Annotated in this window: 94 protein-coding genes and 1 pseudogene (2 of these 95 only partly in view); 39 read left to right on the top strand and 56 right to left on the bottom strand. The window is 69.6% G+C overall.

Annotation, left to right across the window (positions count from 1 at the left end; all coding sequences use genetic code 11):
• Positions 1-881, bottom strand: partial view of a flagellar biosynthesis protein FlhA gene (gene flhA / locus MKL11_RS14245; protein WP_243944576.1) — the start only. It extends 1,279 nt beyond the left edge of the window; only the first 881 of its 2,160 coding nucleotides appear in the window; its start codon is at positions 879-881; its stop codon lies beyond the left edge, outside the window.
• A gap of 166 nt (positions 882-1,047) precedes the next feature.
• Here flhA and MKL11_RS14240 point away from each other — a divergent pair, with 166 nt between their 5' ends.
• Positions 1,048-1,626, top strand: a complete 579-nt coding sequence (locus MKL11_RS14240; protein WP_243944574.1) for a hypothetical protein — start codon at positions 1,048-1,050, stop codon at positions 1,624-1,626.
• 11 nt (positions 1,627-1,637) lie between these two features.
• On the opposite strand, the gene MKL11_RS14235 is transcribed toward MKL11_RS14240, so the two are convergent.
• Positions 1,638-2,879, bottom strand: a complete 1,242-nt coding sequence (locus MKL11_RS14235) for a capsule biosynthesis protein (protein WP_243944572.1) — start codon at positions 2,877-2,879, stop codon at positions 1,638-1,640.
• A 130-nt stretch (positions 2,880-3,009) separates the two neighbouring features.
• The gene (locus MKL11_RS14230) at positions 3,010-3,663 is read right to left on the bottom strand and encodes an ABC transporter ATP-binding protein (RefSeq protein WP_243944570.1); all 654 of its coding nucleotides are present in this window, start codon (positions 3,661-3,663) and stop codon (positions 3,010-3,012) included.
• Positions 3,664-4,070: 407 nt separating this feature from the next.
• Between MKL11_RS14230 and MKL11_RS14225 the strand changes: the two genes are divergently transcribed.
• The 3 genes from MKL11_RS14225 to MKL11_RS14215 all read left to right on the top strand — a co-directional run bounded on the left by MKL11_RS14225 (position 4,071) and on the right by MKL11_RS14215 (position 7,086).
• Complete coding sequence (locus MKL11_RS14225) at positions 4,071-4,526, top strand: PAS domain-containing protein (RefSeq protein WP_243944568.1); 456 nt, start codon at positions 4,071-4,073, stop codon at positions 4,524-4,526.
• Between the two features lie 57 nt (positions 4,527-4,583).
• A complete protein-coding gene (gene frc, locus MKL11_RS14220; RefSeq protein WP_243944566.1) occupies positions 4,584-5,834 on the top strand; it encodes a formyl-CoA transferase in 1,251 nt (416 codons plus the stop codon).
• Between the two features lie 82 nt (positions 5,835-5,916).
• On the top strand, positions 5,917-7,086 hold the full coding sequence (locus MKL11_RS14215) for an HPP family protein (protein ID WP_243944564.1): 1,170 nt from the start codon (positions 5,917-5,919) through the stop codon (positions 7,084-7,086).
• Positions 7,087-7,095: 9 nt separating this feature from the next.
• Here MKL11_RS14215 and MKL11_RS14210 read toward each other — a convergent pair whose 3' ends face one another.
• The 7 genes from MKL11_RS14210 to MKL11_RS14180 all read right to left on the bottom strand — a co-directional run bounded on the left by MKL11_RS14210 (position 7,096) and on the right by MKL11_RS14180 (position 17,977).
• Entirely contained in the window at positions 7,096-8,667 is a 1,572-nt protein-coding gene (locus tag MKL11_RS14210) for an ABC transporter substrate-binding protein (RefSeq protein ID WP_243944562.1), read from the bottom strand.
• Positions 8,668-8,876: 209 nt separating this feature from the next.
• Positions 8,877-10,622: an oxalyl-CoA decarboxylase gene (gene oxc / locus MKL11_RS14205; protein WP_243944560.1), complete on the bottom strand. Its 1,746-nt coding sequence runs from the start codon at positions 10,620-10,622 to the stop codon at positions 8,877-8,879.
• Positions 10,623-10,709: 87 nt separating this feature from the next.
• Positions 10,710-11,996 carry an oxalate/formate MFS antiporter gene (gene oxlT, locus MKL11_RS14200; protein ID WP_243944558.1) on the bottom strand — a complete coding sequence of 429 codons (1,287 nt, stop codon included), beginning with the start codon at positions 11,994-11,996 and terminating at the stop codon, positions 10,710-10,712.
• Between the two features lie 146 nt (positions 11,997-12,142).
• Entirely contained in the window at positions 12,143-13,939 is a 1,797-nt protein-coding gene (locus tag MKL11_RS14195) for a zeta toxin family protein (RefSeq protein WP_243944556.1), read from the bottom strand.
• A 239-nt stretch (positions 13,940-14,178) separates the two neighbouring features.
• Positions 14,179-15,282, bottom strand: coding sequence for a branched-chain amino acid aminotransferase (locus MKL11_RS14190; RefSeq protein ID WP_279600477.1), 1,104 nt, complete (start codon positions 15,280-15,282; stop codon positions 14,179-14,181).
• Between the two features lie 191 nt (positions 15,283-15,473).
• Positions 15,474-17,327 (bottom strand): ABC transporter ATP-binding protein, encoded by a 1,854-nt coding sequence (locus MKL11_RS14185; protein ID WP_243944554.1) that lies wholly within the window; start codon positions 17,325-17,327, stop codon positions 15,474-15,476.
• Positions 17,328-17,455: 128 nt separating this feature from the next.
• On the bottom strand, positions 17,456-17,977 hold the full coding sequence (locus MKL11_RS14180) for a Spy/CpxP family protein refolding chaperone (protein ID WP_243944716.1): 522 nt from the start codon (positions 17,975-17,977) through the stop codon (positions 17,456-17,458).
• Between the two features lie 147 nt (positions 17,978-18,124).
• Between MKL11_RS14180 and MKL11_RS14175 the strand changes: the two genes are divergently transcribed.
• The 4 genes from MKL11_RS14175 (at position 18,125) to MKL11_RS14160 (ending at position 23,361) form a co-directional block, all read left to right on the top strand.
• The gene (locus MKL11_RS14175) at positions 18,125-19,063 is read left to right on the top strand and encodes a metal ABC transporter substrate-binding protein (RefSeq protein WP_243944552.1); all 939 of its coding nucleotides are present in this window, start codon (positions 18,125-18,127) and stop codon (positions 19,061-19,063) included.
• 218 nt (positions 19,064-19,281) lie between these two features.
• Positions 19,282-21,018 carry a heparinase II/III family protein gene (locus MKL11_RS14170; protein WP_243944549.1) on the top strand — a complete coding sequence of 579 codons (1,737 nt, stop codon included), beginning with the start codon at positions 19,282-19,284 and terminating at the stop codon, positions 21,016-21,018.
• Between the two features lie 68 nt (positions 21,019-21,086).
• Positions 21,087-22,685 (top strand): bifunctional phosphoribosylaminoimidazolecarboxamide formyltransferase/IMP cyclohydrolase, encoded by a 1,599-nt coding sequence (purH, locus tag MKL11_RS14165; protein ID WP_243944547.1) that lies wholly within the window; start codon positions 21,087-21,089, stop codon positions 22,683-22,685.
• Between the two features lie 436 nt (positions 22,686-23,121).
• On the top strand, positions 23,122-23,361 hold the full coding sequence (locus MKL11_RS14160; RefSeq protein WP_243944545.1) for a hypothetical protein: 240 nt from the start codon (positions 23,122-23,124) through the stop codon (positions 23,359-23,361).
• On the opposite strand, the gene MKL11_RS14155 is transcribed toward MKL11_RS14160, so the two are convergent.
• The 6 genes from MKL11_RS14155 to MKL11_RS14130 all read right to left on the bottom strand — a co-directional run bounded on the left by MKL11_RS14155 (position 23,353) and on the right by MKL11_RS14130 (position 32,930).
• Positions 23,353-23,493 (bottom strand): hypothetical protein, encoded by a 141-nt coding sequence (locus MKL11_RS14155; protein WP_243944542.1) that lies wholly within the window; start codon positions 23,491-23,493, stop codon positions 23,353-23,355. The genes MKL11_RS14160 and MKL11_RS14155 overlap by 9 nt on opposite strands.
• A 513-nt stretch (positions 23,494-24,006) precedes the next feature.
• Entirely contained in the window at positions 24,007-25,689 is a 1,683-nt protein-coding gene (locus MKL11_RS14150; RefSeq protein ID WP_409565859.1) for an MFS transporter, read from the bottom strand.
• A 232-nt stretch (positions 25,690-25,921) separates the two neighbouring features.
• Positions 25,922-27,604: a cation acetate symporter gene (locus tag MKL11_RS14145; RefSeq protein WP_243944540.1), complete on the bottom strand. Its 1,683-nt coding sequence runs from the start codon at positions 27,602-27,604 to the stop codon at positions 25,922-25,924.
• The gene (locus MKL11_RS14140; protein ID WP_243944538.1) at positions 27,601-27,975 is read right to left on the bottom strand and encodes a DUF485 domain-containing protein; all 375 of its coding nucleotides are present in this window, start codon (positions 27,973-27,975) and stop codon (positions 27,601-27,603) included. Before MKL11_RS14140 ends, MKL11_RS14145 begins: the two co-directional genes overlap by 4 nt.
• 124 nt (positions 27,976-28,099) lie before the next feature.
• Positions 28,100-30,046, bottom strand: coding sequence for an acetate--CoA ligase (gene acs / locus MKL11_RS14135; RefSeq protein ID WP_243944536.1), 1,947 nt, complete (start codon positions 30,044-30,046; stop codon positions 28,100-28,102).
• Positions 30,047-30,314: 268 nt separating this feature from the next.
• Positions 30,315-32,930 (bottom strand): PAS domain-containing sensor histidine kinase, encoded by a 2,616-nt coding sequence (locus MKL11_RS14130; RefSeq protein WP_243944534.1) that lies wholly within the window; start codon positions 32,928-32,930, stop codon positions 30,315-30,317.
• Positions 32,931-33,171: 241 nt separating this feature from the next.
• Here MKL11_RS14130 and MKL11_RS14125 point away from each other — a divergent pair, with 241 nt between their 5' ends.
• The 3 genes from MKL11_RS14125 to MKL11_RS14115 all read left to right on the top strand — a co-directional run bounded on the left by MKL11_RS14125 (position 33,172) and on the right by MKL11_RS14115 (position 35,188).
• Entirely contained in the window at positions 33,172-33,660 is a 489-nt protein-coding gene (locus tag MKL11_RS14125) for a phasin (protein WP_243944532.1), read from the top strand.
• A gap of 185 nt (positions 33,661-33,845) precedes the next feature.
• Positions 33,846-34,211: a hypothetical protein gene (locus MKL11_RS14120; protein ID WP_243944530.1), complete on the top strand. Its 366-nt coding sequence runs from the start codon at positions 33,846-33,848 to the stop codon at positions 34,209-34,211.
• 368 nt (positions 34,212-34,579) lie between these two features.
• Entirely contained in the window at positions 34,580-35,188 is a 609-nt protein-coding gene (locus MKL11_RS14115; RefSeq protein WP_243944528.1) for a Uma2 family endonuclease, read from the top strand.
• Between the two features lie 166 nt (positions 35,189-35,354).
• On the opposite strand, the gene MKL11_RS14110 is transcribed toward MKL11_RS14115, so the two are convergent.
• The 5 genes from MKL11_RS14110 to MKL11_RS14090 form a co-directional block, all read right to left on the bottom strand.
• Complete coding sequence (locus tag MKL11_RS14110) at positions 35,355-35,993, bottom strand: L,D-transpeptidase (protein ID WP_243944526.1); 639 nt, start codon at positions 35,991-35,993, stop codon at positions 35,355-35,357.
• Positions 35,994-36,123: 130 nt separating this feature from the next.
• Positions 36,124-36,942: a transglutaminase-like domain-containing protein gene (locus tag MKL11_RS14105; protein WP_243944524.1), complete on the bottom strand. Its 819-nt coding sequence runs from the start codon at positions 36,940-36,942 to the stop codon at positions 36,124-36,126.
• Between the two features lie 65 nt (positions 36,943-37,007).
• Positions 37,008-37,937 (bottom strand): transglutaminase family protein, encoded by a 930-nt coding sequence (locus tag MKL11_RS14100; protein WP_243944522.1) that lies wholly within the window; start codon positions 37,935-37,937, stop codon positions 37,008-37,010.
• A gap of 71 nt (positions 37,938-38,008) precedes the next feature.
• Positions 38,009-38,548: a response regulator gene (locus MKL11_RS14095; RefSeq protein WP_409565861.1), complete on the bottom strand. Its 540-nt coding sequence runs from the start codon at positions 38,546-38,548 to the stop codon at positions 38,009-38,011.
• 177 nt (positions 38,549-38,725) lie between these two features.
• The gene (locus MKL11_RS14090) at positions 38,726-39,892 is read right to left on the bottom strand and encodes a transglycosylase SLT domain-containing protein (protein ID WP_243944512.1); all 1,167 of its coding nucleotides are present in this window, start codon (positions 39,890-39,892) and stop codon (positions 38,726-38,728) included.
• 230 nt (positions 39,893-40,122) lie between these two features.
• On the opposite strand from MKL11_RS14090, the gene alaS reads away from it, so the two are divergent.
• Positions 40,123-42,810 carry an alanine--tRNA ligase gene (gene alaS, locus MKL11_RS14085; protein ID WP_243944510.1) on the top strand — a complete coding sequence of 896 codons (2,688 nt, stop codon included), beginning with the start codon at positions 40,123-40,125 and terminating at the stop codon, positions 42,808-42,810.
• Between the two features lie 72 nt (positions 42,811-42,882).
• On the opposite strand, the gene MKL11_RS14080 is transcribed toward alaS, so the two are convergent.
• The 13 genes and pseudogenes from MKL11_RS14080 to croR all read right to left on the bottom strand — a co-directional run bounded on the left by MKL11_RS14080 (position 42,883) and on the right by croR (position 56,360).
• Positions 42,883-43,161 (bottom strand): hypothetical protein, encoded by a 279-nt coding sequence (locus MKL11_RS14080; protein ID WP_243944508.1) that lies wholly within the window; start codon positions 43,159-43,161, stop codon positions 42,883-42,885.
• Between the two features lie 438 nt (positions 43,162-43,599).
• The gene (locus MKL11_RS14075; RefSeq protein WP_243944506.1) at positions 43,600-44,010 is read right to left on the bottom strand and encodes a DUF2147 domain-containing protein; all 411 of its coding nucleotides are present in this window, start codon (positions 44,008-44,010) and stop codon (positions 43,600-43,602) included.
• Between the two features lie 35 nt (positions 44,011-44,045).
• A complete protein-coding gene (locus MKL11_RS14070; protein WP_409565858.1) occupies positions 44,046-44,717 on the bottom strand; it encodes a hypothetical protein in 672 nt (223 codons plus the stop codon).
• A 165-nt stretch (positions 44,718-44,882) separates the two neighbouring features.
• Positions 44,883-46,565 (bottom strand): dihydrolipoyl dehydrogenase, encoded by a 1,683-nt coding sequence (lpdA, locus tag MKL11_RS14065; protein ID WP_243944504.1) that lies wholly within the window; start codon positions 46,563-46,565, stop codon positions 44,883-44,885.
• 290 nt (positions 46,566-46,855) lie between these two features.
• Positions 46,856-47,938: pseudogene (locus MKL11_RS14060) on the bottom strand (2-oxo acid dehydrogenase subunit E2); the annotation flags it as partial.
• Between the two features lie 168 nt (positions 47,939-48,106).
• Positions 48,107-49,636 carry a phytoene desaturase family protein gene (locus MKL11_RS14055; RefSeq protein WP_243944502.1) on the bottom strand — a complete coding sequence of 510 codons (1,530 nt, stop codon included), beginning with the start codon at positions 49,634-49,636 and terminating at the stop codon, positions 48,107-48,109.
• Positions 49,637-49,739: 103 nt separating this feature from the next.
• Entirely contained in the window at positions 49,740-50,582 is an 843-nt protein-coding gene (locus MKL11_RS14050; RefSeq protein WP_243944500.1) for a glutamine amidotransferase-related protein, read from the bottom strand.
• A gap of 103 nt (positions 50,583-50,685) precedes the next feature.
• Positions 50,686-51,909 (bottom strand): ABC transporter permease, encoded by a 1,224-nt coding sequence (locus MKL11_RS14045; protein ID WP_243944498.1) that lies wholly within the window; start codon positions 51,907-51,909, stop codon positions 50,686-50,688.
• Positions 51,906-52,886 (bottom strand): ABC transporter ATP-binding protein, encoded by a 981-nt coding sequence (locus MKL11_RS14040; RefSeq protein WP_243944496.1) that lies wholly within the window; start codon positions 52,884-52,886, stop codon positions 51,906-51,908. Before MKL11_RS14040 ends, MKL11_RS14045 begins: the two co-directional genes overlap by 4 nt.
• A gap of 4 nt (positions 52,887-52,890) precedes the next feature.
• A complete protein-coding gene (locus MKL11_RS14035) occupies positions 52,891-53,307 on the bottom strand; it encodes a DUF2141 domain-containing protein (RefSeq protein ID WP_243944494.1) in 417 nt (138 codons plus the stop codon).
• A gap of 26 nt (positions 53,308-53,333) precedes the next feature.
• Positions 53,334-54,923 carry a phytoene desaturase family protein gene (gene crtI, locus MKL11_RS14030; protein WP_243944492.1) on the bottom strand — a complete coding sequence of 530 codons (1,590 nt, stop codon included), beginning with the start codon at positions 54,921-54,923 and terminating at the stop codon, positions 53,334-53,336.
• A gap of 116 nt (positions 54,924-55,039) precedes the next feature.
• Positions 55,040-55,807 (bottom strand): TrmH family RNA methyltransferase, encoded by a 768-nt coding sequence (locus MKL11_RS14025; protein WP_243944713.1) that lies wholly within the window; start codon positions 55,805-55,807, stop codon positions 55,040-55,042.
• An 88-nt stretch (positions 55,808-55,895) separates the two neighbouring features.
• Entirely contained in the window at positions 55,896-56,360 is a 465-nt protein-coding gene (gene croR / locus MKL11_RS14020) for a MaoC family dehydratase (RefSeq protein WP_243944489.1), read from the bottom strand.
• 179 nt (positions 56,361-56,539) lie between these two features.
• On the opposite strand from croR, the gene MKL11_RS14015 reads away from it, so the two are divergent.
• Positions 56,540-57,157, top strand: a complete 618-nt coding sequence (locus MKL11_RS14015; RefSeq protein WP_243944487.1) for a cation transporter — start codon at positions 56,540-56,542, stop codon at positions 57,155-57,157.
• A gap of 8 nt (positions 57,158-57,165) precedes the next feature.
• Positions 57,166-58,020, top strand: coding sequence for a metallophosphoesterase (locus MKL11_RS14010; protein WP_243944485.1), 855 nt, complete (start codon positions 57,166-57,168; stop codon positions 58,018-58,020).
• A 185-nt stretch (positions 58,021-58,205) separates the two neighbouring features.
• Here MKL11_RS14010 and MKL11_RS14005 read toward each other — a convergent pair whose 3' ends face one another.
• Positions 58,206-59,891 carry a methyl-accepting chemotaxis protein gene (locus tag MKL11_RS14005; RefSeq protein ID WP_243944483.1) on the bottom strand — a complete coding sequence of 562 codons (1,686 nt, stop codon included), beginning with the start codon at positions 59,889-59,891 and terminating at the stop codon, positions 58,206-58,208.
• Positions 59,892-60,117: 226 nt separating this feature from the next.
• On the opposite strand from MKL11_RS14005, the gene MKL11_RS14000 reads away from it, so the two are divergent.
• Positions 60,118-61,779, top strand: coding sequence for a Na+/H+ antiporter (locus tag MKL11_RS14000; RefSeq protein ID WP_243944481.1), 1,662 nt, complete (start codon positions 60,118-60,120; stop codon positions 61,777-61,779).
• Positions 61,780-61,930: 151 nt separating this feature from the next.
• On the top strand, positions 61,931-62,815 hold the full coding sequence (locus tag MKL11_RS13995; RefSeq protein WP_243944479.1) for a transporter: 885 nt from the start codon (positions 61,931-61,933) through the stop codon (positions 62,813-62,815).
• Positions 62,816-62,864: 49 nt separating this feature from the next.
• Here MKL11_RS13995 and MKL11_RS13990 read toward each other — a convergent pair whose 3' ends face one another.
• Positions 62,865-64,310 (bottom strand): homospermidine synthase, encoded by a 1,446-nt coding sequence (locus tag MKL11_RS13990; RefSeq protein WP_243944477.1) that lies wholly within the window; start codon positions 64,308-64,310, stop codon positions 62,865-62,867.
• Positions 64,311-64,694: 384 nt separating this feature from the next.
• On the opposite strand from MKL11_RS13990, the gene MKL11_RS13985 reads away from it, so the two are divergent.
• From MKL11_RS13985 to MKL11_RS13970, 4 genes are all read left to right on the top strand, one after another.
• Complete coding sequence (locus tag MKL11_RS13985; RefSeq protein ID WP_243944475.1) at positions 64,695-64,871, top strand: hypothetical protein; 177 nt, start codon at positions 64,695-64,697, stop codon at positions 64,869-64,871.
• A gap of 101 nt (positions 64,872-64,972) precedes the next feature.
• Entirely contained in the window at positions 64,973-65,647 is a 675-nt protein-coding gene (locus MKL11_RS13980) for an invasion associated locus B family protein (RefSeq protein WP_243944473.1), read from the top strand.
• 139 nt (positions 65,648-65,786) lie between these two features.
• Positions 65,787-69,116, top strand: coding sequence for a hypothetical protein (locus tag MKL11_RS13975; RefSeq protein ID WP_243944471.1), 3,330 nt, complete (start codon positions 65,787-65,789; stop codon positions 69,114-69,116).
• A gap of 8 nt (positions 69,117-69,124) precedes the next feature.
• Positions 69,125-69,583, top strand: a complete 459-nt coding sequence (locus MKL11_RS13970) for an AAA family ATPase (RefSeq protein WP_243944469.1) — start codon at positions 69,125-69,127, stop codon at positions 69,581-69,583.
• A gap of 142 nt (positions 69,584-69,725) precedes the next feature.
• On the opposite strand, the gene MKL11_RS13965 is transcribed toward MKL11_RS13970, so the two are convergent.
• From MKL11_RS13965 to MKL11_RS13940, 6 genes are all read right to left on the bottom strand, one after another.
• Positions 69,726-71,180, bottom strand: a complete 1,455-nt coding sequence (locus tag MKL11_RS13965; RefSeq protein WP_243944465.1) for a TadE/TadG family type IV pilus assembly protein — start codon at positions 71,178-71,180, stop codon at positions 69,726-69,728.
• Positions 71,165-71,872, bottom strand: a complete 708-nt coding sequence (locus MKL11_RS13960) for a TadE/TadG family type IV pilus assembly protein (RefSeq protein WP_243944456.1) — start codon at positions 71,870-71,872, stop codon at positions 71,165-71,167. Before MKL11_RS13960 ends, MKL11_RS13965 begins: the two co-directional genes overlap by 16 nt.
• A complete protein-coding gene (locus MKL11_RS13955; protein WP_243944454.1) occupies positions 71,872-72,417 on the bottom strand; it encodes a TadE/TadG family type IV pilus assembly protein in 546 nt (181 codons plus the stop codon). Before MKL11_RS13955 ends, MKL11_RS13960 begins: the two co-directional genes overlap by 1 nt.
• A 75-nt stretch (positions 72,418-72,492) precedes the next feature.
• Positions 72,493-73,266 carry a flagellar type III secretion system pore protein FliP gene (gene fliP / locus MKL11_RS13950; RefSeq protein ID WP_243944712.1) on the bottom strand — a complete coding sequence of 258 codons (774 nt, stop codon included), beginning with the start codon at positions 73,264-73,266 and terminating at the stop codon, positions 72,493-72,495.
• Between the two features lie 17 nt (positions 73,267-73,283).
• Positions 73,284-74,315, bottom strand: a complete 1,032-nt coding sequence (locus tag MKL11_RS13945) for a lysylphosphatidylglycerol synthase domain-containing protein (RefSeq protein WP_279600499.1) — start codon at positions 74,313-74,315, stop codon at positions 73,284-73,286.
• An 87-nt stretch (positions 74,316-74,402) separates the two neighbouring features.
• Positions 74,403-74,852, bottom strand: coding sequence for a hypothetical protein (locus MKL11_RS13940; protein ID WP_243944450.1), 450 nt, complete (start codon positions 74,850-74,852; stop codon positions 74,403-74,405).
• Positions 74,853-75,033: 181 nt separating this feature from the next.
• On the opposite strand from MKL11_RS13940, the gene MKL11_RS13935 reads away from it, so the two are divergent.
• Positions 75,034-76,347 (top strand): capsule biosynthesis protein, encoded by a 1,314-nt coding sequence (locus MKL11_RS13935; RefSeq protein ID WP_243944448.1) that lies wholly within the window; start codon positions 75,034-75,036, stop codon positions 76,345-76,347.
• Between the two features lie 101 nt (positions 76,348-76,448).
• Complete coding sequence (locus tag MKL11_RS13930; RefSeq protein ID WP_243944445.1) at positions 76,449-76,730, top strand: hypothetical protein; 282 nt, start codon at positions 76,449-76,451, stop codon at positions 76,728-76,730.
• 159 nt (positions 76,731-76,889) lie between these two features.
• On the opposite strand, the gene MKL11_RS13925 is transcribed toward MKL11_RS13930, so the two are convergent.
• The 8 genes from MKL11_RS13925 to MKL11_RS13890 all read right to left on the bottom strand — a co-directional run bounded on the left by MKL11_RS13925 (position 76,890) and on the right by MKL11_RS13890 (position 84,959).
• Complete coding sequence (locus MKL11_RS13925; RefSeq protein ID WP_243944443.1) at positions 76,890-78,251, bottom strand: sigma-54-dependent transcriptional regulator; 1,362 nt, start codon at positions 78,249-78,251, stop codon at positions 76,890-76,892.
• 77 nt (positions 78,252-78,328) lie between these two features.
• Positions 78,329-78,661, bottom strand: a complete 333-nt coding sequence (fliN, locus tag MKL11_RS13920) for a flagellar motor switch protein FliN (protein ID WP_058194015.1) — start codon at positions 78,659-78,661, stop codon at positions 78,329-78,331.
• A 9-nt stretch (positions 78,662-78,670) separates the two neighbouring features.
• Positions 78,671-79,282 carry a FliH/SctL family protein gene (locus MKL11_RS13915; protein ID WP_243944441.1) on the bottom strand — a complete coding sequence of 204 codons (612 nt, stop codon included), beginning with the start codon at positions 79,280-79,282 and terminating at the stop codon, positions 78,671-78,673.
• Entirely contained in the window at positions 79,279-80,325 is a 1,047-nt protein-coding gene (locus tag MKL11_RS13910) for a flagellar motor switch protein FliG (RefSeq protein ID WP_243944439.1), read from the bottom strand. The genes MKL11_RS13915 and MKL11_RS13910 overlap by 4 nt, the downstream gene beginning before the upstream one ends.
• A 24-nt stretch (positions 80,326-80,349) precedes the next feature.
• Positions 80,350-81,975 carry a flagellar basal-body MS-ring/collar protein FliF gene (gene fliF / locus MKL11_RS13905; protein ID WP_243944437.1) on the bottom strand — a complete coding sequence of 542 codons (1,626 nt, stop codon included), beginning with the start codon at positions 81,973-81,975 and terminating at the stop codon, positions 80,350-80,352.
• A gap of 214 nt (positions 81,976-82,189) precedes the next feature.
• The gene (locus MKL11_RS13900; RefSeq protein WP_007569077.1) at positions 82,190-82,465 is read right to left on the bottom strand and encodes a DUF1153 domain-containing protein; all 276 of its coding nucleotides are present in this window, start codon (positions 82,463-82,465) and stop codon (positions 82,190-82,192) included.
• Between the two features lie 91 nt (positions 82,466-82,556).
• On the bottom strand, positions 82,557-83,243 hold the full coding sequence (locus MKL11_RS13895; RefSeq protein ID WP_243944435.1) for a flagellar hook assembly protein FlgD: 687 nt from the start codon (positions 83,241-83,243) through the stop codon (positions 82,557-82,559).
• Between the two features lie 90 nt (positions 83,244-83,333).
• The gene (locus MKL11_RS13890; RefSeq protein ID WP_243944433.1) at positions 83,334-84,959 is read right to left on the bottom strand and encodes a flagellar hook-length control protein FliK; all 1,626 of its coding nucleotides are present in this window, start codon (positions 84,957-84,959) and stop codon (positions 83,334-83,336) included.
• A gap of 541 nt (positions 84,960-85,500) precedes the next feature.
• On the opposite strand from MKL11_RS13890, the gene mnmA reads away from it, so the two are divergent.
• The 4 genes from mnmA (at position 85,501) to MKL11_RS13870 (ending at position 89,895) form a co-directional block, all read left to right on the top strand.
• The gene (gene mnmA / locus MKL11_RS13885; RefSeq protein ID WP_243944431.1) at positions 85,501-86,655 is read left to right on the top strand and encodes a tRNA 2-thiouridine(34) synthase MnmA; all 1,155 of its coding nucleotides are present in this window, start codon (positions 85,501-85,503) and stop codon (positions 86,653-86,655) included.
• A 25-nt stretch (positions 86,656-86,680) separates the two neighbouring features.
• Positions 86,681-87,334 (top strand): class I SAM-dependent methyltransferase, encoded by a 654-nt coding sequence (locus MKL11_RS13880; RefSeq protein ID WP_243944429.1) that lies wholly within the window; start codon positions 86,681-86,683, stop codon positions 87,332-87,334.
• Positions 87,331-88,113 carry a TVP38/TMEM64 family protein gene (locus tag MKL11_RS13875; RefSeq protein ID WP_243944427.1) on the top strand — a complete coding sequence of 261 codons (783 nt, stop codon included), beginning with the start codon at positions 87,331-87,333 and terminating at the stop codon, positions 88,111-88,113. Before MKL11_RS13880 ends, MKL11_RS13875 begins: the two co-directional genes overlap by 4 nt.
• Positions 88,114-88,443: 330 nt before the next feature.
• The gene (locus MKL11_RS13870; RefSeq protein WP_243944711.1) at positions 88,444-89,895 is read left to right on the top strand and encodes a sensor histidine kinase; all 1,452 of its coding nucleotides are present in this window, start codon (positions 88,444-88,446) and stop codon (positions 89,893-89,895) included.
• Positions 89,896-89,899: 4 nt separating this feature from the next.
• Here the strand turns inward: MKL11_RS13870 and bioB are convergent, their stop codons facing one another.
• Together bioB and MKL11_RS13860 are read right to left on the bottom strand one after the other, a co-directional pair.
• Positions 89,900-90,901: a biotin synthase BioB gene (gene bioB / locus MKL11_RS13865; RefSeq protein WP_243944425.1), complete on the bottom strand. Its 1,002-nt coding sequence runs from the start codon at positions 90,899-90,901 to the stop codon at positions 89,900-89,902.
• Between the two features lie 83 nt (positions 90,902-90,984).
• Positions 90,985-91,869: a fumarylacetoacetate hydrolase family protein gene (locus MKL11_RS13860; RefSeq protein WP_243944423.1), complete on the bottom strand. Its 885-nt coding sequence runs from the start codon at positions 91,867-91,869 to the stop codon at positions 90,985-90,987.
• Positions 91,870-92,285: 416 nt separating this feature from the next.
• On the opposite strand from MKL11_RS13860, the gene MKL11_RS13855 reads away from it, so the two are divergent.
• A complete protein-coding gene (locus tag MKL11_RS13855) occupies positions 92,286-93,599 on the top strand; it encodes an OmpP1/FadL family transporter (protein WP_243944422.1) in 1,314 nt (437 codons plus the stop codon).
• Between the two features lie 246 nt (positions 93,600-93,845).
• On the opposite strand, the gene MKL11_RS13850 is transcribed toward MKL11_RS13855, so the two are convergent.
• A complete protein-coding gene (locus MKL11_RS13850; RefSeq protein WP_409565857.1) occupies positions 93,846-95,693 on the bottom strand; it encodes a PHA/PHB synthase family protein in 1,848 nt (615 codons plus the stop codon).
• A 147-nt stretch (positions 95,694-95,840) separates the two neighbouring features.
• Between MKL11_RS13850 and MKL11_RS13845 the strand changes: the two genes are divergently transcribed.
• From MKL11_RS13845 to prfB, 5 genes are all read left to right on the top strand, one after another.
• On the top strand, positions 95,841-96,251 hold the full coding sequence (locus MKL11_RS13845; protein WP_243944420.1) for a hypothetical protein: 411 nt from the start codon (positions 95,841-95,843) through the stop codon (positions 96,249-96,251).
• A gap of 124 nt (positions 96,252-96,375) precedes the next feature.
• Entirely contained in the window at positions 96,376-97,593 is a 1,218-nt protein-coding gene (locus tag MKL11_RS13840) for an LL-diaminopimelate aminotransferase (RefSeq protein ID WP_243944418.1), read from the top strand.
• Between the two features lie 134 nt (positions 97,594-97,727).
• Entirely contained in the window at positions 97,728-97,940 is a 213-nt protein-coding gene (locus MKL11_RS13835) for a hypothetical protein (protein ID WP_243944416.1), read from the top strand.
• A 106-nt stretch (positions 97,941-98,046) separates the two neighbouring features.
• A complete protein-coding gene (locus MKL11_RS13830; protein ID WP_243944415.1) occupies positions 98,047-98,400 on the top strand; it encodes a hypothetical protein in 354 nt (117 codons plus the stop codon).
• Between the two features lie 154 nt (positions 98,401-98,554).
• A protein-coding gene (prfB, locus tag MKL11_RS13825; RefSeq protein ID WP_243944413.1) for a peptide chain release factor 2 occupies positions 98,555-99,683 on the top strand; the annotation gives its coding sequence in 2 pieces (ribosomal slippage) (positions 98,555-98,623 and positions 98,625-99,683; 1,128 coding nt in all).
• 117 nt (positions 99,684-99,800) lie between these two features.
• Here prfB and MKL11_RS13820 read toward each other — a convergent pair.
• The 3 genes from MKL11_RS13820 to MKL11_RS13810 form a co-directional block, all read right to left on the bottom strand.
• Complete coding sequence (locus MKL11_RS13820; RefSeq protein ID WP_243944411.1) at positions 99,801-101,402, bottom strand: gamma-glutamyltransferase family protein; 1,602 nt, start codon at positions 101,400-101,402, stop codon at positions 99,801-99,803.
• A 179-nt stretch (positions 101,403-101,581) separates the two neighbouring features.
• The gene (locus MKL11_RS13815) at positions 101,582-102,022 is read right to left on the bottom strand and encodes a DUF421 domain-containing protein (RefSeq protein ID WP_243944408.1); all 441 of its coding nucleotides are present in this window, start codon (positions 102,020-102,022) and stop codon (positions 101,582-101,584) included.
• A 2-nt stretch (positions 102,023-102,024) separates the two neighbouring features.
• On the bottom strand, positions 102,025-102,546 hold the full coding sequence (locus MKL11_RS13810) for a hypothetical protein (protein ID WP_243944406.1): 522 nt from the start codon (positions 102,544-102,546) through the stop codon (positions 102,025-102,027).
• 348 nt (positions 102,547-102,894) lie between these two features.
• Here MKL11_RS13810 and MKL11_RS13805 point away from each other — a divergent pair, with 348 nt between their 5' ends.
• The 7 genes from MKL11_RS13805 to MKL11_RS13775 form a co-directional block, all read left to right on the top strand.
• Complete coding sequence (locus MKL11_RS13805; protein WP_243944404.1) at positions 102,895-103,503, top strand: HupE/UreJ family protein; 609 nt, start codon at positions 102,895-102,897, stop codon at positions 103,501-103,503.
• 138 nt (positions 103,504-103,641) lie between these two features.
• The gene (locus MKL11_RS13800) at positions 103,642-104,328 is read left to right on the top strand and encodes a metal ABC transporter permease (protein ID WP_243944402.1); all 687 of its coding nucleotides are present in this window, start codon (positions 103,642-103,644) and stop codon (positions 104,326-104,328) included.
• Between the two features lie 420 nt (positions 104,329-104,748).
• On the top strand, positions 104,749-106,413 hold the full coding sequence (locus tag MKL11_RS13795) for a porin (protein WP_243944709.1): 1,665 nt from the start codon (positions 104,749-104,751) through the stop codon (positions 106,411-106,413).
• Positions 106,414-107,515: 1,102 nt separating this feature from the next.
• Positions 107,516-109,126: a porin gene (locus MKL11_RS13790; protein ID WP_243944393.1), complete on the top strand. Its 1,611-nt coding sequence runs from the start codon at positions 107,516-107,518 to the stop codon at positions 109,124-109,126.
• A gap of 224 nt (positions 109,127-109,350) precedes the next feature.
• Entirely contained in the window at positions 109,351-110,943 is a 1,593-nt protein-coding gene (locus MKL11_RS13785; RefSeq protein WP_243944391.1) for a porin, read from the top strand.
• Between the two features lie 692 nt (positions 110,944-111,635).
• Complete coding sequence (locus tag MKL11_RS13780; RefSeq protein ID WP_243944389.1) at positions 111,636-113,237, top strand: porin; 1,602 nt, start codon at positions 111,636-111,638, stop codon at positions 113,235-113,237.
• Positions 113,238-113,548: 311 nt separating this feature from the next.
• Positions 113,549-114,789, top strand: the 5' portion of a protein-coding gene (locus MKL11_RS13775) for a 2-hydroxycarboxylate transporter family protein (RefSeq protein ID WP_243944387.1). Its footprint extends 142 nt past the window's final position; only the first 1,241 of its 1,383 coding nucleotides appear in the window; its start codon is at positions 113,549-113,551; its stop codon lies off the right edge, out of view.

Here is a 114,789-nt window from a genome sequence, read left to right as displayed (position 1 = left end):
CCGCGCACGCCCGCCTTCGAGACCAGGATGCCGGCCGCGGTCGAGACGATCAGCGCCGGGACCTGGCTCGCCAGCCCGTCGCCGATGGTGAGCAGGGTGTAGCTCTTGGCGGCATCGCCGAAGCTCAGGCCCTGCTGCGCCACGCCGATGACGATGCCGCCGACCACGTTGATGAAGGTGATCAGCAGCGCCGCCACCGCGTCGCCGCGGACGAATTTCGAGGCGCCGTCCATGGCGCCGAAGAAGGACGATTCCTCCTCGAGGGCGGACCGGCGCGCCTTGGCGACCTTCTCGTCGATCAGGCCGGCCGAGAGATCGGCATCGATCGCCATCTGCTTGCCGGGCATCGCGTCAAGGGTGAAGCGGGCGGCGACCTCGGCGATGCGGCCCGAGCCCTTGGTGATGACCACGAAGTTCACGATGATCAGGATCGCGAACACGATGATCCCGATGACGAAATTGCCGCCCATCACGAAGTTGCCGAAGGCCTCGATGACATGGCCGGCCGCCGCCGTGCCCTCGTGGCCGTGGCCCAGGATCAGGCGCGTCGAGGCGAGGTTCAGCGCCAGCCGCAGCATCGTGGCGATGAGCAGCAGCGTCGGGAAGACGGTGAATTCCAGCGGGTTGTCGATCGACAGGCCGGTCATCATGATCAGCACGGAGGTGATGATCGACACCGCCAGCAGCAGGTCGAGCAGCACCGCCGGCAGCGGGAAGATCAGCACCGCCAGGATGCCCATGACGCCGGTGGCGAACATGAGGTCGGAGCGCTTGGACAGCGCATGGAGGTCGCCGCGGGTCGGCAGCGCGAGCTGACTCAGGACCGATGCGGCCCCGCTCATAGCCCCGCCCCTGGCCGGCACGCTCGCCGTCTCCGCCATCGTTCTCGATCCATCGCCGTCCGCCTCGGGGAATCCCGAGCGCGCACGCGGCAAGATTTGCCGAGCGGATGGTTAGCGCGCCGTTAAGAACCGGCACGGCGCGGGCGGAACCCGCACAGCCTTCGCCGCTTGATCGGGCGGCAGCCCACCGATCGAAAGAGCCCGCATGACCGCGCGCGTCCTCACCGCCCTCTACGACGAGTACGACACCGCCACCGGCGTGGTCGATCAGCTTGAGTCTGCGGGCATTCCTCATGCGGACATCAGCCTGCTGGCGAATCGGGCGGAACCGGCCCAAATCCAGGAGCGGCCGTTTGGCGATCCCCATCCCGATGTCGTCGATCCGGTAGACGCCGCCGGGACGGGCGCGACCGTCGGTACGGTCCTGGGCGGCGGGGCCGGGTTGCTCGCAGGGCTCGGGTTGCTGGCGATCCCCGGCCTCGGGCCGGTGGTCGCGGCGGGTTGGCTGGTGGCGGCCGCCACAGGCGCGGGGGTCGGTGCCGCGGCCGGCGGCCTGATCGGCGGCCTCACGGGGGCCGGCCTCACCGAGGGCGAGGCCGAGACTTATGCCGAGGGCGTGCGCCGGGGCGGAACCCTCGTGACGGTCCGGGCCGAGGACCACCAAGCCGACCGCGTGATGGCGATCCTCGATCGCGCCGGCTCGATCGATCTCGATGAGCGCGCCGAGGGTTGGCGCGCCCAGGGCTGGACCGGGAATCCCGGCGGGTCAGCGGCGAGACGCTGATCCGGATCGCCTCAATTCATCATCTTTCGGGCGAACATCGATGCAGCGAACAGCACGGCGGCTCCCGCGGTGACCAGGCTGATCATCAGGACCCGCCGGGGCTCGACGGACGATTCCGCCTTCACCGGCTCGACGATCGGGCTGAAGAACTCGATCTGCCGCGCCGCGACGATGCGGGCGCGCTCATGGGCGGTCAGCACCTGCTGGTAGTATTTCTCGGCGTTCTTGCGGTCGTTATCGAGGGCCTCGAACCGGGTCAGCGCGTCCGACAGCAGGCGCTTCTGCTCGGGGTCCTGGCTGGCCGATTGCCGCTCGATCCGGGCGATGTTGTCGTCGAGATCCTTGATCTGCTGCTTGATGTCGATGATCCGGCGGGATTCCGGGCCGAGATCGCGCTGGCCGATGGCGAGTTGCACCGCCAGGTTGATCCGGGCCGCCCGCAGCTCGGAGACGACTTTGAGGTTGGCTTCGTTCGACTTCTGCGCATCGAGCACGCCCTCACGGTTGCGCAGGTCGCGCATCGCAAGGCGGATCTTGTTCATGCGCTCCTCGGCGAGCTTCAACTCGCGGGAGCTCTCGGCGACCGCATCCTCACGCGCTTTCACGCTGAGGTCGTTCACCATCCGCTCGGCCTCGGTCATCACGGCTTTCGCGATGGCGAGGGACTCGTCGGGGTCGAAGGCCTCGACCGTCAGCGACATGATGCCGGAGCCGGATTCGACATCGACGCCGATGCGCCGCTTCCAGTAGCGGAGGGCCTTTTCGATCGGCTTTTCGGGATCGAGACGGGAGAAGTAATCGATGCTGTCGCGGCTGAACCACTCGCGGATCGGCAGCTTCGCCTCGATCGTCTCCAGCATCGGCCGGCTGAGGATATACTCGTAGGTGATCAGCGTGTCCTGGGCCACCATCTGGCTCGGCACGCCCGAAGAGGTGCCGACCGAATCGGGCGCCGCCTTGTCGGCCGTGCCCAGCGCCGGGCGGATCGCGAACCGTGCCTCGCTGACGTAGCGGTCCGAGGCGATCAACCCGAAATACAGCGCTCCGGCCAGGGTCGGCAGCACGAAGCAGACGACGAACAGGATCGGGATCCAGGGGTCGTTCTTGACGTGGCTCTGATAGGACCGGATGCCCTTCTTACGATCGACGAACCGCGACATCCGGGCGATCTGCCGCAGCGATTCGGTCACCGCCTGCTGGCGGTCCGCGGTCGTCAGCGGCTGCCCCTCGGCTTTCCGGATCTCCATGTTCATGACTTGATCCCAGGCCTCCAGGGTTCGGGCAGCCGGCCCGTTGCCGGGCTCTCGACCGCGCCGAAACGCTCGCGATTCATGCCTCTCCCACGGGGAGGCGGCAAAAGCATGTCTTCGTCGCGTCGATCGATCAGGCGTTGAGGCGCCGATAGACCTCGATCGCGTCGTTCACGTCCTCGTAGATGATCGCGCGCCCGTTGAGCAGGACGAGGCCCTGCGTGCACCATTGGCGGATCGTCTCCATCGAGTGGGAGACCATGATGATGTCGGCGTTCTTGCGCCGCTGTGAGAAGACCTCGTCGCAGCGCTTGGAGAAGCGGGCGTCGCCCACCGAGGTGATCTCGTCGATCAGGTAGCAATCGAACGGGATCGCCATGCTCATGCCGAAGGCGAGCCGGGCGCCCATGCCCGAGGAATAGGTGAAGATCGGCACGTCGAGGTAGCTGCCGAGCTCGGAGAAGTCTTCGACGAAGTCGAGCACGCGGCGCGGATCCTCGCCGTAGATGCGGGCGACGAACATGACGTTGTCGCGGCCGGTCATCTTGGGATGGAAGCCGCCGGCAAATCCCAGCGGCCACGAGATCCGCAGGCCGCGGTGGATCTTGCCCCGGGTCGGGTCTTCCGTGCCGGCGATGAGCCGCATCGTGGTCGACTTGCCGGCGCCGTTGATGCCCAGGATGCCGTAGGAAATGCCGGGCTTCAGGGTGAACGACACCTGCTCCAGGATCGTCCGCTTGTGGCCGTCGGTGCGGTAGACCTTGCTGACTTTCTCGAAACGGATCACCGGGGTGGTCTCCAGGGCGGGTTGCCGAAAAGCCGGCCCGTGCTGTCTCTGGCTGCGCGGCTCCTGCCCCCGGAAAGCGGCGAATCTGAGAAGGCGGCCTGTCGAGCCACGCCGTCATCGCCAGCGTCGCGAGGCCGTCGAAGGCAGCGAACGGTCCTGAAACCATGGCGGATCGCTGAGCCGGCTCACTGCGCTCACAGCCACGAAGCGGGCGAAGCGGCCGACCGTTTCGAGCGGCCATTCGCTCATCGGATGTGACCGCGATCCTGCACCAAACTGCAGCTTTCCCAACTCCGCGATTGACAATGCCCCGTATTTGGTATACCAGATACCACACTGAGCAGCGGGACGCGGCGCGAGCTTCGGACAATCCGGAACTTTAGCGCCGCATCCGGAGGGAGACCGCGATGACGGACCCAAGCCGCCTTCGCCCCGCCGCGGACGATCTCGCCGGCTTCGTGGCCGCCATCGGAGACGCCGTGGTGGTCGCCGATCCGGAGGGCGCGATCACGGTCTGGAATCCGGCAGCCGAGCGGATCTTCGGCTTCGCCGCTGAAGACGCCCTCGGGCAGACCCTCGACCTGATCACGCCGGAGCGACACCGCCGACGTCACTGGGACGGCTACGCCAAGACCATGCGGACCGGAATCACCCGCTACGGGGCGGAGACCCTGCGGGTGCCGGCGATCCACAAGGACGGGCGCCAGCTCTCCATCGCGTTCACGGTCGGGATGATCCGGGACGCCTCGGACCAAGTGACCGGCATCGTCGCGGTGATCCGCGACGAGACCGAGCGCTGGGCCGAGGAGAAGCGCCTGCGCCAGCGCGTGGCCGACCTCGAAGCCCTTCCGGACGGATCCTGAACCCAAGACGGGACCGTCCGAAGACCGCAAGCCTCACCGTGCACGGGAGAACGCCAGATGAGCAAGCCGTTGGATGGGATCAAGATCATCGACTTCACCCACGTCCAGGCCGGTCCCGCCTGCACACAGCTGCTGGCCTGGTTCGGCGCCGACGTGATCAAGGTCGAGCGGCCGGGCTCTGGCGACGTGACTCGCACGCAGCTGCGCCATGTAGAAGATGCGGACGCGCTCTACTTCACGATGCTGAACTCGAACAAGCGCTCCCTGACGCTCGACACCAAGACCCAGGCCGGCAAGGAGGTCCTGGAGAAGCTGATCCGGGATTCCGACGTGATGGTCGAGAATTTCGGCCCCGGCGCGCTCGACCGGATGGGCTTCTCCTGGGCGCGCATCCAGAACCTCAATCCCGGGATGATCCTGGCGTCCGTGAAGGGGTTTTCCGACGGGCACCATTACGAGGACCTGAAGGTCTACGAGAACGTCGCGCAATGCGCCGGCGGCGCCGCCTCGACCACCGGCTTCTGGGACGGCCCGCCCACCGTCAGCGCCGCCGCGCTCGGTGATTCGAACACCGGCATGCACCTCGCCATCGGCATCCTCACGGCGCTCCACCAGAAGAACAAGACCGGCACCGGCCAGAAGGTCGCAGTCTCGATGCAGGACTCGGTGATCAACCTCTGCCGGGTGAAGCTGCGCGACCAGCAGCGCCTCGACGCGCTCGGCTATCTCGAGGAATACCCGCAATACCCGCACGGGGAATTCTCGGACGTGGTGCCCCGCGGCGGCAATGCCGGCGGCGGCGGCCAGCCCGGCTGGGTGCTCAAATGCAAGGGCTGGGAGACCGACCCGAACGCCTACATCTACTTCACGATCCAGGGCCATGCCTGGGCGCCGATCTGCAAGGTGCTGGGCCGCGAGGACTGGATTTCCGACCCCGCCTACAACACGCCCCGCGCGCGGCAGGACAAGATCTTCGACATCTTCAAGACCATCGAGGACTGGCTCGCCGACAAGACCAAGTTCGAGGCGGTGGACATCCTGCGCACCTACGACATCCCCTGCGCGCCGGTGCTGTCGATGAAGGAGATCGCCGAGGACACGTCGCTGCGGGCGAGCGGCACCGTGGTCGAGGTGCCGCATCCGAAGCTCGGCAGCTACCTGACCGTCGGCAGCCCGATCAAGTTCTCCGACATGACCGTCGAGGTGAAGGCCTCCCCGCTCTTGGGCGAGCATACCGACGAGGTGCTGACCGGCCTGGGCTACAGCCCCGCGCAGATCCAGGCGATGCACGAGGCTCGCGCCGTCTGACAGGCGGCTGCGAACCTTTGCTATCCTGCCACGGGACGGCGCGCGTTGCGCCGTCCCGTCTCGTCTGCACGATCCGGACCCGATGCGATCACTGCTCAGCCGCCTCCTTCCCGAGCTGACGCCGGTCAGCCCGCGCGAGCGGTTGCGCTCGGCTGCCGGTGCCCTGCTGGGGATCCTGGCGACCGGCCTGGTCAGCCGCTCCGCGATCGGAACCGTGGCCGCTCCGGTGCTGATCGCCCCGATGGGTGCCTCGGCGGTGCTGCTCTTCGCGGTTCCGGCGAGCCCGCTGGCGCAGCCCTGGTCGATCCTCGGCGGCAACCTCGTGGCCGCCCTGGTCGGCGTCACGGCGGCGGCCTGGATCCCGGACCCGTTCGCGGCGGCCTCCGTGGCCATCGGCCTGGCGATCGCCCTGATGATGGCCCTGCGCTGCCTGCATCCGCCGAGCGGGGCGGTGGCGCTCACGGCGGTGCTGGGCGGCCCGGCGATCCGGGAACTCGGCTACGGCTTCGTGCTCTGGCCGGTGGCGGCCAATTCGCTGCTGCTGCTCGCGACGGCCCTGCTGTTCAACAACCTCACCGGCCGCGCCTATCCGCACCTGCGTCCGGTCGGTCAACGGACCGACGACCCGGCTCCGGCCGCCCGCCTCGGCTTCCTGGCCTCGGACCTCGACGCCGCGCTCGAGGATTTCGATCAGCTGCTCGATGTCGATCGTGGCGATCTGGAGCAGATCCTGCGGCGGGTGCAGATGCGCGTCTACGGCCGCCGACCGGGGCAGACCACCTGCGCGGCGATCATGTCCCGCGACGTGATCGGGGTCGCGCCGCACGAATCCCTGGACGAGGCGCTGCGGCTGCTACGCCGCCACCGGATCAAGGCCCTGCCGGTCACGGACGAGCGCGCCCGGGTGCTCGGGATCGTCACGCAGACCGACCTCCTCGACAAGGCCGCCTGGGACCGGAGCGGCCCGCGCCTCGGCCTCGGCCGCCGCCTGCGGCTGACCGTCGAGCGCGGGCGGGCGCCCCATGGCTGCGCCGCCGACATCATGAGCGCGGTCGAGCCCGTCACCCCGGAGACGCCCTTGGCCGAGCTGGTGCTGCGGATGTCCGAGGCCAGCCTCCACCATCTGCCGGTGGTCGATCCGGATGGACGCTTGGTCGGGATCGTCTCACAGACGGATCTGGTCCCGGCGCTGATCGCCGATGCCGGCGACACCGCGCGGACCGGCGCCCCTCCGGACGCCGTACCGGTCTGATCCGCTGGATCAGCCCTTCTTGACGTTCCAGAACACCGGCACGCCGTCGAGCACTCCGGTCACCGAGGGCTTGAACGAGGTCTGGTCGAAATACTGGCCGAGCGGAAGGTAGGGCAGGTCGGCAAAAGCCTGCTTCTGCAGGGCGTCCGCCAGCGTCTTGCGCGTGGCGGTATCGGGCGCGTCGAGCCAATCCTGGCGCAGGGCCTCGAGCTTCGGGCTCGTGGGCCAGCCCACCGGCGCATCGGCGCCGGTCCCGCGCAGGAACGCGCTGACGGCCGGATTGGCCTGGTCGAGCCCGGCCCAGAAGGTGCAGAAGATGCTCCAGCCGCCTTGGGCTACGGGGTCGCGCTTGGCGCGCCGCTGGACCACCGAGCCCCAATCCATGACCTGATAATCGACGTTGAAGCCGGCGCGGGTCAGCATGTCGGCCGCCACGTCGCTGAGCGCCTTCAGGCTCGGGTAGTCGGAGGCGCCCATCAGCACCACCCTCTCACCCTTGTAGCCGGCCGCGGTCAGTGCCCTCTTGGCGGCCTCGTAGTCGCGCTTGCTGGTCAGGACACCGAGGTCGGCTTCGCTCGCCATCGGTAGGCGGGGGCAGAAGAAGCCGGTCGGCACATGGATCAGCTTCGGGTCGGTGCCGGTGACCGCCTGCATGAAGTCGGTCTGGTCCACCACCGTGAGCAGCACCTGCCGGATCGCCGGGTTATCGAAGGGCGGCTGCAACTGGTTCATGCGCAGGCAGCCGATCTTGCCGGTCGGGTCGGTGACCGTGGTCTTCAGGCTCCCGAGCGTCGGCACGAGGTCGGAGGGCGGCTGCTCCCACCAATCCATTTCGCCGGTCTGCATCGCCGAGGCGGCGGTCGCCTGGTCGGGAATGACGTGCCACTCGACTCGGTCGAGGAAGGCGCGCTTGGGCCCCGAGGTCCATTGCGGCTCGCCGCCCTCGCGCGGGACGTACTTGTCGAAGCGCTCGTAGACGACCCGGGCGCCGACCATCCGCTCGTCGGCCTTGAACCGGAACGGACCGCTGCCGACCATCTCGGTGATCTGCGTGAACGCATCGGTCTTGGCGAGGCGCTCGGGCATGATCGCGCAGATCGGCGAGCCGACCTTGCCGAGCGCGTCCGGCAGCAGCGGGAACGGCTTTTTCAGCCGGAACTGGATGGTCCGGTCGTCGGGGGCCGAGAGCTCGTCCGTGTAGGCCATGAGCGTCTGGCCCATCGGATCGCGCTTGGCCCAGCGGCCGATGCTGGCGACGCAGTCGCGGGCCAGCACCGGCGTGCCGTCGTGGAAGATCAATCCGGGCCGGAGCGTCATGCGCCACAGCTTGCCGTCATCCTCGACGACGTGGCCGGCGACCATCTGCGGCTGGGCCGCGTAGCTGGCATCGGTCCCGTAGAGTGTGTCGAACACCGCCAGCCCGTGGTTGCGGGTGACGTAAGCGGTCGTCCAGATCGGATCGAGTACCGTGAGGTCGGCCTGCGGGATGAACTTGAGCACCCGGGTGGACCCGCCCTGCGCGAGCGCCGGGGCGGCGAGCGCCGCGCCCGACAGGGCCACGAAGGAACGTCTGGTCAGCATGTCGGGCGGCCCCTGCGGTGCGTGTGGCCGTAGCTTAGCATGAGGCGGGCCATGGAGAGGGCAGGTGCTTGTTTCTCCTGTGCAGGCCACAAGCATCACTTTGCCGACAGATGAGCGCTGTGGCCCGGACCGTGCGCCTCTCCCTCCCCCCCGCAGAGGGGGGAGGGAGCGCGCGTGTCCTTGAGAAGGGTATTGTCGTTTTGCTCGCTTCACTTCTTCTTCTTGATCCCGCTCTGCGGGTTGAGGCTGCCGATATTGCCGCTCTCGCTGCCCGCGGCCGGGTCGATCACGGCGTTGACCAGCGACGGCCGGCCGGAATCCATCGCGGCGTTGACCGCCCGGGTCAGCTCGTCCGGCGAGGTGACGTGGTAGCCGTCCCCGCCGAACGCCTCGATCATCTTGTCGTAGCGGGAATCCTTGACGAACACCGTGGTGGCCGGGTCGCGCCCAGTCGGGTCGGCATCGGTGCCGCGGTAGATGCCGTTGTTGTTGAATACCACGATGCAGACCGGCAGCCCGTACCGGCAGATCGTCTCGATCTCCATGCCGGAGAAGCCGAAGGCGCTGTCGCCCTCCACACACAGGACAGGCTTGCCGGTCTCGATCGCGGCGGCGACGGCGAAGCCCATACCGATGCCCATGATGCCCCAGGTGCCGACATCCAGGCGCTTGCGCGGCTGGTACATGTCGATGATGCCCCGGGCGAGGTCGAGGGTGTTGGCGCCCTCGTTGACCAGGATCGCGTCCGGCCGCTCCTTCACGATGGTCCGCAGGGCGCCCAGCGCCGCGTGGAAGGTCATGGGCGAGGCGTTGCTCATGAGCTTGGGCGCCATCTTGGCGATGTTCGCCTCGCGCTTGGTCCTGAGCGTGTCGATCCAGTCGGCCGGGGGCTGCTGCCAGCCCTGGCCCATGCCGTCCAGTAGCGCCTGGACGCAGGAGGCGATGTCGCCGACGACCGGGGCGACGATCTCGACGTTGGAATCCATCTCGCGGGGCTCGATGTCGATCTGGATGAACTTCGTGGAGCCCGGCTCGCCCCAGCTCTTGCCCTTGCCGTGCGACAGCAGCCAGTTCAGCCGGGCGCCGACCAGCAGCACCACGTCCGAATCCTTCAGCGCGGTCGAGCGCGCGGCGCCGGCCGAGAGCGGGTGCGTGTCGGGCAGGAGGCCCTTGGCCATGCTCATCGGCACGTACGGGATGCCGCTGGTCTCCACCAGCGCGCGGATCGCCTCGTCGGCCTGCGCGTAGGCCGCGCCCTTGCCGAGCACGATCAGCGGGCGGCGGGCGGATTTCAGCACGTCCAGCGCCCGCGTGATCGCCTCGGGGGCGGGGCGCTGGGCCGGGGCCGGGTCGATCACCTTCACGAGCGACTTCTGGCCGGCCTCGGCCTCCATCACCTGGGAGAACAGCTTGGCCGGCAGGTCGAGATAGACGCCTCCGGGCCGCCCTGAGCAGGCCGCGCGGATCGCTCGAGCGATGCCGATGCCGATATCGGCCGCGTGCAGCACCCGGAAGGCCGCCTTGCACAGGGGCTTGGCGATGGCGAGCTGGTCCATCTCCTCGTAATCGCCCTGCTGGAGATCGACGATCTCGCGCTCGGACGAGCCCGAGATCAGGATCATCGGGAAGCAGTTGGTGGTGGCGTTGGCCAGCGCCGTCAGGCCGTTCAGGAAGCCCGGCGCCGAGACGGTGAGGCAGATCCCCGGCTTCTGGGTGAGGAAGCCCGCGATCGCCGCGGCGTTGCCGGCATGCTGCTCGTGCCGGAACGACACCACTCGCATTCCCGAAGCCTGCGCCATGCGGCCGAGATCGGTAATCGGGATGCCCGGGACGCCGTAGATCGTCTCGATCTCGTTCAGCTTCAGTGCGTCGATGACGAGGTGGAAACCGTCGGTGAGATCGGGCTCGGCCTCGATCTCGGGTGCGGTGTGGACGATCTTTGCCAGAGCGGTCATTGCGGAATCTCCCCGACCATCGGTTGCAGTGCTGGCGTCCCGGGCCGGTGCAGGCTCCGGGCCATTTTTTTCGGCTATCGGGGCGGCTCAGGCCGCCCGGATCGGTTGGGCGGCGAGCGCCGCGGGATGCTCGTCCTCCGCGAGGTAGCGGGCGCGCAGGGGCCGCAGCAGGAAGATCGCGAGGGCGGCGGCCGTGACGTTGAGCCCGATGATCAGCGCGAACACCGCCGACCAGCCATAGGCCGCCGAGAGCAGACTGGCGAACGGCACTAGGAACGCGGCGGTGCCCTTGGCGGTGTACAGCAGGCCGGCATTGCTGGCGGCGTATTTCGAGCCGAACGTGTCCCCGCAGGTTGCCGGGAATAGCGAGTAGATCTCGCCGAACACGCCGAAATAGACGGCCGTGGCGAACACGAACACCATCGGGTGATGGCCGTAGGTGAGGAGCACGATCACCGCGAGCGCCGCCGTCGAGAAGGCGATGAACATCGTGTTCTCGCGGCCAATATGGTCGGAGACGTAGCCGAAGAACGGCCTGCCGAACCCGTCGAAGATCCGGTCGAGGGAGATCGCCAGGGTCAGGGCCGCCATCTGGAGGCCGAACAGGCTGACCGGCACCCCGGCCACCTGGAAATCGTGGGCGATCGGGGCGATCTGCGCCGCCGCCATCAGGCCGCCGGAGGCGACCATGACGAACATCGCGTACATCACCCAGAAGACCGGCGTGCGCACCGCCTCGCGCGGGCTGCGGTCGACCTTGGTCTGGGGCAGGCGCAGGCTCTTGCGCTGCATCGGGGCGATGGTCCTGGGCTTGCGCAGCAGGAACGAGAGGGCGAGCACCACCACGCCCTGGCCGAGGCCGAAATACAGGAAGGCGTCCTGGTAGCCGCTGGTGGCAATCATCCGGGCGATCGGCACCACCGTGATGGCCGCGCCCGCGCCGAACCCGGCGGCGGTGGCGCCGGCGGCGAGTCCCCGGCGATGCGGAAACCATTTCAGCGCGTTGCCGACGCAGGTGCCGTAGACCGAGCCGGCGCCGATGCCGCCCACCACGGCGCCGAGATAGAGCAGCGCGAGGCTGTCGGCGTAGGCGTCGATGGTCCAGGCCAGGGCGATCATCACGCCGCCGAACGCGACCACGCGGCTCGGGCCGTAGCGATCCACGAACCAGGCCTCCACGGGCACCAGCCAGGTCTCGGTGGCGACGAAGAGTGTGAATGCGAGCTGGATCGCCGCTCGCCCCCAGTGATAGCGCTGATCGATGGGATCGACGAACAGCGTCCAGCCGTATTGCAGGTTGGCGATCATGGCCATGCAGATCACCCCGAAGGCGAGCTGCCACCATTTCGCCGACGGCGAATCCTGGCGTTCCATCCCTGAGCCTCTCTGATCGGCGGCGCGTCCTTGAAGTGGCGCGTCTGGCGTGCCGATTCAATCATGCATATTCAGCACAGGCATGCAATATACCAGCATGCACTGCGGCGGCCCGCTGTCAGGCCAGGAAATATTGTTCCGTCCGCCTATCGGGTGGTGCCGGGTCCCCAAGCGCCCAGCGTCGGCTCATCCGCCGGGACAAGCGTCTCATCGAGGTCCGGTATCCCGGCGGTATCGGCTGGAATGCCGATGACTGCCCGGGCCGCCTCCCAGTCCGGATCGTCGGCCGCGACTGACGGGACCTGGCGATCGATACCGGTGACACGGCCACGGTCGAGGCGCACGAACACGCGTCCGGTGTCGGCCCGGGCGAACCGGACCACGTCCATCCGCCGAAGACACGCGCGGAGAAAGCTCGTGTTGGCATCGGCCGCGAGGTCGACGCCGCGGAACACCGCGTCCGGCCCGCGGGCGAAGATGTCGACCTTGCGGAAGCGGTCGATGTCGATCAGCCCCTTCACGGCGAGGATGTTGAGGACGCCGCCGGCGCCGAAGGCGATGGTGCGCGGGCGCTCGCCCTGCGGGACGCTGTTGTCGAGGAACTCGCAGACCACCTGCTTGTCCCGGGCCAGCGCCCAGTTGAAGAACAGCCGCGGCATGCCGGTATAGGCCTCGACGTTGTGGGCCAGCAGGTCCTCCACCGCCTTGAACCGGCCGAACTGCTCGCCGCGCCTGTAGGCGCGCTCCACCGTGTCGGCCGGGGGCGTGACCATGAACTGCATGTAGACCCGCTCGCCGAACCGGGTGAGCAGTTGGCCGCCACCATCCGAGCCGGCCTCGGCCTGGAAGCTGTCGAACCGGAACCGGTCGATCAGCAGGTTCGAGATCCGGCGCTCGGCCGCCTTGCGGGTGACGTAGCGGTCGAGCTTCATGTCGATCATCTCGACCTCGTAGCCCGTGAGCGTGCCGGCATACCGGGTCGCCGGGCCGAGGCTGTCGTAGTCGAGCAGAAACTTGCGCCAGACGTCCGGGGTGATCACGGCGAAGTCGGACCAGGCCATCCCGAGGCGTCTGGCGAGCCCCAACTGGTAGGGCCGGATCGTGCTCTTGCCCGAGGCCGAGGCGCCCTTGACGTTCATCACCACCGGATGGGCCTGGGGGGCGAGGCGCCGGTAGCCGCTTGCCTCGACCACGGCGGCGATCCAGGGCTCGATCAACTCGCCGATGCGGCGGCTGCCGTAGCCGTTGGAGATCAGGGTCCCGGCGATGCCGCACAGCAGGGCGGGGTCGCGGATCAGCGCGTTCTGCCGAGCGAGGATCCCGGAGACGACACTGCGCAGGGCCTCGCAGGCGGCGATCTCCAGGCCGTCGCCGGCCTGCGCCGCCCGCTGATGCCAGGCCTCGAGATGGCCGAGCGCCCGGCTCGCGGGATCCGGGCGGGGGAGCGGGCTGGGCGTCGGCGGACGGCGCCCGAGCAGCCGGTCGAGCCAGCCGGGCTCCGGCGGCGGCGGGGAGGGCGGGTCGTCGAAGATAGCGGCGATCTCGCGCCGGAGCACCAAATCGGCCTCGTCCCGAACCGCCGCCAGGGCGGCTTCGACCTCGCTGAGCCGGGGCTCGACGCCCTCGTGCAGGATGGCCGAGACGATCGCGCGGAAATTGACCCCGAGATCCGCGTAGACCGCGCCCACCGGCACCGACAGGTCGGACATGACCCGGATCAGCACCTCGTGGACGACGAGGCGTCCGGGCCGGATCCGGGTGAGCTGGCGGGCCGGCAGACCGCACAGGTCGCTCATCTCGAACGCGTCGCGCAGGGGCGTCTCGACGTGCTCGGGTCGGTAGACGGTGATCAGGGGCGTGAACGCGGCCGGCAGGTCGGACTGGACGCCGGGATTCCAGGGCCCGGGGGCTGTTTCCGGGATGCCGGCCGCCGTTTCCGTCATCCGCGCGTCTCCCTCCCCCCTCTGCGGGGGAGGGTGGCCCCTGCGTCAGCAGGGGTCGGGAGAGGGGCAGCGCGACAGTTCAGGACTTCACCCCCAGCGCGTTCTTTCCGGAAGCGGCGCTCCCCTCTCCCGTCCCGCTTCGCGGGCCACCCTCCCCCGCAGAGGGGAGAGGGACGGCGCCGCAGATCCGGACGAAGCACGCTGAGCAAACCGACCCCGCGACCCGCGGCGAAAAAACCCTAAAAGACCTTCTGGAACCAGCCGTGCGACTCCTGGGTCGTGCCACGCTGGATATCCACCAGCAGGCCGCGCAGCCGGCGGGCCACCGGGCCGGCCACCGCGTCGCCGATGGTGAAATTGTCTTCGCGGCCCTTCACCGTGCCGATCGGGGTGATCACCGCGGCGGTGCCGCAGGCGAAGGCCTCGGTGAGGCGCCCCGCCCGGACGTCGGCCCGCCAGGCATCGATCGTGTAGGGTTCTTCCCGGACGGTGAGCCCGGCCTCGCGGGCCAGGGTGATCACAGAATCGCGGGTGATGCCGGGCAGGATGCTGTCGGAGAGCGGCGGGGTCTGCAGCGAACCGTCCGCGAACACGAAGAACACGTTCATGCCGCCGAGCTCCTCGATATAGCGGCGCTCGGCCGCGTCGAGGAACACGACCTGCTCGCAGCCCTGGCTGGTGGCTTCGGCCTGCGCGGCGAGGCTGGCGGCGTAGTTGCCGCCGCATTTGGCCGCGCCTGTGCCCCCCGGCGCCGCGCGGGTGAAGTGCTCCGAGACCCAGACCGTGACCGTGCCGTTGGGATCCTTGAAGTAGGACCCCACCGCCGACGCGATGGTGATGAACAGGTATTCCGAGGCCGGCTTGACCCCCAGGAACGCCTCGTTGGCGATCATGAACGGCCGCAGGTACAGGCTGCCGTCGGGGGTGTCGGGGATCCAGGCGCGATCAACCTGTACCAGCTTGTGCATGGCCTCGACGAAGGCGTCCTCGGGGAACGGCGCCATCGCCATGCGCTCGGCCGATTGGCGGAAGCGGCGGGCATTGGCATCGGGGCGGAACAGGGCCGCGCCGCCGTCGGCGGTGCGATAGGCCTTGAGCCCCTCGAAGATCTCCTGCGCGTAATGTAGCACCGCGGCGGCAGGATCGAGCGGGATCGCCTCGCGCGCCTGGATCCGCGCATCGTGCCAGCCGCGACCGGCGGAGTATCGGGCCACCACCATGTGATCGGTGAACACCTTGCCGAAGCCCGGATTCTCCATCAGGGCGGCCCGCTCGGCGTCGGTCCGGCGGGCGGGATGGGCGTGGGTCTCGAACGTCAGGTCGCTCACGGGAAGGGTCCTCATAGACTTAAGCCCTTATGCCGCGCTCCGGCGGACGAATCTACGGAGCGTGCGCATGCCTATGGTGTCGCTGATGCCTTGTCGGCAGCTTGTGCCGCCGGCGCCTCAGGCTGCTGACTACGCGATTCACGCGTCGCCCTGCGACGTCCGCGACGCGCTCCCTCTCCCGCGCGGGAGAGGGTTGGGGTGAGAAATCAGGTTTCTCCGGAGAGGTCGCACCCCTCACCCTGTTCCCCTCCCGCACGAGAGAGGGGACCCGAGCCTCGTCCAGCACTGTGTGAATCCGTTCGCACGGGAGGCGGCGGGTCGGACAGCTGCAGCCGGTGCAGGCGGGCATAGGCACCGCCCGATGCGATCAGATCGTCGTGGCGGCCGGTCTCGATCACCCGGCCGGCCTCCATCACGGCGATCCGGTCGGCCTCCCGCACCGTCGAGAGGCGATGGGCGATCACCAGGGTGGTGCGGCCGCGCATCAGCCGGGTCAGCGCCTCCTGAACCAGGCGCTCGGATTCGGAATCGAGAGCCGAGGTCGCCTCGTCGAGGAGCAGGATCGGCGCATCCTTCAGAAAGGCCCGGGCCAGGGCGATCCGCTGCCGCTCGCCGCCGGACAGGCGGTTGCCGCCCGGGCCGACCCGGAACGCGTAGCCCTCCGGCAGGGCGGCGACGAAGTCGTGGGCCGCCGCGGCGCGCGCCGCAGCCTCGATCTCGGCCGGGCGCGCCCCGGGACGGCCGAAGCCGATATTGGCGGCGACCGTGTCGTCGAACAGAACCACCTCCTGCGAGACTACCGCGACGGCCGCGCGAAGCGAGGCGAGCGTCACGGCGCGCACGTCCTGCCCGTCGATCGTCACCCGGCCGGCGGTGACGTCGTAGAGCCGCGGCACGAGGTTGAGCAGCGAGGACTTTCCGGAGCCCGAGCGCCCGACGAGCGCGGTGGCGGCGCCGGCCGGAACGGTGAGGTCGATCCCCTCCAGGGCTGGCGCGTCCGGGCGGTAGCGGAACTGCACGCCCTCGAACCGGATCTCCCCGGCGGTGACGGTGAGCGGCGCCGCGCCGGGCGCCTCGCGAATCTGAGGGGCCTCGTCCATCACGTCGAAGTAACGCCGCAACGCCGCCGCCGCCTCCTGCAGGATGGCGTTAAGGTTGCCCAGAGCCCGGGCCGGCTGCGCGGCGAGCAGCAGGGCCGCGACGTAGCCGGTGAAATCGCCGACCGTCCGCTCGCCGGCCAGCACCCGCTGCCCGACCAGGACCAGCACGCCCGCCACCGCGATGCCGCCGCCCACCTCCAGCAGCGGATCGAGGCGCCCGCGAGCGTTGGCGGCCTTCATCTTGAGGCGCCGCACCTCGTCGAGCGCCTGGGCCGCCCGACCCTTGAGGTAGCCCTCCATCGCGTAGGTCTTGGCGACCCGGGCGCCCTGCAGGCTCTCCGAGATCAGGCTGGCGGTGGCGCCCATCTGCTCCTGGGTGGTGGTCGAGACCCGCCGGAGCTTCTTGCCGATCCGCCCGATCGGCCCGGCCACGAACGGCACGGTCAGGCCGGCCACGAGCGTCAGCACCGGGTCCATCCAGATCAGCGCCGCGACCAGCCCGATCAGCATGGCGATGTCGCGCAGCAGCACCGTGGAGATGCGGGTCAGCGCCTCCTTGATGAAGGCGAAGTCGGTGGTGAAGCGCTGAGTCAGCGCCGCCGGGCTCTCGCGGCCGAGCTGCGCCAGGTCGGATTCGATCAGGTGGCCATAGAGCGCCGCCTGCATGTCGGCCTCGACCCGGGTGACGACCCGGTTGGTCAGCACCGTCTGGCCGAAGAGCGAGAAGCCGCGCAAAGCCGTGACCACGATCACCACCAGCGGCCCGTAGGCGATCGCCGCCGCATCCTTGCGGTCGAAGGCGTCGAAGGCGGCCTTGATCAGCGCCGGGTACAGCCCGGTCGAGCCGCCCACCAGCGCGATCAGCACCAGTACCACGGCGAGCGTCGCGCGGTGGGGATAGAGCCAGGTACGCCACAGGCGGACGAGGAGGGGGAAGGTGTCGCCGGGGAGGCGCGCCATGGAGCTTACCGGTTCGAACCTGTCACCGGGCTCCCTGAGGCAAGCTTCCCTGAGGCAAAACGCGCGGCGGCAGCGGTTTGCAGCTGCCGCCGCCGCGGATCAAGTATTTTGGCGTCGTCGCCGGACCTTCAGTGGTCGTCGCCGCCCGGCCCGCGCTCGTCGTCGCGATGGTGATGCCAGCCGCCGTGACCATGGCGGCCCATCGGGCGGGCCAGGATCATCGCGCGCCGCTTCTGATCCGGGTCGAGGCTGGCGTAGAGCGGCTGCGAGGTGTCGGCGAGCTTGCGCAGGGCCTCGCCCCGGGCGGTCGTGGCATCCGCCATCGCCCGCAGGGCGGCCGGCGCGTCGTCGGACATCGACGGACGGTCGCGCATCGCTTCGCGGCGCTGCTGGCGCAGCTTGACCATGTCGCGGATCGCGGCCTCGACCGGCGGCCACAGCTTTTCCTGGTCGGGATTGAGCTTCAGGCCGGCATGCAGGGCGGCGATGCGGGCATCCGCGAAGGCGGCCCGATCCGCGGGGCTCAGGGCGCTCCAAGCCCCGTGCCCGCGAAAACCCTCGGGACCGCGGTCGCGCGCGGCGGCGGCGCCGACGAGGCCCAGGCCGAGGGCGCCGGTGACCAGAATGGCGGCTCTCAAACGTCGGGACATAGCACTCTCCATCTCACGCTCGGCCGCCGCGGCGATGACCCGGCGGCGACCCACGATGCGCATCAGGCGCTCACCGTGTATCCCGCTTGTGTATGTAACAGTGTTACATTACGGGCTCCGTGGCCCGGTGGATTAGGAGGACAACGCGTGCATGGAACGGTTCGGTTGGCGTGGCTCGCGAGCCTTGTCCTGGCGCTCGCCCTGTCGGCTCCGGCCCGGGCGGCTCCGGGGGGCGCACCGGTTCGGGCGGTGGCGAGCTTCTCGATCCTGGGCGATCTGGTGCGCGCCGTCGGCGGCCCGCATGTCGCGGTGACCGATCTGGTCGGCCCGGATTCCGACGTGCACGGCTTCAGCCCATCCCCGGCCGACGCCAAGAAACTCGCTACGGCCGACATCGTGTTCGTCAACGGCCTCGGGCTGGAAGGCTGGCTCGACCGGCTGATCCGGGCGTCCGGCACCCGCGCGCCGATCGTGGTCGCCTCCGCGGGGGTAAAGACGATCGCCGCCACCGACGATCACGATCACGCCGTCGGCCATCACGATCACGGCGACCACGTCATCGACCCGCATGCCTGGCAGAGCGTCGCCAACGTCCGGATCTACGTCACCAATATCCGCGACGGCCTGGCGAAGGTCGACCCGGTGCATGCGGACGCCTATCGGGCCGCCGCCGACTCTTACACGGCTCAGCTCGACGCCCTCGACCAAGCCGTGCGCAAAGCGGTGGAGAAAATCCCGCCGGAGAACCGCCGGATCATCACCACCCACGATGCGTTCGGCTACTTCGCCGCCACCTACGGCCTGCGCTTCATCGCCCCCCAGGGCGTGTCCACCGACAGCGAGGCCAGCCCGCGGGACGTCGCGGCGATCATCCGGCAGATCCGCCAGGACAAGGTGCCGGCGGTGTTTTTGGAGAACATCAGCGACCCGCGCCAGATGGCGCTGATCGCCCGCGAGGGCGGCGCCCGGATCGGCGGCAAGGTCTATTCCGACGCCCTGTCGGGTCCGGGCGGCCCAGCCGCGACCTATCTCGACATGATGCGCTCGAACCTGCAGGCGTTCGACGCGGCCCTGGCTCCCAACTGAGCGACCGCATGCCCGGCCTGCCTCGGCCGTCTCAACCGGAACGTGCGTAAATCCGCATTCTTTCCCGCCATGGGAATGACATAGCGTAAACCGCCGGTTAAGAGGCCGCCTCTACTCTGAAACGAAACGGGTGCCAGCCGATCCTCGTACCCGAGGGCTCGGGCCCTTGGGGCCTGGCGAGATCGCGCGGCTCGGAGATCGCGTGGCTGGAATATCGCGTGGCTTGGGGGCCTGACCGCTGGCGCTTCTATCGGCTCGTGGCGCGCGAGACCGTGCGGACCTTCCGTGCCGTCGGCGCCAGCCTCACTGCCCCGCCCGACATCCTGGCGCGGATGCGGGTGACCGGGCTCGTGATCGCGCCGCAGGATCTGCGCACCTCCGACGCGACGTTTGCGGACGACATCTATGCCGGCCTGTTCGTGTTCGCCGGCCGCTCGCTGGCGGCGAGCGGCGGCTCGCCCTTCGACTACGCCGCGCCTTCGCCGGAATGGGCCGATGAGCTCTACGGCTTCGGCTGGCTGCGCCATCTCCGGGCGGCCGACACGGCGCTGGCCCGGGCCAATGCCCGCGCCTTCGTGGCGGATTTCATCGGCGGACGGGGTGATCCGGCGCTCGCCCGGCATACACCGGTGGCGGCGCGGCGGCTGATCTCGTTCCTGTGCCAGTCGCCCCTGGTGCTCGAGGGCGCCGACCACGGCTTCTACCAGAATTTCTTGAAGGCCATCGCCCGCAACGCCCAGCAGCTGGAGCGCGACCTGCGCCGGGGCGTGCCGCCGCAATGGCGCCTGAACGCGGCCGTGGCGCTCTGCTATGCCGGCCTGTGCTGCGACGGCATCCAGCCGATCCTGCGCCGGGCCACCCGGATCCTGTCGCGCGAGCTCGACCGCCAGATCCTCACGGATGGCGGCCATCGCTCCCGCGACCCGCGCTTCGCCATGGAGCTGCTCCTCGACCTCCTGCCTCTGCGCCAGAGCTATCTCAGCCGCAGCGTCGAGCCGCCGGCGGCGCTGCTGCGGGCGGTGGACCGGATGCTGCCGCTGCTGCGGCTGCTGCGCCACCCGGACGCCTCGCTCAGCCATTTCAACGGCATGGGCGCCACCGACGCCGACCATCTCGCGACGCTGCTGGTCTATGACGGCGCGCTCGCCCGGCCGATGATGCACGCGCCGAATTCCGGCTACGAACGGCTGGAGGGCGGCCGGGTCATCGTGGTCGCCGATGTCGGCAAGAGCCCGCCGCTGCCGTTTTCGCTGAACGCCGGGGCGGGCTGCCTCGCCTTCGAGATGTCGAGCGGCCCGCAGCGGATCGTGGTCAATTGCGGGCTGCCGGCCAGCGGGCCGGACCTGCGCCTGCTGGCTCGCTCCACGCCGGCCCATTCGACGGCCAGCGTCGCCGACGCCTCCTCCTGCCGGTTCCTCACCGCCACCGGCTGGTGGGGCGAGCGCCTGATGGCCGAGTGGCTGATCCGACGGCGCGGCGCCGTGGTCCTGCGCGGCCCCGCCGCGGTCGCGGCCGAGCGGGTGGAGGAGGCCGGCAGCACCGTCCTCGCCGCCCGGCACGACGGCTACGCGCCCGAATTCGGCATCGTCCACGAGCGGCGCTGGCAGCTCTCTCCCGCGGATGCACGGCTCGAAGGCCGCGACGCCTTCCTGCGTCAGGGCAAGAGCCGGGTGCGCGGCCACGATGTGGCGATCCGCTTCCACCTGCATCCCGGCATCGCCGTGCGCGGCGTGGCCGAGGGGCTCGAACTCGCCTCCGCGCTCGGCGAGATCTGGGTGTTCCGGGCGGAGGGCGCCGAGATCGCCATCGAGGAGAGCGTCTACTTCTCCGGCCTCACCGGACCGCGCCGCACCGACCAGATCGTGCTGCATCTGCGCGTCTCCGACGATGTCGAGGTGCGCTGGAGCTTCGCGCGCCTGGCCTCGGCACCGATGCGGGGCGCGACCGCGCCCTGATCCCCGCTGGCCCCGCGCCCCGGTTCCATGCTACCGCGCGCCGAAATCTCAAGGTTCGGCAAGCAGCTATGGCGCACGATCAGGTGCGGGTCTCCCGCGCGCTCCTCTCGGTCTCGGACAAGACCGGCGTCGTGGACTTCGCCGAGGCGCTCGACGCCCGCGGCATCAGGCTGGTCTCGACCGGCGGCACCCATCGCGCCCTGCAGGAGGCCGGCCTTCCGGTCACCGAGGTCGCCGACCTGACCGGTTTCCCCGAGATGATGGACGGGCGGGTGAAGACCCTGCATCCGGCGGTCCACGGCGGGCTGCTCGCGATCCGCGACAACCCCGAGCACCAGGCCGCGCTCGCCGCCCACGGCATCGGGGCGATCGACCTGCTGGTGGTGAACCTCTACCCGTTCGAGGCGACGATCGCGGCCGACAAGCCGGAGGCCGACTGCATCGAGAACATCGATGTCGGGGGCCCGGCGATGATTCGCGCGGCCGCCAAGAACCACGCCGATGTCGCCGTCGTCACCGACGTCGCAGATTACGCCGCGGTGCTGGCGGCGCTGGAGCAGAACGGCGGCGCCATCGGGTCCGAGCTGCGCCGCGAACTGGCCCAGAAGGCGTTCGCCCGCACCGCCGCCTATGACGCCGCGATCGCCAACTGGATGGCGGTGCAGTTCGGTACCGAGACGCCGGGCCGGTTCCGGGCCTTCGGGGGCACGTTGGCGCAGAGCCTGCGCTACGGCGAGAACCCGCATCAGGCGGCCGCCTTCTACCGGGCGCCCGGCCAAGTGCGGGCCGGGGTGGCGACCGCGCGCCAGCTCCAGGGCAAGGAACTGTCCTACAACAACTTCAACGACACCGACGCCGCCTACGAATGCGTCGCCGAGTTCGACCCGGCCCGCGCCGCCGCGGTGGCGATCATCAAGCACGCCAATCCGTGCGGCGTGGCCGAGGGCGCGAGCCTGCTCGACGCCTACGAGCGGGCGCTGGCCTGCGACCCGACATCGGCCTTCGGCGGCATCGTCGCGCTCAACCGGACGCTGGACGCCGAGGCCGCCCGCAAGATCGTGGAGATCTTCACCGAGGTGATCATCGCCCCGGATGCGACCCCGGAGGCCGCCGCCATCGTCGCCGCCAAGAAGAACCTGCGCCTGCTGCTGGCCGGCAGCCTGCCCGACCCGCGGGCGCCCGGCGAGACCGTCCGCACCCTTTCCGGCGGCCTGCTGGTCCAAGGCCGCGACGCGGTGGTGGTCGACGACATGCCGCTCAAGGTCGTGACCAAGCGCGCGCCGAGCGCGGCCGAATCGGCCGACCTGCTGTTCGCCTACCGGGTCGCCAAGCACGTGAAGTCGAACGCCATCGTGTACGCCAAGGCCGGCGCCACCGTGGGGATCGGGGCCGGGCAGATGTCCCGGGTCGATTCGTCCCGCATCGCCGCCTGGAAGGCCGCCGAGGGCGCCAAGCGCTTAGGGCTCGCCGCGAGCCTGGCGGTCGGGTCCGTGGTCGCCTCGGACGCGTTCTTCCCGTTCGCCGACGGCCTGCTGGCCGCCGCTGAGGCGGGCGCGACCGCGGTGATCCAGCCGGGCGGCTCGATGCGCGACGCCGAGGTGATCGCGGCCGCCGACGAGGCGGGGCTGGCCATGGTGTTCACCGGGCACCGCCACTTCCGGCACTGACGCCGGACCGCCCCGGCCGTTCGGCCGGGCCTCGGCGCGGCGTTAACGCTCTGCGGAAAAACGCTCGCGCGCGCGCCGCCGCACGGACACCCGGACACGTGTGCCGGGGTTCGGCGATGGATCTATTGGCGATGCATCGACTACCCATCGCCCAGTCTCGCAACATCGATTTTGCAAAACCAAATAACCGATAGGCAAACGCGTCGTATTTGAAGCGATTTGATCCGGATCTATGTGGGGCTTGATATTTCACTGCCTGCACGGCATGTAAAACGTGTGGTTCGACGGAGCTTTGTCGTCGGATCGCGCGATCTGCTGGTGGATCGCGGGTGCGGTGCCCGTGGCATAAGGCTTCGGAGCCCCTTTTCGGGGATGTTGTTTCAGCGTCGTAGGCCGAAACAACCTTGAGCCAGGTGACGCGATGTTACTCGCTGTAGTGCTGTTCGTGATCGGAATACTGATCGGCTGGTCTTACACCATGCTGGTCATGATCGCGACATCGGTTCTGATCCTGGTCGGCGCGGTGATCCTGTTCGCGTTCGGCCCGGGGCTCGACATGCTCCACGGCCTGATCGTGCTGGGCTATCTCACCGCGCACCAGTCCGGATACCTGCTCGGCGCGTATTGCAGCGGTTGTTACGACGATAAACGCAACCGGCAGTCGCCGTTACCATAGCCAGATCGGGCCGCCGGCGACCGTGGAGATTGCGATCCAGACGGCAATCATCGTGATGTTGGCGCCGATAACCAGAGATAGAGGCGGCTTGCTGCCGCTCTTCCGACGAAACTGCATCAAGGCGTCGTTCACGTTTGATTTCCTGTCGGGCAGTAAATTGTTTCGAAGACGGTCGAGGCCAGTTATCGGTTCCGCCGGAACTGTTTTTTGATCGGCAACAAGTGGTTGTCGGAGTACAACCTGTATGTTTGTATCGACTGATTTCGGTTCTGCCCGTACCATTGGACAAGAAATAATAATAGCCTCCGGGCACCAGAATCGCGGGGGAATGTCAATCTTTGGCCGGCCATCGCTTCACACTGACGCAGAATCGCCTTTGGGTCGGCAACACAGCCGTATCGGTGTTGGCGGCCTGCCTGCGTGATGAAGCGCACCTGAGGCGCGAATGCCCCGTGTGACGAACGTTGGCGCTGGATCCGGGCACCGAATCGGCGCCCGCCGCCATCGCTGCGCGCGCGGCGATGGTCGGCCCGACCCGAACCCGGATCGCCTGTCCGTCCATCTCGACGCGGCACGGCGGAAACAAAAACACCCGGACCGCGCGGGCGGCTCGGGTGTCGTCACCGGGAAGCGGTCGCGGCGTGCTCAGGTGTCGGCGAAGATGTCGCGATCCTTGGTCTCAGGTACGAAGATCAGCCCGATGATCACCGTCGCGACCGCGATGACGATCGGGTACCAGAGGCCGTAATAGATATCCCCGGTCTGAGCCACCATGGCGAAGGCGGTGGCCGGCAGCAGGCCGCCGAACCACCCGTTGCCGATATGGTAGGGCAGGGACATCGACGTGTATCGGATCCGGGTCGGGAACAACTCCACCAGCATCGCGGCGATCGGGCCGTAGACCATCGTGACGAACAGCACGAGGATGAACAGCAGGCCGATCACCTGGGCGACCTGCGGCCGGACCACGTCGAACGGGTTCGCCATCCTGACGATCCCGGGATCGCCGGCTTTCGGATAGCCCGCCGCCTGGAGCGCCGCGGTCACGGCCGCGTTGGCCTCGGGCGCGCCGCCTTGCGGATAGGCGATCGCGGTGTCGTTCACCCGGATCACCGTGGGCTGGCCGGGGGCGCCCGGCGCGGTGTCGTACTTCACCGAGGATTTCGACAGGAAGTCGCGGGCGAGGTCGCAGGGCGCTGAGAACACCCGCGTTCCGACCGGGTTGAACAGGGTGCCGCAGGCGGCCGGATCGGCCGTGACGGTGACCTTCACGGTCTCGATCGCGGCTTGGAGCTTCGGGTTGGCGGTGGCGGTGATGCCCTTGAAGATCGGGAAGAACGTCGCCGCCGCGATCGCGCAGCCCGCCAGGATGATGACCTTGCGGCCGATCCTGTCCGACAGCCAGCCGAACAGCACGAACAGGCCGGTGCCGAGCAGCAGCGACCACGCGATCAGCAGGTTCGCGGTGTAGCCGTCGACATTCAGGATCGATTGCAGGAAGAACAGCGCGTAGAACTGGCCCGTGTACCAGACTACCCCCTGACCGGCGACGAGGCCGAACAGGGCGATGACCGCGAACTTGGCGTTCTTCCACTCACCGAACGCCTCTGTGAGCGGTGCCTTCGAGGTCTTGCCCGCGTCCTTCATCTTCTGGAAGGCCGGCGACTCCGAGAGCTGCAGGCGGATCCACACGGAGATGCCGAGCAGCAGCACCGAGACCAGGAACGGGATCCGCCAGCCCCATTCGGCGAAGGCCGCCTCTCCGGTGAAGCTCCGGGTCGCCAGGATCACCAGCAGCGACAGGAACAGGCCCAGCGTCGCCGTGGTCTGGATCCAGCTCGTGTAGAAGCCGCGCCGTCCGTTGGGCGCGTGTTCGGCCACGTAGGTCGCCGCGCCGCCATACTCGCCGCCGAGCGCAAGCCCCTGGGCCAGCCGCAGACCGATCAGGAGGATCGGCGCCGCGATCCCGATGGTGGCGGCGTTGGGCAGCGTGCCGACGATGAAGGTCGACAGGCCCATGATCAGAATCGTGACCAGGAAGGTGTATTTGCGCCCGACGAGGTCGCCGATCCGGCCGAACACCAGGGCGCCGAACGGCCTCACGATGAAGCCGGCGGCGAAGGCGAGCAGCGCGAAGATGTCCCGGGTCGCGGGCGGGTAGGCCGAGAAGAACTGGGCGCCGATGATCGCCGCGAGCGAGCCGTAGAGGTAGAAATCGTACCACTCGAACACGGTGCCGAGCGAGGACGCGAAGATCACCCGCTTCTCGGCCGAACTCATCGGCCTCGCGGCGTCTTCCGTCCGCGGGATCGCACCTGCCACGGCCATGATCCGGTCCCTCTCAGACGAAGCATGCGCGACCGGGGGCGTCGGCCGTCGCCCCTCGGATTGCGGGCCCCGCACGGCACGCAGATTACGTAGGCGTGACCGCTGGAATTGGGTGGGTCAATCGGCAATGCGGGCGGGAGGACCGTCATCAACATGGCGGCGTGCCGATCCTGAAACGACGAAGGGCGCGGCTCGCGCCGCGCCCCCCGGTTCTCGCCAATAACCCGCGGGCTCAGTGGGCGTGCGCGCCCACCGCGCCGATGCCGGTCTCGGAGCGCACGAACTGCGCCTCGAAGGCGGCGCGCTCGCGTTGCGCCTTGCGGGACTGGTCGAGGCTCGACACGGCCCAGATGGTCACGAAGGCCAGCGGCATCGAGAACAGAGCCGGGTTGTCGTAGGGGAAGATCGCCGCGGCGTTGCCGAACGTCACCACCCAGACCGCCTTGGACAGCACCACCATCCCGACCGCCGAAATCAGGCCGACGAGGCCGCCCGCCAGCGCCCCCCAGGTGGTGGTGCCGCGCCACAGGATCGACATGGCCAGCACCGGGAAGTTGCAGCTCGCCGCCACCGAGAAGGCCAGCCCGACCATGAAGGCGACGTTCTGGTTCTCGAACACGTAGCCGAGATAGATCGCCACGATCCCGATCACCACGGCCGAGATCTTCGACAGGTTGACCTCGTGCTTCTCGGTGGTGCGCCCGCGGGCGATCACCTGGGCGTAGAGGTCGTGGCTGACCGCCGAGGCGCCCGCCAGCGTCAGGCCCGCCACCACCGCCAGGATGGTCGCGAACGCCACCGCCGAGATGAACCCGAGGAAGTACGGGCCGCCGACCGCGTTGGCGAGGTTGACGGCGACCATGTTGGTGCCGCCGATCATGTCTTTCAGCTTGTCGAAGGTGCCGGCTGCGCCGAGCTTGAAGTAGCTCGGATCCGACATCAGCAGGGCGATGCCGCCGAAGCCGATGATGAACGTGAGGATGTAGAAGTAGCCGATCAGGCCGGTGGCATAGAACACCGACTTGCGCGCCGCCTGCGCGTCCGAGACCGTGAAGAACCGCATCAGGATATGCGGCAGGCCGGCGGTGCCGAACATCAGGCCGACGCCGAGCGAGATCGCCTCGACCGGGTTCGAGACCAGGCCGCCGGGCGCCATGATGGCGTCGCCCTTCGGGTGGACCTGCACCGAGGCGGCAAACAGCGTCTCCGGGTTGAAGCCGTACTTGAACAGCACGGCGCCGGCCATGAAGGTCGCGCCGCCCAGAAGCAGGCAGGCCTTGATCACCTGGACCCAGGTGGTCGCCTTCATGCCGCCGAAGGCGACGTAGACAATCATCAGCACGCCGACGATCACCACGGCGTAGAGGTAGGGCAGACCGAACAGGAGCTGGATCAGCTTGCCGGCGCCGACCATCTGGGCGATCAGGTAGAACGCCACCACCACCAGGGTGCCCACCGCCGAGATGATGCGGATCGCGGTCTGGTCGAGGCGGAAGCTCGCCACGTCGGCGAAGGTGAACTTGCCGAGGTTGCGCAGGCGTTCGGCGATCAGGAACAGCACGATCGGCCAGCCGACCAGGAAGCCGGTGGAGTAGATCAGCCCGTCGAAGCCCGAGGTGTAGACCAGGCCCGAGATGCCGAGGAACGAGGCCGCCGACATGTAGTCGCCGGCGATCGCCAGGGCGTTGGTGCCGGCCGAGATGCCGCCGCCCGCGGCGTAGAAGTCGGCGGCCGACTTGGTGCCCTTGGCGGCCTTGTAGGTGATGCCGAGCGTCAGCAGCACGAAGAACAGGAACATGCCGATGGCCGGCCAGTTCGTGGCCGACTGCGTGACAGCGCCAAGGTCGGGGCCTGCGGCGTAGGCCGCGCAGGCCGTGATCGTGGCCAGCGTCAGGCCGAGGAGGATCCGGTTCATCGGCCGACGCTCCGCTTCAGGGCGTCGCTCAGGGCGTCGAAACGGGTGTTGGCCCGGGCCACGTAGATGCCGGTCAGCACGAAGGCGAACAGGATCACGAACACGCCCATGAATAGGCCGAGCGACGCGGTGCCGCCGCCGACCTTCACGGCCAAGAGCGATTTGTCGAAGGCGATCAGGCCGATGAAGCCGAAATAGACCACCAGCATCAGGATCGTCAGGATCAAGCCGAACCGGGTGCGCTCGGCGACGAGCTGCTTGAATTCCGGGGTCCGGACGATGCGGTCGATCTGCGGATCGACAGGCGCGCCGGCGGCGCGGGGTGAGGGGCGCGCGGTGCCCCCGCGAAGGCCGAGTGTCGAGCCGCTCATGGCGTGTTCCTCCCGCAAAGGCACTCCGGCCTTCCGGTTGTTCTTGAGACCGAGTTGCGTGGTTCTTGTTGGGGGCGGGCGCCGGACCGGCACCCGCCTCGTCGTTTCTTGGAGTTCGGACCGATCAGGGCCGGTTCTGCCGATTCTCGATCAGGTCATCGACCACTGCCGGCTCCGCCAGCGTCGAGGTGTCGCCGAGGGAGCCGAAATCGTCCTCGGCGATCTTGCGCAGGATGCGGCGCATGATCTTGCCCGAACGGGTCTTGGGCAGGCCGGGGGCGAACTGGATCAGGTCCGGCGAAGCGATCGGCCCGATATCCTTGCGGACCCAGGTCACCAGCTCCTTGCGCAGGGCATCGTCGCCTTCCTCGCCATCGTTGAGGGTGACGTAGGCGTAGATGCCCTGGCCCTTGACGGTGTGCGGATAGCCGACCACCGCGGCCTCGGCGACCTTCGGGTGGGCGACGAGGGAGGACTCGACCTCCGCGGTGCCCATCCGGTGGCCCGAGACGTTGATCACGTCGTCGACCCGGCCGGTGATCCAGTAATAGCCGTCCGCGTCGCGCCGCGCGCCGTCACCGGTGAAGTACTTGCCTGGATAGGTCGAGAAGTAGGTCTGCTCGAAGCGCTCGTGGTCGCCGTAAATCGTGCGCATCTGGCCGGGCCAGGAATCCGCGATGCAGAGGTTGCCTTCGCAGGGACCCTGCAGGACCTTGCCCTCGGCATCGACCATCTCGGGCTGCACGCCGAAGAACGGCCGCGTGGCCGAACCCGGCTTGAGGGCGGTGGCGCCCGGGAGCGGGGTGATCAGGATGCCGCCGGTCTCGGTCTGCCACCACGTGTCGACGATGGAGCAGCGGCCCTCGCCGACGACGTTGTAGTACCACTCCCAGGCTTCCGGGTTGATCGGCTCGCCCACCGAGCCGAGCACCCGCAGCGACTGGCGGGAGGTCTTCTTCACCGGCCCCTCGCCGCCGCCCATCAGCGAGCGGATCGCGGTCGGCGCGGTGTAGAAGATGTTGACCTTGTGCTTGTCGACCACGTCCCAGAACCGCGAGGTCGACGGATAGGTCGGGATGCCCTCGAACATCAGCGTGGTCGCGCCGTTGGCGAGCGGCCCGTACACGATGTAGCTGTGGCCCGTGACCCAGCCGACATCGGCCGTGCACCAGTACACCTCGCCCTCGCGGTAATCGAAGACGTATTGGTGGGTCATCGAGGCGTAGACCAGGTAGCCGCCGGTGGTGTGGACCACGCCTTTCGGCTGGCCGGTCGAGCCCGAGGTGTAGAGGATGAACAGCGGGTGCTCGGCCTCCACCGGCTCGGCGGGGCAATGGTCGGTGACCTGCTCGGCAGCCTCGTCGTAATAGACGTCGCGGCCCGGCTCCATGGCGACGCTGCCGCCGGTCCGGCGCACGACGATCACGTGCTCGACCAGGTCGGTCCCGATGCGCTTGATCGCCTCGTCGACATTGGCCTTCAGCGGCACCTTGCGGCCGCCGCGCAGGCCCTCGTCGGCGGTGATCACCACCTTGGACGTGCAGCCCTGGATGCGCGAGGCCAGCGAATCCGGCGAGAAGCCGCCGAACACGATGGCGTGGATCGCGCCGAGCCGGGCGCAGGCCAGCATCGCGTAGGCAGCTTCCGGAATCATCGGCATGTAGAGGGTGACGCGGTCGCCCTTGCCGACGCCGCGATTGCGCAGGACGTTGGCCATCCGGCAGACCTGCGCATGCAGTTCCCGGTAGGTGATGTGCTTGGCTTCGTCCGGATTGTCGCCTTCCCAGATGATCGCGGTCTGGTCGCCGCGGGTCTCCAGGTGCCGGTCGATGCAATTGTAGGCGACGTTGGTCTTACCGTCCTCGAACCACTTGATCGAGACCTTGCCAGGCTCGAAGCTGGTGTCCTTGATCTTGGTGAACGGCGTCATCCAGTCGATGCGCTTGCCGTGCTCACCCCAGAACGCGTCGGGATTGCTGACCGACGCCTCGTACATCTGCCGATATTTGGCGTCGTCGACGTGAGCACCCTCACGCCACGCGGCCTGAACTTCGACGACCTTGCCTTCCATGGCATTCCATCCCTGTTTGGTGCCCGATCGTATCGCGGCATCGGCCGCGCAGCCAGGACTTCCAAAGTAACGTAGCCTACATCGTGCGATGACGATATCGTCGCTCGCCCGCTTCAGCCGGGTCCAAGACCCGGAACTCAATTGGGCGCAATGTAAGGCTTGATTGAAGCCGGCTCGAAGCGCTGTCAAGCGGATCGCGGCGGCCGAACCGTCAGCCGCGGCCGGGTGTTTCCGAATACTTGCGCGATTGGTCGACCGCCCCCCGGTTTCACCCGTTCGCGGCGCGGCGCGTCGGCATGATGATCTCCACCAGCGTGCCGTCCTCCGCGCGCGCCGACAGTTGGAGACGCCCGCCATTGGCCTCGATCAGGGCGCGGGGCAGGGCCAGTTCGTCCTCGACATCACCGGCCGGCCCGGCGGCGGTCTGGGTCGCCCCGGCGCCGGTATCCCGCACCCGCAACGCCACCGCGGCGCTCTCGGTGGAGCCGGTCGAGACGATGACCTGGCCGCCGGCCGCGGAGCGCCGGATCGCGTGCTCGATGACCAGGCAGGCGGCGCGGCTCACCGAGCGCTCGTCCGCCTCGAGGTCGTCGAGATCGGTGGAGAAGCTCGTGCGCACCACGATCCGGCCGCGGGCGGCCTCGCCCTGCAGCCGCGCGACGCAGCCCGCCACCACGTCGTTGAGGGCGATCCGACGCGGATCGAGGCGCAGGGCGCCGGCCTCGATGGTGGCGAGGTCCAGGAGTTCGCCGACACGTTCCAGCATCAGCGCGCCCGAACTCTTGATCTGGGCGAGGCAGCCGCGATAGCGCACGTCCCCGAGGGCGCCGAACGGCTCCTTCAGCATCGCGTCGGCGAGCTCGACCATCCCGGTCAGCGGCCCCCGGAAGGCCCGGTCCAGGCGCGCCAAAGCCGTCTCGAGGCCCAAGGCGCGGGCCGGATGCGTCTCGGCGCTCGGCGCCGGCTCGTCCTGCACCGGTTCGGCCGGGGCGGCGCTCAGCACGGCGACCCGGCGCCCGTCCTCCCGGGCCGGCGAGACGCCGATGGTCAGCGCCCGACCCGCCACCGAGACCGGGCGCGGTTCCCGGGCCGCGCCGCGCAGGGCGTCGGCCACCGCCAGCACGCATTCCCGGTCGAACAGGGCGACGAAGCTGCCGCCGACGATCTCCCGGGGATCGCAGCCGAACAGCTCGGCAGCGGCCCGGTTCAGGGCCACGATCCGCCCGGCGCCGTCGAGGGTCAGGACCCCGGCCTCCAGGGCGTCGAGGGCCGCTTCGGCCGCAGCGGTCCGCTCCGCCTGCGCCGCGCGGGCCAGGCGCTCGGCCTTCAGTGCGCCCGCCGAATCGGCCTCGTCGATCGGGCGCAGGACCAGGCAGGTCGCCGGCCGACCCTCCCAGGTGCCGGCGCCGCCCATCACTTCGACCGCCCGGGCGCTGCCATCGGCGGTCTCGATCGCCGTCCGGCGCGCGGCGGGCTCGGGACCGTCCGGCTGGGGCAGGCCACGGAACAGCCGGTCGAGGCCGGCCTTGGTCAGCGCCGCAACGTCGGCGTAGCCGGTGATCTCGATCAGCGCCTGATTCGCCGCCAGGATCGCGCCGTCGCGATGCACCAGGGTCGGCAGGGGCAGCCCGGCGAGGAATTCTGCGTCGCCCGAGGCGGTGGCGGTGGCGGTGGCCTCGCGGGGCTCGGGGGTGCCGGGATGCGTGCCGGGGAACGGCATGACCGCGCCACCGCCCTCGGAGCGCGGGGCCGGCGATTCGGTGGAAGCGTCGTCGCCGGCATAGCGGGCGCCGAGCGCGCGGGCGATCTCCCGGAAGGCGGCATGCTCGTCGGTCGACAGGGACGGCTCGGTCGGCCGCTGCTCGACGATCGCGGCCGGGGGCTCCGGCTCGACCGGCGGCGGCGCGGCCTCGGCGGCCCTCGCCGCCGCTGAGGCGACCGGTTTCGGGTCAGGGACCGCACCGGACTCACGGTTCTGCGCCGGCTCCGCATGTGGCGCGACCGAAGCCGGTTCCATAGGCGCGTCGGGCGTCTGCGCGGTTTCAGACGGCGCTTCCAGGATCGGCTTTGGCTCGATCGTCGCGACTGGTTCCGGCGCCGGCGGCCGAGCGGCGGCCGGCACGCTGCGCACCAGGCCGAATCCGCCGAAGCCGGAAAACGCCGCATCCCCCCGGCCCAGCGGTGCGCCGGACAATTCCACTTGGAACGGGCCGTCTCCGAGGTCCAGGCAGGCCGGCTCGGCGCGGAACGTGCTCCGGTCGTGCAGGGCCGCGAACATGCCGTCGGCGCCGGTGATTCGGCCGGTCTCGGCCAGATCCTGCCACCGCTGGCCCACCAGGCCGGCCAAGCCCTCGGATCCGCTCAGCGTGGTCAACGCGCCGGCGGCATCGCTGCGCCACAGAAACCGGTCGCCCTTGTTCAGAGTCGCCGCCTGCGCGGGCGCGGCGACGGGCGCTGCCTCGCCCACCGGCGCCACGGCAGGGGCCGTCCGCGCGCGCGGCAGCTTCACCGGTGTCGTCGCGACCACCAGAAAGACCACCCGGCCGTCGTCGCGCGCGCCCTTGGCCACGAGGCACAGCGCGGGCGGGGCGATCCGCCTCGCATCCAGTGGCAGGCGGGCGAGTCGGGGCGCCGAATCCTGAGGATTGGCCCGGGCGACGTCTCGGGCGACGACCTGCAGGTCGGCAGTCGCCAGCGCGGCGCAGACGGCCAGTCCCGCCGGCGAGGCGAGCAGCACCCGTCCGTCGCCGGCATCGATCACGAACGAGACGGTGTTCCCGTCGGCCAGGGCGGCGGCGAGGCTCGGCAGGCGTGCCCATTCCGCGAACGCGGCGGCGAGCGCGGCCTGTTCTGCCCCGGCGGTCGTCGTCAGTGTCGTCTGCAAAGCCCGCGACCTCGAACCCACACCCGTTCCCTCGTTCCCGGCCCGCTGTGCCCGAGAAACACGTGCAACCGTACCCCTATTGTAAAGGCACCTGCGTTGCGACGCTGGACTCTTGCGCCAACCGTCACACGTTTACGTCATGTCAACCTTAATGACCGCGGCGCGGGTGGCATATGGCGACGAATCAGATATTGTGCAGTGCACAAGGCGCCATCAACAGCCGAATTGAGAGGAGACGAATATGAGTAACCCCCCGAATTACGAAGTCCCGACCGAAATGCGCGATTTCGCCGAGAAGAGCGTCGAGCAGGCCCGGAAGGCGTTCGACAGCTTCATCGGTGCCGCCCGCCGCACCGCCGACACCGTTCAGGGCTCGGCCGAGGTCGCCCGCACCAACGCGCAGGACGTGTCCTCCCGCGGTTTCGAATACGCCGAGCAGAACGTGAACGCCGCGTTCGACCTGGCGCAGAAGCTCGTGCGCTCGCGCGACGTGCAGGAGGCGATGCAGCACCAGGCCGAGTTCGTGCGCAGCCAGTTCGCCGCCATCCAGGCTCAGGCGAAGGAGTTCAGCGGCATTGCCCAGAGCGCGATGCAGCAGGGCGCCGAGCGGGCCAAGTCGGCGATGCAGCAGAGCGCCGACGAAACGCGCAAGGCCATGGAGCAGGGCCAGGATGCCGCCCGGCAGGCGGGTCAGAACGTCCAGGACGCCGCCGACCGCTCGACGCACTGACGCCTGAGCGCCAGAGATCGCACCAGCGGCCCGCTCCCGGTTTCGGGTGGCGGGCCGTCTCGTTTTCGCCGGTATTGGCATCGAGAGCCGTTCCCGATGATGCCGTCCGCCGACGCCGAACCGGTATCGGCGGCGAGCACTCCAGAGCAGGCCTCAAGCGCCTGCGTCGCGCGAAAGGGTCAGGCATGCGCCTTCATTCACACGGCCGATCCGGACTGCGGGCCCCGTTCCGCCTCACCGTCGCTGCGCTGGCGTTCGCCGCCGCGCTCCCGGGCTCGGCCGCCCGGGCGCAGTATGGGGGCGGCTATGGCGGACCACCCCCGGGCTACGACGATCCGGGTTACGAGCGCGGCTACCGCCCGGCGCCCCGCCGCCGGGAGAGCCAGCCGGTCGGCCTCAATTGCGATGCCGTGCAGCAGGGGCTCACCGGGCCGAAGCCATTCTCCTGCCCGCTGCCGGGGCCGCGTCCGCTCGGCGTGCGCTGCTTCTGCGATCTGCCGATCGCCTCGTTCAGCCCGCCGCAGACCGCGGTCGGCCGCGTGGTGCCCTGACGGGCCTGGGGTCGCGGATTTGACGAGACCGTGCTGCTGATCTGGCCGATAAGAGGCGGCCGAAGCATCGCTTTCGGCTCGGCCGATGAGGTTTGGGTGAGCTGCTATCCGCTTAGGGGCCGCCGAAAGCGCAATTCCCCGGATGATATGAGCCCTCTCTTTCCATCGGGCGAGGACGCCCACGCCCCATTCAGGAGCGCGAGCCCATTCATGGCCGCACCAGCGTTCTTCTCATCAAGCTTCGAAGGGCAATTGATCCAAAGCCGCTCAGTCGCATGATGGTGAAGACAGCCTGATATCTAACCCATCGCCAGCGGCTCTATGGGGTTTCACACCGATGATGTAGGTCCGTTTAGACGGAGGGCTTCATGGCCGACGCGGCCCATCAGCATCATCCTTTGACCATCGTCGACTACGACCGGTTCGTGGAGGCGCAGCACGACGATCGCGAATGGGAACTCGTGGACGGCGAGCTCGTGATGATGAGCAATCCGACCGAGAACCATGAGCAGATTGCCGGCAACGTCGGCGCGCCGCTCAAACTCGCGATGGATGCTGCGGGATGCCGAAGCTATCAGGGCGGCATGCGCGTTCAGCGCTCCAGCGACAGCCGCGGCAAGGACAAGACCAAGCCGGATATCGTCGTCCGGTGCGGCCCTCGGCAGAACCAGACCTACCTGACCGACCCTCTCGTGGTGGTGGAGGTGCTGTCGCCCTCGACCATGGATTACGACCGGGGCGGAAAGCTCAAGTTCTACAAGTCCCTGCCGACGCTCCGTCACATCGCTCTGGTCTACCAGGACCAGATGCGCGTCGAGCACTACGAGCGAACGGACGAAGGGTGGCGCTTCGATGTCCTGACCGGGCCGTCCCACGTCCTCCGGTTCGATGCGGTCGATTTCGAGATCGACCTCGACCGAATCTACTTCGATGTCCCCGTCATGCGGCCGAACCCGGACGCCGTCCAGACGCGCTGAACCCGGCTCGGGCCTCGCGAATTCATGGTTCCTGTCAAGGGAAGCGCCCGGATCGGCTGGTATCCCTTCATCGGTTCCAGGGTCGATACGAAAAGCGCCGGCGTGAAGCCGACGCTTTTCGAACCGATGTTTTTCGGTGGGCCGCCAGAGATCCCGCTCCGGACGATCAGTTCAGCACGACCACCTTGGCGCCGACCTTCACCCGCTCGTAGAGGTCGGTGACGTCGTCGTTGGTCATGCGGATGCAGCCCGAGGACACGGCCTGGCCGATCGTGTCCGGCTCGTTGGAGCCGTGGATGCGGTACTCGGTGTTGCCGATGTACATGGCGCGGGCGCCGAGCGGGTTCTCGATGCCGCCGGCCATGTAGCGCGGCAGGTCGGGGCGGCGGGCGATCATGGCCTTCGGGGGCGTCCAGGACGGCCACTCGCGCTTGGCGGTCACCTTGTTGACGCCGCTCCAGCTGAAGCCGGGCCGGCCCACGCCGACGCCGTAGCGGATCGCCTCGCCGTTGCCCGTCACGAAGTACAGGCGACGCTCGGCGGTGGAGACCACGATCGTGCCGGGGACGTAGGGGGCGTTGAACGCCACGATCTCACGGGGGATCGGCTGGACCTGCGCCTGCGGCGCATCCTGCACGCCCTGGCCGTAACCCGGAGTGCCCTGGTAGCCGTACTGGCCCGGATCCGAGTAATACTCCTCGGCCCCGTTGGCGCCGAAGGGATCGTAGGCCGGAGCTGCCAGCGCCGGGGCGGCAAGAACAGTGGCGGCGAGGAGCGCCGCGAGCGCGGTGGCCGAGGTCTTCATGGGGTGCCTGCCTGTGCGATAACCTTTGCCATTACAAGCGTGAGCATAGGTTGGCAGTTCCACGCCGCGAAGAAGATTTTGTTTGACGGTGGAATACGTAAGCGGACTCGCCCGTGGTGGTCTCCGATCGTTAACCAACCTCGTCGGTGTGGACGTCGAAGCGCGCGAGGTGGGCGTAGCCGAAATTGGTCGAGATCGCGCAATCGGTGGCGTCGCGGCCGCGGGCCATGACGATCCGGCCGATCCGCTGGCGGTTGTGCCGGGCGTCGAACGTGTACCAGCGCGGGCCCTCCGGGCCGTCCAGGTAGGCCTCGAACCACGCCGAGAAATCCATCGGCGCCGGATCGACCGGTACGCCGATGTCGCCGAGATAGCCGGTGGCGTAGCGGGCCGGGATGTTCATGCACCGGCAGAACGCGATGGCGAGGTGGGCGAAATCCCGGCAGACGCCCTCGCGCTGCATGAAGCCGTCATGGGCGGTCCGCGTCGCGTCGGCGCGCTGGTAATCGAAGCGGATGCGCTCGTGCGTGTAGGCGACGATCGCCTGCACCCGCGCCCAGCCCTCCGGCGCGTTGCCGAACAGCGACCAGGCGGTCTGCGCGAGCTTGTCGGTGTCGCAGTAGCGCGAGCCCAGCAGGTAGACCATCACGTCGTCCGGCAGGTCCTGGACCGGGATCTGCCGGGCGTCGGGGGCGTAGGCGTCGAGCAGGCCGGAATCCTGGATGGTGAAGTCGGCCGAGATCGTCAGCAGGCCCGGCGGCGCCAGGATGCGGTGGCAAACGTTGCCGAACGCGTCCTGGTACTCGCGCGCCGGGATCCACGGGTCGAAAGTGATCACCTGCGGGGTCAGCAGGTCGGGCATCCGGGACGGATGGACGCTCAGCATCAGGATCATGGGCGTCGGCTGGGTCAGGCTGAAGGCGATATCGTAACCGGTCCTGATCTTCATCGCGGCCACCTGTGTCCTCTCGCCTGCGCGGGTTGCCCCGCATACTCAGTCAGATTTTGGGGATTTCAACGCGCCGATATTGGCGGATGAGCCTCAAATCCCCGTGTTTTTGCCTCTTCGTCCGACAATTCGACGACGTCGACATCCACCCGCATGCCGAGGTCGTCGCTGGCGAGGCCGAAGAACGAGCCGTGCAGGGGCACGGCCTGTGCCGGATCGCGGGTCACCGCCACGCGGATCAGGTCGCGGTTGCCGACGATCCCGTTGGTCGGGTCGAACTCGATCCAGCCGGCGCCCGGCAGGTAGACCTGCAGCCAGGCATGGGTCGAGCCGCCGCCGACGTGCCGGCCCCGGTCGTTGCGCGGGTTGTACAGGTATCCGGAGACGAACCGGGCGGCCATGCCGAGCGCCCGCACGCCCTCGATCATCAGCACCGCGAAGTCGCGGCACGAGCCGCGCTTGCTGCGCAGCGTCGTCAGCGGCTCCTGCACGCCCTTCTCGGAGCGGGCCACGTAGGTGAAGTTCGCCCGCACGCTGCGGGTCATGTCGGCGAGCAGTTCCTGGGTCGGGATCCGGCCGTCGGCGGGAATGAAGCTGCGCGCCCAGGCGTCGACCTCGTGGCGCGGATCGGGCCATTGCCGCTCGATCGAGCGGGACAGGTCGGGCATGTCCTCGGCACCGTAGCCGAACGGGTAGTGCGTGGCGTGCGGCGCCAGCGGGAAGACCGGCGCGTGCTCGGGGGTGTGGTCGAGGGTGATGCCGCATTCGAAGGTGAGGGTCTCGGCGCGGATCCCGAAGGTCGCCACCGCGACGCAATTGCCGAACACGTCGAACATCCACCGGAGCGCGGCGGGCTCGGGGACGATTTCCAGCGATGCCTCGATCAGGCGCTGGTCGTAGCTGTCCCGGGGCCGGAACATGATCCGGTGCTCGCCGAAGGCGACCGGGCGCCGGTACCGGTAGACCGTGCGGTGACGGACGGACAGGATCGGCAAAGACTGGGGCTCCTCGCGCCGATAGGCCGGCGATCAATGCAAGGGCCGGGCCCGTCGCCGCGCAAGCCCTTTCAGGTGACCGGCGGCGCCGGGTCCGTGGTCGCCCGCTCTGCCTCGACCAGCACGTCGAACGGGCGCCAGGGCTTGGCGATGAACACGGCCTCGCTCGGCAGGTCCGGCCGGCGGACGCCGTGGCCGGAGGTGACCACGAGCCTGGCCCGGGGCCACAGGGTCGCGACCGCCCGGGCGAGCTGCAGCCCGTCCATCGCGCCGGCGAGCCGGACATCGGCGAAGACCAGGGCGACGTCGCCGCCGCGCGCCTGAAGGACGGCCAGCGCCGCCTCGGCGCTGTCGCAGCCGATCACGTCGAGCTCGGTCTCTTCCAGGAGGGTCTCGGCCAGCGCGCGAACCTCGGGGTCGTCCTCGACGACCAGCGCCAGGCGCTGCGCGGCGGGCTCGGCCGCCTTCAGGTTCGGCGCGTGCGGGGCGGACGGCTCGGCCTCCGATTGCCGGACCCGGCGCACCAGGGCGGCGAGATGCTCCGGCACGCCCTCCGAGACGAGGTCGTCGTAGATCGACGCCAGCGTCTGGCCGATCTGGTCGAGCGGGATGCCCGGCGAGAGCGTATCAGTGAGCGGCGTGGCCGTGCTCGACAGAGGCTTTCTCAAGAACTCCCCCCGGAAGTCTCCGTTTCACGCCGCACGCGGACGCAGCGCTTGTGGACGAACGTCGGCAGGACGCCGGGAGTTGCGCGCGGGGACGCGAATAGAGGCCCCCTCGCCAGGCTGTTACTGCGTGGCGACGCCGGCTGCGGCATCCGCGTAGGCCATGATCCCCGAGACCGCCTGGACGTTCTGGTAGCGCGTGCCGCGCGTGCTCATCATCGCCTCGAACTTCTCGTGGACCTGCGCCACCGAGAGGCTGGCCGGCTTGCGATGGCGGCCGCGGCCGACGAAGCGCCCGGCGGCGAAGAAGATCGAACGGTTCGCCCGGGCCGGGCCGGGCAGCAGCACGGCCGCGGCGGCGGCCGGCTTGTTGACGACGTTGGCCAGGAACTCCCCGGCATCGTCGGCGCCGAGGAAGTGGGCGAGGTAGACCTCGCCCAGCGTCAGCTCGCGGCCGATGCGCTGGGCGATGCGCCCGGCGTCGCGCTTCAGCATCTCGCCGGCCATCAGCGCCGAGAGGTAGGGATCGCGGCGCAGCTCGAGCACCCGGGCGCGCTCGGCCGGATCGGTGATCACCGGCCGGTCGTTGGCGTCCGAGGAGACCAGCGCGGCCTCCTTCTCCAGCCCGTATTTGGGTCCGAAGTCGCGCACCACGCCGAGCCAGGTCCGCTCGATGAACTGATAGAGGCCGGTGGCCGACGAGGTTTTGGCCTGGACCGCGGTGACGAAGCTCGATTCCTTGTCGGCCACCGCCATCAGCAGGACCGGGTCGGTCTGGACCGCCTGGGCGGCCCGCACGATCGTCTGCACCAAGTGGCGCCGGATCTTCATCGGACCGAATTCGAGGATGTCGTTCGGGTCGCCGCCGGCGCTCTCCGAGAGCAGGAAGTCGTAGGACACCCGGTCGACGCCGTTGGAGCCGATATCGGTATCGAGGTCATGGACGGCGGCGAAGCTCGCCGAGGCGCGCAGCGGGGTCCGCTCCAGGTCCTCGTCCGGCGCCACGGTGTGAATGCGCGGGCGCGGCATCGGCATCTCGGTGGCGGCCTGCGCCGAGGAGACCGCCTGGGTCAGCCCGATTTTGCCGAGATCGACCCCCGAGCCGATCAGGGCGGCGCTGAGGCCGCCGGCGATCAGCGACACGGTGAGCACCGAGCGGGCCAGCGCCGGGACGCTGCCATGGGCGCGGCCGAGCATCGGCTGCGCGGTGATGGCATCGGCCCGGCCGGACCCGAACCGGCCCTGCTTGGCTGTGACGTTCCTCGGCGATCCGACCGTGCGGCCCTGCATCGTCTACCCGATTCCTCACGCGCCGTTGACGGCGCCACGGACACACCATCGCTTGACAGATGTGGCGACAACACGGCCGCGCTTGTGGCGGCCGTGGGGCGGCCAGGGGCAATTTCGCGGCGGGGCGCCCGTGACTCGGGCTCCGTCCCTCCTTAAGAGGGCGGCATGCGGGTCCCGTCTGAAACGGGTGGCGGCCCAATCCCTTGAGCCCTGCTTAGAGTTCTGCCCCGATGAGCGGCGTCAACGAGATCCGGTCGACCTTCCTCGACTTTTTCGCGCGTGCGGGACACGAGGTCGTGCCCTCTTCGAGCCTCGTGCCGAAGAACGATCCCACGCTGATGTTCACGAACGCCGGCATGGTGCAGTTCAAGAACGTCTTCACCGGCGTCGAGAAGCGCGCCTACGACCGGGCGACCACGGCGCAGAAATGCGTGCGCGCCGGCGGCAAGCACAACGACCTCGACAATGTCGGGTACACGGCGCGCCATCACACGTTCTTCGAGATGCTCGGCAACTTCTCGTTCGGCGATTACTTCAAGGACCGCGCGATCGAGCTGGCCTGGACGCTGATCACCAAGGAACTCGGCCTCAAGCCCGACCGGCTGCTGGTCACCGTCTATGCCGACGACGACGAGGCCGCGAACCTGTGGAAAAAGATCGCCGGCTTCCCGGACGACAAGATCATCCGGATCGGGACCTCCGACAATTTCTGGCAGATGGGTGACACCGGTCCCTGCGGCCCGTGCTCGGAGATCTTCATCGACCAGGGACCGGCCCTCCGGGGCGGTCCGCCCGGCTCCCCGGACGAGGACGGCGACCGCTTCCTCGAATTCTGGAACCTCGTGTTCATGCAATACGAGCAGCTGGAGCCCGGCGTGCGCAACCCGCTGCCGCGCCCCTCGATCGATACCGGCATGGGCCTGGAGCGCATGGCCGCGATCCTCCAGGGCGTGCATTCCAACTACGACACCGACCTGTTCAAGGCGCTGATCGACGCCGTGGCGCATGCTGTCTCGCGGGCGCCCGAGCCCGCCACCATGGCCTCCTACCGGGTGATCGCCGATCACCTGCGCGCCGCCTCGTTCCTCGTTGCCGACGGCGTGCTGCCGGGCAACGAGGGCCGCGGCTACGTGCTGCGCCGGATCATGCGTCGGGCGATGCGGCACGCCGAGATTCTGGGCGCCCGCGAGCCGACCATGTACCGCCTCGTCCCGACCCTGGTGCGCGAGATGGGCCAGGCCTACCCCGAGCTGATGCGCGCCGAGGCCCTGATCGGCGAGACCCTGAAGCTGGAGGAGACCCGGTTCCGCCGCACCCTGGAGCGGGGCCTGTCGATCCTCGATTCCGAGAGCCGCGACCTGAAGGAAGGCGACAAGCTCTCGGGCGACACTGCCTTCACCCTGTACGACACCTACGGCTTCCCCCTCGACCTGACCCAGGACGCCCTCAAGGCCCGGGGCATCGGGGTCGACACCGACGCGTTCTCGGCCGCGATGCAGCGCCAGAAGCAGGCGGCGCGCGAGGCCTGGAAGGGCTCCGGCGAGGCCGCCACCGAGACGGTCTGGTTCGGCATCCGCGAGCGCGTCGGTGCCACCGAGTTCCTGGGCTACGAGACCGAGGCCGCCGAGGGCATCGTCACCGCGCTGCTGCGCGACGGCGCCGAGGTGAAGAGCCTGGAGGCCGGGCAGACCGGCCTCGCGCTGGTCAACCAGACGCCGTTCTACGCGGAATCCGGCGGCCAGGTCGGCGATACCGGCCTGATCCTGAGTGCCGGCCTGCGGGTCCGGGTCACCGATACGGAGAAGAAACTCGGCGACCTGTTCGTCCACCATGTCAGCGTGGAGGAGGGGACGCTCGGGCTCGACCAGCCGGTGGAGCTTAAGGTCGACCATGCCCGCCGCAAGGCGATCCGGGCCAACCACTCGGCCACCCACCTCCTGCACGAGGCCCTGCGGCAGGTGCTCGGCGACCACGTCGCCCAGAAGGGCTCGCTGGTCAGTTCCGAGCGGCTGCGCTTCGACATCAGCCATCCGAAGCCGATCGAGGCCGAGGAACTGGCCCGGGTCGAGGACATCGCCAACGCGGTGCTGCTGCAGAACGCCCCGGTGGTCACCAAGCTGATGGCGGTGGACGACGCCATCGCGTCCGGCGCCCGGGCTTTGTTCGGCGAGAAATACGGCGACGAGGTCCGCGTCGTCTCGATGGGCCTGCCGGTGGACGCGGACGGCCCCGAGACCGGGCGCGTCCGGCTCAAGAACTTTTCCATCGAACTCTGCGGCGGCACCCATGCCGGGCGCACCGGCGATATCGGGGCGATCACCATCGTCGGCGAGAGCGCGGTCGGCGCGGGCGTGCGCCGGATCGAGGCCCTGACCGCCGACGCGGCCCGCCACCACCGGGCCGAGGAGGCCCGCACGCTCGCCGCACTGGCCGGCATCCTCAAGGCGCCGGTCACTGAAGCGCCCGACCGCCTCACGGCCCTGATGGAGGAGAAGCGCCGCCTGGAGCGGGAACTCGCCGACACCCGTCGCAAACTCGCCATGGGCGGCGAGACCGGATCGGGCTCGAACGCCCGTCAGAGCGAGATCGGCGGCGTCGCGTTCCGGCGCTCGGTGGTCGAGGGGCTCGACATGCGCGATCTCAAGCCGATCATCGACGAGGAGAAGAAGCGCCTCGGCTCCGGCATCGTGGCGATCGTTGGAGTCGCGGCCGATGGCAAGGCCGGCCTCGTGGTCGGCGTCACCGAGGACCTGACCGGCCGCTACGACGCGGTCGGGCTGGTGCGGGCCGGGGCCGGCGCGCTCGGCGGCAAGGGCGGCGGCGGCCGCCGCGACATGGCCCAGGCCGGCGGTCCCAACGGCGCCGGCGCCGAGGCGGCGCTGGACGCGATCGAGCAGGCACTGACCGAGGCGGCCTGATCGGGCAGGTCGGTCACGAAAAATGGGCCGCGCCGTCTCCGGCGCGACCCCTTTTCATGGTCGAAGCGTGGCTTACCTGCCGCCGCCGCCGCCGCCCTGGGGGGCGACTCGCGAGGGCTGGCCGGCGTTGCCGGCAGCCGCGGAGTCATTGGAGATCGTATCCGCGGGCTGGCCGGTCGGCGAGTAGGTGATGGCGCCTTCGTTGCCGGTCGAGTTCGTCTGCCGAGACACCACGCCGGGTGCGCCGGGCGGCACGACCACAACGGTGCTGGTCGGAGATTCGATCACCTGGGCGAAGGCCGGCCCGGCGAGGACGGTCACGAAAGCGGCGGCGAGAATGGTCTTGGTCATGGAAAGTCCTGTCTGTATCGACGTAAGACAGAGAACTTCGATCGTGCGCAATCGATCCGTCGCGGCGACGTAAATCACACCATCGTGTGCCCCGCGACGCGTCCTAAAACGCTGCGAACTCCCGCCATAAGGGAATAATATTTTTTGGACGGCTTGGTGTTGCGGTGACGCCGTAAAATCCACTGTGCCAGTTCACGGCCGTGCCGCTCCGTCAGGCGTCGCGACGCGTGCCCCGTTCACGGCCACGTTTCCATCGGGGAACAGGCTCACGCCCGGTTCCGCGTCGGCTTCATCTGCGGCATCTTGGCATCGATGAGAGACTTTTGACGCTGCCTACCCGATCCCGGATAGACGAGTCGATCCCGGTATCCGGGCCCGATCTTGGAATAATGTTCCAAACTTCGCGGTCGTTACCTGGATGCGCTCGTGATCTGCCGATCAGTTCACCCGGGTCCAGGTCTGGCGCTTGCAGAACACGCTCATCACGCAGCCCGAGACTTCGAGCGCGTTCGGTCCGGTCAGCCGCAGCGAGCCGGAATAGGTCTTGCCGTCGTTCGGGTTGTAGAGCGAGCCGCTGTAGCCCGATCCGTCCACCTGCGGCGCGTTGAGGATCTGCACGCCGACGACGTTGCGGCCGCGCAGGGCCGGGTCCGGGTTCTTGGTGTCGAGGGCCTTGCCGGGGGCGCTGACGATCGTGCCGCAATAGCCCCTGCCGCAGGGGGTGATCTTCACCCGGGAGCTGCCGGTCTCGGTGAGCCAGAGGCCGGCCGGATCGGCCGCCAGGGCCGGTCCGCAGGCCGGCATCCCCGCGAGCAGAGCCAGGACGGCACGGCGCAGCATCGATCGCATCCTCATTCCTCCCGAACCGGCCCTTCGGGGCTCTCTTACCGCGAAGCTTCGGGCAGCGCACCGCCCAGATAGGTCTCGGCGACCTCGCAGAACGGCTGGCCGGCCCCGGTCGACAGCACGGCGTCGATCTCGAACAGCGGGTCGTCGGGGCCGGGCACGGCGGCCTGTGGGAACGGGCGGACCGCGATCGTCTGCCGGGTCGGCTCCAGGGGACGCACCACCCGGCCGAAGGGCGTGCGGGTGCCGTCGAGGGTGGCGTTCATCTCGGGCGTCAGGCGTGCCGGCACGTACCAATTGTCGGCCTCCGACAGGACCCTGTCGCCGCAGGCCAGGCGGACCCGGCGGTAGCGCACCGGCTCGTCGGGGCCGATCGCCAGGCGGGTGCGCTGGGCGGCGCTGAGCGGCTTGTCGGCCACCGCCATGCGCTGGGCGACGAGATGGGCATCGGCGGCGAGTTTGTAATCGGCGCACCAGCTCTCCAGCGCCAGGGTCGCGCTGTGCGCCGCCAGCACCCGCCCCTGCAGCGACGCGATCAGGGCGGCCTGCGGCTGGGCGGCGGCCGGCGCCTCGGCCGCGGACGGCCTCATCGGCACGCCCGCCAGCATCGCCGCAAGGCCGAGATGGAGCGCCCAGTCGCGCCGCACGAGGAAGGCGACGCAGCGTTTGACCGCCCGCGCGTCCAGGGCGGTGAAGGTGAGATTACGCATCGAAACGTCCCGGACAGGTGAATTCGGCACACCGCATCGTCTCGGCCCGAATCCCCCCGGGTGGAAGCGCCCTGTTCTTCAGAAGACGGGCCGGCACATCCGGCCTCGTCTGCGGCCTCTCGGCCGCCGGTTTATCCAACCTGGGCCGTGGGGTCGAGGCCGCGTCTACCTCCGGGCCGGGGGCAGGTCGGTGCTGAGGCCGAGCGCGGCTTCGGCCGCGAGCCCGATGGTCTCGCCGAGCGTCGGGTGCGGGTGGATCGTGCGGCCGATATCGGTTGCATCGGCGCCCATCTCGATCGCCAGCACGATCTCGCCGAGCATGTCGCCCGCGCTCGGGCCGACGATGGCGCCGCCGACGATCCGCCTGGTGTCCGCGTCGAACAGCAGCTTGGTCAGGCCGTAATCGGCGCCATTGGCGATGGCCCGGCCGGAGGCGGCCCAGGGGAAGCGCGCCACCTCCACGGCCCGCCCTGCGGCCTTGGCGGCCGTCTCGGTGAGGCCGGCCCAGGCGATCTCCGGATCGGTATAGGCCACGGAGGGTATCACGGCGGCGTCGAACCCCGCTTTGTGGCCCGCGGCCACCTCGGCGGCGACGTGGCCCTGATGCACCGCCTTGTGGGCCAGCATCGGCTGCCCGACGAGGTCGCCCACCGCCAGGATGTGGGGCATGGTGGTGCGCATCTGCGAATCCACCGGCACGAAGCCGCGCTCCACCGCGACCCCGGCCGCGTCGAGGCCCAGGGCCTCCCCGTTCGGGCGCCGCCCGGCCGCCTGCAGCACGAGGTCGTAGACGAGCGGCTCCGCCTCGCCGGCGAGGGTTACGGCGATGCCGTCCGGGGTGGCTTCGGCCGAGACGACTTCCGTGCCGGTCCGGATCCGATCGAACCGGTGGCCGTTGCGCTTGGTCCAGACCGCCACGAGGTCCCGGTCCACCCCCTCCAGGAGGTTCGGCAAGCGCTCGACCACGTCGACCCGGGCCCCGAGCGCGCTGTACACGGTCGCCATCTCCAGCCCGATGATGCCGCCGCCGATCACCAGCAGGCGGCGGGGGATGAAGGGCAGCTCCAGCGCCCCCGTGGAATTCACGATGCGCGGATCGTCGGGCAGCATCGGCAGGCTCACCGGGGAGGAGCCCGCCGCCACGATGACGCTCTTGAACGCGACGGCGCGGCTTCCGCCCTCGTGCAGTGTCACCGAGACGGCGTTCGGCCCGGTGAAGCGCGCGGTGCCGCGCACGACCGCGACCTTGCGCTGGCGCGCCATCTGAGTGAGCCCGTCGGTCAGGCGCCGCACGGTGCCGGCCTTGAACGCCCGGAGCTTGTGGAGATCGATCGTCGGCGCGCCGAAGCTGATCCCGTGGGCGGACAGCCGCCCGGCTTCTTCCGTCACGGCGGAGACGTGCAGCAGCGCCTTCGAGGGGATGCAGCCGACATTCAGGCAGACGCCGCCCAGCGTCGCCTCGCGCTCCACCAGGATCACGCGCTGCCCGAGATCGGCGGCCCGGAACGCCGCCGCATAGCCGCCCGGTCCGCCGCCGATCACCAGCACGTCGCAGGATTCGTCCGCCGGCCCGACGGCGGGCGCCGCGACGGGCGCGACCGTCTCCGCCTCGACGGCCACCCGGGCGATCAGGGTCCCGGCCGAGACGGTGTCGCCGAGGCCGACCAGCATCTCCAGCAGCCGGCCTGCGACCGGGGAGGGGATGTCGAGGGTCGCCTTGTCGGATTCGACGATCAGCAGGGTCTGGTCGCGGGCGATTGTCTCGCCCGGCGCCACCGGGATCTCGATCACCGGCACGCCGGAAAAGTCGCCGATATCGGGGACGCGGATCTCGCGGGTCTCTGTCATGGCGTCGATCACAGTCTATGGGGATGGGCGGCAAGCATTTGGGCTGCCGGGGTTTTCTCGCCCAGATGGTGACTGCGGTGGTTCCACATCGTCCCCCGTGAAGCACGACGCGCCCCCCTCTCCCGGGCGGGAGAGGGCTGGGGTGAGGGACCCGGTCTTTCCGGATACGGCGCATCCCTCGCCCTGTCCCTCTCCCGCACGGGAGAGGGGACCCGTGCCCTGACCGGCGACGTATGGCCTCGCGAGACCACGCCTCGGAGGCACGGCGCGTCGCGCAGCCATCGTCACCCTCACAGCAGCGCCCGGCGCAGGTCCGACAGGACCGACGCGATGTGGCCGAGGAAGCGGGCGGCGGCGACGCCGTCGACCACGCGGTGGTCCCAGGACAGGCTGAGCGGCAGGATCAGCCGCGGCTGGAAGGCGTTTCCGTCCCAGACCGCTTCCATGCGCGAGCGGGCCGCGCCGAGGATCGCGATTTCGGGTGCGTTGATGATCGGGGTGAAGCCGTCGCCGCCGATGCCGCCTAGCGACGACACCGAGAAGCACCCGCCCTGCATGTCCGCACCCGAGAGGCTGCCGGCCCGGGCTTTTTCCGCGAGCGCCGCCATCTCGGTGGCGATCGCGATCAGCCCCTTGCGGTCGCAGTCGCGCACCACCGGCACCATCAGGCCCTTCGGGGTGTCGACTGCGAAGCCGACATGGACGTAGTCCTTGAGGACGAGGTCGGAGCCCTCCAGGGAGGTGTTGAAGCGCGGATAGGCCCGCAGGGCGAGGGCGGCGGCCTTGATCAGGAAGGCGACCATGGTGACCCGCGCCGGCGGCGTGCGCGTCTCTGTGTTCAGCCCGACCCGGAACGCCTCGATCTCGGTGACGTCGGCCCGGTCGAAATTGGTCACGTGCGGGATGGTCAGCCAGTTGCGGCTGAGATTGGCCCCGGAGATCGTCTGGATCCGCGACAGCGGCTCCCGCCGCACCGGGCCGAATTTTTCGAAGTCCACCTGCGGCCAGGGCGGCAGGCCGGCGCCGATGCCCGAGGGCGCCGCGGCTGGCTGAGCCGGCGTCTGGAGCGCCGCCTTGACGAAGGCGTGCAGGTCCTCGCGCAGGATCCGCCCCTTGGGGCCGGTGGCGGGGACGCGGTCGAGGGTGATCCCGAGCTCGCGGGCGAGCTGGCGCACGGACGGGCTGGCGTGGACCTCGCCCGACGTGACGGGCCGCTGATCGTCGTTCGACGGCTGGGCCGGGGGAAGGCTCGCTCCCAACATGCCACGCGCGCTCCCTCCCCCCTCTGCGGGGGAGGGTGGCCCCCGAAGGGGGTCGGGAGAGGGGAGCGCGGGTGCAGGATAGAGCTTCGCCCGTCGTGCCGGTCGCACCGTTGTCTGCGCCCAGGTCCCCTCTCCCGACCCTCGCTGACGCGAGGCCCACCCTCCCCCGCAGAGGGGGGAGGGAGACGCGCCTGAGCACGGCCTTTGCCGTAATCCGGCAGCGATCAGTGAACCCCGTCGCCTCCCCCGCAGAGGGGGAAGGGGATGGTCGCGTGAGCGTCACGCCGAGGCGCGCAGCGTTCCGCGCGCGTCCTGGTCGTGCGCGTCGGCGGCGATCCAGCCGGACATCATCACCATCGGCATGCCGGGCCCCGGATGGGCGGCGCCGCCCGCGAGGTAGAGGCCGCGCACCTGCCGCGAGCGGTTGCCGGGCTTGAACGCGCCCATCACCCGGCCGTGCGAGGCCAGGCCGTAGATCGCGCCGTTGAGCACCCGGTAGCGCTCGTGGATGTCCTGCGGGGTCAGGTGGCGCTCGACGACGATGCGCTCCTCCAAGTCGGGCATGCCGGCGGTGCGCTTGAGCTTGTCCAGGATGGTCCGGCGGTAGTTCTGGAATAGAGGGCCGTCCAGGCGCCAGTCGTGGTGCGGGCGCAGATACGGCGTGTGCACCAGGACGTAGAGCGCCTCGCCGCCCTCGGGGGCCACGCTCGGGTCGGTGGAGGACGGGGCTGCCAGATAGGCAGTCGGGTCCGGGGCCGGCTCGCCCTTGTTGTAGATGTAATCGAACTCCTCCTCGGGGTCCCGGGAGAAGACGAAATCATGGTGGTTCAGGTGTTCGTAGCGCTTGTTCAGGCCGAGATAGAGTACGACGCCCGAGCAGGCCGGCTCAGGATTCTTCTTCTCGTAGGTCTTGCCGGCGGCGCCGCCGACGAGCTCGCGGTAGGTGCGGACCGAATCCATGTTGGAGATCACGGCGTCGAAGTGCGTCACGCCCTCGGCGGTGCGCACGCCTCGGACCGCGCCGTTGGCGGTCTCGATCCCGGTCACCTCGGTATCGGTCTTGCAGGTCGCGCCGAGCTCCTGGGCGAGCTTCGCCAGACCTTCCGCCACCGCCCGGGTGCCGCCCATCGGATACCAGACGCCGTCGGCCATCTGCATGTGGGCGATGGCGCAGAGCACCGCCGGCGCGCCGTAGGGCGAGGAGCCGACATATTGCACGAAGTGGTCGAGCATCTGTGCGAGGCGCGCGTCCTTGACCTTGCCGCGGATGGTCGAGGCCACCGAGGCGTGCATGCGCAGGGACAGCACGTCGCGCAGGGTCCCGGGGTTCATGTTGGCGCGGATATTGATCGTGTCGAACAGGTCCTCGACCGGCTTCCAGAAGAAGAATTTTTCTGAGACGCCGTGCAGGTGCTCCGAGATCGAAAGGAACTTCTTGTAGCCGTCGCCGCTTCCAGGTGCGAAGCGATCCATGTCGCCGGCCATGCGCTCGACATCCTGCATCAGGTCGATGCGGCTGCCGTCGTCGAAGAAGCAGCGCCATTGCGGGTCGAGCCGGCGCAGATCCATATAGTCGTGGACCGAGCGGCCGGCCTCGGAAAAGATCCGCTCCAGTACCCGGGGCACCGTCAGGATGGTCGGGCCCATGTCGAAGCGGAAGCCGCCCTCGTGCAGCACCGCCGCCTTGCCGCCGAGCCAGCCGTTCTTGTCGTAGACCGTGACGCGGTGGCCCCGCGCGGCGGCGACGCAGGCGGCCGCGAGTCCGCCGAGCCCGCTGCCGATCACGGCGACCGTCGAATCCTGACTCATCCTGGTCGATCACTCCCCGGGCCCGTCACGGCGTAGCCCGCTGACGGAAGCTAGACCTGGGGTCCGGCGGGTCAACGCGCCACCCGGTCGCGGCACCGGCCGGTCAGGACCGGTTTGTGGACAGCTGAGCCAGGAAGTTGCCGATCTCCCGGCGGCGCAGTCCCGCGTCGAGCACGTCCGGGCCGAGGCCGTGGCGCCAGGCCAGGCGACGCGCCGCTTCGGGATCGTCGCCCTGCAGACCCGCGATCTCGTCGGCATAGGCGGCCACCGCCTCCGGATCTTCGGCGAAGCCCGCCTCGACGACCGCCGTGTCGCAGAGGCGCAGCATCGCGGCGACCTCCTCGAGGTCGAGTTCCGGATGATACTGCGTGCCCCAGAACCAGCCGGCCCCGTGCCGGATCTCGATGGCCTGGACGCCCAGCACCCGGTTGCCCGCCAGAACCCGCGCCCCCGGGGGCGGCTCCAGCACCGCGTCCGAGTGGATCGCCGGCGCGTCCCAGACCGCCGGACGGCCGGCGAGCAGCGGATGGCCGCGACCGTCCTGGGTCGGGGTGATCGCCCGCGCGAAGCCGTATTCCGGCCCCCGCGGGTTCTCGGCCGCGTGGCCGCCGGCGACGGTGGCCGCGACCTGCACGCCCCAGCAGGATCCGAATACAGCGAGCCCGGCCTCCAGGGCAGCCCGCATCAGGTCGAGCTGGCGGGTCACCGCCGGGGTGCCCTCCGAAACCTTCAAGGTCGAGCCGGTGAAGATCAGCCCGTCGAACGCCGACAGGTTTTGAGGCAGGGCCGCGTCGGCATCGGCCGGGTTGAGGAAGTGGCAGGCTGTTTCGGGCGCGAGGTCGTGAACCACAACGGCGTAGGATTCGGCCGAAGTCCGGCCGGTGGCCCCGACGTGCCGGTCACGCGCCGCCCGATCGTTGCCGTCGGCGATGAGCAGGCGGAGCATGGACATCTCACTGTGTATGGGCGCGGACCCTGCCTGATTGGCCCTGCCATGTCCGGGCACGGCTGGTCGCAGGCGCGGCGCGGATCGTCGCGGCGTGTGCCGATCAGACGGTCCGCCGCGCCACCATCGCGAGCGCCAGCCCAAGCCCGCCGAGCGTCAGCGCGCCCAGCACCGCGAAGGCCGGCGCCGCGGAGCCGAACCCTTCGCCGAGCGCGTTCTGGTAGGCTTCGATCGCCCAGGCGTTCGGCGTGAGCCAGCCGGCCTGCTGCAGCCACGGGGGCATCAAAAAGCGCGGCACCATCGAGCCGCCCACCGCGGAGAGCAGAAGCACCCCGAAGGTCGAGGCGAGATGGGCCTGCTGGCGGGAGGCGGCAAGCGCACAGGCGGCGAGCGACAGGCTGGCGGCCATGGCCGAGACCAGCAGGCAGGCGGTGAGGAAGGCGGGCCAATGCGGCCCGATCTCGACCCCGTAGAGGAGCGCGGCGGCCAAGAAAATCAGGCCGGCCTGGATTACGCCCTGCAGGGTCAAAAAACCGAATTTGCCGAGCACCACCACAGGCAGGCCGCCGGGGCCGGCCATCAGGCGCTCGGCGATCCCGGTCTCCCGCTCCTCCACCAGCGAGAGCGCGCCCTGCATGGCGGCGAACAAGAGGAACACCGCGGTGATCGCGCCAGCATAGTAGCTGACCCGGGCGTTGCCGGTGCCGGCGGCGGTGCTCTGACGCTCCACCAGGTCGGCGAAGCTGAACGGCTCTCTCTTCGCCCGCTGCTCGGCGAAGGCCTCGTCGAGGAAGCGCCGCTCGTCCGGGCCGATCCTGCCGGTGCGCTCCACGTCGGCGACGACCCGGGAAAGGACCACGTCGGGCAGCGCCTCGTTCAGCACGCGCTGAAGCTGGCCCAGGGCGATCGGCGTGGCGAGGGCTTTGGCCGGGTTCTCGACCAGCACCACCGGCTGGTCCGCGGGTCCGGGCGCGGCATCCGAAGGCGCGGCATCCGAAGGCGCGGCGATCAGGTCGCCCTGGAGCGCCAGGGCCACGTCGACCGCGCCGGAGCGGACCGCCTGGGTCACCTCCGCCAGATCGGTCGCCGGCAGGCGGGTGACGCGCAGCGACGGGTCGGCCACGAGGGCGTCGGCGAGGCGTTGCGTGGCCGTCGTCCGGGCGAAATCGGCGAGCCCGAGATGGATGCGGATCTGGTCGCCGATGGCGCCGGAGAAGATCGCCGCGAAGATCGAGAAGATCACGGTCGGCAGCACGAAGGCCATCACCAGGGAGGCGCGGTCGCGCAGCAGGCTCAGCGCCATCACCCGGAACGCGGCGCCGATCACCCGGCCGTTCCCACCCGGCGCGGGGCGGACGCCTCGCGCTCCGCGACCTCCCGGGGCCGGAGCGCGTCGAGATAGAGCGCCTCCAGCCGCGGGGTCCGGACCCGCACCTCGGCCACCGGCACGCCCTGCGCCCGCAGCGCGCCGAGCAGGGCCGCGCCGTCGAGGCCGGAGCGCTCGATCGAGCGCCAGACCAGGCCGTCCGGCTCGGCCGGCGCGAAGCCGGCGCGGCGCAGCAGCGCTTCCGCATTCCCGTCCGCGGGCCGGGTGAGGCTCAGCTCCCGTTCCGGAGCGCCGACGCGCAGCTGTGCCAGCAGGTCGGCCAGGAGCCCGGCCCGCACGATCCGTCCCCGCGCCAGGAACGCGACCCGGGAGGCGAGGCGCTCGGCCTCGGCGAAGTCGTGGGTGGCGATCAGGATCGCGGTCCCGGCTGCCTTCAGACGGTCCAGCACTGCGTGGATCGCCGCCCGGGCGGCGAGGTCGACGCCGCTCGTGGGCTCGTCGAGCAGGACCAGGCCGGGTCGGTTCATGAGGCTCGCCGCGATATTGACCCGCCGCCGGTAGCCGCCCGACAGGGTTCCGACCGGGCTCTGCGCCACGTCGCCGATGTCGGCCATCTCCAGGGCGACCGCGACGGCGCCGCGCCGGTCCCGGCGCCGCACCCCCGCGAGCTGGCCGAAGATGCCGAGATTCTCGGCCACGGTGAGCCGCGGGTAGAGCGCGATCTCCTGCGGCACCCAGCCGATGCCCCGGCGGACGCCGCCCTCCCGGTACGGATCGGCGCCGGCCACCCGCACGGTCCCGGCGCCGGGCGCGAGGCGGCCCGCCACAAGGCGCATCAACGAGGATTTTCCGGCTCCGTTCGGACCCAGGAGCGCCAGGGTCTCGGCGGGGTCGAGGCCGATATCGACCTGCTCCAGCACCCGCCGCCCACCCAGGTCGAGGCTGACGCCCGCGATCTGCACCAGGGGACCGGTCACCCCGTCACCGTCTCGGCAGGGCGCGGGCGAGACGCACCCGCACGGCGGTGCCCGGTTCCCGCAGCGCGAAGGCCGCGTCGGAAAAGTCCGGCCGCGCCCGCCGCGCGACGGCGCCGGAGAAGCCGTAGGGTTCCAGCGGCAGGCCGAGCCCGGTGCGGTCGAGGCGGCCGTTGCCGTTCTCGTCCTGGAAGGCCGCGACCGCGTAGGTGCCGGGCGCGATATCCCGGAAGGTGAACCGGCCCCGCCCTCCGGAGGCCGGCGCCTCGTCGCCCTGCGTGCAGAACGGTTCGGCGAGCCCGCCCTGACACAGGGCCACCCGGACCGGACCGCCGCCGGGCTCGATCCCGTCGATCTCGATCTGCAGGGTCGCGCCCAGGGCCGGCGCGCCCGCGAAAACCGCGACGGCGCACAAGCCGGCCATCCGTGCGGTCCGGCCCGGTGGGCCGATCACGTGGCCTCGCCGGAGGTCGCCAGCGGCGCCGTGTCCGGGATGCCCGCCTGGGCTGCGGCACGGGCGCCGGCCAGCTCCTCGATCAGCAGACGCGCGGTGATGCGGGCGCCCTCGTAGATCACCGGCAGGCCGGAGCCCGGATGAGTGCCGCCGCCGACGATGTAGAGGCCCGGCCCGAACCGGTTGTGCGGCCGGAAATACAGCATCTGCATCAGGTCGTGGGCGAGGTTGAAGGTGGCGCCCTCGTGGACCGCGAAATCCTCCTCCCACTGGGTGGGGTCGATGATCCGCTCGTAGCGGATCCGGGATTCGATATCCTCCAGCCCGAGATGCTTCAGGCGCTCCAGGATCAGGGCGCGGTAGCCCGCCCGGGTCGCCGGCCAGTCGATTCCGGCCTTGAGGTTCGGCACCGGCACCAGGACGTAGAGGGCGGTATGCCCGGGGGGCGCCATGCCGCCGTCGGTGTAGCCGGCATGCTGGACGTAGAGGGAAGGCTGCATCGGCAGCGTCCCCTCGGTGATCTCGCGGATGTTCTTCTCGTAGCCGTCGGCCAGCAGGATCGTGTGGTGCCCGAGGCTGTCGGGCACTTTCCCTTCGAGGCCGAGATACAGCATGAAGGTCGAGCAGGAGAGCCGAGCCTTGTGGATCTTAGCATCGCGCCAGCGCGGGCGGTGCTTCTCCGGCACCAGGGCGCGCATCACCTTAGCGAAGTCGCCGTTGATCAGTACCGCGTCGGCGTTGAAAGTCTCGCCGTCCACCACCACGCCGCTGGCGCGCTTGCCGTCGAACAGCACCCGCTCGACGTTGGCGTTGAGCCGGAGATCGACGCCCATGCGGCCGGCGAGGCCCGCCATCGCCTCGGAGACCGCGCCGCAGCCGCCGACCGGGTGATAGACGCCGTGCTCGTATTCCAGGAACGACAGGATGGTGAACAGGCTCGGGCAGCGGAACGGCGACATGCCGAGGTATTTGGTCTGGAACGAGAAGGCGAGGCGCACCCGCGGGTCGGCGAAGTAGCGCTTCAGGTCGCGGTCGACGCTGCGGCCGGGATGCAGGTGGGGCAGGGCGGCGAGCATCGCCGGGCTCGCCATGCTGCGCAGGGTGTGGAAGGCCTGCTGCAGGATCGGCTTGAAATAGTCGAGCTTCGTCCGGTTCTCGGTGAAGAACGCCTGGACGTTCTTGGCGTCGTCCGGGGCCATCCGGGCGATTTCCGTCTCCATGCGGGCGATGTCGCCGGTCGCGCGGATCGTGCCGGAGATGCCGTCCGGGCCCTCGAACACGAGGTTGTATTGCGGGTCGAGGCGCTCGAGCTTGACGTGGTCCTCGAGGCGCTCGCCGCAGCTCGTGAAGATGTCGGCGAGGATCTGGGGATAGAGGAAGAAGGTCGGCCCGATATCGAATTTGTAGCCGCCCGGCGCCGTCACGGTCTTCGTGCGGCCGCCGACCTGGGCGTCCTTCTCGAACAGGGTCACGTGGACCCCCGCGCGGGCCAGCAGCAGGGCCGAGGCCAGGCCGCCGGGACCGGCTCCGACCACGGCCACCCGGCGTCCGGTCAGCGCCCGCAAACCATCCCCAGACTGAAGCAACGCCGCCGACTCCCCTCGCGAACCCCCGAACCCTATCGGCCAAGCTAGCCTCGCAGCGGCGCTCGGCAATTGCAGCCGTTTGTCGCGCGTTCGGCACCGGACGGAAAGGCAGCGGCTCAACCGGCCGGACCGAGTCGGCCCTGGCCGCGGGCGATCGTCTGAAGGGCGATCCCGGCAGCCGTCGCCACGTTGAGCGAATCGAAGCCCGGGGCCATCGGGATCCGCACCGGGCGGGCTCGACGGAGCGTCGTCGCGTCGAGGCCCGGCCCCTCGGTCCCGAGGATCAGCAGCACCCGCGCCGGCAAGGTGCGGTCGCCGAGAGATTCGGTCGCGCCGGGGCTGAGCGCCAGGGCTTCAAGATCGAGCGCACTGGCCAGGGTAAGCCAGTCCTGCCCGGGGCCGAGCCGGGCGAAGGGCTGGATCAGCGCGGCGCCGGCCGAGACCCGGATGCTCTTGCGGTAGAGCGGATCGCAGCTGGCGGCGTCGAGCAGCACCGCGTCGGCCCCGAAGGCGGCGGCGTTGCGGAAGGCGGCGCCGACATTGTCGTGGTTGGTCAGGCCCGCGAGCCCGAGAATCAGTGCCGGCGCGGGAGCGGGCGGCACGAGCGCGGCGGGGTCGGGCTCGTTCCCGCGCAGGCCCACGGCCAGGACACCGCGATGGATCGGGAAGCCGGTGACAGTGCTCATCACCGCCTTGGCGGCGAGGTAGACCGGCGGCTTTTCGGGACAGGCGGCCACGTCCGGGGCGAGGCCCGGCCAGCGCTCCGGGGCGAGCAGGATCGACTCCGCCCGGAACCGGGCGCGGGGGCCGAGCAGCAGCCGGAGGGTGACTTCGCCTTCGACGATGAAGCGCCCGGCGCGGCCCACGAGGTCGCGCTCGCGCATCTTCGTGTAGGGTTCGAGGCGTGGGTCGTCCGGGTCCGCGATCGTCTCCGCGAAGATCGTCTCCCCGGCCTCGTCCACCTCAGCCCTGCTAGCGCTCGGTGCGGATCGCGAGCGGGTCGGCCTCGGCCTTGGTCGGCACCTTCACCAGCGCCTCGCCGTCGAGGACGGTCTCGCCGGCCACGGAGCAGCGGCAGGCGAGGCGGGCGCGCCGACGCTCCGGCATCAGCTCGGCGACCGTGACGGTGACGTCGACGACGTCGCCGATGCGCACCGGCGCGCGGAAATTGAGGGTCTGCGAGATGTAGACCGCCCCCGGGCCGGGCAGGCGGGTGCCGAGCACCGCCGAGATCAGCCCGGCCGTGTACAGGCCGTGGGCGATGCGGGTGCCGAACGGCGTGCGCGCGGCGAAGTGCTCGGACAGGTGGATCGGATTCCGGTCGCCGGTGATCTCGGCAAACCCGACAACGTCGGAGGAGGCGATGGTCTTCGAGAGGGTTTCGGACAACCCGACCTCGAGATCCTCGAAATAGAGCACGCGCAATTCGGGCAGCATGGCTCGGCAGACCTCCGGTTCCGGCCGGTCGCATCTCTGGTGCAGTCGGCTCGACAAGACCGGTTCGCACGATCGCGCCGCCGAATCCACCCGGACGAAGGCGCAAGGTCCTTGGAACTTTCTTGAGGCGCGGACAGGGTTTTCTCAACATCCGCTCGACAGGCGCGCCGCACTCGGCGATGACGCGCCCCGTGACCGCTGACAACGCCGCCCGCCCCGAGCCGCCCGCCCTGCGCCCGGTCGTCGCCCGCGTGGCGGCGCTCAACCTCGGCTATTTCGGCATCGAGATCGCGGTGGCGCTCACGATCGGCTCGGTGGCGCTCATCGCCGACAGCCTCGATTTCCTGGAAGACGCGACGATCAACCTGCTGATCGTCGCCGGTCTGTCCTGGAGCGCGCGCAACCGGGCGCGGCTCGGCACCGCCATGGCGTTCATCCTGCTGGTTCCGGCGCTCGCGACCGCCTACGCGGCCTACGACAAGTTTGACGACTTCGTGCCCCCGGCGGCCCTGCCGCTGACGCTGACCGGCCTCGGGGCGCTGGCTGTGAACCTCACCTGCGCGCTGATGCTCGCCCGGCACCGGTCCGGCGCGGGCAGCCTGACCCGGGCGGCCTACCTCTCGGCCCGCAACGATGCCTACGCCAACCTGGCGATCATCGCGGCCGGTCTGGTCACCGCGCTCCACCCCAGCCCCTGGCCGGACCTGATCGCGGCGGGCGGTATCGCGATCCTCAACGCCGATTCCGCCGCCGACATCTTCCGGGCCGCCGCGGCCGAGCGCCGGGCCGCGAAATAGGCATCCCCATGCGCATCTTCCCGATCTCCGACCTGCATCTGGAGCGGCGGCGGCTCGACCTGATCGCGCTGCCCGAGGAGCCGTTCGACCTGCTCGCCTGCCCCGGGGACCTCTACGAGGGGCATCCCGAGCGGGGCATCGCCGCCCTGGTGCACCTGGCGCAGGGCAAGCCGATCGTGCTGGTGCCGGGCAACCACGAGCGCTACGCCCCCACGGGCGACATGCGCACGGCGCCGGAGCTGCTGGCGGCTCTGGAGGCCGAGGTCGCCCGGGTGAACGCGCTGGGCGCGCGCATCCATCTGCTCCAGGGGGCGCAGGCTTGCGTGATCGACGGTGTGCGGTTCCTCGGCACGACCTTGTGGAGCGACTGGCGGCTGGCCGGGCGCTGGCTCGCCGCCGACGCGCCCGACCGCCCGGCGGATCCGGTCGCCTATGCCGCCGCGCGCATGACCGATCCGGTCACCGGCTCGCGCGAATTTCTCGGCTCGATCCGCAAACACGATGGCGGGGCGTGGCAGCCCGCGGACGCCATGGCGGCCCATGCCGCGGAGCGCGCGGCACTGCACGCCGCGCTCCGCGCGCCGCATGACGGCCCGACCGTGGTGGTGACCCATCACCCGGCGAGCCCCCTGGCGGCGGATCGCTACCGCGACCAGCCCGGCGTGCCGTGGTGGGTGCCGGCCTTCTACGCCAGCACCGCCCTCGACGACCTGCCCGATGCCCAGCGGCCCGAGCTGTGGATCTCGGGCCATTTCCACGCCGGCCACGATTTGCGGATCGGCCGCTGCCGCTGGGTGTCGAACCCGGTCGAGGGGCAGAGCTACCGGGCGGATTTCTGCGTGACGGTCGGGGCGGGGGTGTAGGGTTCGGAAACATCCACGCCGTCATTCCGGGCTCGGCTTCGCGGCCTCGGAAGGACGGGGCGCTGTCTCAAGCTGCCACCTGAATCGCCGGTATCGAAACAAGAGATCCGAGCAATCGCGGCCCGACAGGCGACCCTCGTCGCCCGCCGAGCGGGCTCAGTTCCGTTCCGGCTCTTCCAAAAAAATCAGGCGGCCCGGACAGTTCCGAGGAAGTGCCGGACCTCGGCCGAGAGGTGCTCGGACTGGCGCGACAGCGCGGACGCCGCGGACAGAACCTGGGACGCCGCGGCCCCGGTCCCGTCGGCGGCTCCGGCCACACCGGCGATGTTCGTCGTGACTTCGGCGGTGCCGCTCGCCGCCTGTCCGACGTTGCGCACGATCTCCTGGGTGGCCGCCTGCTGCTGCTCGACGGAGGCCGCGATCGCGGTGGCGACCCCGCTGATCTCCTGGATTCGGGCGGTGATGCCGCCGATCGCCGTCACGGCCTGACCGGTCGAGCCCCGGACCTGCGCGATCTGTCCGGAGATCTCCTGCGTGGCCTTCGCGGTCTGCTCGGCCAGCGCCTTCACCTCGGAGGCGACCACGGCAAAACCCTTGCCGGCGTCTCCGGCGCGGGCGGCCTCGATGGTCGCGTTCAGGGCGAGCAGGTTGGTCTGCCCGGCGATATTCGAGATCAACCCGACCACATCGCCGATCCGTCCGACGACCGTGCTCAGTTCCTGCACCAGCGCCCCGGTCTGGTCGGCCTCGGACACGGCCAGCCGGGCCAGCTGTGCCGAGCCATCGACCTGCCGGCCGATCTCCTGGACCGAGGAGCCCAGCTGTTCCGCGGCGGCCGCCACGGTGTTGACGTTGGCGACCGCCTCCTCGGCTGCGGCCGCGACCGTGGTCGACTGGCTGGCGGTCTGGGCGGCGGTGGCGTTCATCGTCTGGGCGGTGGATTGGAGCTCGGTGGCCGAGGCCGAGACCTGGCCGATGATGCCGCCGACCGCGGCCTCGAAGCGGTCGGCCATCTGGCGCATGCCGGCCTTGCGCTGCGCCTCCGCTTCCAGCCGTGCCTCGGCGGTCTCCGCCTCCAGGCGGCGGGTCTGGATCATATTCTCCTTGAAGACCTGGACGGCACCCGCCATCGCGCCGACCTCGTCACGCCGCCCGATGGCGGGGATCTCCGTCCCGGTGTCGCCCGAGGCGAGCTGATGCATGGCCGCGGTCATGCGTCCGAGGGGTCGGCTGATCTCCAGGACCAGCATCACCACCGCCCCGATCGCCAGGATCGCGGCCAGCGCCAGGAAGCCGGTCATCTGCTGATGGGCGCGCTCGTAGGCGTCCTGCGCCTGCGCGCCGCTGGCCGCCGCCGCCGCACTCTGCTGATCCGACATCGCGACGAGGGTGGCGATGGTCGCCCGGATCGTATCCGACATCGTGGTGTTGTACTGTTCCTGGGCGCCGGCGAGGTCGCCGCGCTCGGCCCGCGCGAATCCGTCGGCCTGCTGTTCCAGATACGTCGCCCATTGCCGTTCGAAGGTCTTGTAGAGATCACGGCCCGCGTCGGTCTCCAGGAGGCTCGCGTAGCTGACCTGGTAGGCCCGCAATTCGGCCAGGCGCTGCTGGATCGAGTTGAGGGCGTCCTTCCTGTGCTCGGCCGACTTCGCCGTAAGAGCACGGCTGCCGTTGACGCGGATCCGCAGCGTCACGACCTGGATGCCGGTGAGGGCCTGCGCGGCCGGCAGGCGGCTGTCGCGCATCTCCGTCGCGACACGATTGATCGTTTCAATGTGGTAGTAGGACAGCGCGGCCAGGCTGCAGATCAGAGCAAGCATGACCGAGAAACAGATGATCAGCTTGCCTTTGATTGACATGAAGTCGAGCATTATATTTCCAGAATACATCCGAATCAGCGCCCTCTGCGCTTTTCGAATGCTATATAATGATTTCTAAAAATTCCGATTAATCGATCAGTATCGTTTGGATCGATCGACCGCGCGGTTCGCGCCGTCGCGCCGCCCGGCTGATGCTACAAGACCCGATCCCGTCCACCCGCGCAGCACCCGGCCGACGCCCCTCGGGGGGAAGCCTGCCACCGCTTGAAAGACACGCATGGAAAGCGTCACCGTCGTCCTGGCCCTGTTGCTGTCCGTCCTGGTGAGCGGCGCGCTGGGCCGGCTGGTGCCGCTGCCGCTCCCCTTGATCCAGATCGCGATCGGCGTGGCCCTGGCGCTGGGACCGCTTCCGAGCACCGCCCTCGATCCCGAGATCTTCTTCCTGGTGTTCCTGCCGCCGCTCCTGTTCCTCGACGGCTGGCGGATCCCGAAACGCGACCTGTTCCGCAACGGACGGACCATCCTGGCGCTCGCGCTGGGGCTGGTGGCGCTGACGGTGCTGGGGATCGGCATGCTGATCCACGCGATGATCCCGGGCATTCCGCTGGCGGTCGCCTTCGCGCTGGCGGCGGTCCTGTCGCCAACCGATCCGATCGCGGTCTCGTCGGTCGCCGCCCAGGCTCCGGTGCCGCGGCGGCTCATGCACATTCTCGAAGGCGAAGCGCTGCTCAACGACGCCACCGGCCTCGTCTGCCTGCGCTTCGCCATCGCGGCGGCGCTCACCGGCACCTTCTCGCTGCCGGAAGCCGCAACCACCTTCGTCTGGCTGGCGCTCGGCGGCCTCGGCATCGGCGCCGCCACGACCTTCCTGCTGATGGGCGCGCAGGATCTCCTGCGACGGCGCACCGGCGAGGATCCGGGCCTGCAGATCCTGTTCAGCCTGCTGACGCCGTTCGGGGCCTATCTCGCCGCCGAGCACGTCCACGCCTCCGGCATCCTGGCCGCGGTCGCGGCCGGCATCGCCATGACCTACGTGGAGATCCAGGGGCGCAGCCTCGGCACCACCCGGGTCCGGCGCACCGCCGTTTGGGACACCGTGGCGCTCGCCGCCAACGGCTCGATCTTCGTGCTGCTCGGCGAGCAACTGCCCGAGGTCCTGGGCCACGCGGTCACGCAGGCCGACGTGCAGGGCGCGGGCTGGCTGGTGGCCTGGGTGCTGGCGATCACGGCCGGCCTGATGGCGATCCGCTTCGCCTGGGTCTGGGTCTCGCTCCACTTCGTCCTGGTGAAGGCGCATCGCCGGGGCGAGCGGCGCGAGGGCCTGACCTGGCGGCTCGTGGCGGCCACGACACTTGCGGGCGTGAAGGGGGCGATTACCCTGGCCGGCATCCTGACCCTGCCGCTCGCCCTGAAGGACGGCACGCCGTTCCCGGCCCGGGATCTCGCGATCCTGCTGGCGATGGGGGTGATCCTCACTTCGTTGCTGCTGGCCAGCACGGTCCTGCCGCTGCTGCTGCGGGGCCTGCGCCTGCCGGCTGATTCCAGCCACGATGCCGAGGAGGATTCGGCCCGCGCCGCCGCGCGCCACGACGCCGTGACGGCTATCGAGGCGCTGCAGCACCGCCTGGTCGAAGCGCAGGAAGACGCCTCCGTCGCGGTCGAGGCCGGCGCCCGGGCGATGGACCGCTACGAGGGCCTGGAGGCGCCGACGGGTGCCCCCCGGGAGGGTGGCGGCCGCGCCCGGCAGCTTGCGGTGGCCGAGAAGCGCCTGCGGCTCGCCGGGCTCGAGGCCGAGCGCCAGGCGCTTTATCGCCTGCGCCGGTCGCGGGCCATCGACGACGTCGTCCTGCGCCAGCTCGTCCGCGAGGTCGATTTGGTCGAGGCGCGACTCCTCGCCTGGAACCCGGCCGGCCGGGACCTGCCGACGCCGCGCAGTTGAGGCGCGACCGGATTAGTCCCGGCCGCGCGTCCATGCCTGTCGAGCGCGTGTCGTTCCGCACAGCTTGGCCGTAAAGCCGGGATGAGCCCGGCGCGACCGAGCGTCCAACCCTGATCAGCCCCGGATCCCGGGGCTCTGGATCGGGGTTGTGATGACCGGATTTGGTCTGGGATTACGCGGGATCGCGTCGGCCGCACTGGTCCTATACGGTGCGGGCCTTACAACGTCTGCTTACGCTGCTTCGGCGGCCCAGCCGGGCCAGACCATCGGCCTGCCAGTGGGCGCGCAACTCCCCGTCGGATTGTACTTCGTGAACCTGTCGAGCTTCGGCATGCGCAGCGCGCGGCCGGGCGACACCGCGACGAACGTCAACCTGCCGACCTTCGCGTGGGCGACGCCCTGGGACATCGCGGGCGGGCGCCTGCAATTCTTCGTCACCCAGCCGGTCGTGGCCGCGACCCTCCAGGGCGCACCCTATCAGAGCGGCATCGGCCAGCCGCTTCTCGCCGCCCAGCTCGCCTGGGATCTCGGCCACGATGTCGGCATCAGCTACTTCTTCGGCGGCTACCTGCCGATCGAGACGCGATTCCTGACCCAATCCGCGTCGCTGACCCACCGGTTCGCGCTCAGCTACACCGGCCGGGATTGGAACCTGACGGCGAACCTGCTCCACGGGATCTTCCTCGAGACGCGCTCGCCCTTCGGTACCCTCTACCCGGACTACCTGAATCTCGATCTGACGGCGGCGAAGAAGTTCGGCAAGTGGCAGGTCGGCGCCGTCGCGTTCGGGTCGAGCGACCTGCCGACCGGCGTGTCCAGCTACCGCCCCCAGGGGCAGATCGCGGTGGGCGGCCTGGTCGGGTACAATTTCGGGCCGGTGAACCTGCAGGCCTACCTGACGCGGGACGTGGTCCAGCGCAATTACCGCGGTCGTGAGACCCGCGGCTGGCTGCGGGTGATCGTGCCGCTCTACCAGCAGGATACGAACGAGGTCGAGCCGAACCGAACCCTGGTGACGCGCAGGCAGGCCGAGTAGCCGATCGGGACCGCCCCCCCCTTTTTGACGGGGGAGGCGGCTCGGGACCTCAGCCGTGCACCAGCACGTTGCGGAACTGCCAGGGATCGCTGGTGTCGATATCCTCCGGGAACAGGCCCGGACGGTCGGTGAGCGGGGTCCAGTCGGTGTAGACGCCAACGACCGGGCCGAGATACGGGGTCTGGACCTCCAGGCAACGGCGGAAATCCATCTCGTCGGCCTCGACGATGCCGGCCTCCGGGTTCTCCAGCGCCCAGACCATGCCGGCGAGCACCGCCGAGGTCACCTGCAGGCCGGTCGCGTTCTGGTAGGGGGCGATCCGCCGCGTCTCCTCGATGGAGAGCTGCGAGCCGTACCAGTAGGCGTTCTTGGCGTGGCCGTAGACCAGCACGCCGAGCTCGTCGATGCCGTCGACGATCTCGGTCTCGTCGAGGATGTGGTGCTGCTCCTGCACCTTGGCGGCGTTGCCGAACATCTCGTGGAGCGAGAGCACGGCGTCGTCGGCCGGGTGGTAGGCGTAGTGGCAGGTCGGGCGGAAGACGGCCTGATCGCCCTCGCGCACCGTGTAGTAGTCGGCGATCGAGATCGCCTCGTTGTGGGTCACCAGGAAACCGAACTGCGCGCCGGCGGTGGGCACCCAGCTGCGCACGCGGGTGTCGGCGCCGGGCTGGAGCAGGTAGATCGCGCAGCGCGAGCCTTTCTCCTGCTCGCGGGCATTGGCGGGCTTCCAGGTCTCGTGCGTGCCCCAGCCGAGCTCGGCCGGCTGGTTGCCCTCGGAAACGAAGCCCTCCACCGACCAGGTGTTGACGAACACGCCCCGGGGCTTGGGATTCTTGGCGCGCTGGGTGTCGCGCTCGGCGATGTGCACGCCCTTCACGCCCAGGGTCTTCATCAGGGCGGCCCAGTCCGCGCGGGACTTCGGCTCGGGCGTGGTGACGCCGGTATCCTTGGCGATGTTCAGGAGCGCCTGCTTGACGAACCACGAGACCATGCCGGGATTGGCGCCGCAGCAGGAGACCGCCGTGGTGCCGCCCGGCTTCTGGGCGCGGGCGTCGAGGATGTCCTGGCGCAGGGCGTAGTTGGTGCGGTCGCCCTGGCCGCGGCTCTTGTCGAAGTAGAAGCCCGGCCAGGGCTCGGCCACGGTGTCGATGTAGAGGGCGCCGAGCTCGCGGCACAGCTCCATGATCGCCCGCGACGAGGTGTCGACCGACAGGTTCACGCAGAAGCCCTGGCCGCCGCCCTCGGTGAGCAGCGGCGTGAGCACGTCGCGCAGGTTCTCAGGGGTCAGCGCCACCGTCTCGAAGCGCAGGCCGTGCTTCTCGGCGAGCGCCCGGTGGGTGTCGACCGGGTCGATCACGGTGAAGCGGGCGCGGTCGTACTCGAAGTGCCGTTCGATGAGCGGCAGGGTGCCGCGGCCGATCGAGCCGAAGCCGATCATCACGATGGGACCGCTGATGCGGCCATGGATCGGGTGACGGGACGGCTGTTCGGTCATGCGGAAGGTCCTTGTCTTGAGGCTGACGGACGCCTGAGGTCCGCTCTCTAGAGGCTCGCGGGCGGGTTATGGCGCGCGTGTGACACTGGGGCGACAGACACGTGCCGCACGGCCCAAGCCGGCGCGTTCGTCGAATCCCGTCGTCAGAAGGCCGCTCAATGGCGGCTCGTCCCCCGGCGGTCAACTGCGCTGCACCATGCACGGTTAAGGCGCCGTTGAGAACCAACCGACGGCAGCATGATTGCAGCGCATGCGCCCTGCGCGCAGGAACGAGTGGTGAGCAATCATCGCATGGCTTATATTGCGCTGCAGCAAAGGTCCCGCAGAGGCAGCTCTCCAATTTGGGCCCAGGAAACGTCCGAAATCTTGAACGTCGGAGTCGTCATGCTCGCTTTCATCGCCACCCGCATCCCCGGCCCGGTCGCCGAGACCGCCGATCGTGATCCCGGCATCCTGACCCTGGTCTTCACCTTGGCCCGCGCCATCCGCATCGGGGCCGAGGCCGCGTTCGCGCGCCGCTGCGCCCTCGCCGAGGCCGCCGGCGGACCGAACCCGTTCTGAGGCTTGCCGACGGCGTGGATCCGCGTCGCCCGGTGATTGCCTCGCCCCGCCCGGGACGTTAGGCGGCTTTGCCGTCAATGGCCCCGGGGGATCGTGATTCCATGTCGACGTTTCGAGCGGTCGTTCGCTTCAGTCTGATCGCGACGCTGCTGCTTGCCGTTCCGTTCGCGTCGCCGCGTGCTCAAGAAGCCGAGCCCGAGGCACCGGCCGCCGCCGATGCGCCGGCCAAGGCCAAGCCGAAACCCAAGCCGAAGCCGCCCGCTCCCAAGCCCGCGGCCAAGCCTGCCGCCGCGCCTGCTGCTACGCCTGCGGCACCGCACGCAACTTGGCCCACCGGCGCCAGCACGCTCAGTGAGAGCTACGGCGACTGGACCATGACCTGCACGCGCCCGGGCGAGAAGATCACCTGCATCATCGCCCAGTCCCAGGGTGATTCGCAGACCGGCCGGCGCAAGTTCGGCGTGGAACTCCAGGTTCCGAACGACGGGCGGTCGGAAGGCATCGTGCTGATGCCCTTCGGCCTCTCGATCGAGGCCGGCGTGACCTTCAAGCTCGACGAGCAGACCCTCGGCAAGGGTGCCCCCTACAGTCTGTGCGTCAGCGACGGCTGCCTCGTGCCGATCAGCTTCCCGACCCTGGCGCTCGACGGCATGCGCACTGCCAAGCAGCTGTTCGTGACCGGCCAGAAGTCGACCGGCACCGAGCCGGCCACCATCACGGTCCCCCTCCAAGGGTTTCCGCAGGCCCTGGACCGCGCCGTCGCCCTGAGCGGCTGAGGCCGATCGGACCGGATCCGGCCAATTCCCGGGTTACGGTTAAGCCAGCGTTAGCCGCGGTGCCGCAGAGTGGATCCCAGTGTGGCGCTGGGCGCCGTGGCCCGGAGGGGCCGCGCGCCGGGATCGGATCGGCGAGGCGATGGGCTCCGAGGACAGGCGATCCCGGATCGGCCGATACGGCGGCGCGCTGCTGCGCGTGTCGCTGCCCGCGCTCGCCCTTCTGGCGGCGATCGACCCGGCGCTCGCCACCCGCCTGCTCGGCGCCAAGGGCAGCGAATCCGGCAGCGGCCCCGGCGGCTATGGCCGGATCGTGCTCACCTTCGACAAGCCGGTCACCGTCAAGGCGAAGCTCGCCGGGGGCATCCTGCTTCTCGGCTACGGCGAGCGCGTCGCTCCCGGTCCCGAGCGTCTCGCCGAAGAGATGCCGGCCTTCGTCTCCACGGTCCGGCGCGATCCCGACGGCTCGGGCCTGCGGGTCGCCCTGCAGCGGCCGTTCCGGGCCAACGTCCAGTCGGCCGGCGAGCGCGTGTTCGTCGACCTCCTGCCGGAGGGCTGGTCGGGCCTGCCGCCGCCGCTGCCCCCCGAGGTGGTGGCCGAGCTCGCCCGCCGGGCTCGGGTCGCCGAGGAGGCGTTGCGGGCGCGCACGCCGCCGCCCGTGCGCAAGCCTCTCAGCCTTGAACTCGCCCAGCTCCCGACCCTGACGCGCCTGTCCCTGCGCCTGCCCGACGAGGCGGTGGCGACCGTGACCGCCGAGGGGGCGACGACGCGCCTGCGGGTCGCCGGCGCCTGGACCATCGATTCGAACGACGCCCGCGGCCGCCCGCGGCCCGGCATCGCCAAGCTCGCCACCGAGTCCGACGAGGGCTCGGCCAGCATCCTGGTGACCCCCGCGGAGGGGTTCACCCTCACTACCGAGCACGAGGACGGGGCCTACACGATCGACGCCGTGAGCAAGGCGCCGCGCGAAGCCGCCAAGTCCAAGGCCGCCGAGGTGCCCGGCCCGGCTGAGCCGAGCGCCGCCAAGCCGGCTGCGCCGAGCCCGGCTCCTGCCCGGAAGGCCGAGGTCTTGGCCGTCCCGGACACGGCCCCCGAGGCCCCGCCGAAGCGTCAGGCGGGCGTCGGGCTGATCTTCCCGTTCCAGACCCTGCCGCCCGCGGCCCTGTTCGAGCGCGGCGGCGTCGCCACGCTGGTGTTCGAGACCGCCGAGCCCGTGGCCGTGCCGGCGAGCGGCCAGGGCCTCGCACCGGTCGGAGCGCCGACGCGGACCGGCGCGGTCACGGTCCTGCGCTTCACGGTGCCCCCGGGCCGGCTGGTCGATCTGGCCGCCGTCACCACCGGGACCGGATTGGCCTGGGAGCTTTCGGCGGGCGACGCGCTCAGCCCGAGCGACAGCCTCGACCCGGTCCGCAAGCCTGACCCGTCGGGCCGGATCACCGTCGCGCTGGCGCTGCCCAAGGCCGGATCGGCCACTTGGCTCGACCGTGACGGCGAACGCATCGCCGTGGTCACCTCGGCGGCACAGCGCACCATCGGTAACCCGAAGAGCCGCCGCTTCGTCGATTTCGAGATCCTGCCGAGCCGGCACGGCGTCGCGGTGCTGGCCGGTGCCGACGACCTCGCGGTGCGGCCCCAGATCGACGGGGTGACGATCGGCCGGGAGGGCGGCCTCGCCGCCTCCACGGCCGTCCGCAAGACCGATCCCGCCCTGGCCGAGGCCGGAACGCTGGCGGTGTCGCGCTCGGCCTGGGATCAGGCGCGGGCCGGGAACGTGCGTGAGACCCTGCGGGCGCTCGCCAACGCCGCCGCGACGGTGCCGCCGGCCGAGCGCGGCCCGGCGCGCCTGGCTCACGCCCGTGCCAACATCGCCAACGGCTTCGATCTCGAAGGGCTCGCGGCCCTGGAGGCAGCCGCCGCCGAGGATCCGCTTCTGGCGACCCAGCGCGACGTCGCCGTCCTACGTGGTCTGGCGCTGGTGCGCAGCGGCCGTAACGCCGAGGCCCTGAAGGCCCTGTCGGGGTCGCAACTCGCCAGCGACCCGGAGGCCGCCCTGTGGCGGGCGATGGCCTCGGCGGGCCTCGGCGACTGGAAGACGGCCGAGACCGGCTTCCTCAAAACGCTGCCGCTCGCCGATAGCTATCCCTCGGACCTCGCCGAGCAGATCCGCGCCCGGGCCGCGGAATCGGCGATCGAGAACGGCGATGCCGAGACCGCCGCCGCCCGGGCGGAGGACGCGCCCAACCTGCCGCCCTGGATCCGCGACCGGCTCGCCCTGGTCCGCGCCCGCGTGTCCGAGGCAACCGGCCAGTCCGACGCGGCCATCGACGCCTATGCCCGCATCGAGCAGGTCGGCCAGCGTCCGGTGGCGGCCGAGGCGCAGCTGCGCGGCACGCTGCTCGCCCGCGCCTCCGGCAAGCTCGAACCGGATGCCGCGATCGACCGGCTGGAACGGCTGGCGCTGACCTGGCACGGCGGCCCGACCGAGACCGGCATCTCGGCCGGATTGGCGCGGCTCTATCTCGGCGCCGGACGCTGGCGCGACGCCTTCACGGCGCTCCGCCGGGCCAGCGCCTTCGCGCCGAACGACCCGGCCACCCAGGCGCTCGCCCGCGAGGTGCGCTCGGCCTTCGAGAACCTCTACCTCACCGACAAGGGCGACCAACTCTCCGGGGTCGACGCGGTGGCGCTCTATTTCGATTTCCGCGAGCTGGCCCCGATCGGGCGGCGCGGCGACGAGGTGGTGCGCCGGCTGGCCGACCGTCTGGTCGGGCTGGACCTCTTGGATTCGGCCGCTGACCTGCTCCAGTACCAGATCGACAACCGGCTCGCCGGCCCGGCCCGGTCGGCGGTCGCCGCCCGGCTCGCCACGATTCGTCTGATGGACGACAAGCCGATGCGGGCGCTGCAGGTGCTCGACGCGACCAGCCTGCCCGAGCTGCCCGGCGAGCTGAAGCGCGCCCGCAGCCTGGTCCGCGCCCGCGCCCTCTCGGACCTCACCCGCACCGACCTCGCCCTGGAGACGATCGAGGGCGAGAGTGGCCCGGATATCGAGCGCCTGCGGGCCGACATCTTCTGGGGCGCCCGCCGCTGGCGGGAGGCCGGCGAATCGCACGAGGCGCTGCTCGGCGACGCGTGGCGCGCCGGCCGGCCGCTGGACGAGCAGGCCCGGGCCGACGCGGTCCGCGCCGCGATCGCCTACGATCTCGCCGGCGAGGCGATCGGCCTGGAGCGGCTGAAGGCGAAGTTCTCCGAGGCGATGGCCGAGAGCCCGGACGCGCGCACCTTCGCGCTGCTCACCGGCGCCAACCCGACGAAGACGCCGGAATTCCGCGCCATCGCGGCCCGGGCCACCAAGGCCGAGACCCTGTCGGCCTTCCTGGCCGAGTACCGCAAGCGCTATCCCGACACCGCCTTGCCCGAACGCGGCGAGCGCCAGAGCAGCGCCGAGGCTCCGGGCGCGCCACCGGGCTGAGCCGCCCGATGTCTCTGGTGATCGACCCGGACAGGTTCCTCGAAACCGAAGCCGGACGTGTCTGGACGCCGGAGCGCAACGCCGAGGCGTGGCGCCTGGCTTATGCGGCGCTGGAGCAGGCGCTCGCGGGCGGGCGCATCGACCAGGTGGTGATCGTCTGCGGATTGCAGGGGGCGGGGCAGTCGTGCGGGACCGCCGGTCAGGATCAGGACGCCGGCGGCATCTCTGTCGACATGGCCCTTCCCGGGGCGCGGCACCGGGCGCCGATCATTGCGATCGCGCGCGGTCACGGCGTCCCCGTGGAGGCCGTCTGGATCCGCGTGCCGCTCGAAGTGGCCCTGGAGCGGAACCGGCAGCGGCGGGCGCACCGGATCGTCCCGGAGGCGAGCATCCGCTCTGTCGCGCGCCTGTTCGAGCCACCGACGCACGGGGAGGGGTTTTCGGAAGCGCGGATCGTCGAGGCGTGAACTTGGGCCTCAATCGCCCCGCGCGTCATTGCGAGCGCAGCGAAGCAACCCAGTGCAACGCGCGATCCCCGAAGGTGGCGCTTCCCGAGGTTGCTTCGCTGCGCTCGCGATGACAGTGAGGGTTACTGGGAGAAGTCAGCCCTTACTGCGTCAGACGTGCCACCTGCAGCGCCTGGTAGAACATCGCATTCAGGGAATTCTTGATGTCGTCGGGGCTGTTGGCCGTGTAGAAATATCCCGGCGAGGCGCAGCTTTGCAGGGGCGTCGCCAGGGTCGGGCTGAAGGCATTCACCTTCTTGTTCTCGGCGGCGACGGTCCCGCCGTAATCCGTGAAGGTGATGATGTTGTAGGGGATGTAGAGGATCGAGATCGTCGCGCCGGCACTCTTCAGCGCGGTGCAGAGCGACGGATCGATCTGCGCCGGTGAGGAGCCGTCGAAATTGCCGGCGGTGTAGCCCGGGAAGGTCGAAGGATTGCCCGGGTAGTAGTATTTCCCGTTCTTGGTGACGGAATAGTGCTGCCCGTTCTGCATCCCGTCGGTGACGAGGAAGACGAACGGCTTGCGCGCGCTGATGCTGGAGCCGTCGCCGAACCCACCGGCATTGGTGATGGCAGTCTTCATCTGCGGCAGGACGACCTCGAAATGCGTGCCGCCTGAGCCTGTGCCGGTGCTCGGATCGTTGTTCGTGTAGAGTTGGGTGGTTCCGGTATCGAGCAGCTTGGTCAGGGCGAGTGGCCATGGCGTCGTGTCGGCGCAATCGGCCGCGGTGTTCAGGGTGGCGATGGAACTGTTGATGTCGGCGAGCGTGCCCATCTGGTTGATGAACGGGTACAGGCCGACGCGGTACTGGCTCGTCACCGACGGGGTGGAGGCCTGCTGGATCAGCGAGCAGACTGCGCTGTTCAGCGCGTCGGAGCGCAGCTGGATCTTGCCGGCGGCCAGATTCCAGCCGTTGTTGTTCGGGTAGTGGCAGGCGAATTGGCAGCCCTGCTTGTAGTCGGAGTTCAGGTCGTTGTTCTTGGCGGCGAGCTGGCTCATCCCGGCCGTGGTCGCGGGCAGGCCCATCGAGCCCGACACGTCAAGCAACAGGTAGAAGTCGAGATAGCTCGCGAGGTCGGCCGAGGCCGTGACCGTGTTGGAGAAGGTCGTGGTCGGGCTCCGGAAGATGGCCCCGAAATTGTTTCTCACCGTGGCACTGTAAATGATGGTCGACTTGAGCGTCTGGCTGGTGCGCACCAGCTGCGGCGTCTGAAGCTGCACCTGTGCGAACGGCACGGTGCCGATATTGACGTTGAAAGCGCTCGTCGCCTGGGCGATGCCGGCCGCGATGGCGTTGGCGGTGACGTTCGCCTGGCTTGGGTTGGCGGCGATGTAGGCCTTGGCGGTCGCCACCGCGGCGATCGCGGCGGCATCCGCGGCGGCGTCGAGCTTCGCCTTGTCGGTGATCGCCACGCCGTAATCGACCCCGTAGCCGATCAGGCCGACCATCGGCAGCAGGCTCAGGGCGAACAGGATCGTCACGTTTCCGGAGCGCCCGCGCGCCAAGCCTGTCGTCCAGGCGCGGAGGCGCGATGCGCGGTTCAGAAGCCCGGGCATTTCACGGCGATCCCATCGTTGCCCGTCGGGTCGAAATTGACCAGCGCGGCGTAGCGCGGCTGCACGTACATCGAGCGGGCGATCCGCACGGCGGGGATGAACCGCGCGCCGAAGGACGGCCGGAAGGTGAAGACCACGTCCACCGCGACGATCGAGCCGGGCCCGAACACCGAGCGGGGCAGCGTCGTCCGATTGGGCGGGGCGGTGTCGGCGGCGGGAAGCTGCGGGACCACGCAGGGCCGGTAATTGCCGCCGGTGGTGCCCGAGCTCGTCCAGGCCACGGCGGCCGTGTAGCAGGCGCTCAGGTCGGTGCCCGTGCAGTTCGACGCCGTCTGTGTGAAGGCTATGGCGGCGTAGGTGATGGCGATGTCCTGCCACCATTGCAGGCCCTGCCGCGGCGCGTCCTTCATCAGGTACGGGAACAGGACCAGGGTGGAATCGTAGCTGAAGTGCAGATCGGTGGCGTTGACGGTCGCCACATTGGAGCCCGCGGGCGGCATCGCCTGGGAGACCATCTGGCTGATCGACTGGGCGATCAACTCCACCTTGCGGCTGGCGTTGACGTAGGTGGTCAGCTGGATCCCGCCGAGCATCAGGATCAGCAGCACCGGCAGGATCAGGGCGAACTCGAGCGCCGAGACCGCCCGCGTGTCGCCGAGGAAGCGCGTCGCCGAGGGCAAACGGCCCGCCATCAGAACAGCTCGTTGCGGAACGCCGCCGTCGAGATCGTCAGGTAGGCCGGCGCGCCGTTGAAGGTCGCGCCGCTGCCGAGCATCGACGCGAAGACGGAAGGCAGGAAGGTGATCGGATAGATCACCTGCAGATACTGGAACTGCCCCCGTGTGCCGAGGGTGTACTGACCGGAGCTCGGGGTGAGCGGCGGGATCACCAGGCCGCTGAGGTCGGACTTCACGTAGTTGTAGTAACTGCTCGGTGACGTTCCGGTCGGCACCACGTACAGGTTGATGACGAGGTTGCTGCATTTCAGCGATGCCGGCAGGTTTTGGCACAGCGACGTTCTGAAACCGGCCTGGTCGAGGGCGCTTGCCTGGGCTGCGCCGGTGAGGATCTGCCGGGCGGCCCGGCTCGTGGCGTAATCGAGGGCTTGATTGATAAACAGGATCGTAGCCACGGTCATGATGAAGAGGACGACCAGGATAAACAGCATCGCCACCAGGGCGAATTCGACCGCTGCCGCCCCTCTTCGATCGAGAACATAATGGCGCACGAGAAACATGCGCTCTGTTAGCAAGAGATTGCTAAACCCGAGTTAAAACAGCCTTCAGGACTCTATACGCTCGTCTTAACGAATCTATCCGCCGTAGCTCTGCACCAGCGATCCGGCGACCAGGGTCCAGCCATCGACCAGCACGAAGAAGATCAGCTTGAACGGTAGCGCGACGGTCGCCGGCGGCACCATCATCATGCCCACCGCCATCAGCACCGAGGCGACTACGAGGTCGATGATCAGGAACGGGATGAACAGCAGGAACCCGATCTCGAAGGCGCGGCGCAACTCCGAGATCATGAAGGCCGGGGTCACGATCTCCAGTCCGACATCCTCTGGGCCCTTCGGCACCGGCACCTTGGCGAGGTCGAGGAACAGCTTCAGGTCCTTCTCGCGGACGTTCTTCAGCATGAACGTCTTGAACGGCGCCGAGGCCCGCTCGAAGGCCTGGGCCTGAGTTATCCGCCCGGCGACCAGGGGCTCGATTCCGGCGCTGTAGGCGGCGCGCCCGGTGGGGGCCATCACGAAGGCGGTCAGGAACAGCGCGAGGCTGACGATCACCGCGGTCGGCGGCGCCGTCTGGGTGCCGAGCGCCGAGCGCAGGATCGACAGCACGACGACGATCCGGGTGAAGGCGGTGGCCATCACCAGCACCGAGGGCGCCACCGCCAAGACGGTGATCAGCGCGACGAGCTGCAGCGCCCGCTCGGTGGTGCCGCCCGCGCCGAGATCGACGCTGAGGCTCTGGGCGAGCGCCGGTCCGGCGGCCAGCAGAATGCCGGCCAGGACGACGGCGCCTAGCACGCGGCGGTTGCGGGCCGTGCGGCCCGGCGTGTCGCGCTTCGGCGCGTCGGTCATCGGGGTCACGGATTGTCTCAGGTGGGGGTTGCCGGCCGCACGCCCGTGCGCCGCGCCTCGAGATTCTGCCAGACCAGCAGCGCCGGCAGGCCGAGCACGACATCGGGGATCCGGCGGGCGAGGGAGAGGGCGATCGCCGTGCCGGCATCGATCCCGAACAGGCCGCAGACCAGCACGAGGCCGCCTTCCTGCACGCCGAGCCCGCTCGGCACCAGGAAGGCGGCGGCCTTGATCGCCTGGCTGAGCGCCTCGATCACCAGGATCTCGGACAGGCTGATCGGGCCGACGCCGATGCAGGTGAGGACGACCGCGACCTCGGCGGCGCCGAGCAGCCAGGCCAGGGCGTGCAGGGCGAAGGACTGGGCCAGGCGGCCCCGGCGTCCCGCCGCCCAGACCGTGTCGAGCGCCCCCTGGATCCGCGGTGCTGGCTCCGGACGGGTCTCGGTCTCGCGCACGAAGCGCCGGCCCAGAGCAGCGACGCGATCCTCGAGGACACGCACGATCCCGGTGCGCTGGAGCGCGAAGAAGGCCGCCACCGCGAGGCCTGCCACCGCCAAGGTCCGCAGGGTCCACTGCGCCAGCTCGGCGGCCGCCGGCCCCTCGACCCGGCTCAGCAAGCCGGCGCCGAGGCCGGCGAACAGTGCCAGCGTGCCGACCTGGAACAGCAGGTCGGCGAGCACCGAGGCCGCCGCCAGGGTTCCGGTCACGCCCCAGAAGGTCAGGAGCCGCGCCCCGAGCACGTCGCCGCCGACCGAGGCCACGGGCAGCAGGACGTTGATGCCCTCGCGCACGAAGCGCAGGATCAGGCAGGACGAGGCCGGGGCGGGCGACAGCCCGTCCAGGATGCGCGCCCAGGCGAGGCCGCAGACCAGCACCACCAGCGCCCGGACCAACGTTACGCCGGCGAATCCTACGAGCCCGATCCGCCCGAACGCCGCGGCCACGGCGGAGAGATCGTTGGTCGCCACGAGCCAGATCGCGAGGCCAAGGCCGATCAGCGTGCCGATCAGGGGCAGCCGGCGCACCGCGGCGAGGCCGAGGCGGCGCATCGGGGAGGCGCGGTCGCCGCTCACGGCCGGACCGTGGGGGATGTGCGCCGAGTGGCGGGCAAGGGCGAGCGCTCCAGGTTGCGCCAGTCAAGCATCCGGCGGCGATTCGGCAGGTGGCACCGCCGCTAGGGGGGTATTGGGGCCGAATTCGGGGGCGCGCCGCCGCGGTAGCACGGGGCGGAGCACGGCGGCGAGGGCCTCCTGGGGGGCGGCCTCGGGATCGAGCAGGACGACGCGGCCCTCCGCCAGGCTCGCGCCCGTGGCCACGGCCACGGCGCGTTTCGGGCAGGGTCCGAGGCAGCCCGATTCGACGATGCACAGCTTGGTCCGACCGGCGAGCAGCCCGTCCCTGGCGGCCTGCTTGGCCGCGCCTTTCAGCATCGCCCGCACCGCCCGCGGGCGCAGGCCCTGGCGCTTGGCGCATTTGGCGCACACCACCACCACCTCGGCGAGCTTGGTTTTCGCTGACGGGGTCTTGGCCGGGCGGCCGTCGGGCCGGCTTACGGGGCCAGGGGAGACGTCTGGGCGTGTCATCATCGCGAGACTGTACGGCGCGATACCGGGGACGGCTACGTTGCCCGTCGCCGCGGTGCGGCAGGGCCGGGGGGCGGTGCCTTAAAAAGGGCCTAAAAGAACGGGATTCCGGCACTGCGCACGGGCCGTCCTCCGGCCGGTTTCGCGGTGGCGGATCCGGCGCAGACCCAGGAACAGTGAGCGGATGAGCTTCGACGACGTCAAGGACGACACGCGCGACGGCGAACTCGTGACGTTCGCACCATCGACGATGACCGAGCTGCGCCACGGCGCGGAGACGATCCGTCCGGTGCCGGAGAAGCGCGGCGCCCAGGCGCTGGTGGCTGCGGCGCGCGCACGTCTCGACTGGACCCGGCTGCCCGGCCTCGGCCAGCGTCGGGAGGACACGTCGAGCTACGGCTCGCGGGTCATCCGCCGCGTCAGCCTGTTCGTGCTGCTGCCGACCCTGGTGGTCGGCCTGTACTTGTTCGGCTTCGCCTCCAACCAGTACATTGCCGAGGCGCAGTTCACGGTGCGCGGCAACGTCGAGCCGATGGAGAACATCTCGCTCGGCCAGTACACGAACCTGATTCAGAAGCACAACAGCCAGGACAGCTTCATCGTCCGCGACTTCATCGAGAGCCAGACGCTGGTCGAGGCCCTGGAGAAGAGCATCGGCATCTCGAAGATGTTCTCCAGGCCCGAGGCCGACTTCTGGGCCCGGTTCGATCCGAGCGACCCGATCGAGGATCTGACCAAGTACTGGCGCAAGCACGTCGACGCGCATATCGACTCGATCTCGGGCGTGCTTCGCCTGTCGGTGCGCGCCTTCACGCCGCAGGACGCCCTGACCATCGCCCGCGAGGTGGTGACCCGCTCCGAGGCGCTGATCAACGACATCTCGAAGCGCGCCCAGGCCGATATGGTCAAGCAGGCGCAGGCGGATGCGACGGTGGCGCAGGAGCGCCTGCGCAAGGCGCATCTCGGGCTGCAGAGCTTCCGCAACCAATGGGGCGTGATCGACCCGATCAAGACGGCCGAGGGGACACTCACCACCCTGACGATCCTGCGCAAGGAGAAGCTGAAGCTCGAGACCGACCTGCAGGTCCTGCGCGGCTCGAACCTCGACGAGCGCTCGCGCTCGATCCAGACGCTGGCCGCCAACGTGGCGGCCATCGAGCAGCAGATGAAGACGCTGCAGGACGAATTGACCAACGCCGGCGCGGCCGCGGGCGGCGGCACGAACCTGACCGAGGCGCTGCTCCAGTACGAGGGCCTGCTGGTCGAGCGGACCATCGCCGAGAAGCTCGAGGAATCGGCGAACATGCTGCTCGACCGCGCCCGGGTCTCGGCCAGCAAGCAGCACATCTTCCTGGCGACCTTCGTGCCGCCGGTCCTGCCGACCGACAGCCTCTACCCCGAGCGGGGCCATACCCTGATCGTGGCGTTCTTCTGCTTCTTCGTGCTCTGGAGCTCGTCCTCGCTCCTGATCGCCGGCATCCGCGACCAGCGGATGTGAGCCCGCGCCGCGGGGTCTGGATCCCGCGGCGCGCGGTCTGTAGAGGGAGACGGCCCGGCGCCCCGGGCTTCCCCCGATCGAAGAGCGAAGTCTAACGGTCCATGTCGGATTTCTCCGATCTCGTCGCGAAGGCGATCCAGCCCTCGATGAATCGGGCCGAGCGCGAGGCGGTCTACACGGTCGTGCGGCAGGCCGTGCTTCGCCTGCAGGAGCGCGAGGCGCTCCCCCCCGACGACCCGCGCGTCGCGCTCCAGCGTCACCTCGTCGAGGAGACGATCCGCGACGTGGAGGGCGACGTCGCCCGCTACGAATCCCTGCGCAAGCTCGACGCCGCGTTCGCGGCCCAGAACGAGGCCAACAGGGCGTCCCGCAACGGGCGGTGACGCGGGCCGGGGCTGGGAACGTTCTGCTGTTTCGTCATCGCGAGCGCAGCGAAGCGACCCAGGGCGGCGCGCGATCCCCGGAGGTGGCGTTTCCCTAGGTTGCTTCGCTGCGCTCGCAATGACGGCGATAGCCGCTGCGAGTGCTTCTGATATCCGGCCCTACCCGTAGGCCGCGCTCGCCCGGACGGCGCCGGGCTCGGCCACGTCGAGGCCCGCCGAGACGTACTCGTTGAGCTTGTTGCGCAGGGTCCGGATCGAGATGCCGAGGATCTTGGCCGCGTGGGTGCGGTTGCCGAGGCAATGGTCGAGGGTGTCGAGGATCAGGTCGCACTCGACCTGCGCGACGGTCAGGCCGACCAGGCCGCGGGTGGCGGCTTCGGCGGCCTGGACGGCGCGGCCGGCCGGGCCCTCCGTGGCGATCGCCTCGCCGTCCGGGGACAGGATCGCGTCGGGGCCGATCTCGGGCCCGGAGGCCAGCAGCACCGCCCGGTGCAGGGTGTTCTCCAGCTCGCGGACGTTGCCGCGCCACGGGTTCTTCAGCACCAGCGCCCGCGCCTCGGCGCTGAGCGGCCGGGCCGGCACGCCGTTCACCGCGGCGTATTTCCGGGCGAAATGGTCGGCGAGCTCCAGGATGTCGGCCGGCCGGTCGCGCAGGGCGGGCAGCTTCAGGGAGACGACGTTGAGCCGGTAGAACAGGTCCTCCCGGAACGTGCCCTTGCGGACCTCGTCCATCAGGTTGCGGTTCGAGGTCGCCAGCACGCGGATGTCGACCCGCACCGGGGCGGTGCCGCCGACCCGGTCGATCACCCGTTCCTGCAGGGCGCGCAGCAGCTTCGACTGCAGGCGGACATCCATCTCGGAGATCTCGTCGAGCAGCAGGGTGCCGCCATGGGCCTCCTCGAACCGGCCGATCCGGCGGGCGACCGCGCCGGTGAACGCGCCCTTCTCGTGGCCGAACAGCTCGGATTCGAGCAGGGCCTCGGGGATCGCCGCGCAATTGACCGAGACGAACGGCTTGCCGGCCCGGTGGGATTTCAGGTGGACGTGGCGCGCCAGCACCTCCTTGCCGGTGCCGCTCTCGCCGGTGATCAGCACCGAGGCCTCGGAGGGGGCGACCTGCTCGGCGAGCTTGACCACCCGCTCCATCGACGGATCGCGCCAGACGAAGGCGGCGCGATCCGAGGCGACCGCCTCCAGCACCGCGGCGATCAGCTCGGGATCGGGCGGGAGCGGGATGTACTCCTTGGCGCCGGCCCGGATCGCCGCGACGGCGGTCTCGGCGTCGGCCGAGACGCCGCAGGCCACCACGGGGGTGCGGATGCGCTCGGCCTCCAGGGCGTCGACGAGGTCGCGCACCGCCAGAGACACGTCGATCATGATCAGGTCGGCGCCCTTGGCGCGCAGGACGTTGAGGCCCTGCGGGATCGCATCCGCCTGCGTCACCGAGGCGCCACGCCGCATCGCGATCTTGGAGGCGGTGATCAGCTCGCCGTTGAGCCGCCCGATCATCAGGAGCCGCATGGTTCGTCCCTCTCAAATGTCGTGGCGCGGAGCGCGTGCCGCAGCGCGGCGGTCTCCGGCGCAAAGTCCAAGGAAAATCACTCGCCCTTGACGATCTCGGTCATCGTCACCCCGAGCCGGTCCTCGACGAGGACGACCTCGCCGCGGGCGACCAGCCGGTTGTTGACGAACACGTCGATCGCCTCGCCGACCTTGCGGTCGAGTTCCAGCACGGCGCCGGGGGCGAGCCGGAGCAGGTCGCCGATCGGCATCCGGGAGGAGCCCAGTACCGCCGAGACCATCACGGGCACGTCGAACAGCTGCTCCAGGTCGGCAGCCGTCTTCGGGGTCGTGGGCGTGTCGCGGATCGAGCCCGCGGCGTAGTCGGGATCGGTGTCGCCGAGCTGGGGCAGGCTGAAATCGTCGGACATCCGGGCTCCTTACGGGATCGGGGGCAGGCCGAGGGCGTCGGCGACGGCGGCCTCGATGCGGGCGCGCTCGCGCACGATGCCGCCGTCGGCCCACTCGATGCGGGCGTCGCCCGGCTGCATGTCGGGGTCGCCCAGCACAACCAGGCGGCCCTCGTAGCCGCGCTCGCGGGCGAGCGTCTTCACCAGCGCCTCGGCGTCCTCGACCAGGCCGTCATGCACGCGCACCACGAGATGGGGCACGCCGCGCAGGTGCTGGAGCGCCGTGCGGGCCGCCTCGCCGATGCTGGCCAGCGGTGCGGCGTCGAGGGCATCACCGGCGACCTTGCGGGCGATCAGCACCGCCACCTCGACCGCCTGCGCCTCGCGCTCGGCATCGTGTGCGTCGGCCCGGGCGAGGAGGGCGGCGGCGGCCTGGGCCAGATGGCTCAGCGCTTCGGCGAGCCGGCCCTGGATCTGAGCCTCGGCCTGGATCAGGCCGTCCTGCACGCCCCGGGCATGCGCCTCCACCTCCGCGCGGGCGGCCGCCTCGGCGGCGCGCTGGGCGGCCGGGCTCGGGCGTGGGCTGCGGAAGTCGGTCTCGAACAGGAACGGCTTGGCGATCTGAGGCGAGGAGGCGTTCAATAGACCAGCTCCTCCTCGGCGCTGTTCTTGGCGATCATGATCTCGCCCTTCTCGGCGAGGTCCTTGGCGATCTCGGTCATCTTCGCCTGCGCCTCATCGACCTCCTTGAGGCGGACCGGGCCGAGCGACGCCATCTCGTCCGTGAGATTCTTGGCGGCGCGGGTCGACATCTGCTTCATGAAGAAGGCCCGGGTCGGCTCGTTGGCGCCCTTGAGCGCCCGGCACAGGGTCGCGCCGTCGATCTTCTGCATCAGGGTCTGGACGCTGCCCGGATCGAGCTTGAGCAGGTCCTCGAAGGTGAACATCAGCTCGCGGATGCGCTTGGCCGAGCCGCGGTTGGCCTGGTCGAGGGCGGCCAGGAACCGGCCCTCGGTCTGGCGGTCGAAGGCGTTGAACACGTCCGCCATCATCTCGTGGGCGTCGCGGCGCTGGGTCTGGGCGATGGTCGAGACGAACTCGACCCGCAGGGTCTCCTCGATGTGGCGCAGGGCCTCCTTCTGCACCGTCTCCATGCGGAGCATCCGGTTGAGGACGTCGATGGCGAATTCCTCGGGCAGGATGGTGAGCACCTTGGCGGCGTAGTCGGCGCGCACCCGCGACAGCACCACCGCCACGGTCTGCGGGTACTCGTTGCGCAGGAACGAGGCGAGGATCTCCGGGTCGACCTGGGCGATCGAGGCCCAGACGCGCTTGCCCGAGGCGCCCTTGATCTCGGCCATGATCAGCGAGACCTGATCGGACGGGAAGATCTTCAGGAGCAGCGCCTCGGTGCGCTCGAAGTTCGACGAGATGCCGCCGCTGTTGCTGAGCTTCGTGACGAAATCGATGATCAGCCGCTCGACCGTGGCGACCTCCAGCGTGCCGAGCTGGACCATCGCGTGGCTCACCTTCTTGACCTCCTCCTCCTCCAGCATCTGCCAGATCGGGGCGCCTTCGGCCTCGCCGAGCATCAGCAGCAGCGCGGCCGCGCGCTGCGGGCCAGGCATCGTCGCGAAGGCGTCGCCGCCCTCGGTCGTCAGGGAATTCGCCAGACCTGCCGCCATCGTTCGTCCCCGATCCTCGACGCGCTACTCTTCCTGGATCCAGGTGCGCAGCACCTCGACGGTCTCGGCCGGGCTGGCCCGGACCATGTCGACGACGCGCTGCACGGTGTCGGCCTGGATCTGGCCGTTGATCTTGGCGAACTCCATCAGCCGGGCGGTCGGATTGTCGCGCTCGATCATCGTGATCGCGGCACCCGAGGCCGCCGCCGCGGCGGCCTCGGCGAGGGTCGCGGGGCCGGCGAGGGCCGGCGGAGCCGGTACCGGCGCCAGCACCTGCCGCACCAGCGGGCGCACCACGGTGAGGAGGACGATCAGGGTCAGCAGCGCCAGCACGGACAGCTCGGCCATGCGCAGCACGTCTTCCTTGGTCGGCGCGAGCAGCGATTGCAGGAGGGTCGGCTCGCTGAATTGCGGCACGCTCGGCGCCTCCGCGAAGCGCAGGTTCACCACCTCGATCTGGTCGCCGCGGGCCTTGTCGAACCCGACCGCGCTGCGGACCAGCGCGGTGATCCGCTCGATCTCGGCCGGGGGCCGCGGAGTGTAGGTCTGCTTACCGTCCGGAGCCGTGGCGTAGATCCCGTCCACCACCACGGCGACCGACAGGCGTTTGACCCGGCCGCCCTCGGCGATCTCGGTCTTGGTGACCTTCGAGATTTCGTAGTTGGTGGTCTCTTCGTTCTTGTTGGTCGCGTCCTTCGGGGCCGGCGGCTTGTCGCCGCCATTGGCGCCGGGCAGCTCGTTGCCGACCGTGACCTGGCCGTCGGCATTGCCGGTGACGGCCGATTCGGTCCGGGTCTGGGCCGAGCGCACGACGCGGCTCTCCGGGTCGAAGGTCTCGGAGCGGCTCTCGATCCGGTTGAGGTCCAGCTCGGCATTGACCTGGACGCGCGCCCGGCCCGGCCCGACGATGCTGGCCACCACATCCTCGATCTGGCCGCGCAGCCGCCGCTCCATACCGAGCTGCCGGTCCTCCAAGGCGCTGGCGGCGTTGGAATCGGCGTCCTTGGCGCCGTCGGCCAGCAGCCTTCCGCGCTCGTCGACGATCGAGACCCGCTCGGGCTTCAGGCCTTCGACCGCGGAGGCCGCGAGGTGGCGGATCGCCCGGACCTGCCCGGCATCGAGCTCGCCCATCAGCTTCAGCACGATGGCGGCGCTCGGGTTCTCCCGGTCGCGCTCGAACAGGCGCCGCTCGGGCAGGACCAGGTGGACCCGGGCCGCCTGGACCCGGCCGATCGCCCGGATCGAGCGGGCGAGCTCGCCTTCCAGGGCACGCAGGTGATTCACGTTCTGCACGAAGTTGGTGGACGAGAATGCGTCGCCCTTGTCGAAGATCTCGTAGCCGACGCCGCCCTGGACCGGCAGGCCCTTGCCGGCGAGGTCCATGCGCAGCCGGGCGAGATCGCCCCGGGGCGCCATGATGGTCTGGCCGGTATCGCCCCTCGATTCGTAGCGGATGCCGCGGCTGTCGAGCTCGCGGATCACGGCGGCCGAATCCTGCATCGACAGGTCCGAGAACAGCACGCCCATGTCGGGGCGCGACACCCGCAGGATGATGAAGGCGAAGAAGCCGATGAGGGTCAGCGTCACCGCCGCCATGGCGGCGATCCGGGCCGGTCCAAGCTTCGAGACGAGATCGAGAACCGGCTTCACGGGATGGGTCGCTGCACTCTAACGCTGGCGGAGCCCGACGGCCCGCCCGGCAGAAATTGCCCAGCCCGTGGTTAGCGCGGCGTTAATGCCGGAGCCTGCTGGGGCGCAAAGTTGGGTCTCGGAACGAAACGAAGCCGCATCCGGAGTGCGGAGGCGGCTTCTCAGAGGTTTCTTGGGGATCGAGCCGTCGGCGCGCTCCCGGCTTCGGCCGCGTTCAGTGCCGGTAGTGCTGGATCCGCGTCGTCCGCAGCCCGGCGAGGCCGTGCTGGTCGATCGAGAACTGCCAGCTCAGGAATTCCTCGGTGGTCAAGGTGTAGCGCTTGCACGCCTCCTCGAGACTGAGGAGGCCACCGCGCACGGCGGCCACGACCTCTGCCTTGCGCCGGATCACCCATCGGCGGGTGCTCGGCGGCGGAAGATCCGCGATGGTCAGAGGGGAGCCGTCGGGCCCGATCACGTATTTGACTCTCGGGCGGCTGGGTTCGGTCATGATACGCTCTACACTCGACTGACCTGTCGAGCGTTGAAGGTACTTGCGCTCGCTTAAGAGATGTTGAAGCGGATCACTCGGATATGATTCGTTAGGTGCCACTTGTGGACAACCCTATGCTTTGGACGCTGCTGAGCGGAACCTTCTGGGAGCCAACCATGAGGATCGGCGCCGAGCCGCTGAGATCGACCGAGTCCACCGTCCCGTTCAGGCTGGTGTCGACGGACACGTTCGTCCCGGTCGCATCCGAGGCCGAGACCTTGATCGAGTAGGTGCCGTCCGGGGCGGTCAGGCCCGCCGAGGTCTTGCCGTTCCAGGAATAGGTTTGGCTGCCGGCGGTGAGCGATGTGGTCTGTGTCGCCACGACGTTGTTCTTGGAATCGAGGATCGTCACCACCGCCTTGGAGGCCGCCCGGGCGGGCGTCAGCGTCCAGGAGGCCGAGCCCTTGGAGAGCTGGGACGCGCTGCCGTCGGCGGTGATGGTCTTGCCGATATAGCTCGTCGCCGATGCGGAACTGGCCGATTGCGACGCGGCCAGAATGCTGTCGAGGCGGTCATTGGATTTGAGCTGCTGCTCGACGCCCGCGAACTGCACCAACTGCTGCGTGAACTGGTTGGTGTCCATCGGATCGAGCGGGTTCTGGTTCTTGAGCTGCGTGGTGAGCAGCGTCAGGAACTGCGTGAAGTTTCCGGCGATCTCGGTGGCGTTGGCGCTCGCGCCGCTGCTGTTCGAGCTTGTGGACGACGTGTTGGTAACGCTGGATATGCCGGCGGTCATGCGGCTCGCTCCCGTGTGGCGTCGGGGCGCGAAGCCGGGACGCGTGATGTTTCGATGTCGAATCGCGAGGCGGTCTGGGCGTGCATCGCGCTAGATCCGGATGTCGAGGCCGCCGTAGCCGCGCAGCCAGCGCGTCGGGGCGGTCTCCTGGGGCGTGTCGGCCCGATCCTGGGCCCAGGCGGTCGATCCGCCCCGGGGGGCATCGCCCTGGCCGCCGCCCGCGCCGCCCTGGGCATTGCCGTCACTGCGCAGAGACAAGTTGAGGCTGCCCCCCGAGGGATCGAGCCCGGCCTGGGACAGGGCTTGCTGCAACTGGCCGGCATCGCGCTGGAGCATGGCCAGCGTCTCTGGCCGCTCGACCACGAGGTGGGTCATCACCGTGCCGCGGGCCTTGTCGATCTCGAGCTTGACGTCGATCCGCCCGAGCTCGGCCGGATCGAGCCGGATCTGGAACTCGCTCGACCCGGCGAGCGAGCGGAGTCCGATGGTCATCGGCACCTGGCCGATCGGCACTGCGAGATCCGTTTGCGTCGGCGTCTGATTCGGGGTGGGTGCGGCGGCCTGCGTCGCGCCGGCATGCGCCACGGCCGCCTGCGGGGCGAGCGCGGTCGGGTCCGGGGCGCCCTGGGGCAGGGCGGGTGTGGCGGCCGGTGCTTGCAGGCCGGCGGCGGCGCCGTTGCCTTGGCCGGCATCCGCCAGGGCGGCCAAAAAATCCTGGCCGGCGGCGGAGCCCGAAGCCGCCGAGGTTCCCGCAGGCCCTGCCTCACCGGCCTTCACGGCCTCGACCGGGCTCGCGCCCTGGCCCGGGACCGTCGGTGCCGCGCCGGCCTTGGCTCCGGCGATGGCGAGTCCGGTCTTCGCGCCGATCGCATCCGCCGCGGCGCCCGCGGCGGCCGCGAGGGCGGTCCCCGAAGCCGCGGTCCCCGAAGCCGCGGTCCCGGAAGCGGCGGTGCCGGAGCCGATCGATCCGGTCGCTCCGACCTCCCCGCCCTCTCCATCGGCCGCGGCACCGTCGGCACGGACGGGGCCGCCCTTGACCAGCTCGGCCAGCAGGGCCTGCAGCGTGCCGGGCAGGGACGGGCTCGCGGCCTGGGATTCGGCCGGGGGGGGCGCCGCGCTCGGCACCGCTTGGGCCGTCTCGGTCGTGGCCGGATCGGCGGCAGCCTTGTCGGTCTTGGCGGACTCGGCCGATGCCGCGGCGGCGGCGGAATCCTGCGCCGAAGCCTCGGCCGGGTCGGAGGCTGGCTGCGCCTGCGCATCGGCCGTCCGGGCGACCCCGGCGGCGGGGGCGGGATCCGACGCGTTCGCGGGCGTGCGCGGCTCTGCCCCGGCCGCGGAGGTGGCGGTCCGATTGTCGGCGGGCGGCGCGCTCCGGGCCGGCGCGCGGGTCTCCGCCGGCCCGGCGGGATTGGTGGCTCGGGTCTCCGTGCGGGCGGCGGCGCGCGCCTTGGTCGTATCGGCCGCCTCCCGCGCGCGGTCCGAGGCCGTGCGCGCCGCGTCGGCCTGGCCGCGCTGGGTATCGGCGCGGGCGCGGGTCGCCGCCGCGTCGTCCCGGGCCTTGGCCGCGTTCAGCGCCGCGCCGAAGCGATCCTGCGACGAGTCGCCGGACCGGGCGGCTACGCCCGCCGCATCCCAGCCCGATCGCGTGGCGGTTGACGACCGGGCGGACGGAATCCACCCCGTGACATCCAACCGATCCGATGCACCGCTCGCCATGTTGGGGCTCCTCTCAATGCGGGTCGAGCAAGGGCCAGGCCATCGGGTCGGTTGGATAACTCACTGATTGATCATGACTTTTGTCGTGCCGTTTTCGGATGCCGGATAGCGTCCGGGTCCGAAGCTGCCGCGCGCCCGGCAGCATTTGCCGAGCGGGGGGCACGCGGTCGCCGAGTTGAGGATAGGCCGCAGAGCCAAACGCGACTTCCTCTTCCCTTTGCGGGCTACCATATTCACACGTCGGGTTTTGTATCGCTCCGGCTGGACCTTCGGCCCGCTTCGGAGCTGATACCCGCTCTCCCTCCCCCGCAGAGGGGGGAGGGAGAGGCGCCTGGGTCCGGTCGCGACCCTCGTCCGGAAGACGATGTGTGAACGTCGTAGCCCTGCGGGGTAGGGAGGGCCCGTGTCATGCCCGCACCGCGCCCGCGCAAACCAGCTCGCCCCCGTCAAAAAACCCCACCCTGGAAAGCTGATCGGACTCCCGCTATAGACGGGCCGTGCAGCCGAGACGCCTTTCAGCCGGCGGCGGCGGACCCCTGCGATGAACGCCCTCGACCTTCCCAAGCCAGCCCACGAGACGCGCGTCGTCGTCGCCATGTCGGGCGGCGTCGATTCCTCCGTGGTCGCGGGGCTCTTGAAGCGGCAGGGCTTCGACGTGGTCGGCGTCACGCTCCAGCTCTACGACCACGGCGCCGCGACCCACCGCAAGGGCGCCTGCTGCGCCGGCCAGGACATCAACGACGCCCGGGCCGCGGCCGAGCATCTCGGCATCCCGCATTACGTCCTCGATTACGAGGATCGGTTCCGCGACGCGGTGATCGAGAAGTTCGCCGAGAGCTACCTCGCCGGCGAGACGCCGATCCCCTGCGTCGAATGCAATCGCACGGTCAAGTTCCGCGACCTCCTGGGCCTCGCCCGGGACCTCGACGCCGACGCTCTGGCCACCGGCCATTACGTGGCGAGCCGCGCCCTGCCAGCAGGCGGCCGGGCGCTGCACCGCGCCCTCGATCCCGCCCGGGACCAGAGCTATTTTCTTTATGCGACCACGGCCGAGCAGCTCGCCTTCCTGCGCTTTCCCTTAGGGGAGATGTCCAAGATCGAGACCCGGGCGCTGGCAAAAGATCTCGGCCTGTCGCTGGCCGAGAAGCCGGACAGCCAGGACATCTGCTTCGTGCCGCAGGGCCGCTACAGCGACGTGATCGCCCGCCTGCGCCCGGACGCGGCCCGGCCCGGCGAGATCGTCGACCTCCGCGGCCACGTCCTCGGGCAGCATGAGGGCATCGTCCACTACACGGTCGGCCAGCGCCGGGGCCTCGGCCTGTCCGGCTCCGAGCCGCTCTACGTGGTGCGCCTGGAGCCCGACACCGCCCGGGTGGTGGTCGGCCCGCGCACCGCCCTGGCGACGACCCGGATCCGCCTGTCGGACCTCAACTGGCTGGGCGAGGGCCAGCCCGAGTCGGTGCGCGATCTGCCCGTGGCGGTGCGCGTCCGCTCGACCCGGCCGCCCCGGCCGGCGACGCTCACCATCGGGCCGGACGGCGCCGCCGAGGTGGTGCTGGCCGAGCCCGAGGACGGCGTGTCCCCGGGCCAGGCCTGTGCGATCTACGGTGACGACGGCCCCCGGGCCCGGGTGCTAGGCGGCGGCACCATCCGCAGGGTCGACGCGTTGTCGGCCCGGCCCCGCGAAGCCGCCTGATCTCAATCTCTGGATAGTCTGAACGATGCTGAGCGAGCCGCAGATGGCCGGGCCGAGCACGGCCCTGATGCGTAAGGCCTATGCCCGCTGGGCCCCCGTCTACGACGTGGTCTACGACAAGCTCACCGAGCCCGCGGCCCGGGCGGCGGTCGAGGCCGCGGCCGAGCACGGGCCGCGGATCCTGGAGGCCGGCGTCGGCACCGGGTTGGCGCTCGGCTACTACCCGAAGGCGAGTTTCGTCTGCGGGGTCGATCTCTCCGAGGACATGCTCAAGCGCGCCCGCGCCAAGGTGAAGCGCCGGAACCTGTCGCACGTGAAGGGCCTGCAGGTGATGGATGTCTGCCACCTCGGCTACGCCGATGCGAGCTTCGACGCCGTGGTGGCGCAGTTCCTGATCACCCTGGTGCCCGACCCCGAGGCCGCGATGTCCGAGTTCCTGCGGGTGGTCCGGCCGGGCGGCGGTATCGTGCTGGCGAACCATTTCGGCCAGAGCGACGGTCCGCTCGCCCGGGTCGAGGAGGTCGTTGCGCCGCTCTGCACCAAGATCGGCTGGTCGTCGGACTTCAAGGCGACCCGGATCGAGGCCTGGGCCCGGCGCAACGGCGTCGAGGTGCTGGGCCTGAAGCCGACCTTCCCGGGCGGCTTCTTCAAGATCCTGCGGATGCGCAAAGCCGGGTGAGCGGCGCCGGATCCGCCCCCGTCCCCGAGGGCCCCTGGAAGCGGCTGCGGCGCTGGCTGCCGCTGGCGCTGCTCCTCACCGTCTCGGCGGTCGTGCTGGTCTCCGGGGTGGCGCAGCTCCTGAGCCTCGACCGCCTTCTCGCCTCGCGGGCTTGGCTGCATGGCTTCGTGGAGGCCGGGTTCGTGCGCGCCCTGGTGGCGGCCTACCTGGTCTATGTCGCGGCCGTGGTCGTCTCGGTGCCGGCCACGCTGATCCTGACCATGATCTGCGGTTTTCTGTTCGGGATCGTGCCGGGGGCGCTGACCGCGGTCTGCGCCGCCACCACGGGGGCGGCGATCGTGTTCGCCATCGGCAAGGGGCCGGGCGCCGACCTGCTGCGCCGGGTGGGCGGGACGCGTCTCGCGGCCTTCACGGACGGGTTCCGGCGGGACGCCTTCGGGTACATCGCGGTGATGCGGCTACTACCGCTGTTCCCGTTCTGGATGACGAACCTCGCGCCGGCCGCCTGCGGGGTGAAGATGCGGGTCTTCGTGCTGGCGACCTTCCTGGGTCTGCTGCCGGGCGCCCTCGTCTATGCCACCACCGGGGCCGGGATCGAGGACGTGGTCGCCGCCCACGAGACCGCCACGGCTGCCTGCCTGGCCTCGGGTGCGCCCGCCTGCGACGAGGCCCTGACCCTGCGGGCGCTGATCACGCCCAAGATGGTGGCGGGCTTGGCGATGCTCGCCGTGTTCGCGCTGGGGAGCGTCTTCCTGAGCCGCCGCTTCCGCCGGGCTTGATCCGGTCCCCGTTTGAAGCGCTGCGCTCGCAATCAGTGCTCGGGGCGATAGGCCGGGCGATTGCGCTTGAAACGGTACGAGGTCCCGTGTTCCGCCTGACCGCCGCACGATCTGCTCAGCACTCCCGGCCGTGGACGTTTTTCGACGTGTTCCAAGGTACATGCAACCTCGGGCCGATCGTGCCCGTATAGTGCGCGCGGGGAGGCGCCTGTCTTCCCGCCTTCGAAACGATGGCGTCCCGACCATGTCCTGCGCGAAAGCCGAAAACGGCTTGAGCTTTCACAATGCCCGCCCCGCCGATCTCCGTCCGCGATGCCCGGTCGGAGCGTGATGGGCGTGGCCGTCGAATCCGACACGGTGGTGGTGCCGTCGGCGGCTGCCGCGGCGCGGGAGGTGCCCGAGCGGCGCCCGACGCGCCTCGGCCTGTCCGGGCGGCTGTTTCTCGTCACCGTCGCCTTCGTGGTGGTGGCCGAGGTGCTGACCTACGTGCCGGCGGTCGCCAACTATCGGATCGAGTGGATGTCGGACCGGGTCGCGGCCGCGCAGGTCGCCGCCCTGGTCCTCGACGGCCGCACCGGCGAGCCGGTCTCGGAGGCGCTGGAGAGCCGGCTGCTCGCCGGAGTCAACGCTCGGGCGATCGCGGTGCGTGGCGGCGGTGCCCAGCGGCTGCTCGCCATCGAGCCGGTGCCCGAGACGGTCGCCGATACGGTCGACCTGCGCGACGTCACCGCCCTGTCGACCATCCGGGGTGCCTGGCGGACCCTGATCGCGCCGGTCCGCGAGCCGATCCGTGTGATCGGGGAGGGCGGCGTCGGCTTCGACCGGGTCGAGATCCTGCTCGACGAGGCGCCGTTGCGCGCGGCGATGATCGACTACGCCCTGCGGCTGCTGGTGTCGTCGCTGATCATCGCGGCGTCGGCGGCCGGGCTGGTCTTCGTGGTGCTGCAGGTGCTGATCGTGCGCCCGGTGCGGCGGCTCGCCACCAGCATCACCGCCTTCGCCGAGAACCCGGAGGATGCCGGCCGGATCATCGCGCCGTCCCGCCGCCGCGACGAGATCGGCCAGGCCGAGCTCGCCCTCGGCCGGATGCAGCGCATCCTGGCCGACCAGCTCCGCCAGAAGCGGAGGCTCGCCGAGCTCGGGCTGGCGGTGAGCAAGGTCAGCCACGAGCTGCGCAACCTGCTGACCGGCGCCCAGCTGCTGGGTGACCGGCTGGAGGATACCGCCGACCCGATGGTCCAGCGGGTGGCGCCGCGGCTGGTCGGAGCCATCGCCCGGGCGATCCGGTTCTGCGAAGCGAGCCTCGCTTACGGGCGCGTCTCCGAGCGCGCTCCGAAGCTGAGCAGCATGCCGCTGGCGCCGCTCTTCGCCGAATTGCCGGATCTCGCGGCGCTCGCTTCGCATCCGGTTCGCGTCGTCGTTTCGGCCGACGAATGCCGGGTGCAGGCCGACCCGGAGCAGCTCGCCCGGGCGCTGGCCAATCTCATCCGCAACGCCGTGCAGGCGCTGGACGGCGTTGCCGTTCCGGACGCCGAGGTGCGGGTCGCCGCCAGCCGCGACGAGCCCGGCCGGGTGACGATCCTGGTGACTGATAACGGCCCCGGCCTGCCGGCACGGGCGCGGGACAACCTGTTCTCGCCGTTCCAGGGTTCGACCCGGTCGGGCGGCACCGGGCTCGGCCTGCCGATCGCGGCCGAGCTGATCGAGATCAACGGCGGCAGCCTGACCCTCGACCCGGGGGAGGGCGGCGCGCGCTTCCGGATCGTGCTGGCGGAGGGCTGACCCGCTACTCGGCGGCGGCCAGGATCGGTTCCGCGACGCGGATGCCGAGATCCTGCAGCAGGGCAGTATCGGAATCCGCCTCGTTGTTGGCGGTTGTCAGCAGGCGCTCGCCGTAGAAGATCGAATTGGCCCCGGCGAGGAAGCACAGGGCCTGCGCCTCCCGACTCAGCGCCTTGCGTCCGGCGCTCAGGCGCACCCGGGCCTTGGGCATGACGATGCGGGCTGTGGCGCACATCCGCACCATGTCGAATGGATCGACCGGCGTGGCCGTGTCGCCGAGCGGCGTGCCGGGGACGGCGGCCAGGGCGTTGATCGGTACGCTCTCCGGATGCGGTGCGTGATTGGCTAGCACCTGCAGCATCGCGACCCGGTCGCCAACCCCCTCGCCGAGGCCGATGATGCCGCCGCAGCAGACGCCGATCCCGGCCTCGCGGATCCGCTCCAGGGTGTTGAGGCGGTCCTCGTAGGTCCGAGTCGAGACGATCTTGTCGTAATAGTCCGGTCCGGTATCGAGGTTGTGGTTGTAGGCGGTGAGCCCCGCCTCGGCCAGGCGCTCGGCCTGGCTGGTGGTCAGCATGCCCAGGGTGACGCAGGCCTCCATGCCGAGCCCCCGCACGCCCCGTACCATGTCAAGCACGGAGTCGAATTCCGCGCCGTCTCGCGGACTGCGCCAGGCCGCGCCCATGCAGAAGCGGGTCGCGCCGTTGGCCTTGGCGGTGGCAGCCTCGGCTAGCACCGTCTCCACCGGCATCAGGCGCTGGCGCGGCAGGCCGGTACCCTTGTGGTGGGCCGATTGCGCGCAGTAGCCGCAATCCTCCGGGCAGGCGCCCGTCTTGATCGAGAGCAGGCTCGCGCGCTGGACGTCGCTCGGATCGTTATGCGCCCGATGCACGCTCGCGGCCCGATACACCAGATCGAGCAACGGCAGATCGTGGATCGCGCGGATCTCGGCCACGCTCCAGTCGTGGCGGAAATCAGAGGCGTGCGGGTCGGCGGCTTGGCTCATGGTGCCTTCTTGAGGGGGATCGGTGGCCAAAATCAAGCGCCCTGCGGGCGGCCGCCATCCGGTGCGGAGGCGGCGGCGCCGCTTCAGTGCGTCGGCTCGCCGGCCGAGACCTTCGCGGTCCAGTCGTCGAAGGCGATCACGGTCTGGCGCTGCTCGCCCAGGCGCTCGATCCGCAGGACCATCTCGTCGCCGGCCTTCAGGTAGTGCGGCGGCTTCATGCCGAGGCCCACGCCTGGCGGGGTCCCGGTGGTGATGACGTCGCCGGGCTCAAGCAGCATGAAGTGCGAGGCGTAGGCGACGAGCTGGGGCACGTCGAAGATCATGGTCGCGGTCGAGCCGGTCTGGCGGCGCTCGCCGTTGACGTCGAGGCTCATGGCGAGGTTCTTGAGGTCGGGGATCTCGTCCAGCGTCACCAGCCAGGGGCCGAGCGGCCCGAAGGTCGGCGCGCTCTTGCCCTTGGTCCAGGTCGGGCCGCGCTCCAGCTGCCATTCGCGCTCGGAGACGTCGTTGCAGATGCAGGCGCCGGCTACGTAACTCAGCGCCTCGTTGGCGTGGACGTAACTCGCCCGGCGGCCGATCACCACCGCGAGCTCCACCTCCCAGTCGGTCTTGGCCGAGCCCTTGGGAATGATCACCGTGTCGTTCGGCCCGCACAGGCTGGACGGCGCCTTGTTGAAGATGATCGGCTCGGCCGGGATCGGCGAGCCGGTCTCGGCGGCGTGGTCGGCGAAGTTGAGCCCGATGGCGATCACGTTGCGGGTGCCGCCGACGCAGGGTCCGAGGCGCACGTCCGGCGGCAGCTTGGGCAGGGTCTCGGGATCGAGGGCGCGCAGCCGGGCGAGGGATTCGGGCGCGAGCGCCGGCCCGGCAATGTCGCGCACGACGCTCGACAGGTCGCGCAGGCCGCCCTGGGCATCCACGAGGCCGGGCTTCTCGTCGCCGCTCGGGCCGTGCCGAAAGAGCTTCATCGCCGCGACTCCTCATCCTTCCCTGGAACCGGTCTCCGCCGGGCGCCGGGACCATGGCCGCGCATCCCCGTCGGCGCAAGCGCCTCCGTGCCGGCGAGCCCCTTCCCGGGGTGTCACAACTTGGCAACATCATGGCGAAAAAATGCATATTTTGGCGTCAACTGATCTATTGTTCATCGTGGCAATGACGCGAAAAAAGTCAGTCCATCTCGCAGAAAATCAGATCTCATCGCTTCGGCGGGAAATAAAAAGTCACAGTGTATCTGCCGATCATCGAGATCCGGTGCGCGCGCCGGAATAGAAATCGTCGTTGCGATCGGACGGCGGAAACCTGCACCATACCGACAACGGCGCCGGACCGGGACGCAAGGTCGAATCAGGGCGCCCGAACAAGCCAACTGGTTCGGGGGGAGCAGATGAACGGGACAATGCGCGCATGGGCGCTCGCGGCCTCGGTGGCGGCGATCGGTGTCGGCGAGGCGCGGGCCGGAGCCTTCGGCATCCGCGAGCAGAGCACCGAGGCCCAGGGCCTGTCCTTCGCGGGCGCGGCCGCCGGTTCCGGCGGCGTCTCGTCGATTTTCTGGAATCCCGCGGTCATCACCATGAACCCGGGCTTCGTCGCCGAGCAGAACCTCACCTATATCGGGCTCTCCTCCGAGATCCGGCCCGCGCCCGGCACCAATCCGGGCTTCGCGGGCCTGGGCGGCTCCGGCGATATCGGGCAGGGTGCCGCGGTGCCCGCGGGGGCGACTTCCTACCAGCTCAACGACCGGCTGTGGCTCGGCCTGTCCACCGGGGCGCCGTTCGGTCTCGTGACCAAGCCGAACCAGGTCTGGTCCGGCGAGGCCTACGGCCGCTCGTCCCGGATCTTCTCCCTGGCGTTCAACCCGGTGATCGGGTTCAAGGTCAACGAATGGCTGTCGCTCGCCGCCGGCCCGAACATCGAGTATTTCCGGCTGACCCTGCGGCAGGCGCTGCCCATCCCCGGGATCTCGCCGACCCTGTATCCGAGCTCGTTCCTCAAGGGCGAATCCTGGGGCGTCGGCTTCACGGCGGGCGCCACCCTGACGCCGCGCGACGGCACCGTGATCGGCATCGGCTATCGCTCGTCCGTGCACCACGACATCGACGGGTCGATCGGCGTGCCGCTGGTGGCATTGGCGCCGCTGGCCGGTCAGGTGCATTCCAAGCTCAACACGCCAGACAAGCTCAGCGTCGGTCTGGTCCAGGCGATCTCGCCGGTCGCTCGGGTCGATCTCGGCTTCGAGTGGGATCAGTGGTCGCGGCTCGGGACGATCGGGATCGTGTCGAATCGCCTCGGCCTGCCGGTCAGCAACCTGCCGCTGAACTACAAGGACGGCTACACCTATTCGATCGGTGCCGAGTACGACGCGGCGCCCAACCTGACCCTGCGCACCGGCTTCGCCTACGAATCCTCGCCGATCGACTTCGGCAACCGCTCGGTGCGGCTGCCCGACGGCGACCGCTACATCGCCTCGGTGGGCGCCAGCTACCGCTGGAACGAGCGCCTGACCCTGAACCTGGCCTACTCGCACTTCTTCCTCGACCGCTCGCGCGTCCTCGCGGGGATCGGGCGCGACTACAATGTCGGCAACATCGCCTTCGCGGGCGTGGTCGATTCGAGCGCCGACATCGTCTCGGTGGGCTTCCGCTACGTCTTCGGCGCCCCGCCCCCGGCCGCCCCGGCGCCGCTGGTGCGGAAGTATTGAGCGGAGGCGACTGGCCTCTCGCAACGATGCCCGGGAACGGCGCGGGTTTCTTCTCCCGTGCTGGCAAGCGGCCGAAAACATCGGCTTGTGCGGGCGGCGACGCGCCCCCTCTCCCGCACGGGAGAGGGGGCGCGCGCGCTGTTCTGAATCGGGTGAATCCGCTCACCCGCGCGGCAGAGCGCGCGGTCGCTTGCAACGACCCTCGCACCTTCACCGCGTGACCGGCCGAAGGCCGGCGAAGCTCCCTCAGGCCCGCATCCGCACGTAGGTCCCCGGAGCCGGGCCGAGCGACGGGAGCGCGTCGCCGCCGGGCTTGCGGGCCTGCACCCGCTCGGGGGCCTGCGCCTCGATCCACTGGAACCAGTAGGGCCACCACGAGCCCTTGGTCTCGGCCGCCGCCGCGATCCAGTCCTTAAACTCGCCCTTGACCGGGCCGCCGGTCCAGTAGCCGTATTTCGGCTTGTAGGGCGGGTTGACCACCCCGGCGATGTGGCCGGAGCCGGCCAGCACGTAATCGACCTTGCCGCCGAAGGTTTTGGAGCCCTCGAACACCGAGATCGCCGGCGCGATGTGATCCTCCCGGGTGGCGAGGTTGAAGATCGGCACCTGGATCTTCTTCAGGTCGAGCCGGACATTGCCCAAAACCATCCGACCCTGGGCCAGGCTGTTCTCGAGATAGCAATTGCGCAGGTAGAACGAGTGGTTCGCCGCCGGCATCCGGGTGGCGTCGGAATTCCAGTACAGCAGGTCGAACGCCGAGGGTTGCTTGCCCTTGATGTAGTTGTTGACGACGTAGGACCAGATCATGTCGTCCGGCCGCAGCATGTTGAAGGCGTTGGCCATGCGGCTGCCCTCCAGATAGCCGCGCTCGGCCATGCGCGCCTCGACCTCGCGGATCTGCTCCTCGCCGGCGAAGACCTTGAGGTCGCCGGCATGGGTGAAGTCGACCTGGGTGGTCAGCAGGGTCGCGCTCTTGATCCGCCGGTTGCCCGTGGCCGCCTGCATGGCCAGCGTCACGGAGAGCAGGGTGCCGCCGACGCAATAGCCCGCCGCATGGACCTCGGTCTCGCCGGTGGCGACGCCGATCGCGTCGATCGCCGCCTCGATGCCCTCGCGCATGTAGGACTCGAAATCCTTGTCGGCGTGGCGGGCATCCGGGTTCACCCAGGAGATACAGAACACCGTCAGCCCCTGGTCGACCATCCACTTCAGGAAGCTCTTCTGGGGATTGAGATCGAGGATGTAGAACTTGTTGATCCAGGGCGGCACCATCAGGAATGGGCGCTTGAGCACGGTCTCGGTGGACGGCGCGTACTGGATCAGCTCGATCAGGTCGTTGCGGAACACCACCTCGCCGGGGGTCACCGCGATGTTGCGCCCGACCTCGAACCCGCTCGTATCGGTCTGGCGCACCCGCAGCTGGCCGCCGCCGGCCTCCAGATCCTCCTCATACATCTTGAGGCCGCGCACGAGGTTGGCGCCGCTCTCCTGCAGGGTGTGGCGGATCAATTCCGGGTTGGTCGGCAGGAAGTTCGACGGCGACAGCATGCTGGTGAGCTGGCGCAGGTAGAACTGCGCCTTGTGGCGGGTGTGCTCGTCGATGCCCTGGGCCTCGTCGACCAGGCCTTCGGCCCAGCGGGTCGCGATCAGGTAGCCCTGCTTCAGGAAGTCGAAATAGGGGTTGGTCGACCATTCGGCATCGCTGAAGCGCCCATCCCGGGGCGCCGGGACCGCCACCGGATCGGCCTGCTGGCCCTGAAGGCGCAGGTAGGTCGAGCCCCAGAGCGTCAGGAACGCCTGGGACAGCCTGGCCTGGGCCTCGGCGCTCCGGTTCGGGTCCGACATCCACGCCTCGGCGACTTGGCCCAGCGTCTTGACCGCCTCGTTGATCTCCCCGGAGGTGCCGCTGGCCTGGGCCTCGGGCGTGAGCATGCGGGCGGCGCTGCGCCCCAGCGCTTCCACGAACTGTCCGGCATTGCGCGACAGCGCCTCGATATCCGGCATCGGCGGTGTGATGCCGTCCGGCAGGGCGCCGTTGGCCAGGGCAGTCCGAGCGGCTGCCGGGTCCGGCGCCTGCGTCCGCGGGCTCGTCACGCGTGCCTCCCTGTGTATGGTTCGGCTCGACTGATCATGAGCCTCGTTTCCGACAAATTAGGGAGCGAGCGAGAGGTTGCACCAGCCCGGCCGCGCAGGTCATCGAAACATCCGCGCGTTCTTCTCATACCTTTGTCCTTTGTGCCCATGCGCCGCGCCTTTTTGAACCCGGCCTCGTCCGCCACCCGGCCTGCCGACCGCGCGGGACGGGTGCGCGGCGTCGCCCTGGTGGCCCTGGCCCTGATGGCGGCGCCGCTCGCCGCCTGCTCGGGGGATGCGGTGCGCACGCTCGCCACCGATGCCGGCTACGGGCCCCGGGTCGTGGCCGCGCCGGATTTCGTGACCGAATCCCGCAGCAAGGAGGCGCCCGCCTTCATGCCGGTGGGCGTCGACGCGCCCAAGCGCCCGGTCCGGGCCAAGTCCGCCGAGAGCCAGAAGGCGCTGGCGGCCGAGCTCGAAGGCGCCCGCGGCCGCAACGAATCCCGCGGCCGCGCCGCCGAGAGCGCCGGACGGGGCGCGGCGGCCGCGATCAAGCCGGCGCCCGCGGCGGCGCAATAGCGCGCCCGATCCGGACTGGATTTTTCAGGGTCGGCGGCGGCGCGCATCTCTGCTAGAGCGAATCCTTCGCGCGCCCGCCATGAACGAGAGACGCCAGAGTCGGGACGCGCCGATGGACACGCCGATGACCGATTTCCACCGCATCAAGCGCCTGCCGCCCTACGTGTTCGAGCAGGTCAACCGGATCAAGGCGACCGCCCGAGCTCAGGGCGCCGACATCATCGATCTCGGCATGGGCAACCCGGATCTCGACGCCCCCAAGCACGTCATCGCCAAGCTGTGCGAGACGGCCGGGCGTCCGCGGACCGACCGCTATTCCGCCTCCAAGGGCATCGCGGGCCTGCGCCGGGCCCAGGCCGGCTACTACCAGCGCCGCTTCGGCGTGAGCCTCAACCCCGACACCCAGGTGGTGGCGACGCTGGGCTCGAAGGAAGGCTTCGCCAACATGGCCCAGGCGATCACCGCCCCGGGCGACGTCGTGCTGGTGCCGAACCCGAGCTACCCGATCCACGCCTTCGGCTTCCTGATGGCCGGCGGCGTGATCCGCTCGGTCCCGGCCGAGCCGACCCCGGCGATGTTCCCGGCGCTGGAACGGGCCATGCGGCACTCGATCCCGAAGCCCGTGGCCCTGGTGGTCTGCTACCCTTCGAACCCGACCGCCTACGTGGCCGATCTCGATTTCTACCGGGACCTCGTCGCCTTCGCCAAGCAGCACGAGCTGATCCTGCTCTCGGATCTCGCCTACGCGGAGGTCTATTTCGACGGCAACCCGCCGCCCTCGGTCCTGCAGGTCCCGGGCGCGATCGACTGCACCGTGGAGTTCACCTCCCTGTCGAAGACCTATTCCATGGCCGGCTGGCGCATGGGCTTCGCGGTGGGCAACGAGCGCCTGCTGGCGGCGCTCTCCCGGGTGAAGTCGTATCTCGATTACGGCGCCTTCACGCCGATCCAGGTCGCCGCCACCGCGGCCCTCAACGGCCCGGACGATTGCATCGACGAGATGCGGGCGACCTACCGCAAGCGCCGCGACGCGCTGGTGGAATCCTTCGGCAAGGCCGGCTGGGCCGTCCCGACGCCGACGGCCTCGATGTTCGCCTGGGTGCCGATCCCGGAGCGCTACCGGGAGATGGGCAGCCTCGAATTCTCCAAGCTGCTGCTGGAGAAATCCGACGTGGCCGTGGCGCCGGGCATCGGCTTCGGCGAGTTCGGCGACGACTATGTCCGCATCGCCCTGGTCGAGAACGAGCAGCGGATCCGGCAAGCCGCGCGCAACATCCGCCGGTTCTTCGACGGCGGCGACAAGACCCTGCACAACGTGGTGCCGATGGCCCGGGCCGTCTGAGGCCAAACCGCTCCGATTGTTGCCGTCGGGCGACAGGCTCCGTCAAAGGGCCCGTCGTCCCCCGCCGGCGCTTGTCAGAGCGGATCGCGATGCGCAGGGTTCGGTACGGGGGTCCTCCCGCGTCCGAGAGTTGCATGCGCCGCCTGAACCTCATCGCCGCCCTGCTGCTCGCCGCCGCGGCCTCGGCCTGCGCGCCGAACCCGATCATCGCCCGGGATCCGGTGCCGGCCCCGGGCCCGACGGATGTCTATGCCTGCGACTCGAAGCCGTTGCCGGTCAACGCCTTCATCTCGGATTGCCGGCCGGTGCCGGTGAGCCCGCAGGTGGTCCTACGCGCCCGCGGCTGAGCAGATTCCGGTAACCGGTCGATCCGCAGGCGCCGGACAGGCCGACCGCGATAAGCTAGAGTGTAGGCCTGACGCCGGCCCGGCCGGCCCCGTGACGGAGCATCGCGTGAGCACCAAGACCCTGATCGCCGCCGGATTGCTCGGCCTCGTCGCCCAGGGCGCCGCCGCCGAGCCGGCCTACCCGCCGGGGATCCCGCAGCCGCGCGTCTACGTGTTCACCGCTCCCAACGGACCGACCGTGCTGCAGGCCGAGGGGTGCTGCCAGGTGCTCGTGCCGCCGGGCCGTCCCGATCTCGCCGTCCCGCCGGTGCCGGTGGCCCAGGTGATGAACGGCGGCGGCTTCGGCTACACCGGGGTCGACTACTACAACGACCAGATCACCGAGGGCCGGTTCGGCGCGCAGCGGCGCCCGAAGGAGTACGTGATCGCCCCGTCCTACATCGTGCCGCCGCGCTACTGAGCGGACCGCACGCGCGACCGGCGCGGGCCGATCCGGCATCGCGCCGTCTCGTGGACGCGCGATACCGGAATGCGGATCCGCCCGGCGTTTACAGGCCGGCCCCCGGGCGGTATCACCCCGGCCCGACACAGCAACCCCATCCCCGAAAAACCAAATGCGCGCCGAGATCGAGCAAGCCTCGGATGCCGCCAAGCAGTCTATAGGGCTGCTGAGGAGGCATCTTTGACTGGGATACCGTCGATAAACGCCTCGCGGAGCTGAACGCAGCCTCCGAGAACCCCGACCTGTGGAACGATGCCGACGCCGCGCAGAAGGTCATGCGCGAGCGTCAGCAACTCGACGAGGCGGTCTCCTCCATCCGCAAGCTGGAGCGCGACCTCGAGGACGGCGCCACGCTGATCGAGCTCGGCGAGATGGAGGGCGACGAATCCTCGATCCGCGAGGGCGAGGCCGCGATCGTCGCCGTCGAGAAGGAGGCGGCGAGCCGCCAGGTCGAGACCCTCCTGTCGGGCGAGGCCGACGGCTTCGACACCTACCTCGAAGTCCATGCCGGGGCCGGCGGGACCGAGAGCCAGGACTGGGCGAACATGCTCCAGCGCATGTACGCGCGCTGGGCCGAGCGCCGGAAGTACAAGGTCGAGATCGTCGAGTGGTCGGACGGCGAGGAGGCCGGGATCAAGGGCGCCACGCTCCTGATCAAGGGCCACAACGCCTATGGCTGGCTCAAGACCGAGTCCGGCGTGCACCGGCTGGTGCGGATCTCGCCCTACGATTCCAGCGCCCGGCGGCATACCAGCTTCGCCAGCGTCTGGGTCTACCCTGTGATCGACGACCGGATCGAGATCGAGATCAAGGAATCCGACTGCCGGATCGACACCTACCGCTCGTCCGGCGCCGGCGGCCAGCACGTCAACACCACAGACTCGGCGGTGCGCATCACCCACAACCCGACCGGGATCGTGGTGGCCTGTCAGCAAGAGCGCTCCCAGCACAAGAACCGCGCCACGGCGTGGAACATGCTGCGCGCCCGGCTCTACGAGGCGGAGCTGAAGAAGCGCGAGGAGAAGGCCAGCGCCGAGGCCGCGGCCAAGACCGATATCGGCTGGGGTCACCAGATCCGGTCCTACGTGCTCCAGCCTTATCAGCTGGTGAAGGACCTGCGCACCGGCTCGCAATCGACCGACCCGGACGCGGTGCTCGACGGCGCCCTGGATCCGTTCATGGAGGCGTCGCTGGCCCAGCGCGTCTACGGCGGTGCCGAAGAGGTCGAGGATCTCGACTGAGCTTTTGTCGGTTGCGGCCGCGTTCACACCCGCGCGCGTTCCCCTCCCCCTTTGCGGGGGAGGGGAACGCGCCAGAGTTCGGCCGTCCGCCTTTCGACGCGAAGGCGCGGCCGCCCCTCAATACCCCAGAGCCGCGCCGTCCTTGCGCGGGTCGGAGCCGGCCACCAACGTGCCGGCCTTCCGGTCGATCCAGATGATCTGGCCGCCGCCGAGCGGCAGCGGCGCCCGGATCGCCGGATGGCCGCGGTCGACGAGGCCGGCCATCACGGCGTCGGGGATGCCGCCCTCCAGTTCCAGGCTGCCGCCATAGGCGAAGCTGCGGGGGGCATCGAGGGCCGCCTGCACGTCGAGGCCCCGGTCGAGGATGCCGGACAGCAGCTCGACATGGCCCATGGCCTGGTAATGCCCGCCCATCACGCCGAACGGCGCGACCGCTTGGCCGTCCTTCATCAGCATGCCCGGGATGATCGTGTGCATCGGCCGCTTGCCCGGCCCGACGCTGTTCGGGTGCCCGGCCTCCGTGCGGAACGACAGGCCGCGATTGTGCAGCAGGACGCCGCTCTCCGGCGCCAGGATCCCCGAGCCGAAACCCTGGAACACCGAGTTGATCAGCGACAGCGCGTTGCCATCCCGATCGACCACGCAGAGATAGACCGTGTCCTTGTGGGCGCGCTCCTGCGCGACCTCCCGGGCGATCTCGGGATAGATCTCGGGCGGCCGCGCCCGGCCCATGTCGATCGCCCCATGGGCGGCGGCCTTCCAGGCATCCGACAGCAGGTGCTCCACCGGCACCCGGGCGAGGGCCGCGTCACCGAATAGCACGTCGCGGTGGTGATAGGCCTGCTTGCAGGTCTCGGCGAACAGATGGAGCCGGTCGAGGTCCGACAGCGCGCCCACGTCATAATGCGAGAGCACGTTCAGCATCATCAGGGCGGCCAGCCCCTGGCCGGCGGGCGGGCACTCGTAGACGTCGTAGCCGCGGTAGCGGGTCGAGACCGGCGTGACCACGTCCGGCCGGGATGCGGCGAAATCGTCCCGAGTGTGCAGGCCGCCGAGTTCATTCAGGCGGCAGACCATGTCGTCGGCCACCGGTCCTTCATAGAATCCGCCCGGGCCCTCCTCGGCGATGCGCCGGAGCGTCGCCGCGAGCTTCGGCAGGCGGAAAACGCTGCCGATCGCCGGAGCCGCGCCGCCGGGCAGGTAGGTCGCGGCGGCGTGGGGATCGCCCGCGACCCGGGGCACGCAGCGCTGCCAGTCCCAGCCGACGCGCTGCTGGATCACGAACCCGTCCTCGGCGTAGCGGATCGCCGGTTGGAGTAGCTCACCGAGCGAACGCGTGCCGTGCTGGCGCACCAGCAGGTCCCAGGCCCCGACCGCCCCCGGCACCGTGACCGCGTGCGGCGAGGTCGGGGTGATGGCGACGCCGTGCTCGGCGTACCAGTCGGGGGTCGCGGCCGCGGGAGCCCGGCCCGAGCCGTCCAGCGCGATCGGCGCGGCCGCGCCGGCCGGCGCATAGAGCGAAAAACAATCGCCGCCGATGCCGGTCATCAGCGGATCGACCACGCATTGCACCGCCACCGCGGCGATGCCGGCATCGACGGCGTTGCCGCCCGCGCGCAGGATCTCGATGGCCGTCAGTGTCGCGAGCGGGTGCGAGGTCGCGACGGCAGCGTTGGCTGCATAGACCGGGGAGCGCCCGGGCGCGGAGAAGTCTCTCACGGGAAATCCTGACCTGTGCGATCGCGCCGCCGGCCTTCCGCCCCGTTGGAGAGGAGGGGCCGCCGGCGCGCATGCCGAACCGCCGGCTCGACCCTTCCGGCGCCGGCTCGAAACCGTATCCTATATTCAAATGATCCGCAGCGCCCCCCGAGGGCGCCGATGCAGGTTCGGCGGCCCCGTTACGCCTTCTCGATGATCGAGACTTTTCCGTCGCGCTCGACGATGCCGACCGCGACCTTGTCGAGATCGTCCAGGCCCTGCTGACGGGCCGCGGTGCGGATGTCGGCCTGCTGCATGCGGAGTTGGCGCATGCGCGCCTCGTCCCAGATTCCGTCGCGATAGACCACGATCGGCGTGCCGTCGACGATCCGCTCGAACCAGACGACGCGCAGCTTCAGCCACGAGACCGCGACATGCATCAGCCCGACCGTGAGCAGGGCGCTCATCGCCCCGGTGAAGGAATGGTCGTCGCCCAGCACGGCGCTGACGCTCAGGCCGCCGAACAGGAACAGCACGACCATGTCGATCGGCGCCTGCTGGCTGGCGGTGCGCCGCCCGATCAGCCGGATCACGAAGAGGACGATCAGATAGGCCGCGGCGGCCTTGACGACGGTGTTCATGGCTACGGCACCGCGTATTGCGACCAGGACAGGGTCTCGCCGGCATCGAGCCGGGCCGTGAGGTCGACACCGCCGTGGAAGCTCGGCGACCCGGTGAAGCGGATCAGCGCACGGCTCTCGCCCTGTTGCACCGGGAAGACCAGCCGGATGCTCGCGCCGGCGATCTGCCAGGTCTCGGGGCGCGGCGTGATGCTTTCCAGGCCGAACAAGTCGACGAGGTTCTTGGCGATGGTCACCGCGACCTTGTCGCCCCCCGGGGGCACGCGGGTGTCGAGCCGCAGGATCGTCGGCGCGCCGAACCGGACCACGGGCTCGTACCGGATGGTGATCGAATCGTCCGCGTTGGTGCGGGTGCGCTCGCTGAACGGCCCGTGCCCCAGGAGGCCGAGGGCGCAGATCGCCACGAAGGCCAGCATCCCGTAGCGGCCGGCGATCTCGGCGCGGCGCCATCCGTCCTCGAAGGCCGGATAGAAGCCCGCGGCGATCTCCTCCGGCATCGGGGGGTCGTCGTGGATGATCTCCAAGGCTCAGGTCCTCCCGCGCGGCGCGCCCGAAGGCGTGACCGTTACGCGCACCGGAGGCCGGAGTTCCGCCGAGGATCGGGACGCTGCGGCTACGGAAATCACGACGCCGGTGCGTGGGCGGCATCGGTCTGCTGGTCGACCGAGCTTTGAAGCTCGGCGAGATCCTTACGATCGGCAACGGGGCGCCCCCGGGTCGCCTATCGTTTCGAGCACGGCATCGGCGCCGCCTTCCTGGAACCGTTGGAGCCGGACGCGGTCCACGCGGCGATGACGCTCTGAGCGGAGGTGAGACCTCGCAGAGACATGGGAACGGCGCTACATCCTATGCAGCCTATTGAAGGATCACCGATGAAGCGCCTGCTCGCCGCTCCCCTCGTCTCGTCCCTGGCCGCCCTTCCGGCCGCGCTCGCGCTGCTGCCACAGGCGGCTTTGGCCCATCCCGGCCACGGGGCCGCGCTCGGCGCGGAAGCCGGCTTCCTGCACCCGCTGATGGGCGCCGACCACGTGCTGGCGATGGTGGCGGTCGGCCTGCTGGCCGCGCTCCGCGGCGGGCGAGCGCTCTGGGCGCTGCCCCTGTCGTTCCTGGCGCTGATGAGCGTCGGCGCCGGTCTCGGGATGGTGGGCGTGGCGCTGCCCTATGCCGAGACCGGAATCGCGCTCTCCATCGTGGTGTTCGGCCTCGCCGCGATCGTCGGCCTGCGGGCGCCGGTGGCCTTGCTCGCCAGCTTGGTCGGAGTGTTCGCGGTGTTCCACGGCTACGCCCACGGCACCGAGATGCCGGAGACCGCCTCGGGCTTGTCCTTCGGCTTCGGTTTCCTCGTCGCCACCGCGCTCCTGCACGGCGCCGGGATCGGCCTCGGCCTCGCGGCCGCACGGCTCGGCGCGACCCGGGCCGCTCCGGCGCTTGGCGCCGCGGTCGCGGCGGCCGGCCTCGCGCTGCTGGCGTTGCCGGCCTGAACCTCGGCATCCTCGACCCGATCCGGTTACAGCCGCGCGCGGCGGTCGCAATGCCACAGGCCGGTCGGGGCTGACGGCGGCCCCGCGAGTCCCAGGTCACGCTCGCCGCGCACGTCTCCGCGGCGAGAGGACCCCCACATGGCAAGACTTCCGACACTCGCCCTGGCGAGCCTGCTGGCGCTCGTCGCACACGCACAGGCCGCCGCGCCGCCCGAGCGCCTGCGTGGCACGATTGAGGCCGTCGAGGGCGGCGGCTTCACCCTCAAGACGCTGGACGGCAAGAGCGAACGCGTGAGCCTGGCGCCGGACGCCAAGGTCTCCTGGGTTGTCCCGGCCCAGCTCGACCAGATCAAGGACGGCGTGTTCATCGGCACCGCCACCAAGGGTGAGCCCCCGGTGGCCCTGGAAGTGGTGCTGTTCCCCGAATCGATGCGGGGCACCGGCGAGGGCCATTACGACTGGGACGTGATCCCCGATCGCACCGGCGGCTCTGCCGTGAAGAGCACCATGACCAACGGCACCGTGAAGGCCGCCGCATCGTCGACCGCACCGGACGCCCCGCGGGTGAAAAGTGCGATGACCAACGGCACCGTGAAGGCGAGCGGCAGCGGCGCGGAGCGCACCCTCACGGTCGATTACGGCAACGGCCAGTCGATCCAGATCCTGGTGCCGCCGCAGGCTCCGGTGGTCACCTTCGAGGCCGCCGATGCTGGCGCGATCACCGCCGGCGCCAAGGCGTTCGTGGTCGCCGCGCGCGGTGAGGACGGCAAGGTTACGGCCCGCCGCGTCGCGGTCGGCAAGGACGGTCTGACGCCACCGATGTGAGCCGGGGCCGGACGCATCGCCCCGGAGCGGGGTGCCCGGTGCCCGGACGGCACGGAACGCGTGATTCTCGGATCGCCCCGACCCGTCCGGCCGGTCGGGGCGATACCGGCCGTGCCCGGTTCGACAGCACCGCTGCCGCCCCGGCAAGCATATCATTACATCCGGCAAGCTGTTGCCGGCTAAGGCGTTCTGATATTGTTGCCGGGCGGCAACATCGCACAGGAACCAATTTATCCGAGCCGAATTCTGATTGCTCGCCGAAACCCGTTCGCACATGGTGATCGTGCACGGGGGCATCGCAAAGCGAGAGCCCGCAGGAGCCTGCCACCTAAGACGCAGGCCAAACCTACAAGACGTGCGGCAAGATCCGGAAAACCGGGCATGTCCGCATCATTGGGTCTCGAAGCTTTGGAGATGTCTATGAAGCTCTTGAAGAGCTCACTACTCGGTTCCGCCGCCGCGTTCGCCGCGATTGGAGCCGCACACGCCGCCGACCTCCCGGTCAAGAAGGCGGTCCCGATCGAGTACGTCCGCGTCTGCTCGGCCTACGGCGCCGGCTTCTTCTACATCCCCGGCACCGATACCTGCATCCGCATCTCGGGCCGTGCCCGCGGCGAGGTGGGCTTCCAGACCAACGAGAGCCGCGCTCAGAACCAGACGGGCGATGTGTCCCTGTTCCGCAGCTTGCTGCGCATCAACATGGATGCCCGGACGCAGACGGATTACGGCACCCTCCGCGCGTTCATTCGTCTCGAGGCCGCGAGCCGTACCGGTGCCTTCTCGACCTCCGGAACGCAGCAGCGCATCGCCAACGCCTTCCCGGCGCTCGGCCAGGATCAATTCAGCCGCGCTCAGCAATACGTCAACGTCGACAAGGCGTTCATCCAGTTCGCCGGCCTGACCGCCGGTCGCGCGTCCTCGTTCTTCGACTTCTACGCCCACGATTTTGAGTTCTTCGGCGGTACGGCCGGCTCGGACGTCTCTTCCACGAACCTCCTCGCCTACACCGCGACTGTCGGGAACGGCTTCTCCGCGACGATCTCGCTTGAGGATCCGAACTTCCGCAAGAACACAGTCTACAGCGCTGCTGTGGGAGGCGCAGCCGCCGCAGTGGGTACCTCGTCTGCTCAGGTCTTCACGCTCGCAAACGCCCTCTCCCCGCTGATCCTCGCCACGGATGCCGCCGGCAATGCCACGTCGGTCGCCTTCCAGGACGTGATCGAACGGTCGCGCATGCCCGACTTCGTCGGTGCTCTGCGCTACGATGCCGCGTTCGGTTCGGCGCAGCTCTCCGCCGCTGTCAAGGACGTGAATATCGGCAGCTCGTCGTTCAATTCCTTCCTCGGCACCGCTCAGGCCAACCCGGTCGCGGCGTTTGCCGCCCGCGGCATCCGCGGCGGTCCCACGACCACGGAAGGGTTCGCTGTTCAGGGCGGCCTGAAGATCAACCTGCCCTTCATCGCTCCGGGCGACTCGTTTTATCTTCAGGGCGCCTACGGCCAGGGCGCGAACGTCTACACCGGCGTGACCGCCTACTCGGGCACTTACGCCAGCAGCGTGACGCCGACCAACGGTGGTCCGTTCGCCCAGTATCTGGCGGATGCGAGCCTCAATCCGCTGACCGGCAAGCTTCAGCTGGCGGAAAGCTTGAGCGTGGTCGGGTCGTTCCTGCACTACTGGACGCCTGCCCTGCGGTCGGCGCTCTTCGCGAGCTACAGCCAAACCAACTTCGGTCGGGGCGCCCGCGCCGCGGAGAGCCTGACTGCGGGCTTGGTCGGCGGTGCCGCGGGCTCGGCGTCCTTCATCACCAACCCGGGCCTTTTCGCTCTGAGCCCGGTGCTGCGCGACAACTATCAGATCCTCGCGGGCGCCAGCTTGATCTGGTCGCCGGTGAAGGACCTCGATATCGGTGTTGAGGGTAACTACATCAACACCGGCATGCAGTCGGGTCGCGTCATCGACCAATCGAAGACCATCGGTGTCACCAGCGCGAACTTCAATACGCTTCTGGCGGCCGGCGCGATCAAGACCGTCAACAATTACGACGCCGCGCAGGTCCGCTTCCGCGTCCAGCGCGACTTCTGATCCTCTGGTCGGCGCCGGGACATGGTCCCGGCGCCGGTTCCCGTGCTCCCACGGATCTCAAGGCCCAGCCCCCCGGCTGGGCCTTTTTCGTTGTCGAGCGGCCCACAGGTATGGGATGCCGCCGCTGCCGTTCATTCCTGACGCGCCGCTATCGACGCCGGTGACGGTCCCCCAGGGCCCCACCCCGATCGCGCAACCGCGCAGGCCCAGCGAGAACCTTGAGACAGGGCCGGTATGAACCGCCGACGCCATCGGCGTACGACCCGCCTTTCCCGTCCGCTTCGCGCCGTGCCGCCTCCGTAACCGGCCTCCAGCAGCGTCGCCTGCAAAAGCCGTCCACCGGCATTCGGGCTAACGGCACGACCCTGAAGGCTCTCGCGTCGCCGCGAGGCTGAGGCCGAATCGGGTAAGCGCCCCGGTGCTGCCGGTGAGGCTCTGCCGATGCCCAGCCGTGCCCGCCACCGCCGAACGGCCGATTCGATCGCGCCCCCGGCTGACGCCTGATCGGTCGCTGCACCCATCGCACGGGCGAGCGGCCGCGGCGTCGGCCCCGCGCACCGCCCGAATCAGCGCGCCGTCTCGCTCGAATCGTAGCCAGCTTCGATGCGATGGAGGCCGACGCGCCGGTCTCCGTGATCGCGGCGTCCAGACCATCAGGCGCCGAACGCGGCCGGTTCCGTCGTGGCCGACGGCGCTCGTGCGGCGGCGCGGCGGGTCCTCGTATCGCACCCGACCGTTTTGGCACCCCCGCCACGTGCGAGCGAAGTCTAGCTTATCGCCCGCGGATATATGTCACCAAGAACTGTGAATAAATATCTGATCGTTTCATAGTATAAATGCCAATTAACCACCCAATAATCTTACAAATATTCGCAAAACGTGGCCATTACGCAACAACGCAAAGCAATAATTGCTAAGATATGAAATATATGTTGCCTGGAAACGGTCAAATCCATCATGTGGACCCTCATAGAGGAATCTCAAACGCGAGATATCTCTAAATATGCCACTTAAAGCGCAGATCGAAACAAAAAGTACGCTGCGATGACCGGATAATCCGGGATCGTTGGTGTTATCGGGTCTCGAAGTTTTGGAGATATCTATGAAGCTCTTGAAGAGCGTGCTGCTCGGCTCAGCCGCTGCCTTCGCAGCGGTCGGAGCAGCCCATGCCGCCGACCTGCCGGTCAAGAAGGCGGCGCCGATCGAGTACGTCCGCGTCTGCTCCGCCTTCGGCGCTGGCTTCTTCTACATCCCCGGCACCGACACCTGCCTGCGCGTCTCGGGCCGCGCCCGGTTCGAGGGCGGCTACATGGCTAGCAACTCGCGCCAGGGTTCCGGCAACGGCGACACGTCGGGCTACCAGGGCCGGCTGCGGTTCAACATGGATGCCCGCACCCAGACCGCCTACGGCACCCTGCGCGCCTTCGTGCGCCTCGATGCCGGCAGCCGCACCGGCTATTCCGGCATCGGCACCTCCGGCACCCAGGCGCGCATCGGGCAGGCCTACAATGCCACGGGCGTCGATGAGGTCGGCCGCGCGCAGCAGTTCGTGAACGTCGACAAGGCGTTCATCCAGTTCGCCGGCCTGACCGCCGGTCGCGCGTCCTCGTTCTTCGACTTCTACGCCCACGATTTCGAGATCACGGCCGCTACCGCCGGCTCGGACAACGCTTCCACCAACCTGCTCGCCTACACGGCGACCGCCGGCAACGGCCTGTCGGCGACCCTGTCGATCGAAGACCCGGTCTTCCGCCGGACGCCGATCTTCGCGCCGCCAGGGCCTGCGAATCCGGTCAGCCCCGTCTTCGTCGGCTACACCAAGGGCGCACCGTCGAGCTTCGCCAACATCGACAGCATCCAGCGCGAGCGCCTGCCCGACTTCGTCGGCGTCCTGCGCCTCGACCAGGCCTGGGGCTCGGCTCAGATCTCGGCTGCCGCGCATGAGCTGAACGTCGGTAACATCGTTCTTGGTGCACCCACCGGAAGCGGCACCGGCATCAATCTCGCGCACACCAACAGCGTCCAGGCCTGGGCGGTGCAGGGCGGCCTGAAGATCAACGCGCCGTTCGTCGCGCCGGGCGACGCGCTCTACCTGCAGGGCGCCTACGCCGATGGAGCGCAGCTCTATACCGGTTACTCCGCGTTCAGCGGTTCGTACCAGCAGACTGCGGCCACGATCCAGGGTCAAAAGTTCGTCCAATACTTCTCGGACGCGACAATCAACCCGTTCACCGGCCAGCTGCAGACCTCGCAGACCTTTTCCGCGGTGGCGTCGTACCTGCACTACTGGTCGCCGGAATGGCGCTCGGCCTTCTTCGGCTCCTACGGCGAGCAGAGCTTCTCCCGCAGCGCGCGCCTCGCCCAAGGCGCGGCCTTCAACGTCGCGAGTACGCTCGGCGGCGGCAACGCCTTCAGCACCAATGCCGTCGGCGTGCCGGGCACGCGGTTCTATCAGTTGAGCCAGGCCCTGCGCGACACCTACCAGTTCGTCGCGGGTGCAAGCCTGATCTGGTCCCCGGTGAAGGACCTCGATATCGGCGTGGAGGGCTACTACACGCAGATTGGCCTGAAGAGCGGTCGGGCGATCGATCTCGACAAGACCCCGGGCGCGTACAACGCGATCGCCCAGATCAACAACGGCAGCTTCGTTCCGCGCACCGCGACGCAGGACTCGATCTCGCAGGTTCGCTTCCGCGTCCAGCGCGACTTCTGATCCGACACATCGGTGCCGGGGCTTCCGTCCCGGCCCCCTTCCTCGTGCATCTCGACTCCCCAGGCCCGGTTCCGCGCCGGGCCTTTTTCGTCGCGAGCGTCCTCCCGCTGGCCGGTCGCCCTCGATCGCTCGCCGTCGTCGGCCTCCGCGCGAAAGAATACTCTGCAACGCGCAGAATAGACTGAGAAAATGTGCGGAACGATCCTCAAATATTGAGGCTGTTGATGAAACGATTGCAGCACTCTCTGCGCGGCTCAGCCGCCGCCTTCGCCGCGATCGGAGCCGCGCACGCCGCCGACCTTCCGGACAAGACGGCAGCGCCGATCGCGTACGTCCGCGTCTGCTCAGCCTTCGGTGCCGGGTTCTTCTACATCCCCGGCACCGATACCTGCCTCCGCATCTCGGGCCGGGCCCGGTTCGAGGGCGGCTACATCACCGCCTATACCCGCCAGGCCGGCACCAACAGCGGCGACACCTCGGGCTATCGAGGGTTGCTGCGCTTCAATCTCGACGCCCGCACCCAGACCGCCTACGGCACCCTGCGTGCCTTCGTGCGCCTCGATGCCGGCAGCCGCGCCGGGGCTTCCGGCGTCGGCCGGTCCGGCACCCAGGAGCGCATCGGCCTGGCCTACGCCGCCACCGGCGTCGATCAGGTCGCGCGTGTCCAGCAAGTCGTGAACGTCGACAAGGCGTTCATCCAGTTCGCCGGCCTGACCGCCGGTCGCGCGTCGTCGTTCTTCGACTTCTACGCCCACGATTTCGAGATGTCGGGCAGCACCGCCGGTTCGGATGTCGGCTCCACCAACCTGCTCGCCTACACGGCGACCTTCGGTAACGGCCTGTCGGCGACCCTGTCGATCGAAGACCCCGTCTTCCGCCGGACGCCGATCTTCGCGCCGTCCGGGGGGGCCGCCCCGGTCAGCCCCGTCTTCGTCGGCTACACCAGGGGCGCACCGTCGAGCTTCGCCAACATCGACAGCATCCAGCGCGAGCGTCTGCCCGACTTCGTCGGCGCCCTGCGCCTCGATCAGGCCTGGGGCTCGGCTCAAGTGTCGGCCGCGACGCATGAGCTGAACGTCGGCACTATCGCGATCGGTACCGGTTCGACCGTCAGCGTCGCGCACACCAACAGCGTTCAGGGCTGGGCGGTGCAGGGCGGCCTGAAGATCAACGCGCCGTTCGTCACGCCGGGCGACGCCCTGTACCTGCAGGGCGCCTATGGCGACGGTGCGCAGTTCTACACGGGCTATTCTGCGTTCAGCGGTTCGGCTTCACCGAACGCGGCGACGATCCAGGGCCAGAAATTCAACCAGTACTTCTCGGACGCGACGATCAACCCGTTCACCGGCCAGCTGCAAACCTCGCAGAGCGTCACCGCAGTCGCGTCGTATCTGCATTACTGGTCGCCGGACTGGCGCTCGGCCGTCTTCGGCTCCTATGGCGCGCAGAGTTTTTCCCGGAGCGCCCGTCTCGCCCAGGGCGCGGCCTATGGTCTTGTGGGTTCGGGCGTCATCACCGGCAGCAACGCCGTCGGCGTGCCGGGCACCCGGTTCTACCAGCTCAGCCAGGCGCTGCGCGACACCTACGAGTTCGTCACCGGTGCGAGCCTGATCTGGTCCCCGGTCAAGGACCTCGATATCGGCGTCGAGGGTTACTACACGCAGATTGGCCTGAACCGTGGCCGGGCGATCGACCAGGACAAGAGCCCGACCGCCTACGCCAACGTCGCCGCCATCAACGCCGGCAGCTTCGTTCCGCGCACCGCGACGCAGGACTCGGTCTCGCAGATCCGTCTCCGCGTCCAGCGCGACTTCTGATCCGGGCGGGTCCACGCCGGGGCTTCGGTCCCGGTGCCGCACCCGTGCGCTTTTGCTCTCCAGGCCCGGCTCCGTGCCGGGCCCTTTTTCGTTGCGGGCGTCCTTGTCCGGACCGATCGCGACGGCTCCCGCCCCGATGGCCGCCCGGGCACCGCGACCCGGTAGGCGCCTGCGGGCGGCGGTGATCGAGGACCGTTGCGATTCGCTGGCGAGGATCGGCGCGGCTGCCTCCGTCGGGATGCCGGCTCGATCGGTGATCACCGCGGAGCGGAAGGCGCCGGCAGCCTGCCGGGAATGGCCGGTGCGCCATCCATTCGGCAGGGCGGCGGCGTCCCCCGTTGATCCGTCATGATCAGATTATCGGACGCAGCCAGCAGGCCTTGAAACAATAATGATGCGATCAATGATCTCATAAGTAACGATCAGCTTATGGATATTTAAAATGAGATCGAGCAAAAATTGGGCAAAACAACGTTGCAGATCGGCAACAAGATTCCGAATGCGAAGAAGAACGGCAGAATATCTGTTGCTCGCTAAAATTCTTGATCGCAGGATCATCGTCGAACGATGGATTGCGGGAACATGTTCCCGAATAAATCTTCTGAAAATGGGTTCATCGAATAAAATCCTGCGATAGTCAGGAAAAAAAGGGAAGCGTTGCGGTCGTCGGCTTCAAATAACTGGGGGTCTTGATGAGTTTATTGAAGCGTTCTTTGCTGGGATCTGCCGCCGCGCTGGCCGCGGCCGGAGCCGCCCACGCCGCCGACCTGCCGGTCAAGAAGGCGGCGCCGATCGAATACGTCCGCGTCTGCTCCGCCTTCGGCGCCGGCTTCTTCTACATCCCCGGCACCGATACCTGCCTCCGCATCTCCGGCCGCGCCCGGTTCGAGGGCGCCTACCAGACCTCATCCAGCCGCCAGCCGGGCGCCGCCGGTGACACGTCGGGCTATCGGGGATTGGCGCGCTTCAACCTGGATGCCCGCACCCAGACCGCCTACGGCACCCTGCGCGCCTTCGTGCGCCTCGATGCCGCCTCGCGCACGGGCGTCATCCATTCCGGCACCCAGCTGCGCATCGGCCAAGCTTACGGCGCCACCGGCGTCGACGAGGCCGGCCGCGCGCAGCAATACGTGAACGTCGACAAGGCGTTCATCCAGTTCGCCGGCCTGACCGCCGGTCGCGCAGCGTCGTTCTACGACTTCTACGCCCACGATTTCGAGTTCTACGGCGCCACGTCGGGCTCGGACAATTCGTCGACCAACCTGCTCGCCTACACGGGCACCTTCGGCAACGGCGTGTCGGCGACCCTGTCGATCGAAGACCCGGTCTTCACCCGCTCGCCGGTCTTCGCGCCGACCGGCCCTTCGGTCCCGGTCAGCCCCGTCTTCGTCGGCTACACCAACGGCCGGCCGTCCCGCTACGGCAACGTCGACAGCATCCAGCGCGAGCGTCTGCCCGACTTCGTCGGCGTCCTGCGCGTCGATCAGGCCTGGGGCTCCGCCCAGCTCTCGGCCGCCACGCACGAGATCAACGTCGGCAACCTGAGCACCGCGACGGCCGCGGGCGCGGGCGGCGTGCTCACCGGGATCCCGCACACCAACTCGGTCCAGGGCTGGGCCGTGCAGGGCGGCGTGAAGTTCAACCTTCCGTCGATTGCCCCGGGCGACACTCTCTATCTGCAAGGGGCCTACGCCAATGGCGCGCAGAGCTATGCCGGCTATTGCATGATCGCCGGCTGCTATCGGCAGTCCAACACGGGCTTCGATACCCAGAAGTTCGAACAGTACTTCGTCGACGCGTCGATCAACCCGTTCACCGGCCAGCTCCAGACCTCGACCAGCTTCTCGGCGGTGGCGTCGTACCTGCATTACTGGTCGCCGGAATGGCGCTCGGCCCTGTTCGGCTCCTACGGCGAGCAGGATTTCGCGGCCGGTGCCCGCCTGGCCCAGGGCGCGCTCTTCGGCCTGGTGAACCCGAACGGCGCCAACAGCTTCAGCACCAACGGCGTCGGCGTGCCCGAAACCCGGTTCTATCAGCTGAGCCAAGCCCTGCGTGACACCTACCAGTACGTGCTCGGCGGCAGCCTCATCTGGTCGCCGGTGGCCGATCTCGATATCGGCGTGGAGGGCTTCTACACCCAGGTCGGCGTGAAGAGCGGCCGGGTGATCGACCTCGACAAGGGCCCGGGGGCCTACGCCAACGTCGCAGCCATCAACAACGGCAGCTTCGTGCCGCGCACCGCGACGCAGGATTCGATGACGCAGGTCCGCTTCCGCGTCCAGCGCGACTTCTGATTCGACCGGCCGGCCCCGATCCCGGGGCCGGTCCCATGCATCGCGACGCGCAACGGCCCGGCATCGCGCCGGGCCGTTGCGCGTCGGGTATCCGCGTGCCGGGCTTGACAAGCCGGCTGAGTCTTTGCGCCCAATACAGGTTGCAGGCTTTGTTCCGCGGTTCGCGTTGCCGCCCCGGGCGGGCACTGATACGCCGGACCCGACTTTATCTCCGCCGACCGCGCGGCCCAGGTCGCGACCGTCGGGGCGATCGGGGCCGCGCGGCGAAGGCCGGAACGGCCCGCGCGTGGTCGCAAGTCCGGAGGAAGCCGATGACCAGTACCGCCTCGACCAGCCCCGTCCCGGCTCCGGCCGAAAGCCCGGTGGTTGAGCGCCGCGCGGGCCGGTTCTGGCCGGAGAGCTGGTGGCGCCTGGTCGACATGAAGATCGGCATCATCCCGCTGCCGCTCTACGTCATCCTGGCGATCCTGCTCGTGGTCTTGGTCCAGGAGGGCGAGGTCAAGCCGGACGGGCCGACCATGATCGCCGTCCTGGTGATGGGCGGCTTCACCTGCGCCGAGATCGGCAAGCGCATCCCGATCCTGCGCAACATCGGCGCGGGCGCGATCTTCGCGACCTTCATCCCGTCGGCGCTTGTCTATTACAAGTTGATCCCGCCGCAGATGGAGAAGGCGATCTTCGATTTCACGAAGTTCACCAACTTCCTATATATCTACATCGCCACGATTATCGTCGGCTCGATCCTCGGCATGGATCGGGATGTCCTGGTCAAGGGCTTCCTCAAGATCTTCGCCCCGCTCGCGGTCGGCTCGGTGGCGGCCGCCATCGTCGGCACCCTGGTCGGCACGGCCCTGGGGCTCGGCCCCTACAAGACCTTCTTCTTCATCGTCGTGCCGATCATGGCCGGCGGCGTCGGCGAGGGCGCGATCCCGCTCTCGATCGGCTACGCGGCGGTCCTGGGCCAGCAGCAGGGCGTCGTGTTCGCCCAGGTGCTGCCGCCGGTGATGCTGGGCTCGCTCACCGCGATCATCTTCGCCGGCACCCTCAACTATGTCGGCAAGCGCTATCCCCACCTCACCGGCGAGGGCCGGCTTCAGCCCGGCGCCGAGGGCATGGAATCGAGCGACGCGCAGGCCCGCTCCGAGGCCGCCCGCGGCCAGATCGACGCCGCAACGATCGGCGCGGCCGGGCTCACGGCCATCACGCTCTACCTGCTCGGGGTCATCGCCCACCACCTCGTCGGCCTGCCGGCGCCGGTGGCGATGCTGTTCCTGGCGGTGTTCGCCAAGCTCGGCAGTGCGGTGTCGCCCCATCTCCAGGCCGGCGGGTTCGTGGTCTACAAGTTCGTGCAGGTCTCGATGACCTACCCGCTGCTCTTCGCCATCGGCGCGGCGCTGACGCCCTGGAACGAGCTGGTCGCCGCCTTCACGCTGGTGAACCTGATCACCATCGTGGCGACCGTGACCACGCTGATGGTCACCGGCTTCTTCGTCGGCCGCGCGCTCGGGATGTACCCGATCGAGACCGCGATCGTGAACGCCTGCCACAGCGG

The sequence above is a fragment of the Methylobacterium sp. J-077 genome (assembly GCF_022829365.1).
GTDB lineage: Bacteria > Pseudomonadota > Alphaproteobacteria > Rhizobiales > Beijerinckiaceae > Methylobacterium.
The sequence above is the reverse complement of the archived record's forward strand: the minus strand, read 5'-3'. Positions and strand labels throughout refer to the sequence as shown.

What these genes read in the sequence shown, in the direction of transcription:
- MKL11_RS13930 (WP_243944445.1), top strand. Translation starts at nt 76,449, where the DNA reads ATGTCGGATTTCTCCGATCTCGTCGCGAAGGCGATCCAGCCCTCGATG.
- MKL11_RS13890 (WP_243944433.1), bottom strand. Translation starts at nt 84,959, where the DNA reads ATGGCGAGCGGTGCATCGGATCGGTTGGATGTCACGGGGTGGATTCCG.
- MKL11_RS14015 (WP_243944487.1), top strand. Translation starts at nt 56,540, where the DNA reads ATGACGCGCCCCGTGACCGCTGACAACGCCGCCCGCCCCGAGCCGCCC.
- alaS (WP_243944510.1), top strand. Translation starts at nt 40,123, where the DNA reads ATGAGCGGCGTCAACGAGATCCGGTCGACCTTCCTCGACTTTTTCGCG.
- fliP (WP_243944712.1), bottom strand. Translation starts at nt 73,266, where the DNA reads ATGACCGACGCGCCGAAGCGCGACACGCCGGGCCGCACGGCCCGCAAC.
- MKL11_RS14000 (WP_243944481.1), top strand. Translation starts at nt 60,118, where the DNA reads ATGGAAAGCGTCACCGTCGTCCTGGCCCTGTTGCTGTCCGTCCTGGTG.
- purH (WP_243944547.1), top strand. Translation starts at nt 21,087, where the DNA reads ATGGCGCACGATCAGGTGCGGGTCTCCCGCGCGCTCCTCTCGGTCTCG.
- MKL11_RS14215 (WP_243944564.1), top strand. Translation starts at nt 5,917, where the DNA reads ATGCGATCACTGCTCAGCCGCCTCCTTCCCGAGCTGACGCCGGTCAGC.
- MKL11_RS14080 (WP_243944508.1), bottom strand. Translation starts at nt 43,161, where the DNA reads ATGACCAAGACCATTCTCGCCGCCGCTTTCGTGACCGTCCTCGCCGGG.
- MKL11_RS14025 (WP_243944713.1), bottom strand. Translation starts at nt 55,807, where the DNA reads ATGCGCGAGCGCGACCTCGTGGGCCGCGCCGGGCGCTTCATCGTCGAA.
- frc (WP_243944566.1), top strand. Translation starts at nt 4,584, where the DNA reads ATGAGCAAGCCGTTGGATGGGATCAAGATCATCGACTTCACCCACGTC.
- MKL11_RS14180 (WP_243944716.1), bottom strand. Translation starts at nt 17,977, where the DNA reads ATGTCCCGACGTTTGAGAGCCGCCATTCTGGTCACCGGCGCCCTCGGC.
- MKL11_RS14035 (WP_243944494.1), bottom strand. Translation starts at nt 53,307, where the DNA reads ATGGCCGGCTTGTGCGCCGTCGCGGTTTTCGCGGGCGCGCCGGCCCTG.
- MKL11_RS14240 (WP_243944574.1), top strand. Translation starts at nt 1,048, where the DNA reads ATGACCGCGCGCGTCCTCACCGCCCTCTACGACGAGTACGACACCGCC.
- MKL11_RS14010 (WP_243944485.1), top strand. Translation starts at nt 57,166, where the DNA reads ATGCGCATCTTCCCGATCTCCGACCTGCATCTGGAGCGGCGGCGGCTC.
- MKL11_RS13895 (WP_243944435.1), bottom strand. Translation starts at nt 83,243, where the DNA reads ATGACCGCCGGCATATCCAGCGTTACCAACACGTCGTCCACAAGCTCG.
- MKL11_RS14115 (WP_243944528.1), top strand. Translation starts at nt 34,580, where the DNA reads ATGGCCGACGCGGCCCATCAGCATCATCCTTTGACCATCGTCGACTAC.
- MKL11_RS14225 (WP_243944568.1), top strand. Translation starts at nt 4,071, where the DNA reads ATGACGGACCCAAGCCGCCTTCGCCCCGCCGCGGACGATCTCGCCGGC.
- MKL11_RS14120 (WP_243944530.1), top strand. Translation starts at nt 33,846, where the DNA reads ATGCGCCTTCATTCACACGGCCGATCCGGACTGCGGGCCCCGTTCCGC.
- MKL11_RS13970 (WP_243944469.1), top strand. Translation starts at nt 69,125, where the DNA reads ATGTCTCTGGTGATCGACCCGGACAGGTTCCTCGAAACCGAAGCCGGA.
- MKL11_RS14235 (WP_243944572.1), bottom strand. Translation starts at nt 2,879, where the DNA reads ATGAACATGGAGATCCGGAAAGCCGAGGGGCAGCCGCTGACGACCGCG.
- MKL11_RS14195 (WP_243944556.1), bottom strand. Translation starts at nt 13,939, where the DNA reads ATGACGGAAACGGCGGCCGGCATCCCGGAAACAGCCCCCGGGCCCTGG.
- MKL11_RS13965 (WP_243944465.1), bottom strand. Translation starts at nt 71,180, where the DNA reads ATGCCCGGGCTTCTGAACCGCGCATCGCGCCTCCGCGCCTGGACGACA.
- MKL11_RS13990 (WP_243944477.1), bottom strand. Translation starts at nt 64,310, where the DNA reads ATGACCGAACAGCCGTCCCGTCACCCGATCCATGGCCGCATCAGCGGT.
- MKL11_RS14075 (WP_243944506.1), bottom strand. Translation starts at nt 44,010, where the DNA reads ATGCGATCGATGCTGCGCCGTGCCGTCCTGGCTCTGCTCGCGGGGATG.
- MKL11_RS13960 (WP_243944456.1), bottom strand. Translation starts at nt 71,872, where the DNA reads ATGGCGGGCCGTTTGCCCTCGGCGACGCGCTTCCTCGGCGACACGCGG.
- lpdA (WP_243944504.1), bottom strand. Translation starts at nt 46,565, where the DNA reads ATGACAGAGACCCGCGAGATCCGCGTCCCCGATATCGGCGACTTTTCC.
- MKL11_RS13925 (WP_243944443.1), bottom strand. Translation starts at nt 78,251, where the DNA reads ATGCGGCTCCTGATGATCGGGCGGCTCAACGGCGAGCTGATCACCGCC.
- MKL11_RS13980 (WP_243944473.1), top strand. Translation starts at nt 64,973, where the DNA reads ATGTCGACGTTTCGAGCGGTCGTTCGCTTCAGTCTGATCGCGACGCTG.
- MKL11_RS14150 (WP_409565859.1), bottom strand. Translation starts at nt 25,689, where the DNA reads ATGGCCGTGGCAGGTGCGATCCCGCGGACGGAAGACGCCGCGAGGCCG.
- MKL11_RS14105 (WP_243944524.1), bottom strand. Translation starts at nt 36,942, where the DNA reads ATGAAGATCAGGACCGGTTACGATATCGCCTTCAGCCTGACCCAGCCG.
- MKL11_RS14145 (WP_243944540.1), bottom strand. Translation starts at nt 27,604, where the DNA reads ATGAACCGGATCCTCCTCGGCCTGACGCTGGCCACGATCACGGCCTGC.
- croR (WP_243944489.1), bottom strand. Translation starts at nt 56,360, where the DNA reads ATGCTGCCCGAATTGCGCGTGCTCTATTTCGAGGATCTCGAGGTCGGG.
- MKL11_RS14070 (WP_409565858.1), bottom strand. Translation starts at nt 44,717, where the DNA reads ATGCGTAATCTCACCTTCACCGCCCTGGACGCGCGGGCGGTCAAACGC.
- MKL11_RS13855 (WP_243944422.1), top strand. Translation starts at nt 92,286, where the DNA reads ATGAACGGGACAATGCGCGCATGGGCGCTCGCGGCCTCGGTGGCGGCG.
- MKL11_RS14185 (WP_243944554.1), bottom strand. Translation starts at nt 17,327, where the DNA reads ATGGCGCGCCTCCCCGGCGACACCTTCCCCCTCCTCGTCCGCCTGTGG.
- MKL11_RS13880 (WP_243944429.1), top strand. Translation starts at nt 86,681, where the DNA reads ATGCTGAGCGAGCCGCAGATGGCCGGGCCGAGCACGGCCCTGATGCGT.
- bioB (WP_243944425.1), bottom strand. Translation starts at nt 90,901, where the DNA reads ATGAGCCAAGCCGCCGACCCGCACGCCTCTGATTTCCGCCACGACTGG.
- MKL11_RS13835 (WP_243944416.1), top strand. Translation starts at nt 97,728, where the DNA reads ATGCGCCGCCTGAACCTCATCGCCGCCCTGCTGCTCGCCGCCGCGGCC.
- oxlT (WP_243944558.1), bottom strand. Translation starts at nt 11,996, where the DNA reads ATGGAACGCCAGGATTCGCCGTCGGCGAAATGGTGGCAGCTCGCCTTC.
- MKL11_RS13985 (WP_243944475.1), top strand. Translation starts at nt 64,695, where the DNA reads ATGCTCGCTTTCATCGCCACCCGCATCCCCGGCCCGGTCGCCGAGACC.
- MKL11_RS14210 (WP_243944562.1), bottom strand. Translation starts at nt 8,667, where the DNA reads ATGCTGACCAGACGTTCCTTCGTGGCCCTGTCGGGCGCGGCGCTCGCC.
- MKL11_RS14090 (WP_243944512.1), bottom strand. Translation starts at nt 39,892, where the DNA reads ATGCAGGGCCGCACGGTCGGATCGCCGAGGAACGTCACAGCCAAGCAG.
- MKL11_RS14050 (WP_243944500.1), bottom strand. Translation starts at nt 50,582, where the DNA reads ATGCTCCGCCTGCTCATCGCCGACGGCAACGATCGGGCGGCGCGTGAC.
- MKL11_RS13795 (WP_243944709.1), top strand. Translation starts at nt 104,749, where the DNA reads ATGAAGCTCTTGAAGAGCTCACTACTCGGTTCCGCCGCCGCGTTCGCC.
- MKL11_RS13995 (WP_243944479.1), top strand. Translation starts at nt 61,931, where the DNA reads ATGACCGGATTTGGTCTGGGATTACGCGGGATCGCGTCGGCCGCACTG.
- MKL11_RS13815 (WP_243944408.1), bottom strand. Translation starts at nt 102,022, where the DNA reads ATGAACACCGTCGTCAAGGCCGCCGCGGCCTATCTGATCGTCCTCTTC.
- MKL11_RS14110 (WP_243944526.1), bottom strand. Translation starts at nt 35,993, where the DNA reads ATGAAGACCTCGGCCACCGCGCTCGCGGCGCTCCTCGCCGCCACTGTT.
- MKL11_RS13790 (WP_243944393.1), top strand. Translation starts at nt 107,516, where the DNA reads ATGAAGCTCTTGAAGAGCGTGCTGCTCGGCTCAGCCGCTGCCTTCGCA.
- MKL11_RS13785 (WP_243944391.1), top strand. Translation starts at nt 109,351, where the DNA reads ATGAAACGATTGCAGCACTCTCTGCGCGGCTCAGCCGCCGCCTTCGCC.
- MKL11_RS13780 (WP_243944389.1), top strand. Translation starts at nt 111,636, where the DNA reads ATGAGTTTATTGAAGCGTTCTTTGCTGGGATCTGCCGCCGCGCTGGCC.
- MKL11_RS14125 (WP_243944532.1), top strand. Translation starts at nt 33,172, where the DNA reads ATGAGTAACCCCCCGAATTACGAAGTCCCGACCGAAATGCGCGATTTC.
- mnmA (WP_243944431.1), top strand. Translation starts at nt 85,501, where the DNA reads ATGAACGCCCTCGACCTTCCCAAGCCAGCCCACGAGACGCGCGTCGTC.
- MKL11_RS13935 (WP_243944448.1), top strand. Translation starts at nt 75,034, where the DNA reads ATGAGCTTCGACGACGTCAAGGACGACACGCGCGACGGCGAACTCGTG.
- MKL11_RS13900 (WP_007569077.1), bottom strand. Translation starts at nt 82,465, where the DNA reads ATGACCGAACCCAGCCGCCCGAGAGTCAAATACGTGATCGGGCCCGAC.
- MKL11_RS13805 (WP_243944404.1), top strand. Translation starts at nt 102,895, where the DNA reads ATGAAGCGCCTGCTCGCCGCTCCCCTCGTCTCGTCCCTGGCCGCCCTT.
- MKL11_RS13975 (WP_243944471.1), top strand. Translation starts at nt 65,787, where the DNA reads ATGGGCTCCGAGGACAGGCGATCCCGGATCGGCCGATACGGCGGCGCG.
- MKL11_RS14190 (WP_279600477.1), bottom strand. Translation starts at nt 15,282, where the DNA reads ATGAGGACCCTTCCCGTGAGCGACCTGACGTTCGAGACCCACGCCCAT.
- acs (WP_243944536.1), bottom strand. Translation starts at nt 30,046, where the DNA reads ATGGAAGGCAAGGTCGTCGAAGTTCAGGCCGCGTGGCGTGAGGGTGCT.
- MKL11_RS13955 (WP_243944454.1), bottom strand. Translation starts at nt 72,417, where the DNA reads ATGTTTCTCGTGCGCCATTATGTTCTCGATCGAAGAGGGGCGGCAGCG.
- MKL11_RS13910 (WP_243944439.1), bottom strand. Translation starts at nt 80,325, where the DNA reads ATGGCGGCAGGTCTGGCGAATTCCCTGACGACCGAGGGCGGCGACGCC.
- MKL11_RS13800 (WP_243944402.1), top strand. Translation starts at nt 103,642, where the DNA reads ATGGCAAGACTTCCGACACTCGCCCTGGCGAGCCTGCTGGCGCTCGTC.
- fliN (WP_058194015.1), bottom strand. Translation starts at nt 78,661, where the DNA reads ATGTCCGACGATTTCAGCCTGCCCCAGCTCGGCGACACCGATCCCGAC.
- MKL11_RS13860 (WP_243944423.1), bottom strand. Translation starts at nt 91,869, where the DNA reads ATGAAGCTCTTTCGGCACGGCCCGAGCGGCGACGAGAAGCCCGGCCTC.
- MKL11_RS13845 (WP_243944420.1), top strand. Translation starts at nt 95,841, where the DNA reads ATGCGCCGCGCCTTTTTGAACCCGGCCTCGTCCGCCACCCGGCCTGCC.
- MKL11_RS13870 (WP_243944711.1), top strand. Translation starts at nt 88,444, where the DNA reads ATGGGCGTGGCCGTCGAATCCGACACGGTGGTGGTGCCGTCGGCGGCT.
- MKL11_RS13840 (WP_243944418.1), top strand. Translation starts at nt 96,376, where the DNA reads ATGACCGATTTCCACCGCATCAAGCGCCTGCCGCCCTACGTGTTCGAG.
- MKL11_RS13945 (WP_279600499.1), bottom strand. Translation starts at nt 74,315, where the DNA reads ATGCGCCGCCTCGGCCTCGCCGCGGTGCGCCGGCTGCCCCTGATCGGC.
- MKL11_RS13940 (WP_243944450.1), bottom strand. Translation starts at nt 74,852, where the DNA reads ATGATGACACGCCCAGACGTCTCCCCTGGCCCCGTAAGCCGGCCCGAC.
- MKL11_RS14005 (WP_243944483.1), bottom strand. Translation starts at nt 59,891, where the DNA reads ATGCTCGACTTCATGTCAATCAAAGGCAAGCTGATCATCTGTTTCTCG.
- MKL11_RS14140 (WP_243944538.1), bottom strand. Translation starts at nt 27,975, where the DNA reads ATGAGCGGCTCGACACTCGGCCTTCGCGGGGGCACCGCGCGCCCCTCA.
- oxc (WP_243944560.1), bottom strand. Translation starts at nt 10,622, where the DNA reads ATGACCGCTCTGGCAAAGATCGTCCACACCGCACCCGAGATCGAGGCC.
- MKL11_RS14055 (WP_243944502.1), bottom strand. Translation starts at nt 49,636, where the DNA reads ATGAGTCAGGATTCGACGGTCGCCGTGATCGGCAGCGGGCTCGGCGGA.